At 44.4% G+C, this 114,555-nt stretch carries 110 protein-coding genes, 7 tRNA genes, 14 pseudogenes and 1 riboswitch (2 of these 132 only partly in view); of the genes and pseudogenes, 40 read left to right on the top strand and 91 right to left on the bottom strand.

Annotation, left to right across the window (positions count from 1 at the left end; translation table 11 throughout):
• On the top strand, positions 1–1,090 hold the 3' portion of the coding sequence (gene fabF / locus ACW5MY_RS02775) for a beta-ketoacyl-ACP synthase II (RefSeq protein ID WP_289394173.1). It extends 146 nt beyond the left edge of the window; 1,090 of the gene's 1,236 nt are visible here — the last part of the coding sequence; the start codon falls outside the window, past its left edge; its stop codon occupies positions 1,088–1,090.
• A gap of 27 nt (positions 1,091–1,117) precedes the next feature.
• Here fabF and ACW5MY_RS02770 read toward each other — a convergent pair whose 3' ends face one another.
• Positions 1,118–2,311: a Bcr/CflA family efflux MFS transporter gene (locus tag ACW5MY_RS02770; protein ID WP_462061663.1), complete on the bottom strand. Its 1,194-nt coding sequence runs from the start codon at positions 2,309–2,311 to the stop codon at positions 1,118–1,120.
• A 155-nt stretch (positions 2,312–2,466) separates the two neighbouring features.
• Positions 2,467–3,600 (bottom strand): glycerol dehydrogenase, encoded by a 1,134-nt coding sequence (locus ACW5MY_RS02765; protein WP_014469823.1) that lies wholly within the window; start codon positions 3,598–3,600, stop codon positions 2,467–2,469.
• Between the two features lie 281 nt (positions 3,601–3,881).
• Here ACW5MY_RS02765 and ACW5MY_RS02760 point away from each other — a divergent pair, with 281 nt between their 5' ends.
• The 4 genes from ACW5MY_RS02760 (at position 3,882) to ACW5MY_RS02745 (ending at position 8,137) form a co-directional block, all read left to right on the top strand.
• Positions 3,882–4,739 carry a YitT family protein gene (locus ACW5MY_RS02760; RefSeq protein ID WP_014469822.1) on the top strand — a complete coding sequence of 286 codons (858 nt, stop codon included), beginning with the start codon at positions 3,882–3,884 and terminating at the stop codon, positions 4,737–4,739.
• Between the two features lie 114 nt (positions 4,740–4,853).
• On the top strand, positions 4,854–5,381 hold the full coding sequence (locus ACW5MY_RS02755) for a GNAT family N-acetyltransferase (RefSeq protein ID WP_013351145.1): 528 nt from the start codon (positions 4,854–4,856) through the stop codon (positions 5,379–5,381).
• A 275-nt stretch (positions 5,382–5,656) separates the two neighbouring features.
• The gene (abc-f, locus tag ACW5MY_RS02750; protein ID WP_289394171.1) at positions 5,657–7,288 is read left to right on the top strand and encodes a ribosomal protection-like ABC-F family protein; all 1,632 of its coding nucleotides are present in this window, start codon (positions 5,657–5,659) and stop codon (positions 7,286–7,288) included.
• A 126-nt stretch (positions 7,289–7,414) separates the two neighbouring features.
• A complete protein-coding gene (locus ACW5MY_RS02745) occupies positions 7,415–8,137 on the top strand; it encodes a gamma-glutamyl-gamma-aminobutyrate hydrolase family protein (protein WP_013351143.1) in 723 nt (240 codons plus the stop codon).
• 40 nt (positions 8,138–8,177) lie between these two features.
• Here ACW5MY_RS02745 and ACW5MY_RS02740 read toward each other — a convergent pair.
• A pseudogene (locus ACW5MY_RS02740) lies at positions 8,178–8,537 on the bottom strand (MMPL family transporter); the annotation flags it as partial.
• An 86-nt stretch (positions 8,538–8,623) separates the two neighbouring features.
• Here ACW5MY_RS02740 and ACW5MY_RS02735 point away from each other — a divergent pair.
• Genes ACW5MY_RS02735 through ACW5MY_RS02715 form a run of 5 tightly spaced genes read left to right on the top strand, consistent with a single transcriptional unit; the run spans position 8,624 to position 10,942 of the window.
• Positions 8,624–8,869, top strand: coding sequence for a hypothetical protein (locus tag ACW5MY_RS02735; RefSeq protein WP_013351141.1), 246 nt, complete (start codon positions 8,624–8,626; stop codon positions 8,867–8,869).
• Between the two features lie 17 nt (positions 8,870–8,886).
• Positions 8,887–9,255, top strand: a complete 369-nt coding sequence (locus tag ACW5MY_RS02730; RefSeq protein ID WP_003156070.1) for a spore coat protein — start codon at positions 8,887–8,889, stop codon at positions 9,253–9,255.
• 18 nt (positions 9,256–9,273) lie between these two features.
• Positions 9,274–10,410 carry a zinc-dependent alcohol dehydrogenase gene (locus tag ACW5MY_RS02725; RefSeq protein ID WP_014469821.1) on the top strand — a complete coding sequence of 379 codons (1,137 nt, stop codon included), beginning with the start codon at positions 9,274–9,276 and terminating at the stop codon, positions 10,408–10,410.
• A 19-nt stretch (positions 10,411–10,429) separates the two neighbouring features.
• Entirely contained in the window at positions 10,430–10,627 is a 198-nt protein-coding gene (locus tag ACW5MY_RS02720) for a hypothetical protein (protein ID WP_013351139.1), read from the top strand.
• A 15-nt stretch (positions 10,628–10,642) separates the two neighbouring features.
• Positions 10,643–10,942 (top strand): spore coat protein, encoded by a 300-nt coding sequence (locus ACW5MY_RS02715; RefSeq protein WP_013351138.1) that lies wholly within the window; start codon positions 10,643–10,645, stop codon positions 10,940–10,942.
• A gap of 56 nt (positions 10,943–10,998) precedes the next feature.
• Here the strand turns inward: ACW5MY_RS02715 and pdxR (ACW5MY_RS02710) are convergent, their stop codons facing one another.
• Complete coding sequence (gene pdxR, locus ACW5MY_RS02710; protein ID WP_013351137.1) at positions 10,999–12,390, bottom strand: MocR-like pyridoxine biosynthesis transcription factor PdxR; 1,392 nt, start codon at positions 12,388–12,390, stop codon at positions 10,999–11,001.
• Positions 12,391–12,537: 147 nt separating this feature from the next.
• Here pdxR (ACW5MY_RS02710) and ACW5MY_RS02705 point away from each other — a divergent pair, with 147 nt between their 5' ends.
• Entirely contained in the window at positions 12,538–13,422 is an 885-nt protein-coding gene (locus ACW5MY_RS02705) for a DMT family transporter (protein ID WP_013351136.1), read from the top strand.
• Between the two features lie 51 nt (positions 13,423–13,473).
• Here ACW5MY_RS02705 and ACW5MY_RS02700 read toward each other — a convergent pair whose 3' ends face one another.
• On the bottom strand, positions 13,474–14,052 hold the full coding sequence (locus ACW5MY_RS02700) for a TetR/AcrR family transcriptional regulator (protein WP_088030671.1): 579 nt from the start codon (positions 14,050–14,052) through the stop codon (positions 13,474–13,476).
• Between the two features lie 239 nt (positions 14,053–14,291).
• On the opposite strand from ACW5MY_RS02700, the gene ACW5MY_RS02695 reads away from it, so the two are divergent.
• Entirely contained in the window at positions 14,292–15,482 is a 1,191-nt protein-coding gene (locus tag ACW5MY_RS02695; protein WP_289394168.1) for an MFS transporter, read from the top strand.
• Between the two features lie 173 nt (positions 15,483–15,655).
• On the opposite strand, the gene ACW5MY_RS02690 is transcribed toward ACW5MY_RS02695, so the two are convergent.
• Entirely contained in the window at positions 15,656–16,276 is a 621-nt protein-coding gene (locus tag ACW5MY_RS02690) for an FMN-binding negative transcriptional regulator (protein WP_013351133.1), read from the bottom strand.
• 118 nt (positions 16,277–16,394) lie between these two features.
• Between ACW5MY_RS02690 and pdxR (ACW5MY_RS02685) the strand changes: the two are divergent.
• A pseudogene (pdxR, locus tag ACW5MY_RS02685) lies at positions 16,395–17,743 on the top strand (MocR-like pyridoxine biosynthesis transcription factor PdxR).
• A 29-nt stretch (positions 17,744–17,772) separates the two neighbouring features.
• Here pdxR (ACW5MY_RS02685) and ACW5MY_RS02680 read toward each other — a convergent pair.
• Both ACW5MY_RS02680 and ACW5MY_RS02675 read right to left on the bottom strand, forming a co-directional pair.
• The gene (locus ACW5MY_RS02680) at positions 17,773–19,062 is read right to left on the bottom strand and encodes a Na+/H+ antiporter NhaC family protein (protein ID WP_013351131.1); all 1,290 of its coding nucleotides are present in this window, start codon (positions 19,060–19,062) and stop codon (positions 17,773–17,775) included.
• Between the two features lie 251 nt (positions 19,063–19,313).
• The gene (locus ACW5MY_RS02675; RefSeq protein ID WP_289394167.1) at positions 19,314–19,718 is read right to left on the bottom strand and encodes a MerR family transcriptional regulator; all 405 of its coding nucleotides are present in this window, start codon (positions 19,716–19,718) and stop codon (positions 19,314–19,316) included.
• A 166-nt stretch (positions 19,719–19,884) separates the two neighbouring features.
• Between ACW5MY_RS02675 and ACW5MY_RS02670 the strand changes: the two genes are divergently transcribed.
• Positions 19,885–20,934, top strand: coding sequence for an NAD(P)-dependent alcohol dehydrogenase (locus tag ACW5MY_RS02670; protein ID WP_289394166.1), 1,050 nt, complete (start codon positions 19,885–19,887; stop codon positions 20,932–20,934).
• A gap of 77 nt (positions 20,935–21,011) precedes the next feature.
• On the opposite strand, the pseudogene ACW5MY_RS02665 reads toward ACW5MY_RS02670, so the two are convergent.
• The 4 genes and pseudogenes from ACW5MY_RS02665 to ACW5MY_RS02650 form a co-directional block, all read right to left on the bottom strand.
• Positions 21,012–21,963 (bottom strand): annotated as a pseudogene (locus ACW5MY_RS02665) (arsenic resistance protein).
• 115 nt (positions 21,964–22,078) lie between these two features.
• The gene (locus tag ACW5MY_RS02660) at positions 22,079–22,450 is read right to left on the bottom strand and encodes a hypothetical protein (RefSeq protein ID WP_254610447.1); all 372 of its coding nucleotides are present in this window, start codon (positions 22,448–22,450) and stop codon (positions 22,079–22,081) included.
• Positions 22,451–22,752: 302 nt separating this feature from the next.
• Entirely contained in the window at positions 22,753–23,799 is a 1,047-nt protein-coding gene (locus ACW5MY_RS02655) for a Cfr family 23S rRNA (adenine(2503)-C(8))-methyltransferase (RefSeq protein ID WP_013351126.1), read from the bottom strand.
• A gap of 149 nt (positions 23,800–23,948) precedes the next feature.
• Positions 23,949–24,152: a hypothetical protein gene (locus ACW5MY_RS02650; RefSeq protein ID WP_014469812.1), complete on the bottom strand. Its 204-nt coding sequence runs from the start codon at positions 24,150–24,152 to the stop codon at positions 23,949–23,951.
• Between the two features lie 372 nt (positions 24,153–24,524).
• Between ACW5MY_RS02650 and ACW5MY_RS02645 the strand changes: the two genes are divergently transcribed.
• Positions 24,525–25,415, top strand: coding sequence for an AraC family transcriptional regulator (locus ACW5MY_RS02645; protein WP_013351124.1), 891 nt, complete (start codon positions 24,525–24,527; stop codon positions 25,413–25,415).
• 131 nt (positions 25,416–25,546) lie between these two features.
• On the opposite strand, the gene satA is transcribed toward ACW5MY_RS02645, so the two are convergent.
• Together satA and ACW5MY_RS02635 are read right to left on the bottom strand one after the other, a co-directional pair.
• Entirely contained in the window at positions 25,547–26,068 is a 522-nt protein-coding gene (gene satA / locus ACW5MY_RS02640; RefSeq protein ID WP_013351123.1) for a streptothricin N-acetyltransferase SatA, read from the bottom strand.
• A gap of 331 nt (positions 26,069–26,399) precedes the next feature.
• Entirely contained in the window at positions 26,400–26,933 is a 534-nt protein-coding gene (locus ACW5MY_RS02635) for a cupin domain-containing protein (RefSeq protein ID WP_013351122.1), read from the bottom strand.
• Positions 26,934–27,396: 463 nt separating this feature from the next.
• Between ACW5MY_RS02635 and ACW5MY_RS02630 the strand changes: the two genes are divergently transcribed.
• The gene (locus ACW5MY_RS02630; protein WP_013351121.1) at positions 27,397–28,677 is read left to right on the top strand and encodes a DedA family protein; all 1,281 of its coding nucleotides are present in this window, start codon (positions 27,397–27,399) and stop codon (positions 28,675–28,677) included.
• 277 nt (positions 28,678–28,954) lie between these two features.
• Here ACW5MY_RS02630 and ACW5MY_RS02625 read toward each other — a convergent pair whose 3' ends face one another.
• Positions 28,955–29,890, bottom strand: a complete 936-nt coding sequence (locus ACW5MY_RS02625; RefSeq protein WP_013351120.1) for a cation diffusion facilitator family transporter — start codon at positions 29,888–29,890, stop codon at positions 28,955–28,957.
• Between the two features lie 270 nt (positions 29,891–30,160).
• On the opposite strand from ACW5MY_RS02625, the gene ACW5MY_RS02620 reads away from it, so the two are divergent.
• Entirely contained in the window at positions 30,161–30,586 is a 426-nt protein-coding gene (locus ACW5MY_RS02620; protein ID WP_013351119.1) for a VOC family protein, read from the top strand.
• Positions 30,587–30,710: 124 nt separating this feature from the next.
• Here the strand turns inward: ACW5MY_RS02620 and ACW5MY_RS02615 are convergent, their stop codons facing one another.
• Positions 30,711–32,057: an FAD-binding oxidoreductase gene (locus tag ACW5MY_RS02615; protein WP_013351118.1), complete on the bottom strand. Its 1,347-nt coding sequence runs from the start codon at positions 32,055–32,057 to the stop codon at positions 30,711–30,713.
• A gap of 410 nt (positions 32,058–32,467) precedes the next feature.
• Positions 32,468–32,767 (bottom strand): hypothetical protein, encoded by a 300-nt coding sequence (locus ACW5MY_RS02610; protein ID WP_013351117.1) that lies wholly within the window; start codon positions 32,765–32,767, stop codon positions 32,468–32,470.
• Between the two features lie 178 nt (positions 32,768–32,945).
• On the opposite strand from ACW5MY_RS02610, the pseudogene ACW5MY_RS02605 reads away from it, so the two are divergent.
• Positions 32,946–33,907, top strand: a pseudogene (locus ACW5MY_RS02605) (patatin-like phospholipase family protein).
• 191 nt (positions 33,908–34,098) lie between these two features.
• On the opposite strand, the gene ACW5MY_RS02600 reads toward ACW5MY_RS02605, so the two are convergent.
• Together ACW5MY_RS02600 and ACW5MY_RS02595 are read right to left on the bottom strand one after the other, a co-directional pair.
• On the bottom strand, positions 34,099–35,394 hold the full coding sequence (locus ACW5MY_RS02600) for an MFS transporter (protein WP_462061662.1): 1,296 nt from the start codon (positions 35,392–35,394) through the stop codon (positions 34,099–34,101).
• A gap of 97 nt (positions 35,395–35,491) precedes the next feature.
• Positions 35,492–36,880 carry an aminotransferase-like domain-containing protein gene (locus ACW5MY_RS02595; RefSeq protein ID WP_013351113.1) on the bottom strand — a complete coding sequence of 463 codons (1,389 nt, stop codon included), beginning with the start codon at positions 36,878–36,880 and terminating at the stop codon, positions 35,492–35,494.
• A 305-nt stretch (positions 36,881–37,185) separates the two neighbouring features.
• On the opposite strand from ACW5MY_RS02595, the gene ACW5MY_RS02590 reads away from it, so the two are divergent.
• Both ACW5MY_RS02590 and ACW5MY_RS02585 read left to right on the top strand, forming a co-directional pair.
• Positions 37,186–37,503, top strand: a complete 318-nt coding sequence (locus ACW5MY_RS02590) for a PadR family transcriptional regulator (protein WP_013351112.1) — start codon at positions 37,186–37,188, stop codon at positions 37,501–37,503.
• The gene (locus ACW5MY_RS02585; RefSeq protein ID WP_013351111.1) at positions 37,490–38,059 is read left to right on the top strand and encodes a DUF2812 domain-containing protein; all 570 of its coding nucleotides are present in this window, start codon (positions 37,490–37,492) and stop codon (positions 38,057–38,059) included. Before ACW5MY_RS02590 ends, ACW5MY_RS02585 begins: the two co-directional genes overlap by 14 nt.
• A 172-nt stretch (positions 38,060–38,231) precedes the next feature.
• Here the strand turns inward: ACW5MY_RS02585 and ACW5MY_RS02580 are convergent, their stop codons facing one another.
• The 4 genes and pseudogenes from ACW5MY_RS02580 to ACW5MY_RS02565 form a co-directional block, all read right to left on the bottom strand.
• Positions 38,232–38,912, bottom strand: coding sequence for an aspartate/glutamate racemase family protein (locus ACW5MY_RS02580; RefSeq protein WP_013351110.1), 681 nt, complete (start codon positions 38,910–38,912; stop codon positions 38,232–38,234).
• Between the two features lie 122 nt (positions 38,913–39,034).
• A pseudogene (locus ACW5MY_RS02575) lies at positions 39,035–39,136 on the bottom strand (lipoprotein); the annotation flags it as partial.
• A 954-nt stretch (positions 39,137–40,090) separates the two neighbouring features.
• Positions 40,091–40,291: a cold shock protein CspC gene (gene cspC / locus ACW5MY_RS02570; protein ID WP_013351108.1), complete on the bottom strand. Its 201-nt coding sequence runs from the start codon at positions 40,289–40,291 to the stop codon at positions 40,091–40,093.
• Positions 40,292–40,774: 483 nt separating this feature from the next.
• Complete coding sequence (locus tag ACW5MY_RS02565; RefSeq protein WP_013351107.1) at positions 40,775–41,425, bottom strand: FMN-dependent NADH-azoreductase; 651 nt, start codon at positions 41,423–41,425, stop codon at positions 40,775–40,777.
• A gap of 198 nt (positions 41,426–41,623) precedes the next feature.
• Between ACW5MY_RS02565 and ACW5MY_RS02560 the strand changes: the two genes are divergently transcribed.
• Positions 41,624–42,127: an RrF2 family transcriptional regulator gene (locus ACW5MY_RS02560; protein ID WP_013351106.1), complete on the top strand. Its 504-nt coding sequence runs from the start codon at positions 41,624–41,626 to the stop codon at positions 42,125–42,127.
• Positions 42,128–42,247: 120 nt separating this feature from the next.
• On the opposite strand, the pseudogene ACW5MY_RS02555 reads toward ACW5MY_RS02560, so the two are convergent.
• Positions 42,248–42,680, bottom strand: a pseudogene (locus ACW5MY_RS02555) (terpene synthase).
• A gap of 1,043 nt (positions 42,681–43,723) precedes the next feature.
• Here ACW5MY_RS02555 and ACW5MY_RS02550 point away from each other — a divergent pair.
• Positions 43,724–44,224, top strand: a complete 501-nt coding sequence (locus tag ACW5MY_RS02550; RefSeq protein WP_014469792.1) for a DUF4367 domain-containing protein — start codon at positions 43,724–43,726, stop codon at positions 44,222–44,224.
• A 296-nt stretch (positions 44,225–44,520) separates the two neighbouring features.
• Here ACW5MY_RS02550 and ACW5MY_RS02545 read toward each other — a convergent pair whose 3' ends face one another.
• Positions 44,521–44,958 (bottom strand): MarR family winged helix-turn-helix transcriptional regulator, encoded by a 438-nt coding sequence (locus tag ACW5MY_RS02545; protein WP_014469791.1) that lies wholly within the window; start codon positions 44,956–44,958, stop codon positions 44,521–44,523.
• A 264-nt stretch (positions 44,959–45,222) separates the two neighbouring features.
• On the opposite strand from ACW5MY_RS02545, the gene ACW5MY_RS02540 reads away from it, so the two are divergent.
• Together ACW5MY_RS02540 and ACW5MY_RS02535 are read left to right on the top strand one after the other, a co-directional pair.
• Positions 45,223–45,642: an organic hydroperoxide resistance protein gene (locus ACW5MY_RS02540; protein WP_014471462.1), complete on the top strand. Its 420-nt coding sequence runs from the start codon at positions 45,223–45,225 to the stop codon at positions 45,640–45,642.
• Between the two features lie 90 nt (positions 45,643–45,732).
• Positions 45,733–46,680 carry an alpha/beta hydrolase gene (locus tag ACW5MY_RS02535; protein WP_462061661.1) on the top strand — a complete coding sequence of 316 codons (948 nt, stop codon included), beginning with the start codon at positions 45,733–45,735 and terminating at the stop codon, positions 46,678–46,680.
• Between the two features lie 227 nt (positions 46,681–46,907).
• Here ACW5MY_RS02535 and ACW5MY_RS02530 read toward each other — a convergent pair.
• From ACW5MY_RS02530 to ACW5MY_RS02495, 8 genes are all read right to left on the bottom strand, one after another.
• Positions 46,908–46,991 (bottom strand) — tRNA-Leu (locus ACW5MY_RS02530).
• Positions 46,992–47,060: 69 nt separating this feature from the next.
• Positions 47,061–47,142: transfer RNA gene (locus tag ACW5MY_RS02525), tRNA-Leu, on the bottom strand.
• An 8-nt stretch (positions 47,143–47,150) separates the two neighbouring features.
• A tRNA-Lys gene (locus tag ACW5MY_RS02520) sits at positions 47,151–47,226 on the bottom strand.
• Positions 47,227–47,259: 33 nt separating this feature from the next.
• Positions 47,260–47,334 (bottom strand) — tRNA-Gln (locus ACW5MY_RS02515).
• 11 nt (positions 47,335–47,345) lie between these two features.
• Positions 47,346–47,420: transfer RNA gene (locus tag ACW5MY_RS02510), tRNA-Glu, on the bottom strand.
• A gap of 19 nt (positions 47,421–47,439) precedes the next feature.
• Positions 47,440–47,530: transfer RNA gene (locus ACW5MY_RS02505), tRNA-Ser, on the bottom strand.
• 4 nt (positions 47,531–47,534) lie between these two features.
• Positions 47,535–47,609, bottom strand: a tRNA-Asn gene (locus ACW5MY_RS02500).
• Between the two features lie 135 nt (positions 47,610–47,744).
• Complete coding sequence (locus ACW5MY_RS02495; protein WP_013351104.1) at positions 47,745–48,194, bottom strand: SprT family protein; 450 nt, start codon at positions 48,192–48,194, stop codon at positions 47,745–47,747.
• 99 nt (positions 48,195–48,293) lie between these two features.
• Between ACW5MY_RS02495 and cmpA the strand changes: the two genes are divergently transcribed.
• Entirely contained in the window at positions 48,294–48,407 is a 114-nt protein-coding gene (gene cmpA, locus ACW5MY_RS02490; protein ID WP_003156164.1) for a cortex morphogenetic protein CmpA, read from the top strand.
• A 9-nt stretch (positions 48,408–48,416) separates the two neighbouring features.
• Here the strand turns inward: cmpA and ACW5MY_RS02485 are convergent, their stop codons facing one another.
• The 14 genes from ACW5MY_RS02485 to acpS all read right to left on the bottom strand — a co-directional run bounded on the left by ACW5MY_RS02485 (position 48,417) and on the right by acpS (position 59,191).
• Positions 48,417–50,576 (bottom strand): Tex family protein, encoded by a 2,160-nt coding sequence (locus tag ACW5MY_RS02485; protein ID WP_014469788.1) that lies wholly within the window; start codon positions 50,574–50,576, stop codon positions 48,417–48,419.
• A 72-nt stretch (positions 50,577–50,648) separates the two neighbouring features.
• A complete protein-coding gene (locus ACW5MY_RS02480; RefSeq protein WP_013351102.1) occupies positions 50,649–51,251 on the bottom strand; it encodes a PP2C family serine/threonine-protein phosphatase in 603 nt (200 codons plus the stop codon).
• Positions 51,251–52,039 carry an RNA polymerase sigma factor SigB gene (gene sigB / locus ACW5MY_RS02475; protein ID WP_013351101.1) on the bottom strand — a complete coding sequence of 263 codons (789 nt, stop codon included), beginning with the start codon at positions 52,037–52,039 and terminating at the stop codon, positions 51,251–51,253. The genes ACW5MY_RS02480 and sigB overlap by 1 nt, the downstream gene beginning before the upstream one ends.
• Positions 52,005–52,487, bottom strand: a complete 483-nt coding sequence (gene rsbW / locus ACW5MY_RS02470) for an anti-sigma B factor RsbW (protein WP_013351100.1) — start codon at positions 52,485–52,487, stop codon at positions 52,005–52,007. The genes sigB and rsbW overlap by 35 nt, the downstream gene beginning before the upstream one ends.
• Positions 52,484–52,813 (bottom strand): anti-sigma factor antagonist, encoded by a 330-nt coding sequence (locus ACW5MY_RS02465; protein WP_014469786.1) that lies wholly within the window; start codon positions 52,811–52,813, stop codon positions 52,484–52,486. Before ACW5MY_RS02465 ends, rsbW begins: the two co-directional genes overlap by 4 nt.
• 63 nt (positions 52,814–52,876) lie before the next feature.
• Complete coding sequence (locus ACW5MY_RS02460; RefSeq protein ID WP_013351098.1) at positions 52,877–53,884, bottom strand: PP2C family protein-serine/threonine phosphatase; 1,008 nt, start codon at positions 53,882–53,884, stop codon at positions 52,877–52,879.
• A gap of 11 nt (positions 53,885–53,895) precedes the next feature.
• Positions 53,896–54,297 (bottom strand): anti-sigma regulatory factor, encoded by a 402-nt coding sequence (locus tag ACW5MY_RS02455; protein ID WP_013351097.1) that lies wholly within the window; start codon positions 54,295–54,297, stop codon positions 53,896–53,898.
• A 2-nt stretch (positions 54,298–54,299) separates the two neighbouring features.
• Positions 54,300–54,665: an RsbT antagonist protein RsbS gene (rsbS, locus tag ACW5MY_RS02450; RefSeq protein ID WP_003156180.1), complete on the bottom strand. Its 366-nt coding sequence runs from the start codon at positions 54,663–54,665 to the stop codon at positions 54,300–54,302.
• A 4-nt stretch (positions 54,666–54,669) separates the two neighbouring features.
• Positions 54,670–55,491, bottom strand: coding sequence for an STAS domain-containing protein (locus ACW5MY_RS02445; RefSeq protein WP_289394155.1), 822 nt, complete (start codon positions 55,489–55,491; stop codon positions 54,670–54,672).
• A 120-nt stretch (positions 55,492–55,611) separates the two neighbouring features.
• Entirely contained in the window at positions 55,612–55,962 is a 351-nt protein-coding gene (gene ndoA / locus ACW5MY_RS02440) for a type II toxin-antitoxin system endoribonuclease NdoA (RefSeq protein ID WP_003156187.1), read from the bottom strand.
• Between the two features lie 5 nt (positions 55,963–55,967).
• The gene (gene endB, locus ACW5MY_RS02435) at positions 55,968–56,249 is read right to left on the bottom strand and encodes a type II toxin-antitoxin system antitoxin EndoAI (RefSeq protein ID WP_003156188.1); all 282 of its coding nucleotides are present in this window, start codon (positions 56,247–56,249) and stop codon (positions 55,968–55,970) included.
• 118 nt (positions 56,250–56,367) lie between these two features.
• Positions 56,368–57,537, bottom strand: a complete 1,170-nt coding sequence (gene alr / locus ACW5MY_RS02430; protein ID WP_289394154.1) for an alanine racemase — start codon at positions 57,535–57,537, stop codon at positions 56,368–56,370.
• 116 nt (positions 57,538–57,653) lie between these two features.
• On the bottom strand, positions 57,654–58,661 hold the full coding sequence (locus ACW5MY_RS02425; protein ID WP_289394153.1) for a LolA family protein: 1,008 nt from the start codon (positions 58,659–58,661) through the stop codon (positions 57,654–57,656).
• 164 nt (positions 58,662–58,825) lie between these two features.
• Positions 58,826–59,191: a holo-ACP synthase gene (gene acpS, locus ACW5MY_RS02420; protein ID WP_289394152.1), complete on the bottom strand. Its 366-nt coding sequence runs from the start codon at positions 59,189–59,191 to the stop codon at positions 58,826–58,828.
• 92 nt (positions 59,192–59,283) lie between these two features.
• Between acpS and ACW5MY_RS02415 the strand changes: the two genes are divergently transcribed.
• The gene (locus ACW5MY_RS02415; RefSeq protein ID WP_289394151.1) at positions 59,284–59,883 is read left to right on the top strand and encodes a rhomboid family intramembrane serine protease; all 600 of its coding nucleotides are present in this window, start codon (positions 59,284–59,286) and stop codon (positions 59,881–59,883) included.
• Here ACW5MY_RS02415 and ACW5MY_RS02410 read toward each other — a convergent pair.
• The 5 genes from ACW5MY_RS02410 to ACW5MY_RS02390 all read right to left on the bottom strand — a co-directional run bounded on the left by ACW5MY_RS02410 (position 59,880) and on the right by ACW5MY_RS02390 (position 66,279).
• Positions 59,880–61,346, bottom strand: a complete 1,467-nt coding sequence (locus ACW5MY_RS02410) for a PH domain-containing protein (RefSeq protein ID WP_289394150.1) — start codon at positions 61,344–61,346, stop codon at positions 59,880–59,882. The genes ACW5MY_RS02415 and ACW5MY_RS02410 overlap by 4 nt on opposite strands.
• Positions 61,336–61,815 (bottom strand): PH domain-containing protein, encoded by a 480-nt coding sequence (locus ACW5MY_RS02405; protein ID WP_289394149.1) that lies wholly within the window; start codon positions 61,813–61,815, stop codon positions 61,336–61,338. The genes ACW5MY_RS02410 and ACW5MY_RS02405 overlap by 11 nt, the downstream gene beginning before the upstream one ends.
• A gap of 116 nt (positions 61,816–61,931) precedes the next feature.
• A complete protein-coding gene (cshA, locus tag ACW5MY_RS02400; RefSeq protein ID WP_014469785.1) occupies positions 61,932–63,416 on the bottom strand; it encodes a degradosome RNA helicase CshA in 1,485 nt (494 codons plus the stop codon).
• A gap of 330 nt (positions 63,417–63,746) precedes the next feature.
• Positions 63,747–65,117, bottom strand: a complete 1,371-nt coding sequence (locus ACW5MY_RS02395; RefSeq protein ID WP_013351088.1) for a UDP-N-acetylmuramoyl-tripeptide--D-alanyl-D-alanine ligase — start codon at positions 65,115–65,117, stop codon at positions 63,747–63,749.
• A 76-nt stretch (positions 65,118–65,193) separates the two neighbouring features.
• Positions 65,194–66,279, bottom strand: a complete 1,086-nt coding sequence (locus tag ACW5MY_RS02390) for a D-alanine--D-alanine ligase (protein WP_013351087.1) — start codon at positions 66,277–66,279, stop codon at positions 65,194–65,196.
• A 153-nt stretch (positions 66,280–66,432) separates the two neighbouring features.
• On the opposite strand from ACW5MY_RS02390, the gene ACW5MY_RS02385 reads away from it, so the two are divergent.
• Positions 66,433–66,750, top strand: coding sequence for a thioredoxin family protein (locus tag ACW5MY_RS02385; RefSeq protein ID WP_003156200.1), 318 nt, complete (start codon positions 66,433–66,435; stop codon positions 66,748–66,750).
• Here the strand turns inward: ACW5MY_RS02385 and ACW5MY_RS02380 are convergent.
• Positions 66,747–67,640, bottom strand: a complete 894-nt coding sequence (locus ACW5MY_RS02380; protein WP_013351086.1) for a cation diffusion facilitator family transporter — start codon at positions 67,638–67,640, stop codon at positions 66,747–66,749. The two genes, ACW5MY_RS02385 and ACW5MY_RS02380, sit on opposite strands and share 4 nt — an antisense overlap.
• Before the next feature lie 214 nt (positions 67,641–67,854).
• Here ACW5MY_RS02380 and ACW5MY_RS02375 point away from each other — a divergent pair.
• Positions 67,855–68,035, top strand: a pseudogene (locus ACW5MY_RS02375) (Fur-regulated basic protein FbpA).
• Positions 68,022–68,168, top strand: a complete 147-nt coding sequence (fbpB, locus tag ACW5MY_RS02370; RefSeq protein ID WP_013351084.1) for a Fur-regulated basic protein FbpB — start codon at positions 68,022–68,024, stop codon at positions 68,166–68,168. The pseudogene ACW5MY_RS02375 and the gene fbpB overlap by 14 nt, the downstream one beginning before the upstream one ends.
• 25 nt (positions 68,169–68,193) lie before the next feature.
• Here the strand turns inward: fbpB and ACW5MY_RS02365 are convergent, their stop codons facing one another.
• The 8 genes from ACW5MY_RS02365 to ACW5MY_RS02330 all read right to left on the bottom strand — a co-directional run bounded on the left by ACW5MY_RS02365 (position 68,194) and on the right by ACW5MY_RS02330 (position 76,540).
• Complete coding sequence (locus ACW5MY_RS02365) at positions 68,194–69,339, bottom strand: acyl-CoA dehydrogenase family protein (protein ID WP_013351083.1); 1,146 nt, start codon at positions 69,337–69,339, stop codon at positions 68,194–68,196.
• 114 nt (positions 69,340–69,453) lie between these two features.
• Positions 69,454–69,789, bottom strand: a complete 336-nt coding sequence (locus ACW5MY_RS02360; RefSeq protein WP_003156210.1) for a hypothetical protein — start codon at positions 69,787–69,789, stop codon at positions 69,454–69,456.
• Positions 69,790–69,883: 94 nt separating this feature from the next.
• A complete protein-coding gene (locus tag ACW5MY_RS02355) occupies positions 69,884–70,651 on the bottom strand; it encodes an ABC transporter permease (protein WP_289394147.1) in 768 nt (255 codons plus the stop codon).
• Positions 70,644–71,570: an ABC transporter ATP-binding protein gene (locus tag ACW5MY_RS02350; RefSeq protein WP_013351081.1), complete on the bottom strand. Its 927-nt coding sequence runs from the start codon at positions 71,568–71,570 to the stop codon at positions 70,644–70,646. Before ACW5MY_RS02350 ends, ACW5MY_RS02355 begins: the two co-directional genes overlap by 8 nt.
• Before the next feature lie 101 nt (positions 71,571–71,671).
• Positions 71,672–72,721 (bottom strand): AI-2E family transporter, encoded by a 1,050-nt coding sequence (locus tag ACW5MY_RS02345; RefSeq protein ID WP_013351080.1) that lies wholly within the window; start codon positions 72,719–72,721, stop codon positions 71,672–71,674.
• A gap of 185 nt (positions 72,722–72,906) precedes the next feature.
• Positions 72,907–74,163: a C4-dicarboxylate transporter DctP gene (gene dctP / locus ACW5MY_RS02340; protein WP_014469777.1), complete on the bottom strand. Its 1,257-nt coding sequence runs from the start codon at positions 74,161–74,163 to the stop codon at positions 72,907–72,909.
• Positions 74,164–74,271: 108 nt separating this feature from the next.
• A complete protein-coding gene (locus ACW5MY_RS02335; RefSeq protein ID WP_013351078.1) occupies positions 74,272–74,943 on the bottom strand; it encodes a response regulator in 672 nt (223 codons plus the stop codon).
• Complete coding sequence (locus ACW5MY_RS02330; RefSeq protein WP_065118481.1) at positions 74,918–76,540, bottom strand: ATP-binding protein; 1,623 nt, start codon at positions 76,538–76,540, stop codon at positions 74,918–74,920. The genes ACW5MY_RS02335 and ACW5MY_RS02330 overlap by 26 nt, the downstream gene beginning before the upstream one ends.
• An 80-nt stretch (positions 76,541–76,620) precedes the next feature.
• Between ACW5MY_RS02330 and ACW5MY_RS02325 the strand changes: the two are divergent.
• Positions 76,621–77,674, top strand: a pseudogene (locus ACW5MY_RS02325) (TRAP transporter substrate-binding protein).
• Between the two features lie 83 nt (positions 77,675–77,757).
• Positions 77,758–78,579 (top strand): annotated as a pseudogene (locus ACW5MY_RS02320) (manganese catalase).
• Positions 78,580–78,603: 24 nt separating this feature from the next.
• On the opposite strand, the gene ACW5MY_RS02315 reads toward ACW5MY_RS02320, so the two are convergent.
• The 4 genes and pseudogenes from ACW5MY_RS02315 to ACW5MY_RS02300 all read right to left on the bottom strand — a co-directional run bounded on the left by ACW5MY_RS02315 (position 78,604) and on the right by ACW5MY_RS02300 (position 80,647).
• Positions 78,604–78,963, bottom strand: coding sequence for a YdbC family protein (locus tag ACW5MY_RS02315; protein ID WP_013351074.1), 360 nt, complete (start codon positions 78,961–78,963; stop codon positions 78,604–78,606).
• Positions 78,957–79,298, bottom strand: a complete 342-nt coding sequence (locus ACW5MY_RS02310) for a cupin domain-containing protein (RefSeq protein WP_013351073.1) — start codon at positions 79,296–79,298, stop codon at positions 78,957–78,959. The genes ACW5MY_RS02315 and ACW5MY_RS02310 overlap by 7 nt, the downstream gene beginning before the upstream one ends.
• 139 nt (positions 79,299–79,437) lie before the next feature.
• Positions 79,438–79,740: pseudogene (gene gsiB, locus ACW5MY_RS02305) on the bottom strand (glucose starvation-inducible protein GsiB); the annotation flags it as partial.
• Positions 79,741–79,840: 100 nt separating this feature from the next.
• Positions 79,841–80,647 (bottom strand): EcsC family protein, encoded by an 807-nt coding sequence (locus tag ACW5MY_RS02300; protein WP_013351071.1) that lies wholly within the window; start codon positions 80,645–80,647, stop codon positions 79,841–79,843.
• Positions 80,648–80,763: 116 nt separating this feature from the next.
• Between ACW5MY_RS02300 and ACW5MY_RS02295 the strand changes: the two genes are divergently transcribed.
• The 3 genes and pseudogenes from ACW5MY_RS02295 to ACW5MY_RS02285 all read left to right on the top strand — a co-directional run.
• Complete coding sequence (locus ACW5MY_RS02295) at positions 80,764–81,129, top strand: DMT family transporter (RefSeq protein WP_061573977.1); 366 nt, start codon at positions 80,764–80,766, stop codon at positions 81,127–81,129.
• Complete coding sequence (locus ACW5MY_RS02290) at positions 81,126–81,533, top strand: DUF5360 family protein (protein ID WP_012116851.1); 408 nt, start codon at positions 81,126–81,128, stop codon at positions 81,531–81,533. Before ACW5MY_RS02295 ends, ACW5MY_RS02290 begins: the two co-directional genes overlap by 4 nt.
• 57 nt (positions 81,534–81,590) lie before the next feature.
• A pseudogene (locus ACW5MY_RS02285) lies at positions 81,591–81,806 on the top strand (DUF2188 domain-containing protein); the annotation flags it as partial.
• 58 nt (positions 81,807–81,864) lie between these two features.
• Here ACW5MY_RS02285 and ACW5MY_RS02280 read toward each other — a convergent pair.
• Positions 81,865–82,218: an antifungal polypeptide gene (locus tag ACW5MY_RS02280; RefSeq protein WP_041481595.1), complete on the bottom strand. Its 354-nt coding sequence runs from the start codon at positions 82,216–82,218 to the stop codon at positions 81,865–81,867.
• A 646-nt stretch (positions 82,219–82,864) separates the two neighbouring features.
• Here ACW5MY_RS02280 and ACW5MY_RS02275 point away from each other — a divergent pair.
• The 4 genes and pseudogenes from ACW5MY_RS02275 to ACW5MY_RS02260 all read left to right on the top strand — a co-directional run bounded on the left by ACW5MY_RS02275 (position 82,865) and on the right by ACW5MY_RS02260 (position 85,460).
• The gene (locus ACW5MY_RS02275; RefSeq protein WP_289394146.1) at positions 82,865–84,139 is read left to right on the top strand and encodes an Nramp family divalent metal transporter; all 1,275 of its coding nucleotides are present in this window, start codon (positions 82,865–82,867) and stop codon (positions 84,137–84,139) included.
• A gap of 106 nt (positions 84,140–84,245) precedes the next feature.
• Complete coding sequence (locus tag ACW5MY_RS02270) at positions 84,246–84,512, top strand: hypothetical protein (RefSeq protein ID WP_013351066.1); 267 nt, start codon at positions 84,246–84,248, stop codon at positions 84,510–84,512.
• 284 nt (positions 84,513–84,796) lie between these two features.
• Entirely contained in the window at positions 84,797–85,009 is a 213-nt protein-coding gene (locus ACW5MY_RS02265; protein WP_013351065.1) for a spore germination protein, read from the top strand.
• A gap of 261 nt (positions 85,010–85,270) precedes the next feature.
• Positions 85,271–85,460, top strand: a pseudogene (locus ACW5MY_RS02260) (hypothetical protein).
• Between the two features lie 49 nt (positions 85,461–85,509).
• Here the strand turns inward: ACW5MY_RS02260 and ACW5MY_RS02255 are convergent.
• The 7 genes and pseudogenes from ACW5MY_RS02255 to ACW5MY_RS02225 all read right to left on the bottom strand — a co-directional run bounded on the left by ACW5MY_RS02255 (position 85,510) and on the right by ACW5MY_RS02225 (position 89,929).
• Positions 85,510–85,644, bottom strand: coding sequence for a hypothetical protein (locus ACW5MY_RS02255; protein WP_014469765.1), 135 nt, complete (start codon positions 85,642–85,644; stop codon positions 85,510–85,512).
• Entirely contained in the window at positions 85,644–86,717 is a 1,074-nt protein-coding gene (locus tag ACW5MY_RS02250; protein ID WP_013351064.1) for a response regulator aspartate phosphatase, read from the bottom strand. Before ACW5MY_RS02250 ends, ACW5MY_RS02255 begins: the two co-directional genes overlap by 1 nt.
• A gap of 195 nt (positions 86,718–86,912) precedes the next feature.
• Entirely contained in the window at positions 86,913–87,116 is a 204-nt protein-coding gene (locus ACW5MY_RS02245) for a DUF2651 family protein (protein ID WP_232469715.1), read from the bottom strand.
• A 75-nt stretch (positions 87,117–87,191) separates the two neighbouring features.
• Positions 87,192–88,325: a hypothetical protein gene (locus ACW5MY_RS02240; protein WP_014469764.1), complete on the bottom strand. Its 1,134-nt coding sequence runs from the start codon at positions 88,323–88,325 to the stop codon at positions 87,192–87,194.
• A gap of 59 nt (positions 88,326–88,384) precedes the next feature.
• The gene (locus tag ACW5MY_RS02235) at positions 88,385–89,152 is read right to left on the bottom strand and encodes a YiiX/YebB-like N1pC/P60 family cysteine hydrolase (protein ID WP_014471449.1); all 768 of its coding nucleotides are present in this window, start codon (positions 89,150–89,152) and stop codon (positions 88,385–88,387) included.
• Positions 89,153–89,571: 419 nt separating this feature from the next.
• Positions 89,572–89,826: pseudogene (locus ACW5MY_RS02230) on the bottom strand (peptidoglycan-binding domain-containing protein); the annotation flags it as partial.
• Positions 89,795–89,929, bottom strand: coding sequence for a LysM peptidoglycan-binding domain-containing protein (locus tag ACW5MY_RS02225; RefSeq protein ID WP_014471448.1), 135 nt, complete (start codon positions 89,927–89,929; stop codon positions 89,795–89,797). The gene ACW5MY_RS02225 and the pseudogene ACW5MY_RS02230, both read right to left, overlap by 32 nt.
• Positions 89,930–90,286: 357 nt before the next feature.
• On the opposite strand from ACW5MY_RS02225, the gene ACW5MY_RS02220 reads away from it, so the two are divergent.
• Positions 90,287–90,724: a GNAT family N-acetyltransferase gene (locus ACW5MY_RS02220; RefSeq protein ID WP_013351058.1), complete on the top strand. Its 438-nt coding sequence runs from the start codon at positions 90,287–90,289 to the stop codon at positions 90,722–90,724.
• Positions 90,725–90,862: 138 nt separating this feature from the next.
• Here ACW5MY_RS02220 and ACW5MY_RS02215 read toward each other — a convergent pair whose 3' ends face one another.
• The 9 genes from ACW5MY_RS02215 to ACW5MY_RS02175 form a co-directional block, all read right to left on the bottom strand.
• Positions 90,863–92,587: a pyruvate oxidase gene (locus ACW5MY_RS02215; protein ID WP_289394144.1), complete on the bottom strand. Its 1,725-nt coding sequence runs from the start codon at positions 92,585–92,587 to the stop codon at positions 90,863–90,865.
• Between the two features lie 129 nt (positions 92,588–92,716).
• On the bottom strand, positions 92,717–94,537 hold the full coding sequence (locus tag ACW5MY_RS02210) for an APC family permease (RefSeq protein ID WP_013351056.1): 1,821 nt from the start codon (positions 94,535–94,537) through the stop codon (positions 92,717–92,719).
• 156 nt (positions 94,538–94,693) lie between these two features.
• Positions 94,694–94,840, bottom strand: a riboswitch (cyclic di-AMP (ydaO/yuaA leader).
• A 134-nt stretch (positions 94,841–94,974) separates the two neighbouring features.
• Positions 94,975–97,095 (bottom strand): cellulose biosynthesis cyclic di-GMP-binding regulatory protein BcsB, encoded by a 2,121-nt coding sequence (locus tag ACW5MY_RS02205; RefSeq protein WP_289394143.1) that lies wholly within the window; start codon positions 97,093–97,095, stop codon positions 94,975–94,977.
• Between the two features lie 5 nt (positions 97,096–97,100).
• Positions 97,101–98,363 carry a glycosyltransferase family 2 protein gene (locus tag ACW5MY_RS02200; RefSeq protein WP_013351054.1) on the bottom strand — a complete coding sequence of 421 codons (1,263 nt, stop codon included), beginning with the start codon at positions 98,361–98,363 and terminating at the stop codon, positions 97,101–97,103.
• The gene (locus ACW5MY_RS02195) at positions 98,356–100,080 is read right to left on the bottom strand and encodes a DUF2334 domain-containing protein (RefSeq protein WP_289394142.1); all 1,725 of its coding nucleotides are present in this window, start codon (positions 100,078–100,080) and stop codon (positions 98,356–98,358) included. The genes ACW5MY_RS02200 and ACW5MY_RS02195 overlap by 8 nt, the downstream gene beginning before the upstream one ends.
• Complete coding sequence (locus tag ACW5MY_RS02190) at positions 100,070–100,918, bottom strand: diguanylate cyclase domain-containing protein (protein ID WP_013351052.1); 849 nt, start codon at positions 100,916–100,918, stop codon at positions 100,070–100,072. Before ACW5MY_RS02190 ends, ACW5MY_RS02195 begins: the two co-directional genes overlap by 11 nt.
• Positions 100,899–101,984, bottom strand: a complete 1,086-nt coding sequence (locus ACW5MY_RS02185) for a hypothetical protein (RefSeq protein ID WP_013351051.1) — start codon at positions 101,982–101,984, stop codon at positions 100,899–100,901. Before ACW5MY_RS02185 ends, ACW5MY_RS02190 begins: the two co-directional genes overlap by 20 nt.
• Before the next feature lie 235 nt (positions 101,985–102,219).
• Positions 102,220–104,406 (bottom strand): DNA topoisomerase III, encoded by a 2,187-nt coding sequence (locus ACW5MY_RS02180; RefSeq protein ID WP_013351049.1) that lies wholly within the window; start codon positions 104,404–104,406, stop codon positions 102,220–102,222.
• A gap of 64 nt (positions 104,407–104,470) precedes the next feature.
• Positions 104,471–104,905 carry an Lrp/AsnC family transcriptional regulator gene (locus ACW5MY_RS02175; RefSeq protein WP_003156263.1) on the bottom strand — a complete coding sequence of 145 codons (435 nt, stop codon included), beginning with the start codon at positions 104,903–104,905 and terminating at the stop codon, positions 104,471–104,473.
• A 173-nt stretch (positions 104,906–105,078) separates the two neighbouring features.
• Between ACW5MY_RS02175 and ACW5MY_RS02170 the strand changes: the two genes are divergently transcribed.
• Positions 105,079–105,369: a DUF3817 domain-containing protein gene (locus tag ACW5MY_RS02170; protein ID WP_013351048.1), complete on the top strand. Its 291-nt coding sequence runs from the start codon at positions 105,079–105,081 to the stop codon at positions 105,367–105,369.
• Between the two features lie 40 nt (positions 105,370–105,409).
• Here the strand turns inward: ACW5MY_RS02170 and ACW5MY_RS02165 are convergent, their stop codons facing one another.
• The 9 genes and pseudogenes from ACW5MY_RS02165 to ACW5MY_RS02125 all read right to left on the bottom strand — a co-directional run.
• Positions 105,410–106,219 (bottom strand): lipid II flippase Amj family protein, encoded by an 810-nt coding sequence (locus ACW5MY_RS02165; protein WP_013351047.1) that lies wholly within the window; start codon positions 106,217–106,219, stop codon positions 105,410–105,412.
• 499 nt (positions 106,220–106,718) lie between these two features.
• Entirely contained in the window at positions 106,719–107,141 is a 423-nt protein-coding gene (locus ACW5MY_RS02160) for a pyridoxamine 5'-phosphate oxidase family protein (protein ID WP_013351046.1), read from the bottom strand.
• A 6-nt stretch (positions 107,142–107,147) separates the two neighbouring features.
• Positions 107,148–107,771: a GNAT family N-acetyltransferase gene (locus ACW5MY_RS02155; protein WP_013351045.1), complete on the bottom strand. Its 624-nt coding sequence runs from the start codon at positions 107,769–107,771 to the stop codon at positions 107,148–107,150.
• A gap of 87 nt (positions 107,772–107,858) precedes the next feature.
• A complete protein-coding gene (locus ACW5MY_RS02150) occupies positions 107,859–108,362 on the bottom strand; it encodes a D-lyxose/D-mannose family sugar isomerase (protein ID WP_013351044.1) in 504 nt (167 codons plus the stop codon).
• 12 nt (positions 108,363–108,374) lie between these two features.
• Positions 108,375–109,237, bottom strand: a pseudogene (locus tag ACW5MY_RS02145) (SDR family oxidoreductase).
• 158 nt (positions 109,238–109,395) lie between these two features.
• Positions 109,396–110,910, bottom strand: coding sequence for a class I adenylate-forming enzyme family protein (locus tag ACW5MY_RS02140; protein ID WP_013351042.1), 1,515 nt, complete (start codon positions 110,908–110,910; stop codon positions 109,396–109,398).
• 220 nt (positions 110,911–111,130) lie between these two features.
• Positions 111,131–113,215: a BglG family transcription antiterminator gene (locus ACW5MY_RS02135; RefSeq protein ID WP_013351041.1), complete on the bottom strand. Its 2,085-nt coding sequence runs from the start codon at positions 113,213–113,215 to the stop codon at positions 111,131–111,133.
• Positions 113,216–113,516: 301 nt separating this feature from the next.
• A complete protein-coding gene (locus ACW5MY_RS02130) occupies positions 113,517–114,419 on the bottom strand; it encodes an aldo/keto reductase (RefSeq protein WP_013351040.1) in 903 nt (300 codons plus the stop codon).
• 114 nt (positions 114,420–114,533) lie between these two features.
• Positions 114,534–114,555: the end of a penicillin-binding transpeptidase domain-containing protein gene (locus ACW5MY_RS02125; RefSeq protein ID WP_289394141.1), read on the bottom strand. It continues 1,982 nt past the right edge of the window; the window shows 22 of its 2,004 coding nt (coding positions 1,983–2,004); the start codon falls outside the window, past its right edge; its stop codon occupies positions 114,534–114,536.

Genomic DNA, 114,555 nt, shown 5'->3' with positions numbered 1-114,555 from the left:
CGGCACCGTCCGCGATTTCGACGCAGAAGAAAGATGGGGCAGAAAAGAAGCGAGAAAGCTTGACCGTTTCAGCCAGTTTGCTTTAGCCGCAGCGGAACAGGCGCTGGAAAGCTCCGGGATTCAGCTCGAGCAAATTGACCGTGAACGCCTCGGCGTGTACGTCGGCTCCGGAATCGGCGGCATCACGACCTTGATTGACAATGTCCGTACGTTAAACGAACGGGGAGCGCGAAAAGTGAGCCCGAGCCTTGTCCCTATGATGATTTCAAATGCGGCCGCCGCTCAAATCAGTATCAGATTAGGCGCGCTCGGTCCCTCACTTTCTCCCGTCACCGCGTGTTCTATCGGCAATACGTCGATCGGGGAAGCATTTAACGCCATTCGGAATGATGACGCAGATATCATGTTTGCAGGGGGTGCGGAGGCGGCGATTACAAACCTGTCATTAGCCAGCTTCGGCAATGCCCACGCGCTGTCAGCGAGAAATGAAGACCCCGCCGCGGCAAGCCGGCCGTTTGACGCGGATCGCGATGGTTTTGTCATGAGTGAATGCGCGGGTATTGTAGTATTAGAATCATTGGATAACGCAATCAGCCGAAATGCTCCGATCCTCTGTGAGGTGCTCGGCTACGGCGCAAGCTCGGACGCGTATCACATGGTAGCCACCCATCCTGAAGGAACGGGCGCATACTTGGCGATGAAAAACGCTTTGAAAAAGGCGAAGGTTTCAGCGGAAGACATTGATGTCGTAAGCGCCCATGCGACAAGCACTAAAGCCGGAGATCTTTCTGAAACATTGGCAATCAAGAAATTATTCGGGGAGCTTGCCTATGACATTCCGGTCACGGCAAACAAGTCAATGCTCGGCCATATGCTTGGCGCGGCAGGCGGAGTTGAAGCCATCGCTCTGACAGAAAGCTTGAGACACGGCATCATCCCGCCGACGATCAATCTGCAAACCCCTGATTCGGCGTGTGATTTGGACTATGTATCAGACGGTCCGCGTCAGCAATCTTTAACAATCGGCCTCTCCAATTCATTCGGCTTTGGCGGACATAACTCAGCGATCATCCTGAAGAAATATGAATAGCGGGCATAAAAAAAGGAGTGAATCATTTCACTCCTTTTTTGCTTTCTCCTGTTTTGTTGTTAAGGTGAAAAAAGCGATGGAACCGATAACGGATGTCGCAAACATGATCAGCCCCATCGGCACGGCCGTCGCTTCATTCATTCCCACAAGCGGCGACACGATGGAACCGAGAAGAAGCGGAAGCATGCCGAGCAGTGCGCTTGCGCTTCCCGCGCGGTGTCCCTGCTTTTCCATCGCCAGTGTAAAGGTGCTTGTCAGCGTCATGCCGATCGTAATCATATAAATAAAAATGGAAATCACCAGTGCCGCCAGCGGCCCGTGAATGATCGTCATGACAAGCAGAACGGCTGTCGCCGTCATCGCTGTAATGACACCAATCCTCAGCAGGCTTTTTTCATGAATGATTCCGCCGAAACGCCCGATGATAAAGCTTCCTGTAATGATCGCCAGCCCGTTTATGCCGAATAAAACACTAAAGACCTGAGGCGATACTCCGTAAATATCCTGATACACAAAAGGCGTCCCCGAGACATACGCAAAGCTCCCGCCGAACGCATAGCCGATAAATGACCGATCTTTCAGCAGGCTTCCCATTGTCCGCACGGAATTTCCGATAGAGCTCGGGATACGCTTTTCCGGCGGCAGGGTTTCTTTCAGCTTGAGCGCAATGATGAGAACAAGCAAAAACCCGATAACGGTTAAAAAGAGAAAAATCGTATGCCATGATGCAAACGGGAGCAGTAAAATCGCGCCTCCCGTCATTGGCGCCACCATCGGCGCGACGGCGGTAATGACCATTAACAGCGAGAAAAATTTAGAAAGCTCTCTCCCCGTAAAGACATCTCTGACGATCGCACGGGACAGAACGAGTCCTGCCGAAGCGGTGAACCCTTGAAGAAAACGGGCAATCACTAATGTTGTAATGTTCGGCGCAAGCGCGCAAAACAGAGAAAACAAGGCAAATAAAAAAATACATAGTAATAACGGTTTTCTTCTTCCCTGCGCGTCACTTAACGGGCCGACAACAACCTGTCCGATTGTCAAGCCGATCAGACATGCGGTTAAAATGAGCTGGACAAGCGAAGCGCGGGCGCTTAAATCTTCGGCGATTTCAGGGAAACTCGGCAGATACATATCTATATTCAGAGGCCCCAGTATCGCAAGCATGCCGAGAAGAAAAGCCAGCGCAAGCCGCTCCTTGCCGGTCGGATTATGCAGCATATCGTTCCCACCTTTCCTTTGTCAATCTCTCAAAACATTTGTATATTGTATCATAATTTTTTCTTTATTTTTTAAAGTTTTCAAGGGCGGCAGGAAGACATAAAAAAACCAAGGGCCATAACAGCCCTTGGTCTCCGATCTTGCGGTGAAACGTTTTACGCATGCTTTTCTTTAAACGCTTTTGCGTATTGGTCGGCCGCTATAATGGCATCTGCCACGTCATCAGCCGTGACATCAAAAGCGGCATGTATCGTTTCTTCTTCAATGGTTGCGGCTTCTGCCACTTTCATAATGTCCTCTTTAGATGCGTCTTTCAATTTGATGTCTTCAAGTGTGACAGGCAGCCCCAAGCTGATATAAAACGCGATATACCGCTCAATTTCTTCAAGCGAACGTTTTTCCAGCGCCAGTTGAACGAGCGTGCCGAATGCCACTTTTTCACCGTGAGTCAAGTGATGGATCTCACCTTCAAGCGCGGTGAAGCCGTTGTGAATGGCATGCGCCGCAGCCAAGCCGCCGCTTTCAAATCCCAGTCCGCTCAGAAGTGTATTGGCTTCAACCACCGCTTCCAATGGAGGAGTGACGACTTTCGCTTTTACGGATTCATAGGCGAGATGGCCATATTTGAATAGTACTTCTTCACATTTTTCCGCGATGGCTTCTCCTGCGATTGTAGGAATTCCGCCCGCCATCGTTTTACCGCCATTGGCGATGACACTGCGCGCCTCTACCCACGTCGCCATCGCATCGGCAATACCTGATGCTAAAAAACGCGGCGGGGCTTCCGCGACGATTTTCGTATCGACCAGAACCAGGTCAGGATTCTTATGGTAGAAACGATAGTTTTCAAACGCGCCTTGTTCTGAATAAACGACAGACAGTCCGCTTGTCGGAGCATCCGTTGAAGCGGCCGTCGGCACGATAACCGTGTAGCCGTTTATTTCATCTGATACGGCTTTGGCCGTATCAAGCGTTTTACCGCCGCCGACTCCGATCACAATGGACGCACCCGCTTTTTCTGCAATGCCCGCAATTCTTTTCATTTCTTCCTGGGAAGCTTCTCCGTTGAAAACCGCCTCTTCAGAGGAGATATTGCTTTTCTTTAATTCAGCCGTCACTTTGTGACCAGCGATATCCCATACGGTTTTGTCGGCAATGACGACGGCTTTTTCACCAACGCCCTCCAGATGTCCGCCGATTGTTTCAATTGCGTTTTTTCCTTGCACATATTTGGCCGGACTGATAAAAATTCGTTCCAATGTCATCATCCCTTCTTTGATGTCTTCCATACATTTCTCTTAATGATAGAGCAGAAATGAAAACTCTTCTGATATAATTCCTCTTTTTTATTTGATTCAAACCTCATTTACATAATAGAAAAATCAATTTTCACAGCATTGACAAGATGTGAAGGTGTCTATATAATCTTCGATATTGAAGCTGATCATTCTTTACTGAATGAACAAACGAGATTGTGAATGATTCGTCTTAAAAATTATTTAGTTCTGCTGGATAATTTTTGAGGCGTTTTTGTTTTTTATATATTTTTGACTGCAAAGGAGGTCTACACATGAAGAACATTTGCAAGGATATACTGATGATTATGGCCGGGGCCTTTCTTATCGCGGCGTCCGTGGAATTTTTCGTCATCCCGAATCACTTAGGGGACGGCAGCACCGTGGGAATCGCTCTTGTTTTATATTATCTTTTCCATATACCTGCGAGTATTACAACACTGGTTGTAAATTTGATTTTTATCGGACTGGCTTATAAATTTCTAACGAAAAAAACGATTTTATACACGATACTCGGTACGGGGATGACTTCTGTTTTTCTCAGCATCGTCAGCTTTATTCCGTTCGGGGTTCATGACATGGTGCTCGGGATCGTGTTCGGCGCTCTGCTGATGGGAGCGGGGCTGGCTTTAATCTTTATCGCTGACGGATCTACCGGCGGGACCACGCTTTTAGCGTATTTATTAAATTACACAAAGGGTTTTAACATCTCCAAAAGCATGTTTTATATGGATTGTGTCATTATTGTCGCATCCGTTTTAGCGATCGGCATCAATCATACGCTGTATACGTTTATATTCGTTTATCTGTGCGCCAAAATCGTCGATATTGTCATTGAGGGTTTCCATAATAAAAAAGCCCTCACCATTATGTCTGACCAATACGAAGAAATCGCCAAAGCGATCACCTCCGTATACGGCAACGCGGCAACGATTTTTTACGGATACGGGTATTACGGCAGCAAAGACAAGCGCATTATATATGTCGTCATTAAAAAGAACGAATTACTGAAAATCAAAAAACATGTTCAAAAAATTGATCCGAAATCATTTATCGTTATTCATGAAGTAAAAGAAGCTGTCGGAGGGCAATTCGGCTTTACAAACCTGCCCGCCGCCGCGAATGAGAAATAACCGCCTGCAGTGTATATCTGCAGGCTTTTTTATATTCGTCCCTCCCCTCTCAAAGGTTTTTACACTTTTTGATTGAAGTAATAAATGAAATCTTTTTTGATGGGAGAACATAATATGAATATCAAAACCGACAGGCTCGTGATCCGGACATTTGAACCGGAAGATTGGAAAGATGTCTATGAGTACACCTCAAATCTGAATGTCATGAAGTATATACCGGAGGGTGTCTTTACCGAAGAAGATGCCAAGAAATTCGTTATTGATAACAGCGGTGAACATGCCGAGATGTTCCCTGTTGTATTGAAGGATGAAAAAACGGTCATTGGCCACATTGCTTTTTTTAAGTATTTTGGTGACCATACGTATGAAATCGGATGGGTGTTTCACCCTGATTATCAGGGCAAAGGATATGCTTCAGAGGCTGCAAGCGCCTTGCTGGGATTCGGGTTTAAAACGATGAAATTACACCGGATCATTGCGACATGCCAACCGGAAAACACTGCCTCGCATCGGGTGATGGAAAAGATCGGAATGCGGCGGGAAGGCTTTTTCAAAAAATGCATCCCCCATGATAATGACTGGTGGGATGAATATTATTATGCCGTTTTAGAAGAAGAGTGGGAAGCCTCAAACCTGGAATAAAAAGGCTTATACCTTTTGCTTTTACAGGTAAGTGTGTGCTACACTGTTTGTAACAAATACGAAGGGACGATGGGTGGACAATGATTAACTAATCTTATTTTGACCGTTTGAAATCAAATATTTCAAATCAGAAAAAATAGGATTAGTCTGCCCATTTTCTATACGATACAAAAGCTATGTAAAAATAGCTTATTTGATCATGCACAGGTACGGCTAATCCTTCCAAATCAATTGGGAGGATTTTTTTGTCCTCCCTTAAAGCGAGGGATTGACATATGAAAGAAATATTAAAATTAACCGGAATCAGTTATGAAATCAACAGTGTTCCCCTTTTTGAACAGATCAGCGCGAGTGTTCAGCAGGGAGAGATTATCGGTGTCATCGGCAAAAACGGCGCCGGCAAATCTTTATTGCTGCAATTGATCTGCAATCAAACAGCACCGTCACAAGGACAGATCCAGATGATGCAAGATGTGAACATCTATATGGTCGAACAAGAAACGGAAGCTTATGATTCCGGCCTGCCGGAGCCTGCGGAGGCAGCATTATTAGAAAAATGGAACGTGCCCGCCCGAGCCTTTTCCCAATTAAGCGGCGGAGAAAAACTGAAAGCCCGTCTTGCCAAAGGGTTCTCCTCCTCAAGCGGCCTTTTGTTATTACATGAGCCGACGAATCACCTTGATCAGCACAGTTTAGAAATCCTGCAAAATCAGATCAAGAACTATAAAGGCACCATTATTTTGGTTTCCCACGACCGTGCTTTTTTGGATGCAGCGGCGACAAAAATCTGGGCCATCGAAGGAAAGAAACTCATTGAGCATAAAGGGAATTATTCAAGCTATATGGAAGTCCGCAAACAGAGAAGACTGACACAGCAGCGGAATTATGAGAATCAGCAGAATATGATCGCACGGATTGAAGCTCAAATGAACGAGCTGAACGCCTGGTCAAAAAAAGCCCACGCCCAATCAACGAAAATAGAAGGCTTTAAAGAATACCACCGCGTAAAAGCAAAACGTACGGACGCGCAGATTAAATCAAAGCAGAAGCGTCTTGAAAAAGAGCTTGAAAAAGCGAAAGCAGAACCGGTTGAGGCTGAGTATGAAGTCCGCTTTTCCATTGAACACCGCAAAAAAGCGGGAAAGCGTTTTTTAGAAGTAAGTGATGTCACAAAATCGTATGACGGCCGAACGCTGTTCAAAAATGTGAATTTCACTGTTTTGCACGGTGAAAAGATTGCCATTACAGGCCCGAACGGCAGCGGGAAAACAACATTATTGAAGGTCATCCTCGGTCAGGAAAAAGCTCAGGGCGGCAGCATATGGATGTCTCCGTCTGCAAATGTCGGGTATTTAACGCAGGAAGTATTTGACCTTCCGCTTGACAAAACCCCCGAACAGCTTTTTTACAAAGAAACGTTCGAAGCAAGGGGAAATGTGCAAGCCCTCATGAAGCATTTAGGATTTACCGCAGCGCAATGGACGGAGCCTATCGGCAAGATGAGCATGGGAGAGCGGGTCAAATGCAAGCTGATGGCATTTATTCTGGAGGAAAAAGATGTGCTGATTCTCGATGAGCCGACCAACCACCTTGACCTGCCGTCACGCGAGCAGCTTGAAGACACATTGGCTCAATACGACGGAACGCTCATCATCGTATCGCACGATCGTTACTTTCTCGAAAAAACAACGGACATCCGGCTTGATATCTCAAACGGCAGCGTCCGAAAACAATGGAAAGAATCCCCCGCCGCCAGAGATGATATTGAAGAATTACGATTAAAGCTCGAAACCGAACGGCAGGAAGTGCTTGGAAAGCTCAGCTTCATGACTCCGGCTGATAAACAATATTCTGAGCTTGATCAAAAATTCAAAGAGCTGACGGAAGAGATCAAGAAATTGAAATGAGTACAAAAAACCCGTGATTCTCACGGGTTTTTTTTTGGAAAGTTTACGTATAGAAAAGAATAATTTCAAACTGATTTGTACAACCTACATTCAGATTATTATGAGCATGGTTCAGGAGGGCGAAGAATGGCCAAACGAATTGGAATTACGGGAAACATCATGGCTGATCAATCCGGTCCTTTCCCGGGTTATAATCGGGCGTATGTCAATAATGATTATATTCAGTCTGCTGCCGAAGCCGGCGGCGTGCCGTTTATTTTGCCGGTGATTCAAGAGACGGAGCTTTTAAAGGAACAGGTCTCTCAGGTTGACGGCATCATTCTGTCCGGCGGCCAGGATATAGACCCGCTGCTTTACGGCGAGGAACCTTTACAGGCTTTGAGAAAGACCTTTCCTGATCGGGACGCCTATGAGAAGGAGCTCATTCAAACGGCGATTGCTATGGAGAAGCCGATTCTGGCGATCTGCCGCGGGATGCATATGTTAAATGTCACTTTCGGGGGCACTTTATATCAGGACCTGTCACACGCTTCGTTTGCTGAGATCAAGCATGATCAAGAAAAAGATCCTCCGTTAAAAACCCATCATGTTTCTTTCGAAAAAGGGACCCGTCTTCATTCCTTGTTTGGCGATTCAGCGCGTGTGAATTCATTCCATCACCAGATCATAAAAGAGACAGCTTCAACGTTTAAGGCCGCGGCTTATGCGAAAGACGGAGTCATTGAAGCGATTGAACGGACGGGTGAGTTATTTGTCGTCGGCGTGCAATGGCATCCTGAAATGCTGACAAAGAAACATGAAGACATGAAAAAGCTTTTTTCTCTGTTTATGGATGCAGTCGGCACATAAAAAAAAGCAGATCACGATGATCTGCTTTTTTATTTTATATTCAATTCTGTTCTTTCGGTTTCTCCGGCATTTTGCCTTGTGTCAGTTTATGGCCTTCTATATCAACGTTTGGGATAATTTTATCCAGCCGCTTCGGCAAATACCAAGCGGCATGTCCCATCAGCTTCATGACGCTCGGAATGATGGTCATTCTTACAATGAACGCATCGAAAAGAACACCGAATGCCATTGCCAATCCCATGGATTTGATCGTAGCTTCCCCCGCAAAGATAAATCCTGCGAAGACGAAAATCATAATCAGCCCCGCCGCTGTCACGACAGGTCCGTTATGTTTTAATCCGGCATGAATGGCTTGTACCGGATTTTTTGCCTTTTTCCGGGATGCGCGGCACTTTTCGATCCTGATAAACAAAATTTGTAAGACTAGATCCCTTTTCTCAGGGAAAATTAACTGCGTATTTCTAGAAAAGGAGGCTACAGACGATTATGGATAAGCGTGAATTAGCGGCTCATGAGTCGCTCGACTTACATGAAATAATTAACTTCAAGACGCTTTGTGTAGCGAAATCCAAGCTCATGCAAGGGCTTGTGTTTGATCAGGATCTGAAAACGTTAATGGAAAAAGATGTTCAGCAGGCCTCTCAAGATCTGGCTGATCTGCAGACGGTTTATGAACGTGCACCTTTTCAGGCTCCTGTTCCTCAAAACCGGCCGACACCGATCATCAACTGAAAGGAAGGTAAGCACCATTGAATCATGACCATTTAGATCCAATCAATTCATTACATGTCCCTGAACTCGCAGATATGACATTCGCAATGGATTTTCTCATACGCGCCAAAGAAGGCGTCAGAAATACCGCCGTCGCTTTAACGGAAACCGCTTCACCTGATGTAAGGGCTTTGCTGCGCAAACAGCTCATGCAAGGAATCGCGATGCACCAGGAGATTACAGACTTGATGGTCAGCAAAAAGTGGTTTCACCCGCATGACCTGAGCGAACAGTATAAATTGGATCAGCTTTCAGCGAAAAATACCCTCATGGTCGGAAACATGAACCTGTTTCCCGTTGAAACAAACAGAAAAGGAATGTTTGACCGTACACCTGATGAACACTAATACTGGAGGTATTACAGCATGAAGGCCGTAACGTATCAAGGAGTTAAAAACGTTGTAGTCAAAGACGTGCCTGATCCGAAAATTGAAAAACATGATGACATGATTATAAAAGTCACAAGTACGGCAATTTGCGGCTCAGATTTACATTTAATCCACGGACTCATCCCGAACTTGCAGGAAGACTACATCATCGGGCATGAACCGATGGGCATCGTGGAAGAAGTCGGCCCCGGCGTGACGAAAGTCAAAAAAGGCGACCGTGTCATTATACCTTTTAATATCGCCTGCGGAGAATGCACTTATTGCAAAAATCACCTGGAAAGCCAGTGTGATCAATCAAATGATAACGGCGATATGGGCGCTTATTTCGGCTATTCAGGGAGTACCGGCGGCTATCCGGGCGGCCAGGCGGAATATTTACGCGTCCCTTTTGCGAACTTTACCCATTTTAAAGTCCCCGAAACGTGTGAAGAACCTGATGAGAAATTGAGTGTGATTGCCGATGCGATGACAACCGGCTTTTGGAGCGTTGACAATGCCGGCGTAAAAGAAGGCGATACAGTTATCGTTCTCGGCTGCGGGCCAGTGGGCCTGTTCGCTCAAAAATTCTGCTGGTTAAAAGGAGCTAAACGCGTAATCGCTGTAGACTATGTCAACTACCGTCTCCAGCATGCCAAACGGACGAATAAAGTGGAAATCGTTAACTTCGAAGACCACGAAAATACGGGAAGCTACCTGAAAGAAATCACCAAAGGCGGCGCGGATGTTGTCATTGACGCCGTCGGCATGGACGGAAAAATGACAGACATGGAGTTCCTCGCAAGCGGATTAAAGCTTCATGGCGGGGCTATGAGCGCTTTGGTCATTGCCTCCCAAGCGGTGCGAAAAGGAGGAACGATTCAGATTACGGGCGTGTACGGCGGCAGATATAACGGTTTTCCCCTTGGCGATATCATGCAGCGGAACGTCAATATCCGCTCAGGACAAGCTCCGGTCATCCACTATATGCCGTATATGTTTGAATTGGTATCAACCGGAAAAATTGATCCGGGCGATGTTGTAAGCCACGTCATTCCGCTCAGCGAAGCGAAACACGGCTATGAGATGTTTGACACGAAAACAGATGATTGCATAAAAGTTGTACTCAAACCTTAGAGAACGGAGGCTACAGAAAATGGCCCGCGCCTTACATGAATTACTCGAAATTCAGGAGATGACGTCTTTTAAATCACTTTGTCTGACGAAATCCAAAACCATGAAAGCGCTGGTATCCGATCCGCATCTGAAAGAAATCATGCAGCAGGATGTGGATACATCTACTAGGCAATTGCAGGAATTTGCCTCGATTTTATCTGATCAACAGCATGAATGAGGAGATGAATGACGAATGAATCCGATTATTGAATACCTGACGGGAATGGATGCACTGACAGACCAAATTGTCGCAATGGATTTATTGAATTCGGCAAAAAGCGGAGTCAGAAACTATGCGATGGCGGCGACGGAAGCAGGAACGCCGGAAGTGAAAGCGATCCTCACCCGGCACTTAGAAGAAGCCCTTGACATGCACGAGCAAATCTCAACCTATATGATGGAAAAAGGGTGGTATCATCCGTGGAACACAAACGAACAAATCCAGCTCAATTTACAAAATATTGATACTGTGCTCCGCCTGCCCGTTCTATAAACGTTTGCTGCTGAGGACAGTTCAGCATGAATGCCGCTGTCCTCAGCAATCTTTTTTTACAGCGCCCAGGCGGCTCTCAGTTTTTTTATGCCGTTTTGTATATCCGTTTCAGAAACTCCCGCGAACCCGAGGGAAACTGTTTTCGCAGGGAGCTGTTTTTGATAGGTATGAGACACGGGATAGATGACGACCCCTTGTTCATTTGCTTTTTCAATCAGCTCTTTTTCACTGAAAGGCAGCTGAACGTCCAGTAAAATCCGCAGCCCGGAATTTTCTCCGCGAATCCTTACGTATTGTCCCAGCTCGCGCCGCACGGCCTCTAATAATACCGCTCTTTTTTTCCGGTACAGCTTTCTCATTCTGTTGATATGTTTCTGCCACTCTCCGCTTTTGATAAATTGGGCCAGCGTCAGCTGACTGTGGCAGGAGACGGTCTGTTTATATAAAGAAGCGATTTCCCTGCCTTTTTCGATAAGCGGCAAAGGAAGAATCATATAGCTGATGCGCAGCGAGGGAAGCAGGGATTGAGAAAACGTCCCCATATAAATGACACGGTGATGCTGATCAAGCCCTTGCAATGAAGGGATCGGCCGGCCGGTGTATCTGAATTCACCGTCATAATCGTCTTCTATAATAAACGCCTGGTGTTCCGCCGCCCATTTCAGCAGCTGAATCCTTCTGTTTACCGGCATAATCGTCCCTAACGTAAATTGATGAGAAGGCGTGACATACACTAGACGCGGCCGCTCTTCCTGCAGCTTCCGAATACAGACCCCTTCCTCATCAACGGGTATCGGTGTGATATTCATATGATTGGCTTCAAAAATCTCCCTCGCTCTCGGGTAACCCGGATCTTCATACCCGATGGAAACATTCGATTCAAATACGTTGCACAGCATTTGCAGAAGAATAGGGTTTCCGGCGCCTACTATGACTTGTTCAGGAAGGCAATTCACGCCGCGCGATTGATATAAATACTCTGAAATGATCGTTCTCAGCTCAGCCTCGCCCAAATCATCCCCGGGCCGATACAGCTCATGCCCATATTGATCCAAGCTTGTGACCATGCTTTTGCGCCATGCCGAAAAAGGAAAATGCACGGCATCCACAGCGCCGTAATGGAAATCAATCCATTGCGGAACTTCCTCCGTCTTTCTTTGAACGGGTGAAGCGCCCGGCTTCTTCTTCACATAGACAGCTTCTGAATCATAATCGGCAAACCATCCGCTTCTCGGCTTACTGACAATATAGCCTTCGGCGGCAAGCTGATCATAGGCCCGTTCTACAGTTGTCTGACTGACAGAAAGCTGACTCGACAAAAGCCTTTTTGAAGGAAGCTTCAGTCCTTTAGGAATACGGCCCTGATGCATATTCTCCTTAAAATGCCGATAAAGCTGCTGATAAAGCGGAATATTCAGATCTCTATTTAAAAATGGCGTAATATCCATTCTGCCTCCCCCAAACTGGCATTCTTCTTTTTATAAAAACTGGCCATTTGTATAAGGCCAATTTCAGTTTATAGTCATTATAAACTTTGAAAATCGATTTAGAAACACAAACCGGATAAAGCAAATTTTATGTTGGAGTGATTGAAAATGAACAAAGCCGCAAACGGCTGGATCAACGGATTTATCGGCGTGCTTATTTTCAGCGGTTCGCTTCCTGCGACCCGCTTGGCTGTAGCGGACTTTGATCCGGTATTTCTCACTGTATGCCGCGCCGCGATAGCCGGTATATTGGCAGGCGCTCTGCTCCTCATCTTTAAGGAGAAACGCCCGGCCAAAAGCGACATCATCTCACTACTAACAGTAGCGGTCGGAGTCGTAATCGGTTTCCCGCTGCTTACAGCCTTAGCGCTTCAGTATGTCACTTCCGCACATGCCATTGTCTACATTGGGCTTCTCCCGCTTGCGACGGCGATCTTCGGCGTACTGCGCGGAGGCGAACGGCCCAGTCCGGTCTTTTGGATTTTCTCGGCTGCCGGCAGCATCCTCGTAGCCGGTTATGCTCTGCTTCAAGGAGGAGAATCCTCTCCTCTCGGTGATACGTACATGATCGCTTCGATTATCGTATGCGGTCTCGGTTATGCCGAAGGCGCCCGTCTCTCCCGGCGGCTGGGCAACTGGCAGGTGATCTCTTGGGCACTCGTTTTATCGCTTCCCCTTATGTTCATACTGTCTGTCTGCTTTATTCCGCACTCATGGTCAAACATCGGCGCGCCTGCACTGCTAAGTCTTGCATATGTGTCCTTATTCAGCATGCTGATCGGGTTCGTATTCTGGTATCGGGGACTCGCCCAAGGCGGTATCGCGGCGGTCGGACAGCTGCAGCTGCTGCAGCCTTTCTTCGGACTGTTACTGGCCGCTATGATTCTGCACGAAAAAGTAGGATGGGGACTTGCAGCGGTGAATGTCGGCGTTATCGCTTGCGTGGCAGCCGCCCGGCGGTTTGCAAATAAATCAGAAAAAGCCGAACAATGAACTTGTTCGGCCTTTTTATTATTTTCTGCCCCATAGGCACCAAGCGATTATTCAAGTAGCTTGAACTCCCTTAAACGCATTCATCACCAAATCATGCACATAGGAATCATTCACCTCATCACCTGTTATCAGCAGACGGTAGAAAATCGGTCCGTAAATGAGATCGATGCTTACTTCAATATCAAGATTCTCTCTTAATTCACCTTGCTGAATTCCCTTTTCCAGAAGGCCTTTCGCTTGGAGGCGGCGGGGCTGGAAAAATCTCGTGCGATATTCTTCCGCCAATTTTGCATCCAGCTGTCCCGCACCTATTAATTCCTTAATAACGGTTCCTTCCCGGCTTGTCAAAAACCTTGCTAAATTCGTGGCGTGGGTCAATATATCTTGCACTGTTGACCCTGTATCGGGCACAGGCAGTCTGTCCGTAGCGGTCGAAAGAAAGCTGTCCATGATAACGGCAGCCTTGTTTGACCACCATTTATAAATCGTCGCCTTACTCACTTTTGCACGCTCTGCAATTTTATCGACGGTCACCGCGTCAAAGCCTTTTTCCAATAATAGGTCATAGGCTGCAGAAAGAATCGCCTTATGTGTTCCTTCATCGCGCGGCCGCCCTCGTTTACTCTGCACATAAATCATTCCTTCCCCAAATATAAACGATACGTTCAGTATACGTAACATGATTAAAAAAATAAAACAGAAACCTATTTACAAAACTGAACGTTCAGTATATCATTTGCTTATAATTAAAACTAAACGTTTAGTTTATAAAATAACCTGAGGAAGTCTTAATGAAACGCGTAAAGGAGATGAATCAGCAAATCATTTATCAAGTATCATAAAAACCACTTAAAAAGGAGTTCATTTTTATGGCTAAAGAAAACAAACAAACAGCAGATCAGAGGATTTCATCTGGTTTAACCCTTCTTCTCGCGACTGCATGCGGTATCATTGTCGCTAATCTTTATTATGCGCAGCCCTTGGCAGGATCCATTAGTGCGGCAATTGGGCTTTCACCCAGCAGTGCTGGATTGATTGTCACACTAACCCAAATTGGATACGTTGCCGGATTACTGTTTCTCGTCCCTTTGGGAGATATTATCGAAAATAAAAAACTTGTCGTTGTATCGCTCCTTCTAAGCGTAGCCGCTTTGACACTGACAGCATTTGTGAAGCATGGAACACTGTTTTTAGCCGCTGCGTTTTTCATCGGATTGGGATCGATCGCAGCCCAAGTGCTTGTTCCGTTTGCATCATATCTTGCACCAGACGCTGCACGCGGCCGGGTTGTCGGCAATGTGATGAGCGGCCTGCTGCTCGGTATTATGCTGTCCCGTCCGATATCCAGTCTGGTCGCGGATATTTGGGGGTGGAATGCAATATTTGCTTTATCCGCCGCGTTAAGTGTTGTTTTGGCAATCGTGTTATCAAAAGTGCTTCCTGCCAGAAAACCAACAGCAAACACAAACTATAACGTCTTACTCGGTTCAATGTGGAAGCTGCTGCGCACGACTCCGGTCTTACGCCGCCGTGCCATTTATCATGCGTTTGTATTTGGAGCTTTCAGTTTGTTCTGGACGACTGTACCTTTATTATTGTCCGGTCCTGCTTTTCATTTTTCTCAGAAGGCAATAGCGCTATATGCATTAGCGGGCATTGCGGGTGCAGCCGCTGCACCGATAGGCGGCCGTCTGGCTGATCGCGGCTTGACCCGGCTTGCCACCGGAATCGCTCTCGGTGCTGTCATCGTTTCTTTATTACTGCCGCTCATGATTCAGAGCAGCTCCCCCGTCGGAATAGCAGTTCTAGTGGCGGCAGCTATTCTGTTAGATGTGGGTGTATCAGCCAATCTCGTACTCAGTCAACGTTCAATTTTTTCGTTGGGGCCTGAAGTCCGCAGTCGATTAAACGGATTATTTATGGCAATTTTCTTTCTGGGCGGCGCTATAGGATCATCAATCGGCGGATGGGCATACGCTTCAGGCGGGTGGAGTATCACATTATGGATCGGAATCACTTTTCCGGTCATCGCTTTGCTTTATTTCGCCACCGAGAAATAGTCTTTCGCCAAGAATAAGCCGTCAGGGACCAAGCTGACAGCTTATTTTTGGTGTATTCTTCATGAAAAATTTTGCTTCATGCGGTTCCTGTTTGAATCGTTATTCATCCCGAGAAAAGCTTGATAACCAGAAAAAACATACCGCATTCTGCCGGTATGTTTTTGTGTTTCGTTTCAGTTTTTTTCAGCAATCCGTTTGATGTTTTCTTCCATCAGACCGGAAATGAGCTGTTCATTTGTATGAGGAATCTGTTTGAGCTGTTGTACGACCAGCTCTTGTCTTGCGGCTGATTGATTTTGGCTCAGCTTTGCTTTCCCCTCTATTTTGCTGATTTTGATTTTAAAGCCTTTTACCCCTTTGTTCAAGCCTGCCAGCAATTTCGCATCGATATCCTCTAATTTATACGGGCTGTCGGGGCTTTCGTATTTCAATACGAGATCACTCATCGAATGCACGGTTTCTTCATTATCTAAAAGCTCCGCCTCTCCGTAAACATAAACCGCCACGTAATTCCATGTAGGAACATCCTGATTCGTCTCATACCATTTGGGCGAGATATAACAATGAGGCCCTTGAAAAACGGCTAACACGCTTTGGCCTTCAATCTCTTTCCATTGCGGGTTCGGCAGTGCAAAATGACCGTACAAGTAATGGTTATCCTTGCTCATCATCAATGGCAGGTGGGTTGCGTATGGCATGCCCCCTGCCGTTGAAAACAATGTTGCGAAACCATACTCTTTGATGACATTACTCGCATCAGCTTCACTAAGCTGAAATGGAGCGGGGATATACATAAACATTCTCCTCTCTGAACATGGATTTAATAAAGCGCTTTCCGCTATAATAAGGTATCGACTGACATTTAAAAAGGTACAGATTCAGATAAATATACATGTCAGAGGAGAACATCTGATGAAAAATATAATTTTCGCTTTCAGAAGCGACGCCCCGAAATATAAACAAATTTACGAGCAATTTAAGACATTGATTGAACAGGGAAATATCCAGACAAATGAGCGGCTGCCATCCATTCGGGAGCTGGCGGATTCCCTGCTGGTAAGCCGCAATACAACGCTGATGGCCTATGATCTCCTTTTAGCGGAGGGATACATTCGCGGCGAAACGCGCAAAGGATATTTTGCAAACGAAATAGAACCCTCTTTATTTCAAAAAGAAAATGATATTGTTCAAGCTGAGAAAACAGAATCGCCGGAGCCGTCGATCAAAAGCATTTCCCTCTGAAAACATGGAGAAAATTATACAATCACGTTTTGACATCAAAGAAAAGCTTCCTGTACGGTGACCCATTCGGCGAGTTGGGCCTGCGTGAACAAATTGCCGCTTATCTCTTGGAATCCCGCGGGGTGAAAACAGATGCGGATTCCATTATCATCGGCAGCAGCACACAGCAAATGCTGATTTATCTCAGCCGGATTCTGAAAGAAGATTTTTCCGGAATTATCGTTGAAAACCCGGGGTTTGACGGTGCCAGAGAGGCATTTCAATTTCATGGGCTGTCACTTGAAACGATGCCTGTCTATGAAAACGGAGCAGATTTTTCTCAATTACATGCAATGAAAGAAAAATTAATCTATGTGACCCCTTCCCATCACAGCCCTTACGGCGTAAGCATGTCCATTCAGCAGCGCCAGACACTGATCAATTGGGTGAATAAAAGAGAAGGATATATTCTTGAAGATGATTATGACAGTGAATACCGTTATACGCAGCAGCCGTTTCCCGCTCTTGCCTCCATTCAATCAGACCGCGTGATTTACTTAGGGAATTTCTCAAAATCCTTTCTTCCGGGCATCCGCATTAGCTATATGGTTTTGCCGCTTTTACACCGGTATAAAAAACGGTTTCTTTATTTTGAAAGCACCGCTTCTTCGCTTAACCAGCTGGCCATGGCTGAATTGATGAAGGCTGGTGAGTGGACCCGCCATATTAAACGCATGCGCACTGTCTACAAGCGCAAAATGCAGCATTTGATTTCACATATCAAGCAGCAGTTCGGCGATCATGTGACGATCATCGGCGAGCAGTCGGGGTTGTATATATTGGTGAGAGTTCACCTGAACTATTCAGAAGAAACATTAATCGAGCGCGCTTTTCAGTACGGGGTGAAGGTATACCCTACCGCCATCTATTTCGTTTCCGGAAAGCCTGAACCGCCGATCATAAAGTTAGGGTTCGCCCATCTTGATACTGATCAGATCGCGCAGGGCATTCAGCTTTTGAAACATGCCTGGCTGACATGAAATAAAAAAGGCGCCATTCGACGCCTTTTTTATTTCGTATTTCTTGTAAACTTCGGCAAGCCAAACATAATGGCGATAATGCCGCAGATTCCGATGAGAACGGGATAGAAAGAGTACGGCAGGATGCTGACGGGTGAAATATTCCCGAATTTCCCGGCCGATAACAGCTGCGCGCCGTAAGGAATGAGCCCTTGTACCATGCACGAAAAGATATCCAGAATACTTGCCGATTTTCTGTTGTCGATCTTAAATTCATCAGCGATATTCTTTGCAATCGGCCCGGCTGCGATAATCGAGATCGTATTATTGGCCGCAGCCAGATTCGTCACGCTGACCAGACCGGCAATGCCGGCTTCAGCGCCTTTTTTCGAACGGATTCGTTTCGTAATGAACTCCAGTAAAAAGTCGATCCCGCCGTTTTGTTTCATAACGCCGACCATTCCGCCGATCAGCATGGACAGGATGATAAGGTCGGACATTCCGGCAATTCCATCCGTAATCGCCTTAAAATAAGATGCAAACGTCAGGCTGCCGCCCGCTAATCCGATGATTCCCGTTAAAACCAATCCGCCGAATATGACAGCCATTACGTTAAAACCGATTAACGCAAAGACTAACACGGCGACATAAGGAAGCACTTTGATCCAGCTGTAAGATTCAGCGCCCGCATGGCCTGCGTGGCCTGCCGGAATAAAAAATAGGATAATAACAGTGACAATGGCAGCGGGCAAAACAATCAGAAAGTTCGTTTTAAATTTATCTCTCATTTGTGTTTTTTGCGTCCGGACTGACGCAATGGTCGTATCGGAAATAAAGGATAGATTATCTCCAAACATAGCTCCGCCGACGACGGCCGCCATCGTAATCGCGCCTGGGATGCCTAGCTCTCCGCTCAAACCGGCGCTGATCGGGGCAACCGCCGCAATCGTTCCCATTGATGTTCCCATCGATATAGAAATGAAACAAGAAATGATGAACAGCCCCGGCAGCAAAAACTGCTGCGGAATAATGCTCAAAGCAAGATTGACAGTTGAATGCACCGCACCCATCGCTTCAGCCGCTGAAGCAAAGGCACCTGCCAATATAAAAATCATCACCATAATGATAATATCAGGATGTCCCGCACCGGAAGCAAACCATTCTATTTTTTGATTGAGCGATTTCTTGCGGTTAAATAACAGCGCAAAAGCTGATGCAATGATCGCGGCAATCAAGATCGGCAATTTATAAAAATCTCCGGTCACCAGACCAGAGCCGACAAAAAGCCCTACGAATAAAACTAATGGCAATAAAGCCCAAGGGTTCTTATTATTGTTCATCTGGGTAAACCACCTCTTTTCAGCATTAAAGTCGCTAATCACAGTCTAAGCAACATTTCACACTTTAAAAGTCTGCAGTGAAAAAGTCAAGCTGAAAAAAGGATAAATAAAGATTAAATTAGATTCATTTCTCTCTATTGTGGGTTTTTTATATTTTCCCAAAAAGATGCGGATAAAGTCAGCAGAAAATAAAAAAACCAAGGCTTGTTCCCTTGGTACATTTCTTGCGGCCGGCGCTCAGGTCATCTTCTTCACTCAGAAATACATTCAGCTTTCAAGCTGCCATTTAGTTTCGCTTCATTTTCAAGTATGTCTTCGTAGTCTTCAATCTTCTTGTTTAACCTATTTATGGTTTCACCAATTTCTCTCTGTTTCTCCTTCAGCCTTTTTCTTTCATTTATAAGAATGTTTTTTCGGGGTTCAATCGTATGATCGGCTCCTTCAGTAAATAAAGCGGTATATTCAATCAGCGCCTCAATCGACAGGCCGGCACTTCTCATGCATTTTATAAATTGAATCCAATTCACATCATTTTCATCATAATCGCGGATGCCGCTTCCATTGCGCTTTACCGGAGGGATCAGTCCTATGCTTTCATAATACCTAAGCGTCGCGGTTGATAACTCAACCTGCTTTGCAGCTTGTGCAATCTTCATGTTCTTACCACCCATCCTTCATCTATCATACCTTTCATAAGCGTGCCATTATAGAATATCATTTCATAAAAAAATAAACCAAATGCCTTGACTTAAAGTCCGCTTTAACATTTAAAGTAAAATTGAAAAGAGGATTCACCACTTTATTTCGGAAAGGAAGATAACCATGTGCAATAATCATCCAACTCGTGTGTTAAGCGCTCCGCATGCAAAAGCTGCATTTGAACGGACGACGATTGAGAGAAGAGCATTACGGCCGCACGATATCCTGATTGACATTAAGTACAGCGGCATTTGTCATTCAGACATCCACAGTGCATTCGATGAATGGGGCGGCGGAATTTCTCCGATGGTTCCCGGGCATGAAATTGCCGGTGTTGTAGAAGCCGTGGGCGAAAAAGTCACCAAATTTGCCGTCGGCGACCGCGTGGGTGTCGGCTGTTTTGTAGACTCCTGCGGAGAGTGTGAATACTGCCTCAACGGTGACGAACAATATTGCACAAAAGGTGTTGTTCAGACTTATAATAACCTGGACTACGAAGGAAATCCTACGTACGGCGGCTACAGCCAGAAAATAGTTGTCACTGAAAGATTCGTTGTCCGGATTCCGGATCAGCTGGAATTGGATGCTGCCAGCCCGCTGCTGTGCGCCGGTATTACCACATATTCCCCGCTGAAACACTGGAATGCCGGTCCCGGCAAAAAAGTGGCGATTGTCGGAATGGGCGGCCTCGGACACTTAGCCGTTCAATTCGCGCACGCTTTAGGCGCAGAGGTCACCGTCCTCAGCCGCTCAATGAATAAAAAGGACGAAGCTCTTGAATTTGGAGCCGATCATTACTTTGCGACAGGCAATCCGGATACATTCACTGAGCTGGCCGGACGTTTTGATCTCATTTTAAATACGGTGTCCGCGAACCTTGACGTAGATGCCTACTTATCCCTGCTTCGCATTGACGGTACATTAGTAAATGTAGGAGCGCCTGCTAATCCGGACTCATACAGTGTATTCTCCTTAATCACGGGCCGCCGCAGCATTGCGGGTTCACTTGTCGGCGGTATTCCGCAGACTCAGGAGATGCTTGATTTCGCCGCTGAGCACGGCATTGCTCCTAAAATTGAAGTGATTCCGGCCAATCAAGTCGACGAAGCGTACGAACGGGTTCTCCAAAGCGATGTCCGCTACCGTTTCGTTATTGATATTTCGACTTTATAATCCGCATAAAAACATACCAATATCTATTGGTATGTTTTTTTCAGTTCAGACGGAATCCGCCCGACAAGGAACACGGCTTATTTCAGCAGCCAGTCGGGCACCGCTTTTATATAAACCAATTCGCCTATCAGCTCAACAATCGTCTGTGTGACGATAACAGCAGCGGCCAGTGAGGCCCAGGCATCCGGCAAGGCCAGCGCCAACGGAAGAACTGCGAGAGAATTTCTTGTGCCCGTGCTGAAGATCAGTGCTCTTCCTTCACCTGTATCCAAACGAAATGCATATGCGATAAACCGAGAAACAAACGGCATAATGAGCAAGAATAACAGATAGATGGGAATCACACGTACAATGATGTCAAAATCACTGTAAACTTTGCCGATTTGTGTGGCGACGACCGCCAGTAAGACTAGAGCCATAAAAGGAACAGGCATCCACGCTGTCCATTCTAACACCTTTTCTCCCGCCGGCTTTTTATCAGCCCATAATTGAGTCATGACTGCCGCCAGCAGCGGCGCAGCTATTAAAAATAAGAATGCTTCCAGAAACGGCCCCGCATGAACAGCTCCTACGACCTCTTTTCCGATAAACAGCCACAGGTATAACGGCAGCAAGACCATCTGAACGACAAACAAAACCGGTGTAGAAGCCAGTATTAATTTCTCATTTCCTTTGCCGAGCTGAGTAAAGACGATGACGTAATCGATACAAGGTGTAAGCAATACCAAACAAACTCCTAATAATATGAGGAAAAATGGCGGTCAAAACCCACACAACGACAGGTACAGCTAAGAAATTACCGATCAGTAATGCCGCCATAAACTTGAGGTTTGAAATGGCTTCCCTCAGTTTTAAGAAAGGAATTTGGGCAAACATGGCATACATGAGAACAGCAATAAGCGGTGATATCGTCCAGCCCCAGGTGAGTCCTGAATCTTTCCCGGCGATCCCCGCTATTCCTCCGATCACAAGAGACACACCATATATCCAAATTTGCTGATTTTCTAATTTTTCTCTGGTTATTTTCATTGGCTGGCAACCCTCCCCTGCCCATTATACCTTCTTTTGTTTATAAGAATCGGGTTGGCGCCGCCGGAATAAAAAAACACCAAGTGTCTGTAACACTTGGTGTTTTTGGGACCGCCTACGAAAGCTTAGTTTCAGTATCATTTCTAACTTTCCTTGTGTTCTTTGTCCTGCCAGCGAATAAGGTGACCGCAACACTGGCTGAACTGACCAAAGTTCCCGCAACGGCAACAAGAAGTGTCAAATAGCCATTGGGAATAAGAAATCCAATTGGGATGAGCCCTGCGAAAGTGAGAACGATAAAACATTGATAGACTCCGGATATGATTCTCACAATCAAGCTGCCAAAAAAGGACATGACTAACGGAGGGAGGAATAAACATAAAATGATTCCGAGTGATACCAATAAAATTATAGGCTCGTCAAATGAAATGACATGTTCGCCGGGAGACTCTTCAGCAGCCGCGAGTACAGCAAATATAGACATCATCAGCGTAAGAAAAACAAGAAAAAACACCTTTTCAACAACGTTATGACTCCTTTTTTTTATCAAAATGGATATCCTGATTCTTCACTAAAATAACCATTTTATGTTATCAAATGAAATAATATGAAGTCAATGTGTCATTTCCTGCCCTAAAGCTATATCACCGCCGGAACTAATACTAACGATAAAACCCCTCCGCTATATCGTATCCGTCACTTTCCCGCGTTCTCTTCTGTCACTCCATTCCTCTTATCACAATCCCCGTATCGATGCTTCCCACGTTAGAAACATGACTCTCATCTTTATTAGCTATTATTTTTTTGATAGTTACCATATAATTGCCCGCAAGCGGCATCTATATCAATGCCAAATTGACTTCTGATGGTAACGTTAATTCCTGCTGACTTTAATGTTTTATAGAAGTTTACAACTTGATTTTCATTTACTTCTTTAAATCTCATAGGTGAGCTAACAGTTGGGTTGTATCTAATGATGTTTACATGGAACAAGTTCCCTCTCTTATATCTGCCTCTTAAAAGCTTTACTACTTCATTCGCATGGTCAATAGAATCATTAACTCCCGGCAGCATAATATAAGCAATATAAACTTTTCTTGAGGTCACACGTATATGCTCATCTAATGTGTCCATTACTTCCATTAACGGGTAGCGTTCATTAATTGGCATTAACTTGCTTCTCTGTTCGTTAAAAGGAGAATGTAATGAAAACGTCAGATTGACCTGCGGATAGTTTTGAGTCATTTTTTTAATGCCCGGAATAATCCCTATGGTCGAAATAGATAACCTGCGAGGACTTAAAGCAAACAACTCCGGATTTGTAAGTACATGTAAAGCATCAAAAACTTGTCTATTGGCTAATGCTTCTCCCATTCCCATAAAAGAGATACTATCAATTGAATGCCCTTTTAAGTGAAAGTACAAAATTTGGTCAGTAATTTCGTCTGACGTTAAGTTGTGTTTTAAACCAATATCTCCTGTTGCACAAAATGTACAGCCAAAATGACAACCGCACTGCGAGGATATACAAAATGACTCCCAGCCAGCTTTATATTTCATATTTACCGTTTCTATTTTTTCGTCTCCTGAAATTTCAAATAAGACTTTTGTAACTTGCTCAGAATGCTGTTCTTTTAAAGCAGCAATATTTAAAACCGACTCTCCAAACTCCTTAACTAACATTTTTCTCAACGATTTAGGAAGAACCGTTATTTCATTGAAATGATTTATTCTCCCATGGAATATAGCATTTGTGATTTGTTTCATTCTAAAATCAGGAAATTCATTCTGTTTCAAGAACTCTTGAATTCTTATATACTTGTTTTTTTGTCGCATGTTTTCTCATCCTTCCATAAAACTCTCGTTTGTTTGAGTAAATAGAAGGGAGTCATCATCTAACCTTTTTTAAAATTAGGCACAAAAAAACACCGACACAATTATCGGTGCTGCGCTTAAATAAAATCATGCACAAATAAACAAGGACATCATGTCATTGAATTAACGTTTATTTGCCAAAGAGAAAAAGCGCCGATAACTGTTTTTTTATGGTTATTTGGCTTAAAAAAGGACAGACTGCTCCCTTTGTCGGCCAAGATATTTCCAATTTTTGCATCTGAACCATACAAAATTCTAAAAACGGTTATCATTGCTTTCACCTCTTTATTGTCAATATTAGTAATAATCACCATATCATAAGGGTTCCCCTATGTAAAGTTTAAAACATAACAATGCTTGACTATAACTGCCTGCTTGAATACCAATCTTCTTATAGTAATGTTTTATATTTATGTCACTTCATCGATCAGTTCGTTTAATTGCTCCAGATTGACCGGTTTATTATCTAATAAGCTAAGGGGCAGGGATTGCAGCATTTAGATTCTGCATGGCTTGCAGGGTATTACATCGACTGACATTTAAAAAGATACAGTTTCAGATAAGATACCGTATGAAATGCCCTTATAGCATGGTAACGTTTTTTATTAACCCTGCAAAACCGTGCACGGAATGTCGGGCAGATACACGCCGCTCCTGTTATTCTTTTGTTAAAGGAGGTCAATAAAATGGATTCGATTAAAAGTATGAACAGTGCGCTAACGTATATTGAAGAAAACCTTACGAACGATATTGATTTTAAAGAAGCAGCAAAGCTTGCTTTCTGCTCTGAATATCATTTTAAAAGGATGTTTTCTTTCCTTACGGGTATTTCATTATCGGAATACATTCGCCGCAGACGTCTTACTCTTGCAGCTTTTGAACTTAAAGACCGCAGCGCAAAGGTTATTGACATTGCAATAAAGTACGGTTATCACTCACCAGATTCTTTCGCTCGAGCATTTCAACATTTGCATGGCATAAGACCATCTGAAGCTAAACATAATGGCCATTCACTTAAAGCTTATCCACGAATGACCTTCCAGTTATCAATCAAAGGAGGAAATGAAATGAACTATCGTATCGAAGAAAAAGAGGCATTTCGCATCGTTGGCATTAAGAAAAGAGTTCCTATTATTTTCAAAGGGGTGAATCCGGATATTGCATCCATGTGGGAAAGTTTAGATGAAGAAACAATAAATGAACTTAAAGAGCTTTCTAATACAACACCTTTGGGACTCATTAGTGCATCCACAAACTTTTCTGAAGGCCGTACAGAGGAGAAAGGGGAGCTTGATCACTATATTGGCGCAGCAACGACGAAACATTGCCCAAATCACCTATCGCAGCTTAAAGTTCCTGCCTTAACGTGGGCTGTATTCGAAGCAATCGGATCATTCCCGGATGCGCTGCAAGAAGTGTGGGGACGGATTTATTCCGAATGGTTTCCATCGTCAAATTATGAACAAGTAGAAGGCCCGGAAATACTGTGGAACGAGCATAAGGATATAACATCGCCATCTTTCAAAAGCGAAATTTGGGTGCCGATTTCAAAAAAGGAATGTTATACAAAGAAGTAAAAGGTATTGAAGATTCTTTTAAGGAAGGATTATGCCCCCTTCCTTTTTATGCACCATTTTGCAGCCCTGTCTGCATTTTTCGTCTTTCCTCAATACGCACACAATAGTGCCCGTTTAAAATTCAGCAGCAATTAAAATTTACAGTACCAAAAAATCGCGATCTCATTTGCCGTTGAAAAGTTGGAATAAAGCATAGTATCAACTGCGCCTATTACAAAGCCGTGTTTGGCATAAAAATGACAAGCTGACACATTAATATCCTGTGTTTCAAGCATAAGACCGCAACAATCATTCTCCTTTGCCCACTCCATCGCTCTATTTAATAATGCTGTTCCAACACCATTTTTTCTATAGTCTTTTGCAACAGCAATATCCTCTATCAGCGCATACCCATTCCAATGGGCACGAATCTTAATCCGGCCGATGCAGTTGTTGTCAGCATAATACAAAAAAACAGCTTTCCCCTCTTCTTCAGCATAACTGACATCGATATCCTCATCTTCATATTTCTTAACATAAGGTTTAGAAAACCGTTCCTCAGTATATGACCACACATTGTTTTCAAGTGCGGGTATAATTCTCCCGAAAACAACCAGAGGTTCATTTGGTTTATTGAAGTCTTTCATATGACATTGAGTCATTTTAATAATCATATGAATCTCCCTTCTAACGAGATTATATTTTGACGGTTCCATTATATGTTATTCCGCAAATAAATCAATAACGTTTGCCAAATGAATGAAAAAGCTATTCTTTGCTGAAAAGCCTAATCAAGAAGGCCATATTGGACTCGTGCCGGGGTATACCGGAGAATTTAAGGCCGATAAAACCGATACATTGCCCGCAGCGATCCAAGGCTGTTCAAAGAAAATAAATCCAACAAAAAATAAGCCGATTCATATTAAATCGGCCTTATTTACCATACTCTTAGGCAGCCAGAAAGGCGGAATCCCATTTTGTCAAACCTCTGCAGTATACTTTATGCTAACCTTCCGCAGCCTCTGCATCTGCCTTAGTCGCATGAACCGTGCCAAATGGATGGTTGGGAGGCGCATAAATTGAATATAGTTTTAACGGCGTATTACCCGTATTAATAACATTGTGCCAAGTGCCTGCAGGTACAACAATGGCAAAGTCATCATAGACATTTCTTTGGAAAGTTAAATTTTCCTTACTCCTGCCCATTTTAACGATTCCCCGGCCTTGCTCAATCCGTAAGAATTGATCTACGTGGGGGTGGATTTCCAAACCGATATCTTCTCCAATGCCGATACTCATCAAAGTAATTTGAAAATGTTTTCCGGTCCATAAGGCAGTACGGAACGTATGATTTTGTTTTGCGGCTTTATTGATATTCACGACAAATGGTTTTGGTCCATAATCTTTCAAGAGAAGGTTTCTATCTTCGTATGAAGGATCATAGTTATTTGGAACAGTCCAATAAACAGATCTTCCATCGCTATACATCGGTACATTCACACAATAATAACATTGATGTGAAAAAGGTATATAATACATTTTTCATCCCCGCAATTTTAAATTTTTATGATGTTATCCTATGCTTTTACAGTGAGAATGTGCCACGCTAAGGAATTTTCCCCTTATCATGATTACGACTGAGAAAACTTGAACTTCCGCAGGTCACTCATCCATTGTCCCTCAATGATACTGTTCTCTGCTCCACAAACTTACTATATTTTGATACGTAATGAGAAGAGGTGACAAAAATTCGAAGCAATTGATAAACCCGTCAGCTTTGCATTAAAAGTTAAAGCTTTAAAAATCGCTTTTACATATGAGTAAGCATCGCAATTGCTTGGACTGATGTTATATTTTTTTCGGAATCGGGCATCCTTACTCTATACAATAAACTAGTTCCTATTAAAAACTTACAAGTTTCTGAAAATGCTAAACTTACTAAAAAAATAATGATACTTTGCAGATCAAGGTAACGGTGTTAGATAAAAATCCGGAGGCTTTTATGTCACATTTAATAACTTTATTTGAACAACATAGTTATCTGATTTTATTTTCCGGTATTATTTTAGAGCTCTTAGCTATTCCAATTTCAGCCGAGATGATCATGAGCTATGCAGGGTATTTTGTTTATCAAGGAAAAATGGATTATGCTTTAGCACTTCTAACTGCCTTTATTTCCGCGGGCACGGGGATAACAATCACATATTGGGTTGGCAGAACCGGAGGATATAGATTAATCGAGCGGTATGGAAAGTATGTTCATTTAGGGCCCGAAAGGTATAACAAAACAGCGGCTTGGTTTGAGCGGTCAGGAAGTAAATTACTTGTGTTCGCTTATTTCATTCCCGGGGTCAGGCATTTTGCCGGTTATGTATCAGGAAGTTCCAGAATGTCATTCCAGACATTTATTATCCCTGCTTACATTGGGGCCATTTTGTGGGGAAGCTGTTTTATTACTTTAGGGAAATTATTGGGGCCTAAATGGGAAACCTTACATCAGGCAGCAAGCAAATATTTAATCATTTTTCTTCTTGTTCTGGCTGTTTTGTTAGCGGGATATCTTCTTTTTAGATTTTATAAAATCCAGATTAAAAACTTTTTTATCCAATGGCTGACGAGATTAACAAATCGATTCAGAACGATAAGAGCCACTGAAATATTCCTTACTTGCCTCACGTCAGTTTTAATTGGATTTGTGATCCTGATGTTTGGCTTAGCTCAGGATTATCTTGCAAATGACGTTGCCCAGTTTAATCAAATTGCGGAATATGTCGTTTATACTGCCTTTTATATGGACTGGATGAAAGAATTATTCATTTTTCAACAACCCGCTGGCATCGCCGGCCTCATCGTTTTAACCCTATTAGTCATTTGGTTGAAGAATCAGAATAGGCTGCTGGAGTATCTATTATTATCGGTTTCCATACTCGGAGGAGCCCCTTTTCGTGAATTTATTATGGAGGCCTTCTCTATCCTTCGAACGATTGGTTTTAAGGGGAAATTTCATTCTGCCGATTTTCCGGATCTGAATGCAGCTATGATGATTATCATTTATGGAACTTGCATATTTTTGCTTGTTCGTCATTCAAACACACATTATGTGACCATTGCGGCTCCTTTATTTGGATTATTGTTATTAATAGGTCTCGCGATTGTAAATATTAAATGGACAAGCGTTCTTCCAAGCGACATAGTGGGCGGATATGTATACGGCGGGGTTTGGATGTTTTTTAACTTCCTGTTATTTGAGCTGTTTCGACTTGTGCTTGAAAGGATTAAATGAGAAAGGCTGGGCGGGGAGTGAAAGCAAACATTTTATATGAACCATATGTAAAGAGTAGAAAAGCTCCTTTAACAAGGAGCTTTTCTATGTGCGTGAGCTAAACAATTCTCTGTAAATTTACTTACCAAGCGTATACATCCCGGAAAGCTTTCATTCAGCTCCAAGAGTTAGTCTTTTTCTAAAACAGCCGCTGGCTGGGTGCCGTCATCCTGCATCAATCGATGAGAAATACCATTTAACGTTCCCATCCATCTCTGCATTCAAATCAGATAAAAATTTAATGATGATGGTGGCCGTCCGTCTGCTCACTTTTGGCCTGACAAAGGATTGTATTGTCGTGATTATGCGCGGCTGTTTCCATTTGAACCGTTACATGCGTAATGCCTTTGTGCTCAAGCACATGTTCAATTTTGCGTAAAATACGTTCACTTTCTGAAATAGTCAGCTGATCATCAACAACAGCGTGGCAAGAAAGAGCATTCAATCCGCTTGTGATAGACCATATGTGTAAATCATGAATGTTTTGAATGCCCTCTGTCTCTTCAATTGTATGAATGATGTCAGTAACATCAATATTTTCTGGAGTTCCTTCCATTAATACGTGAATGGCATCTTTAGTCACGTTATAACCGCTCCTTAGGACAAGAACAGCCACAATGACACTGGCCAATGGATCTGCCCAGCCCCACCCAAAGAAGATGATAAGTATCGCAGCAAGAATGGCACCTACAGATCCGAGCATATCACTTACTACGTGTAAATAAGCTCCTTTTATGTTCAGGTTATTCTTTGTATCTCCGCCATTCAGCATAATCCATGCAACCAATATATTCACAGCTAACCCGATGATACTAATGATAAGCATGCCCGTTGTTGCTACCTCCGGCGGATGAGAGAAACGTTTGATTGCTTCATAAATGATATAAAGGGAAATAAGAATTAATGCAGCACCGTTTATCACAGCTGCAAGAATCTCAAATCGTTTATAGCCGAATGTCTTATTGTGACTCGCCTTTTTTTCAGCCAATTTAAAAGCAATCAGAGCAATCATTAATGAGATTGAATCACTCAGCATATGACCCGCATCTGACAAAAGCGCCAGACTATTCGTTAAAAATCCGCCTATCGCTTCTATAATCATATAACCTGTAATCATGATAAAAGAGATCAATAAAACCTTTTTGTTGGACCCATCAGTATGATTGTGACCCATAAAAATCTCCTCCTTAACCTAAAATTTCTTGATGCATATGCTTTTATTATTTCTTTTCTGTTATGAAGCATTCTAACATGTCACACACAAACAATTATATATGATCACGTGTTCATATAAGAATATAAATGTTCTTTACTATAATTTTTTAATGAAAGATACCCCCTTTACATCTTCAAAAACAAACTGAATAATTAAATAACTTTTATATCTCTCTTAATCAATGATTGATATAATTTTCTTATCATGAGCTTGGGAGGCTGCATTTTTATGAAACCACGGATTACAGTAATCACGTTAGGCGTAGATCATTTAGAAAAAGCGCTGCACTTCTATCGAGATGGTATGGGTCTGCCTACAGAAGGAATAGTCGGTAAAGAGTTTGAGCATGGTGCAGTTGCCTTTTTTGACTTGCAGCCAGGACTGAAACTTGCCATTTGGGATCGCAAATCCATCGCACATGAGGCAAACGTTGCTTTAACTGCACCAAGCCCTGTCGAATGTACACTAGGGCATAATGTTAATAGTAAAGCTGAAGTCGATAAAGTAATGGAACAGGCAAAACAGGCAGGAGCAACTATAACTGATCCCGCTCATGATACTTTTTGGGGCGGATACTCCGGTCACTTCCAAGACCCAGATGGACACCTATGGGAAATCGTTTGGAATCCGCACTGGGATACATTAGAAAACTGATATGCTATTTTCTGATGGAGCAGTGTTTTTCATTTAAGAAATAAAAGCAAAAATAAAAACACACCTGAATTTTCTGGTGTGTTCCAACTTGATGATATTTAGAATGCTTAACAAAACGAATACACTAGTGATAAGACGGCGGGATGCTTTGCGGAAAACGAAATACATTTTCGGGATCGTATTTCGCCTTTATTTTTTGAAGCTTTGCAAAGTTTGAGCCATAATATGCCTTTCCGAAATTTTCAATATTTTGGTCCGGAACATTCACATATGAACCTGTTACATATGGCTTCATCAGCTGACGCACTCTTTCAACTGACGCAAGATTCGAGGCTTCTTGTGATTTATGTTCCCAACTGGCATTCCATTCCGTATAAAACAATGGCCGGCGCCAAAAGAAGGCTGTTTCGCTGCTAGGAACTCTGCTTATCGCACCGCCCCAATTTATGAAAAAGAAATTAGTTTCTGTCCCAGTGGCTCTTTCTAAAAATTGTCTCATGATTGAAATAGGTTCTTGCGGCCAAAGATTAAGCGCCCAAGCCGAGGAAAATTTAACACTCTGATCGGATCTGCCGGGGATTGGTTCATCAGGGTCTAAGAAATCTATACAATCTGGATAGTATAATGTTTTGATTACGGTTTGTGTCGGAGTTCCGGTATTTAATAACGGTCTTAATGCTTTAATCAGCTCAGGTTTTGAACCGAGGAAAATTCCTTCTGCATGGCACAAGCCATTTACTTTGCTGAAAATCTCAAGGTAGCATCCTAATCGTTCATCTGCAAACGGCGCCCATCTTTGCCAAGCTTTAAATACCGTTTCTAATTGTTCCCATGGCCAGACAATATTAAAGACGGTTGCAGTTTTAGGAGCACGATGAACTTTGAAAGTATATTGGGTGTTATATCCGAAATTACCTCCCCCGCCTCCTCTGGAAGCCCATAGTAAGTCCTCATTGTGAGATTGATTTGCTCGAATAATCCTGCCTTTTGCATCTACCATTTTCAGTGCGAGAAGGTTATCACTGATAAGGCCAATCGATCGTGAGAGCACGCCAAATCCGCCGCCCATCGTAATTCCTCCGATTCCGACGGTCGGACTGTCTCCAAACGGAGCCATAAAACCATCCCGAGCTAATCCTTTTACAAGCGGACCAACGTGAATGCCGGTTTGAACGGTTGCAATCGCGTTTTTTTCATCCAATAAAACTTTATTCATGTCACTCACATCAATAACAATTCCGTCACTTACTACTGAAAGGTTCTTATCCAGAGCATGGCGGCCGCTTCTGACACGCAAAGGCACATTATTCTCACGAGCCCATTTAATAGCATTACTGACATCGTATGAATTTTGTGCAAAAACAAAGACAAGCGGATAGACATCAACATAAGGGTTCCAATTCTTAACCGCCTGTGTATAGCCGGGGTCCCCTTTGAAGATTACACGTCCTGTTAACTGTGCTGATCCCATCTATTTCACTCCCAATAAGCATTTGATTCCGGTACCAGTATATGTAGGATTTGGACAAATTCTTAGACAGATGGTCTACTAACTTAAAAATAGATAAATATATGCGAAAGCTTAACTTGAGCATCGACTTATCCCCCTATAAAAACACACAAAAAAAGACAAGGGCGGCAAGCTGCCACTCTCTTGTCCCTTCTCATTTTTTATAACGTTCTGGGATAACATATTGACTTTTGCAGGCTGTCCGACAGACAGTTCCCCAAACGGTATGGAGCCGGATGTTTTTTATGCCTGCCCGTTTAGTTCTGCTGAGCAAGCTTCGTGTTTGATCCTCCAACAGCCTTGCAGGAATTTTCGCGGTGAAAATTTTCTTTCGAGAAAAAATGATTCAAGTCTTTTACATTATTAAAATTTTATTTTTTCTTTTTGTGCTTACGTTTGCAATCATGCTCTTTCTCTTTCTTATGACGCTTTTTACATTTCGCTTTTGCTGCTAATCTTATTGCTTCCGCCTTTGCTTCCGCCGCTCTTGCTCTTGCTTCTTCTGCCCTCGCTATTGCTTCTTCTGCTCTTGCTCTTGCCTCTGCTTCTCTTGCTGCTTCTGCTCTTAATGCTTCTTCCACCTGATCCATATCATGACCACTGTCGCAGGCTTCGTTGTATGGCTTTTTCTTCGGAATGAACATTTGATCTTCATCTTGGTTATAATACATGACCTTCACTCCTTCTTATATATTAAAATCATTACATATTATGTAAATGAAAAATTACAGCTTGGACTATTATTTTGATTAATCAACACATTTTAGAGAAGTTTTCATTCATCCATACAATAGACACCGGAGAAACATATACTGAATGATAGTTTTAAATTGAAAGGAGAAATCAACTTTGGCAAAATATCGGATTATGACCTTTGATGGGGGCGGTACCTTAGGTGCTTTAAGTTTACAATTATTGAACAGACTGGTTAAACAAAATCCAACATTAATAAGCCGAACCCATGTGTTTTCGGGAAATTCAATCGGTTCATTCACTGCTCTTGCATTAGCCAGCGGAAGATCACTGCAGGAGACATTCCGCTATTTTAAGGAAAATATCCTGCCAGCATTCAGCATTTCCCGGCCGGGCGGACCTGTTTTTAATCAACAATTACCATATTCCGGTTTTATTAAAGCGGTACGAAACTTTTCCCGGAAGATCTTCGTCTCAAAGACTTAAGAAGACGAATTGTTGTCCCTTCATTCAAATTATACTCTCAAAAACTGGATCGTTGGACTCCTGTATTATTTCACAACTTTCCCGGCTCTCCCTATTTAGATGAGAAAGTGAGTGATGTCATACTGCGGAGCAGCGGTGCTCCCGCGACGCAACGCGCCTATCAAAACTACGTCGACGGATATGTAGTAGCAACGAACCCCAGTACAGCCAGTATCGCGTTTGCAGTAGGAAAAGCCAAAGTGCCTTTGGATCAAATTGCAGTATTATCCATTGGAACAGGTGAAGCCCAGACTCGGTTAAGACGAGATACGAGGGGGTGGGGAATGGTAAGTGCAGATAACATACGTCCCGAAAATCTGAAGAATCTTCCTCCAAATTGGGGAGTCCTTTTGGACAGGTCGCCTAATGAACCTTTACTGCCATTTCTGCAGATTGTCGGTGGCGGAAACGGTTACTATGAATCCATGGTCAGTGCTAATCTTCTGGGAGATCGCTTTTTCCGGTTAGACCCGCGGATTCCTAACTTCTCCAAAACGGACCCTTCCGTGGTTCCCGCTGTCATTGAAATTGCGAACAAAACCAACTTACAGCCTGTGAATAAATTTATAGAGAAAAACTGGAACAGCAAATAAGAACGGAAAAAATACCAAGGGCGGAAAAACCCTTGGTATTTTTCGATTCGGCCGAGAGGACTTGAACCTCGCCTCACACGGGTTATTCCCCACTAGGCCCTTAATAGCTTGTTATTTCAAGTATATGAAGTTATTCATTGATCCATTTACACCGTTTTATGTTCATGTTGGGCAAACATAAAGTACTTTGTTTATTCTTTATTTCCAAGTGACCATATCACCACCGGAATTAATAACAACGATAATATTCCTCCGCCAAGTGATAATGTTAGATAACTTGCGCCTGCTACGACCATTCCGGACAATGCTCCGCCGGCAGCTCCGGACAACGCAATCAAAACATCCACTGCACCTTGAGTTTTAGCCCGTGCGGAAGCTTCAGTTGAATCAACAATAAGTGCAGTTCCGCTTATTAAACCAAAATTCCATCCTAACCCGAGCAAAGATAGAGCAATGACCATAAGAATCATAGAATCTCCCGGGGCAAATGCCGATACGAGTCCTGCCAAAAGCAACGTCATTCCAGAAGATACAGCCATTACAGTACGGCCTAATTTATCCGCAAGCACACCTGTCACCAGTGAAGGGAGATACATGGCGCCTATATGAAAGCCAATGACAAGACCTACTGCTCCTAAGCCATGACCGTGATGTCTCATATGAACCGGCGTCATTGTCATAATAGCAGTCATTACAATTTGAGTAAGAATCATAACCGCTGCGCCCGCAATGATCCCTCTTTTTTTCTTTGTGTGTTCGTCCGCGGTCACTTGGCCTCTATCATCAGGTTTTTGGCCGGAAATTTCTATTGTTCTTGCTATGACTAACGGATCCGGACGGAGCATGATGAAAAGAGTGGCACCTGCTAAAATATATGCTGCTGCCGCTAAAATGAATGGACCCGCAAGTGACGGAACACCGATAGAGAGCGCGAATTGCCCCATTACATTCACTAAATTCGGGCCTGCAACTGCACCAAATGTGGTAAAAACCATAGTCATACTGACAGCAGTCGCCCGCTGTTTGTGATTTGCCAAATCCGTACCTGCATAACGGGCTTGCAGATTTGTCGCTGTTCCCGCATCATAAATAATCAAAGAAGCAAACAGCAAAAAAACACTATTTATCATTGCCGCAAGGATGACTCCTATCGCCCCCAGTCCGCCAATCATAAATCCGGCTGAAAGACCTGTTCGACGGCCATAACGCTGAGAAAGCCTCCCCACAAATAATGCGGCCCCTGCTGATCCTAAAGTAAATAAAGCAGAAGGTACACCGGCAAACGCATCTGTACCAAGCATTTCCTGTGCAATAAGCGCACCGACAGTAACTCCTGCCGCCAGCCCTGCACCACCGAAAATTTGTGAAAGACTGACGACAGCTAAAGTACGCTTATATAACGCTTTTTGTTTTTCAGGAGAATCTATGAATTGCCGCAATGATGCAGATTGACCATCTGACACGTTTATACTGTCTTTTTGAAGCATAACCCGACCTGCCTTTCTTATAACCTCCAACAGATTTGGATTATCATAACACGCACAAAAAAAACCATACAATATAAGAATTGTATGGCGGACAATATTACATATGCTCATCCAGCAAGCGTTTAAGAATCATTAAGCCCTGCTCAAGCTCCCCAAGCGTTTTCGGTGCACAGACAGACACTCTGACAGCCCTTTCCGGACAACTATTCCCAACGACAAAGCGTTCAGCCGCATACACTTGCACTCCATGTTGTGCGGCTAAATTTTCAAATTCCGCACCTGTCATGTTTCCGGGTAACATTAACCAGCGAAAGATTCCCGTTTCAGCACCTGCACACGTATAGCCATGTAAATATTGATTTACGATTTTGTTTCTGCGAATGGTCTGTTCACGATGACTTTCAATTAAGACTTCGAATTGATTCGATACGATCGTGCGTGCAGTAAGTTCTGCTAATAGCGGAGAAACAGTTATATTTAAATTGTAAAGCGCCTTTGAAATCGGCTCCTTATATTGGCTCGGGACTGCGACATACGCCAGCCTCAACCCTGGTGCTAATGATTTTGACAGACCGGCAATGTGAATGGTCTGCTCCGGTGCAAATGATGCGATAGCCGGAAGCGGATTTTTCCCCAGAAGATGGTACGATGCATCTTCAATAATGAACTGATTATATTTTTTTGCAATGCCCGCAATCGTGTTTCGATTCTCAACAGACATAAAAGACGCTGTCGGATTATGATAATCCGGGATTAGGTAGATGCCTTTAATATTTTCATTTTTACACGCATATTCAAATGAGGAAGGGCTCATTTCATTGTTCTCTGATTTTATCGGCACAATCTGCACAATCAGCATTGACGCGGCCGTTTTCAAGCCGGGATATGTATGATGATCAACTCCGATGCGATCTCCCGGTTTACAGAGACTTGCCAATGTGGCGGCAATCGCATTTTGCCCGCCGTTTGCAAATAAAATGTGATCAACGGACGTTTCAAATCCGCCTCTTCGAATCAGCTTGACAGCCGCATCTTTCTGCCAAAGACTTTCACCTGTCCGGCCATAGCCGAACCACTTTTCGTAATCTTCCTCTTGCAGCATACTTTTCAGCTGGAGCAGCAGCGGCTCATAAGATACCTGATCCGGAAGTGTCGCTCCCATTTCAATTAAATGCTTCGGCTTTGTATCTTCGAGCAGATACGCATTCGATAATGCATCGTAAGCAACAAAAGTACCGCTCCCGACAGATGCACTCAACAGACCTTTTAACTCGCAAACTTTAAAAGCCTTTGAAATAGTGCTTACATTTAAATCCAAATAATCAGCTAATTCTCTCTGAGGAGGCAGCTTGGTTCCGGGTAATAAAACTCCTTGTAATATATCCTGTTCCAATTTCCCCGCAATCGCTTTATAAATGGGCTTTTCCGTTTTATCAATCGTCGGCTTCCAGCTCATCGGATAGTTTTCAAAAGAATTGATCGGCATGATATGCTTCCTTTTTTCATTCAATTATATGATCGCACCGTTTAGAAAACAATTTTCTTTTTATCCAATATGCCAAACACATACTTTGAAATATCGCAGCAGCCAATTACCCCTGAGGATTTGGCTGACATATAATATCGTGCAGCCGCTTTCCCTTACGCAGGAAGGCGGCTTTTTAGATTGATGTCCTCTTATTATCAATTTATTTTTACAAATTTTGAAAAAACCATTGACTATTCAGTTGAACTGTATTACTTTTATTATAAAGTCGAACTATATAGTCGAACTGAATAGAGGGTGACGATATGAAACATAAATTATTACCGCTGTCTGAAACCATGCATTATATTTTATTAGCTCTGCGTGAGCCGCTTCATGGTTATGCCGCCATGCAGAAGATAGAAAAGATGAGTAACGGAACTGTTATGTTAGCGGCCGGCACATTATACGGTGCGATTGAAAACTTGAATAAGCACGGCTGGATTGAATCTGTTGGAGAGTCAGGCCGGAGAAAAGTCTATATGATAACTGCAGAAGGAAGCGACATTTTGAAAATGGAACAAAATAGGTTATTGCATATTCTATCCCTGTACGAAGGAAGTGAATCGAATGAAGAAATTTAAGATGTTTTTTGATATTGAAAAAGAGGAGCAATGGCTGAACGAGCAATTACAAAAAGGCTATCGCTGTACAAATATTAGCGGATCAGGAATATACACCTTCGAAAAAACCGACAAGACATATGTGATGCGGCTGGATTATCAAGATTATTTATCAAAGAAAAAGTTCAAAGATTACAAAGGGATCTATGAAGACTTCGGCTGGAGTTATATAAACAGCCCATGGCTTAGCGGAACGCGATATTGGCAAAAAGAAGATGATGATCAAAATGAAATCTTCTCGGATCGCCAATCAAAGAGTAATTATTATAAAAGATTAATGGGTTATTCATCTTGTTTTGGTTTACTGTGCTTGTTTTATTCTTATATGATTTACAAGGATTCTGGTTTATATTTAGCTGAAGGTCTGTGGAGTATGGAAGGCGCAATGTTTTGGAAAGCATTTTTATTTGAAACTCCATTTGCCCTTTTGAGATCGCTTCCCGCCCTAATGGCTGTTATCTTTGGCATCAGTTACTATAAAGCTTATCGAAAGTATTCAATGTTAAAAGAAAAATAATGCGAGGAAGTTAAATTCAAAGAAGTAATTTGGGGATAATGTTTCTGCCGAAGTCGGGCGCTTTAACGGAAAAAAAGCGCCCTGAATTTGCTGATAAATCAGACGAATTACTGTTTAGATGAATTCCCCATAAAAAAGAGCAGACACAAAGTCCACTCAACTATTCAAAGAGTTATTCTGTTAATGATACATACTTATTGACAATGGCTTGAGCGAGACAAGCTGATGAATCCACAAAGGGAATATCGCTGCTTTTTTTATCTGTGACAACATTTAAATCTGTACATGCAATGATAGCCGTATCAACCTTTTCTGCTAATTCACGGTGTAATTCATCAAATAATGTAATAGACTCATTGATTTGACCTTGTTTAATCTTTTCTATTATTTGATCGACACAGGTTTGCCAACTATCTTGATGTAAAAAATCATAATTTTCTCTGATTAAGGCTTCTTGAAATATTCCAGATTGAACCGTTGGAGAGGTGGCTAAAAGGGCTATTTTTTTTGAGTCCTTTGGTATTTTTTTTATGGTTTCATCAACCATGTTTAATAAAGGGACTGAAATCGATTTTTTTAATTGATTAAAATAGATATGAGCGGTATTACATGGGATGGCGATAAAATCAACACCCGTTTTTTCAAGCTTTACAGCACCCTCAATAATTGCCTTTTCCATGTCCGTATGATTGAGAGGTTTATTCACGTAAAAAGGAGTCGGACAAGAATAAATCATCATATGAGGAAAATCAATGTCATTTATTGCTCCATATATTTTTTGGCACTCGTCTACTACTTTATCTACAAATGGCCCGGTAGATTTTGGTCCCATTCCTGCCAGTATTCCAATCATAGTTGTCCTCCTCCTTAAAAATGTGTACCAATCTGTCACCAAGAGTTATTCTACCCAAATTCAGCATTATCCTTCTTATCCTCATCTGAATCTGCCCCCATTTCTTTTCTGGCTTTCTTCTACTGCTTTATCACTTCATCAATCGAATTGTCATACTTACTTCCGCCACACGCAGTCAGCAGAAGGATGGCGGATACACCAGGGAAAATAAAAAGGTTCTTCATATGTGTGGTGCCACATTCAGCCAGATTGCTATAACGTGGAATTTTATAATAACTAAAGTTCGCCCAATCTATTTTGTTTATCTACACATAAAATATTCTATGATTAATTACTCCAAACAGGAGGTGACTCTGAAGAGGTTATGATGAATAGATTGTAAACAAGATCTATTTAATTTTCGCAAAGCCTTAGTCATTTCATATTTGTTCTGCTAATTATTGTAGCTTGTTGAACGCCTGCGGAGCAGATCCGCGTCTCATAACTTATGACCTGAAAGGAGGAAAGCCCATGCCTTTATTTGGATTATATGCAAGAAACCGATTTTTTCGTGGCGGTTTTAGAAGGGGATTTTCACCTCTTGCATTCGAAAGAAGAAGACGGTTTGGATTCGTTGGAAGAGGACGCAGATTTTATTAAGTGAATTATTTTACTCATGTTTTCTGAGGGCCTGCGGGCTCTTTTTTGTTTTCTCTTTATTATCTTGGAGTATTCCCTCCCCTTTTATAAAGAAACAAAAAGTGATGGGTTATTCACCCACTTCACTTTACGTCATTTCTATATGTTTGTATGAATTATGGTGAAAAAAATGGTGAGTCAAAACAAAACACGCTCTAACTTTGAGAATTTTAATTTCTTCCTTAATATAAAAAGGCTGACGAAAGTTTTCGTCAGCCTAATCCTTGTGCTTAAATTAACGAGCAATTTTAGTGAAAGAAGAAAGAATAACATGCAGTTATATTGAGAACAGAAAAACAAATAATTTATATACATTCCGCATATTGTCAATCCAGTATGTTATACTGTAAACAAACCTTTGAAGTTTTAAACCTTTTTCTATTACCTTGTACCATCTCCCCCTACTCGAACGTTGAGTAGGGTTTTTTATTAAGTATTATACAGAGAATATAAAAAAACAGGCCCTATATAAAGAGCCTGTTTGTATAAACGATTGAAGATTAAGCTTTTTGAACGTTAGCAGCTTGAGCTCCACGAGCACCTTGCTCAACGTCAAACGTTACTTTTTGACCTTCGTCTAAAGATTTGAATCCGTCACTTTGGATTGCAGAAAAGTGTACGAATACATCGTCTCCATTTTCACGTTCGATAAATCCAAAACCTTTTTCTGCATTAAACCATTTAACTGTACCTTGTTCCATTTTTGTTGCCTCCTAGTGTGATACCACACATTGTATTACTATCCTTGCCCAAAGTATCATCAAGACGAAAAGTCGATATTCATACTATCCTTTACACGAACAAAAATAATTCCCCTTTATCATAGCACGAAACGGAAATAACTGCAAATTAATATTACGTTTCATTGGTGGGGTGTTTTGGTATGGTTTTTTTAGAGGTTCCAATAGCGTTAAATCAAAAGGGATAACAAGCAGTGAGAAATCTCTTTTAGCTACCGTATAATAGACGAATCTGCTCTGTCTACGAATTTTTGTTTCTTGACAGATTTTTAAGCACAAAAAAGAGCAGACTTTTATGTCTGCTCAAATATCCTTACCAATCTAATCCGCCAAGACAAGAATAGATACCAGTATAATTAGGCGCAAAACGCAAGTTGAAGAGACTTCCCACCATCATATAATTGATTGTACTTTAGCTTCAGCTGTTCTAACCAACAATGATCTTCAGGCTTTCCTTTTCCCTGCTAATCTTGAAGCAGCTTCTTCAACTTCTTTCTTTGCTTTTTGTAAAACATCCTCCAGACTTAGTAAAGCTGTTCCTTGCACTCGTATAATTTGATAATCCTCAATACCGAGGAAATTGAACATTGATTTCAAATATTTATTAGAGTATTCAACTTCTTCATACCAATCATCATTTGTATAAATTGATTCGCTAGCTTGTATGACAAGCATTCTTCGTCCATCATTAAGCAGACCCACTGACCCAGTGTCAGTATATTTAAATGTTTCACGTGCGATCATGATATTGTCCATGTAGTCTTTTAATTTTGATGGAATATTGAAATTATGCAATGGCAAAACGATGACATACGTTTTTGCACTTTTAAATTGTTTCAATACTTCTGTCATACGCTCCGTTACTTTTTGTTCATCGCTAGTCAGTTCATCGCCTTTTCCTGCCTTTTCCCATGCGCTTAAAACTGTTTTATCAATCATAGGCACTTCATCACTATACAAGTTAATCTGCTCAAGCTCTTCACTCTTTGGAATTAATTCTTTGTAAGTTTCCAAAAAGCGGTTCATTACCTGCAAACTGTATGATGATGCATCATCTACTTTCGGATGTGCGTTAATGATAAGTGTTTTGCTCATTTGAAATTCCCCCTTTCATCTTCTATTAAAGACTAATTCAATCGTCGATTAAATTAGTATTTAATATAAACCCTGCATTTTATTTTGTCAAATGAAACAAATAATATATCTAAAGAAGGGTTTTATGATTGACTATCACCAAAAATACTCCTAAGATACAATGTGGTTACCCACAAAAACAAAAGCAGGTGAGTTTCTATGCAGTATAGTGCTGGGGTTGAATATGCTTTACATTGCCTGGTTTATTTAATAGATGTTCCCTCCAAGAAAAGTGTCGGGATTCGGGACCTTGCAGAGTTCCAAGGACTTTCAGAATCATTTCTTTCAAAAGTTTTCGGTAAATTATCTAAAGCTGGTATTGTAAATTCTGTCCCAGGTGTAAAGGGAGGATATAGGTTAGCAAAATCCCCGGAAGATATTTCATTTTGGGATGTAATAGAGGCTGTTGAAGGACCAAAACCCATTTTTCAATGTAAAAATATTGTAAGCAATGGCCTGCTTTATCGAGACAAATGCAACTCCTGTGAATCCAGCAATTCTTCTTGTACAATTAACTTGGTAATGCTTGAAGCAGAAGAACAGATGCGTAAGTATCTTCGTAATAAAACGCTCGCATGGTTAAACAAGGAACTGGACGTAGTATTGCCTAAAAAAACAAGGACAGATACTCGGGAATACTTCATAAAAAAAAGCTCTGACTAAATTAATTAGTTTGAGCTTTTTTTGTGCCTTTAAGACAGCCTTTAATTCACAAGTCATATTTTGTTTTTTCGTTTTTCGATGATTGAATTTGTAAAATTAATGCTGTACCTATATAAGAAATCAATCTTGAGATAAATAAATCCAATTTATATCGTCAAATTCTTTAATAACATAATCTGATCCTATACTACGTAAAATTCTATTAAAGAAAATGATATCATCTTCATCATCGTAATCATATAAATCCTCTTGAACATATTCTTTGATAATAACATTCGTTAAATTTGTATTATTAACAAATTCGGAAAAGTAGGATCTTATAAAAGTTGAATCAGCTTCATATAATTTTTCATCATTAACAATTGAAATCTTAAAAACATTTAAAATCGCATTAATATCTTCTTCGTCCATATAACATAGTGGATTTTTTGTCTTCTTCTGTAAATGGCTTTCGAGTATCTTCAATTATTACGTAAGATAAAATGTTACTATCTTTCAGCACACGAAAAATTTCTAAATCACGTAGTTTTAAAGCTCTATTAAGTGATAGCATAATTTCCCCCTACTCAAATACTAACTTTTACGTTCTGTTACACCTACTAAGGCTGCTATTGTTATCACATATGTAGGCTATCATAATATATCAGTCCAACTATATTTAGAAACTTTTTTCGAGGAATAATTGAGTGAAGCATCATTATAAAAAGCAAACTGAATATATTTCCCACCATCATATACACGAATTAAGGTTTTATCTCTTTTGGCATCAACAGGTCCCTTCCTCTTTCACTTAAAGAGGTCTTATACTTCTTTATTACGTTATGAATCACCTCATGCATTCAGCAGAAGGATGAATGGAGATACCGGGAAGTACCCATTAGATTACAGACTTACAGTACAGAAACGCTTCACTTCAAGTTAATGGACACATTTGGTCACAATCATAAACACAAAAAAATACCAAATGTTTAAAACCCTTGGCATCATTGAGATGCGGCCGAGAGGACTTGAACCTCCACGGTTTATTCACCCACTAGGCCCTCAACCTAAGTAAAAACATATCATCGTTTACAAAAGCCTTTATTTAAAGCATCAGTTTATTTAATTCACACTGAATTTTATCATTTAACATTAATTCTGGGCAGAAATTGGGCAGCTCTATGCACTTATTCGATCCATCTTTTATTCGAAACTCCTTTCAAATATTATCTGCATACACTACGACTTTTCATCTGAATCCCTAAGCAAAGCTGCTGCACAATACAAAATTGTAACAATATTTAAATTAATTGTATTATGGCAGATCGAACATTTTTTGATAAAGTTAAAATGTAAAAAGGAACTTTATATCTAAAATTAAGGTTTAAGTTATATTGGTTTCAAACCAAAGCACATTCCTGCACATACAAAAAAATGAGTAGATACTATGTCTATTCATTCTTTATTTGTTGATCGCTAAAGGCAAAAGATATTTTTTTATTGATACCTTCACTAATCCAAATTATGCAAAAAAAAATTTAAATTTTTACGTATTTCACATATCAAAATAGGGATACTGTCCTTAAGTTGCTTATTAACAGAAAAGGAGCAATTAAAATGAAATATTCTCTGATTGGAATATCACTTTCACTTGTTTTTCTTTTAAATCCTTGGTCAAATCTCAAAGTTACTGCAACTTCAGACTTCGCTGTAGAAAATTTTTCAAGAAAAGATTTATCTTATTTAAAAGAACATGCAGATTTTCATGTTTTAGTACCTAAAGACACTTCTTCAAATTGGAAATTAACCATAAAAAATTATCTAAATCAAGACAAAAAAATAAGCATGACAAGACTTAATTATGAAGACCATGCTTACAGAAACTATGTGATGGTCGAAATTGCACAAAGCAAATTTAAAAATCAACCGTTACGTTATTCAGATGGAAAAAACGTTAAAAACGTTACTATTAATGGACAGAAAGGTATATTTGAAAGATGGGCTGATGGAACAAAAGGCGGCATTTTAAGATGGGTACAAAACGGAACCTATGTAGAAATGGATAGCTCTAACTTAAAGGATACTGAAATGGTTCAGTTAGCACAATCAATGAAATAAAAAAAGCCCATCTTTGGGCTTTTTATGTTTGCACTTGACCATCCACCGTGACATAATACCAACCTTGCATATCATTATTGTTATTTGACATCCAGGAAACGTGAGAGCTTACGCCTATAAGTAAGTGGGCAGTAACAGATAAATTTCTATAAACAAAAAAATACCAAGGGCGTCAAAACCCTTGGTATCATTGATGCGGCCGAGAGGACTTGAACCTCCACGGGTTATTCACCCGCAGGGCCCTTAAACTAAGCACTTTAGACTTCATAATAGCAAAACCATCTATATTCATAAAACTATTGCTCAGTTGTCAGCATGTTAAGTAAATTACGAATTTCCTTGTTATAACTTTTAATTTCTTCTTCATTACAACCGGTTTTATCAAATACTGCATTAGGAATCAATGTGACTTTTTCTTTAAACTCGTTCCCTTCAGTTGTTAACGTAATAATTACACTTCGCTCATCCTCTTTTGAACGCTCTCTTATAATAAGACCTCGCTCCTCAAGTCGTTTTAAAACTGGAGTTAATGTTCCGGAGTCCAGATATAATTCTTCGCCTAAACCTTTAACAGATATTTTTTCCTTCTCCCATAAAACAAGAAGAACCAAATACTGTGGATAAGTAATTCCTAATTCTTTTAAGAGAGGATGGTATAACTTTATCATTTCACGGGAAGCTGCGTAAATCGCAAAACATAGATGATTACTTAACAGTAATTTATCATTCTTCATGTTATATCCCTCACAATATTTATATTCATTATTACACATAATAGCACAAGAATTACATTAAGTAAAATTGAATGACTAACAATTTAATTAATCATAATTTATACAAAATCACAAAAAATCTATCACCAATAATATGATCTCCTATCAAGGATTTTAATCGCGAATTTATATTGTTAACAATTCAATTTTTAAAAATTTAATTGACAACCTTAATTTAATTGTTTAAAATTCAATTGTGTTAAATTTAATTTATAGGAGTGTTTGATGATGACAGTATATTTTACAGCAGAAGCTACAACAAAAGGTGGAAGAGAAGGTCATGTAAAATCTAATGATCTTATTATTGATTTGGATTTAGCTATGCCAAAACCAAATCAAGTATCCACTGCTACAAATCCAGAACAATTATTTGCGGCAGGCTATTCAGCTTGTTATGACAGTGCTCTTCATTTAGCAGCCCAAAGACAACGATTAAAAATCGAATCAGCTGTTACTGGTAAAGTAAGTTTATTAAAAGATGAAAGTGATAATGGTTATAAAATCGGAGTTGTTTTGGAGGTGGAAATTCAAGGGGTATCTCAAGAGCAAGCAGAAGAATTAACACATGCAGCTCATCAGGTATGTCCATATTCTAAAGCTACTCGCGGAAATATTGATGTACAAATCATTACAACAGCAATGTAAGACGAAAGATGCCAAGATCAATAGGTAATAGAATAAAAAAATTTGATTAAAACATATAGGTGACCAACCTTCAAATAAGGAGAGAGATCTATGTTGAAAAAAGTACAATTAGAAAAAGCAGCTCAAGAATTTGCAGAAGCAACCGCGAACCCACCTTATCTATTCGACCTTGGACCTGAGAAAGGACGAGAAGCTGTAGATGAGGTTCAATCTGACCCAATTGATAAACTGCCAGTTGATATTGAAGATATTATGATTTCAGGAGGACCGAGCGGACAGGTGTCAGTAAGAATAATGCGCCCACAGAAAGCGCCTGCGCACCTTCCTGTCATTGTGTACATTCATGGGGCCGGCTGGGTATTTGGTAATGAGCATACACATGATCGGCTCATCCGTGAACTAGCAGTTGGAGCACAAGCTGCTATTGTCTTTCCAAATTACACCTTATCTCCAGAAGCAAAATATCCCACAGCCATTGAAGAAATCTATGCAGTAGTGAAGTGGGCAGCTGAAAATGGCCGTGAGAACGGCATGAATCCAGAGAGTCTAACAATTGCAGGTGATAGTGTTGGAGGCAATATGACTGCTGCTGTCACGCTAATGGCCAAAGCACGAGGTGACTTGAATATCCGACAACAATTACTTTTCTATCCGGTAACAGACGCTTCTTTCGATACGGAATCCTATCACCAGTTTGCTACAGGATACTTTTTACGCAAGGACGCGATGATGTGGTTTTGGGATCAGTACACAACCAATTCGAACGAGCGTGCTGAGATTACAGCATCACCTCTGCGTGCAACTACTGAGCAACTTCAAGGGCTTCCACCTGCATTGATTATCACAGCTGAAGCTGATGTACTTCGTGACGAGGGAGAAGCATATGCCAATAAACTTCGTGAAGCTGGTGTTCCGGTCACTGCCGTACGTTTCCAAGGTATCATTCACGACTTCGTGATGCTCAACGCCTTAGCTAAAACTGAAGCCGCGCGCGGAGCAATTGATCTTGCCACAACCTGGCTGCGTAAAGGGTTTTAATGAATCTATTGTTTCGTCACATAGAGACTGCTGCAAATAAATAAAAAACAAACAGATCCACTCAAATAATTGAGTGGATCGTATATTGATTCAATACCTTATCGCAAATATATTCACGTGGGAATAACGGAACTTACTTTAGGTAAGTGCCAGTTTACGGGCAGCAGATCATTTAAAAATAAGCACAAAAAAATACCAAGGATCTCTATAATCCTTGGTATCATTGATGCGGCCGAGAGGACTTGAACCTCCACGGGTTATTCACCCACTAGGCCCTCAACCTAGCGCGTCTGCCATTCCGCCACGACCGCGTGCTATGAAGCTGTCTTTCCACTAAGCATGTAAGCTAGTGAATCATGATCAGCACTTTGAAAATAAAGTGCGGGTGAAGGGACTCGAACCCCCACGTCGTAAGACACTAGATCCTAAGTCTAGCGCGTCTGCCAATTCCGCCACACCCGCGTGACAAGTGGTGAGCCATGAAGGACTCGAACCTTCGACCCTCTGATTAAAAGTCAGATGCTCTACCAACTGAGCTAATGGCTCGCTCTAAAAGTGATTAAAAATTTTAAAATAAAATGGCTGGGCTAGCTGGATTCGAACCAACGCATGACGGAGTCAAAGTCCGTTGCCTTACCGCTTGGCTATAGCCCAACGAAGGTAAATGGTGACCCGTACGGGATTCGAACCCGTGTTACCGCCGTGAAAGGGCGGTGTCTTAACCGCTTGACCAACGGGCCGTCTGGTTGAGAACTTATCTGGCGGAGAAGGAGGGATTTGAACCCTCGCGCCGCTTACGCGACCTACACCCTTAGCAGGGGCGCCTCTTCAGCCACTTGAGTACTTCTCCATAATGGCTCCACAGGCAGGATTCGAACCTGCGACCGATCGGTTAACAGCCGATAGCTCTACCACTGAGCTACTGTGGAATGATCAGACTTTCTTCATTATAAATGATGCGACATATTGTGTCAAGAAGCAACATTTATTTTTTTGAGAAAGTATCGCTGTCTCTCAACGACTTTTATAATTTAACATAGATCACCGAAATGAGTCAAGCCTTTTTAAAAAATTCTTTTGATTTTTCCTCTGCACTTTCCGCAGGCATATCTTTCCGGATTCATTGCCCGTTTCTTTATATACTGTTGGCCGCAAGCCGTGCATCTATACATATATGTTTTCTTTTCTGTCTTTTTTGTTTGCAGCGGCGTGCAGAATCTCGGCGCGCCGACTTTCTGAAGCAGCTCTCTGAAGTCTTTGTCTCTGTGCTTGTACCCTTTTCCTTCAAGATGAAGGTGATAATGGCACAGCTCGTGTTTAATGATGCCTTCGAGCTCACTCTGGCCGTGTTCGAGCAGATATTTGCGGTTTAATTCGATGTTATGGGAAGACAGCATGTACCGGCCTCCTGTCGTTTTCAGCCGGTCATTGAAAAAGGCCCGGTGGCGGAACGGCTTTCCGAAATCTTGTGCAGAGATGTCTTCCGTCAGCTTTTGAAGTTGTTCGTTATCCATAAGTGCACCCCGCTTTAAAAACATTGAACGGGACAATTCACCGTTCGCATACAATGTGTTAAAACCGCCCTCTAACTAAAAGCTGAGGAGGAATGAGCCATGCCGAATTGGCTGATGAAACAAATGCAAAAAGCGTTTTTAGAAAAGGACAATTACCAAATCAAACTGCTGAACCAGTGCTGGTACTTCTACAGAAAAAAACACTGCTCGTAAGCAGTGCTTTTATTTTACCATAGACAGCGACACTCTGCCTTTTTGCACGTCCACCCCTTCGACCCATACGGTGACGATGTCTCCGACCGATACGACGTCAAGAGGATGTTTGACGAATTGATTGCTCAGTTTTGAGATGTGCACAAGCCCGTCTTGCTTGACGCCGATATCGACGAAAGCGCCGAAGTCTACGACGTTGCGGACGGTGCCCTGCAATTCCATTCCTTCCTTTAAATCCTCAAGCTGCAGAACGTCTTTTTTCAGCAAAGGTTTCGGCACTTCGTCACGAGGATCGCGCTCCGGCCTTGTCAGCTGCCCGCAAATATCCGCAAGCGTAATGTCCCCTATTCCTAGCTCTTCTGCCGTTTCAGACAGCGGAAGTGCGCTGATTTTCTCTTTTACGTCTGCGCTTCCGATCTGATCTGCTGTGAGATGAAGTTTTTTGAGCAGCGCCTTTGTCTCTTTATAGCTTTCCGGGTGTATCCCGGTGCGGTCGAGCGGTTCCTGTCCTTCGGGCACTCTCAAAAAGCCGATGCATTGTTCATATGTTTTTGCACCGAGGCGCGGGATTTCTTTCAGCTCTTTGCGATTTGTGAATTTGCCGAGTTCTTCCCTTTTTTTGACGATGTTGCCGGCAACGGTTTTGGATAACCCGGCTACATATTGAAGCAGCGCTGCTGATGCTGTATTGACATTTACCCCGACTTGGTTGACGACGGTCTCTACGACAAAACGGAGAGATTCGTTTAAGTGCTTTTGGCTGACATCATGCTGGTATTGCCCGACGCCGACGGATTTAGGATCAATTTTCACAAGTTCGGCCAGCGGGTCCTGCAATCTCCGCGCGATGGAGACGGCGCTCCGCTCTTCGACCTGAAAATCCGGAAATTCCTCACGGGCGATTTCTGACGCAGAGTACACGCTTGCCCCTGCCTCATTGACGATAACATAATAGATGTCCCGCTCTGTTTCTTTTAACACATCAACGATGAATTGCTCTGTCTCTCTTGATGCCGTGCCGTTTCCGATCGCCACGACCTCGACTTCGTAACGGTTCAGCAATTGTTTGATTTTTTTCTGGGCTTCGGCTGTCTTTTTGACGGGAGCGTGCGGATAAATAACGTCGATTTTCAGCACTTTTCCCGTCTCGTCAACGACTGCCAGTTTGCATCCCGTACGGAAAGCCGGATCGACGCCGAGCACGACTTTCCCCTTCATCGGCGGCTGCAGCAGGAGCTTACGCAGGTTTTCAGCGAAAATATGGATCGCCTGCGCGTCTGCTTTTTCTGACAGCTCTTTGCGGATGTCACGCTCAATAGCCGGCTGGATCAGGCGTTTGTACCCGTCCTCAATGGCTTCTTTCAGCGTTTCTTTCACAGGCGTTTCACGATGTTTGATGATTTGCTTTTCTAAATAAGCTTTCAACTGATCGGCGGGCGGTTCGATCGCAATCTTTAAAATGCCTTCTTTTTCACCGCGGTTCATCGCAAGCACTCTGTGAGGAACGACTTTTTGGATCGGCTCTTCGTATTCATAATACATTTCATAGACGTTTTTCTCGTCATCTGCGGCTGACTTGCCTGCCGTGGATGTGAGAATTCCTTTTTTATACGTTTCCTGGCGGATCCACTTTCTAAAATGAGGATCATCCGAGATTTGTTCGGCTATGATGTGCTTCGCGCCTTCAATGGCTTCTTCTCTTGTAGCGACTTCTTTCTCTTCACTGATATATTGATCAGCGATTTCATGGAGCCGGTTTTCTTTCGGGAGAGAAAGAATATAGTCCGCAAGCGGCTCAAGCCCTTTGCTTTTGGCGACGGTCGCTTTTGTTTTCCGTTTTTGTTTGAAGGGACGGTATAAATCCTCGACTTCCTGAAGTTTGGCCGCTTGTTCGATTTTTTGTTTCAGTCCGTCCGTCAGCTTGTCCTGTTCGGCGATCAATCTGATGACTTCTTCTTTCCGCTGCGTCAGGTTTTGTATGTATTGCCACCGCTCGGAGATTGCCTGAATCTGCACCTCGTCCATTGAGCCTGTCTGTTCTTTTCGGTACCGCGCAATAAACGGAACGGTATTGCCGTCTTCAAGCAGGCGGATGACACTTTCGACATTTTTTTGGGATAAAGCTGTTTCTTCAGCAATTTGTTTTTTCAAAAGGGCTAACGTTTCCATATCACAAAAGCCTCCATCTCTTCATTCTTTCTCTAGTGTATCAAAAAACGGCGGAACATAAAAAAAGCAGCCTTACGATAAAAGCTGCCCGAGAATATAGGTCAAATCATCACGTCTGGATGTTGTGTACGGATGAAGTGATTTTGATATAACTTCTATTGAGTGTCCCTGCTTTAAGCAGGTGCGGATATGCGGAACCTCCAGCCCATCTGTATAGATGATGAATGTTGCCCCTTTTTCATATGATGAGGTATACGTTTTGTACTTCTGCGGTTTGCCTGAAAGGTAGCCCGAAATCGGCAGCGGATGAAAGACTTCGCCTGATGGGGAATGCAGAAAGAAACGGACGTTCCCGATCGAACAGTATGTCAGTTCCCTTTTGGTGAAATTGAATTTTAAGATGGAGGCAGTCGCCCCTCTTTTGTTTCTCATCGCTTGATTGCAGCGCTCAATGATGCTTTCCACATCCTCATCTGCATACGTCTTTACGATGTCTTTAATGGCTGACGAAGATTCGTTGGCAAGAGATCCGCTGCCGAGACCGTCCGCTACCGCGCAGACTAATTCCTCTTCATTCGCCTTTATAAAAAAGCTGTCGCCGCATATGGACTTGCCTTCTTTATTTAATTGGTATACAAGAGTTTGCACATGTTCATTTTCTTCAACCTGAATCATTACATTAGCTCCATGGAGGGATCTCCAATCAAGGCCTCTCTCAGTTTTTTCACCGCTTTCCGCTGCAGGCGCGAGACGTGCATTTGAGATATTCCGAGAATGTCCCCTGTTTCTTTTTGGCTTTTATTTTGCACAAAAGTTAGATCGATAATTTGTTTTTCGCGGTCGGACAGCACATGAAGCACGCTTTTGATCATCATCTGCTGGTTGACGCGTTCGTATCCTTCCTCCTGCGAACCGACGATATCAAGAATCGTGACGGTGCTTCCGTCCGCATCCGCTTCGATGCTGTGATCGACAGACAGCGCCTGATAGCTTTTTCCCATCTCCATCGTTTCCAGCACTTCCTCTTCTGATACATCGAGAAAGGCCGCGATTTCTTCGACTTTCGGCGACCGCTGTGTCTCTGTCGTCAGCTGATCCACCGCCATTTTTATGCGGGGGCCGAGTTCTTTAATCCGTCTCGGAACATGTACGCTCCATGTTTTATCTCTGAGGAAGCGTTTGATCTCACCAATGATGGTCGGGATTGCAAATGCTTCAAAGGATTTGCCGACCTCGGGATCATACCGTTTAATGGCACCGAGAAGCCCGATCATCCCGACCTGGCGGAGATCTTCGTGAAAGCTTTTTCCTTTTGAATATTTCTTTGCCAGCATTTCGACGAGATTGGTATACACCTCGACAAGTGTTTCCTGGGCTTCTTTATTATCATGTATTTGAAAGTCGAGTATGAGCCGATCAACTTCATCTTTAGTTAGTTTCGTAGTTTTTGATGGTTGTGCCATGATCAACTCGCTCCCCATTTAAATACTTTGTCATCGCAACGGTTACGCCAGAGTTGCTTTGAACTTTGACTTCATCCATGAGCGTTTCCATTAAATATAGACCGAGCCCTCCTTCTGACAATTGATCGACTGTGTGCGAAGGTGTGTACGGCCCGAGATCCTGCTGCTTTTGATCAAAATCAAAGCTGTCTCCCTGATCGGCGACAATGACCTCCAGCCGATCCTCAAACACACCGAACCGCACGGATACTTCTCCCTTATTCTCATCTTTGTATGCATGCTGGACAGCGTTTGTACAAGCTTCACTGACAGCGATTTTCAAATCTACAATGTCATCATAGGTATAGCCCATTCTGCTGGCCACACCTGATAACGTAAGCCTGACGATTCCTACATATTCCGGTTCGGCCGGAATTTTCATCTCTATATAATCAACTGATGTACTCATTGCACGCCACCTTCTGACTTTGCCGAAATATCGATGATGTCCTTAAGCCCCGTAATTTCAAACAGACGGACGAGCCTTTCGGAAAGATTCTCAAGCTTCAAAGAACCGCCTTCCTTGCTCACCGTTTTAAACACGCCTACAAAAATGCCTAAACCCGTACTGTCCATATAGTTCACATCTTTTAAGCAGATTCTCATGTTTTTCCCCTCGTTAGCCAGGGGCATCAGCTTTTCACGAACCACCGGAGCTGAGTATACATCAATTTCTCCGGCGATATTGATTTGTATATCTGAAAGATTTTCCTTCATATCTACTGTTAAATTCATCGTATCACCTCTGAAAGTTATCCTTACTCGTGCTAATGGCTTTTTACCCGTGCTGCCGTTTTTCTAAACCTTTCTTTTCAGAACAATTAACGTAAAATCGTCATGAAGCTGAAAATCCTGGAGTCTCAGCAGGCTGTCGTAAATATTTTTGACCATATCCTGCGCGGAGCAGTCCATATGTTCTTCCAGCATGCGCTGAATGTCGCCGCGCTCCAGGAAACCGTTTTCGGTACGGCATTCGGTGACGCCGTCAGAAAAAAGAACGATCATGTCTCCTTCGTCCAGGTGCTGTTCATATTGGCTGTAATCAAAATCCTGAGAAATTCCGAGCACCAATCCTTTTGCCTCCAGGTCATTAAACTTTTTTTCTTTTTCAGAGTAGTAGAAGCCCGGTTCATGCCCCGCAGAAGCATAGGTAAATTGGTGGCTTTTCATATTGTAGTTTGCGTAAAACATGGTGATAAACATGCTTGAATCCACGTTCTGTTCTACAACGCGGTTAAGATTTTTCAGCACTTGGGAGGGGTGAATGCCGATCTCCGGAAGAGAGTCCATGGCATACTTAATCATCGACATGCACAATGCGGCGGGTATTCCTTTTCCAATGACATCGGCTATCGCGATGTTAATCGATTCCTTGTCTTTGACAAAGTGATAATAGTCCCCGCTCATCTGTTTGGCGGGAACGCTGATCGCCCCGATATCCAGCTCTTCTTCCTCAGGAATTTTTGTGCCGAGCAGCGTCTGCTGAACATTTGCGGCAATTTCAATTTCTGAACGAATCTCCTGCTGGATATCTCTCAGACTTTGGTGCTCCTGATAAGCCATCCCGTAACCAATCATGACTTCTATTAAAAAATCCAGCGAATGAAAAACATCTTCCGGCAGATCCGGATAAAGTTCTTTTACTACTTTCCGGTGGATGCTGATAATTTCCTCCGGGGGAACTTGATGTTCAATCGTTTTTCGGCTGAATTTTTGTGCTTGATATAAAGATGTTTCTGTTAATTCGGCTATATAACGGCTAAGCAGCTGATGGTACCGCTGCTCTATAACCTCCCTGAAATCCACGTTCTAACCTCCTACCGAAGCCATTTCACGGCTTGAATCTCTGTTCCTTCCTCCGCAACAGATTGCAGGCTGAATTCGTCCATCAGCCTTTTCACGCCCGGAAGGCCCGCTCCCAATCCGCCTGACGTTGAAAAGCCGTCTTCCATCACTTTACGGATGTCCGCGATTCCGGGTCCTTTGTCTTCTGCTATGATTTTAAGGCCTTTTTTTCCTCTGTCGTTTACTTGTTCTATGCTGACCTGGCCTTTGCCGGCATATAAGTAGATATTTCTGGCCAATTCTGAGATAGCCGTCGTGATTCTGGCCTGATCCACCGTGCCGAAGCCTAATTCCTTCGCAACGTTGCGGCCAAGCTGTCTGGCGGCTACGATATCCCATTCTGTCATGATTTTCACACAGGATTGGTCGTTCATCGCTATTCCCCCAATTCCCGCTTCAATGTCTCAAGCCCCTGCTCTAAGTCGAGCGCCGTTTCGATTTCCTCAAGTGAGATTCCAAGTTCAATCAATGTGACCGCTACAGCTGGCTGAATTCCTGTCAATACGACCTTTGCGCCCATCAATTTTGACATGGTAATGACATCGCCGAGCACTTTCGCGATAAATGAATCGATCATGTCGACGGATGTCAGGTCAATGACGACCCCGTTTGCGCCAGTTTCATAGATTTTGTTCAGCAGGTCTTCTTGAAAATGCAGAGCAGTCTGGTCGTCAAGCTCCCATTGGATGGATACCAATAAGCAGTTATACAGTTTCAGAATCGGGATTTTTGGATGTCTCACAATGTTATTCCCCCAATGAAACGATTTTTCGATTTGTCATTTCAAGTGCTGTTTGAATTCCTTTTTGAAGGGTATTCTTCGTAATAACCTGCGACAAATCAATTCCCAGGTTAACGATCGTCTGCGCGATTTCCGGACGGATTCCGACGAGCAGGCATTTCGCGCCGACAAGCCGCACCGCTTCTGATGCTTGGATAATGTGGTGCGCCACCATTGTATCAACGACCGGCACGCCCGTAATATCAATTAAGACAACCTGTGAACGGTGCTTTACGACGCCGTTTAACAGATCTTCCATGATTTGTTTCGCACGCTCCGTATCAATCGTCCCGACAAGCGGCATGACGGTTACATGCTCAAATACCGGGATCAGCGGAGCCGACAGTTCCTGCAGCGCGATTTTTTGCAGAGAAACTGTTTTTTCCCAAGAGATGGAATACTGATTTAAAATTTCCGTGTTGATCGGACTGAAAAAGCTGTCTATTTCCAAGATCAGTTCCGCTCTGTCATGATCGGCCATCTCATGGTCAACCATCGTTTCGTAAAGCAGCTTCCAAAACTCTGACAGGGTGACTGAAAGAAGTTTCAATGAAAGGCCGAGCTGAACGGCGCGCAGTGCGAGCTGGCTGATCTGCTCTTCCGCAGCCTCGTCATTTTTTGTCGATAATAAAAGAATGTCTATATAGTCTTTGCAGATATTTTCGGATATGTGATACGTAAGCTGATAATCTTCCTGATTGCCTACTTCTTTTAATTTGGATGTCCAAGTATCAAGCAGTTCATCATGCTGATCAATAATGAACTGATACACTTTCTGATTCGACATGGGTTTTGCTGACCTCCCGACACAAAACAACATATTTTGTTTGATTATCTCTTTATTATAGCGCTAATATTTTTCGAAAACAAAAAAAGTTGCTCTATATGAGCAACCAGAAAAATATGACTAAAAATCAATGAGTGCCAAACTGATTTGCAGGGCTTCATCAACCTTATCCATCATTTCATCATCCAGATGAGTTATTTTATCCGTTAATCTTTGCTTGTCAATCGTCCGAATTTGCTCCAGCAAAATAACGGAATCTCTTTCAAAACCGTAGCGTTTTGCATCAATTTCGACGTGGGTTGGTAATTTCGCTTTCTGTATTTGGGCTGTTATGGCTGCAACAATAGCAGTTGGGCTAAAGCGATTTCCGATATCATTTTGGATCACTAAAACCGGGCGTACGCCGCCTTGCTCTGAGCCAACAACAGGAGATAAATCAGCAAAATAAACATCGCCGCGCTTTACAATCAAAATGATTATCCTCCGCTGACTAAGCGCTCAACCGTCGTTTCTGCTTCGCACTCAGCATAGTGAGCCTCAGAAGAAATATTCAAGTTGATTTTCGCCATTTCCATATACCCGCGTCTCATCAAATCACGGTTATGGCGAGTTGTCCGTTCGCTGACATACGCTCTCACTGCCTGTGATATCAGTTCGTTTCTGCTTCGTTTCTCCCGCATCGCTACACCATCCAATTCAGCTACTAAGTTTTCAGGCAAGCTGATTTTCATTTCGGTTCTTGCGCTGGATTCAGACAAAAAACATACACCTCCACCAAACTTACGGATACGACCAATTATCCATCCAGACATAATGATACCATTATTCAAACGTCAAGCAAAGCTGTTTTATAAATTCTCTTTTTCCGGATGACGGTTACTTACTTGTATTTTCTTGCAGTAAAGGATTTCTTACTTCCATTATACTCTCATTTTCCAAAAACATACGGGGAACGCGGGAACTAATCGTACAAGGGATCTCGTAATTAATCGTCTCAAGCCGCCCGGCAATTTCGTCCATCGTGATCGTTTCTTCCTTCTGGCTGCCGATCAGGGTGACTTTGGTGCCCGGCGGATAAGATTGGTCTAGTTCTACCATCAATTGGTCCATGCAGATTCTTCCCGCAATGTTCATCCGTCTGCCGTCGATCAGCACAGCCGTACCGCTCAGCTTGCGGAGCCAGCCGTCTGCATAGCCGATGGGAACGGTTCCGATCCATTGATCCTTCTCTGCCGTATATGTCGCTCCGTAGCTGACGCTTTCCCCTTTGCGGATCTTTTTCACATGGGACAAAACAGAGTGCAGCGTAAAAGCCGGCTTTAATTGAAACGGAATTTCATTTTGGATGTCGGAAGAAGGACGAAGCCCGTACATACTGATGCCGAAACGAACCGCGTTAAAGAAGCCTTTTTTAAGACGAAGGCCGGCAGCGCTGTTCGCGCAATGCACCATCAATTCCTTTAATGGAAGCGGAGCAATCAATTTTTTAAAGCGCTCAAATTGGAAAAGGAAATAATCCCTGTTTTTTTCATCCGCGGTAGCAAAATGGGTAAAAACGCCTTTACAGACTAAACCCGGGTTTTGGCTGAGGATTTTTAATACGCTTTGGATTTCTTCCTCCGTTTTGACCCCGAGTCTGTTCATGCCGGTATCGACTTTCAGGTGAAACGGCACTGTTTCACTTCCGAGGTGGCGCGCGGCTTCCTGAAGCCATTCAACAGAATATCCCGTCAGTGTTACGTCATCTTCGGCAGCTGCTTGTACATATTCAGGCGGCACGGCGCCAAGCACGAGAATCGGCGCTGTAATGCCACGTTTTCTCAATGAGATCGCTTCATCCAGTATGGCAACGGCAAGACAAGAGGCACCCGCTTCAAGCGCGGCTTTCCCGACTTCCAAATCTCCGTGGCCGTACGCGTTCGCCTTTACAACCGCCATGAGATGGACGTTTTCGCCGATGTGTTTTTTCATATGTGTAATATTTTCTTTAATCGCAGACAGGTTGATTTCCGCCCACGTATCTCTGTAAAAGGATGCTGTGTTCACTCGATACACTTCCTAGCATTATTTTCAATCCATATTGTTATTATCATACTAAAATTATTCTGCAAAGTGAAATCAAAAAAAGAAAGAGACCGACAGCGGCGGCCTCTTTTTTGACGTTATTTTGATGACTGTCCCTGCATGCTTTTGGCGGCTGCCACCATTTCGTCTTTGGTAAGATCCTTCGATGACAGGAGATAATCGACTCCGTCATATGTCCACGTTAAAGACGTATCAGACAGCGCGGCGACCGTGAAGCCGAGATTAACCGGTTCGCCGTTCAGCGTGACGGCAGAGGCTGCTTTTGCGATTTGGGCTTTTTCCTGAATGAGCGTGAATGATTTTTCCCCGCCGTATGTCATGACGATCCGTTTGCCGTCCGCTGTTGAAATACCTTTTTCTTCAAGCTTTTTGACGCCGGCCGGCAATTGAAGCGGAGTTTTCACAGCAAATGAATCAGACGGCTTGGCGCTTGTGGCGACGTCCATCTGGGAGAGCGTCATATTTTTCTTCTCGTCAAAAGAATCTTTGTCAAACGGTTTGTTGAATTCAAAGCTTTTGAATTCGACTTTCACCATCACTTTCCGGTCTGTATCCATGACTTTGACGAGCGACGGGCTCATGTCCTTTTTGTTGAAAGTGATTTCTTGCGTCGGCAGCATTTTGTTGTGCTGATAGTTTGTTTTCGTTTCAAAAGTGTACTTTTTATCTTTGGCGGAATAGACGGCGTCTTTGTCACTTTGCACATCCTTTACAAGTGACTCGAACAAATATACTTGACTGCTGTTATTCGGCCAGTCGCTTTGGAATCTGAAGCTCTTATTTAAAGACGGCGTGAGGACAAATACTCCGTTGGCGTTCCGCAAAATGACTTGGTTTTGGTCTTTTTTCGGATTTTCCAGATAGACCCGGTACAGGGAAGGTTTTTTATGCCAGATTTCCACATTGTATACTTGCGGATCACTCCCCGTTTGAATGGTCATTTTGGCTTTCGCCTTGTACGAGGTGTATTCTTTCGCCTTCTTATCTAAACCGTTCACAATATCTTCCTGTGATTTTTGGCCGCAGGCCGAAAGAATAAGGACGGCAAGCAGTCCCGTTAAAAGCAAAACAAAGCTTTTTCTCACCTTTTTTCAACCCCTTCTTCTCAATTGATGTAAAGGGAAGAAATCGCTTGTTTGACTTTAACGGTACGCCCTGAACGGCCGGACGCGTACCATAAAAGCCTCAAACAACTTGTCTCCCTTAATGCACTATCAAATATATGAAGGGGTTTCGGCTAATATGCAGACTAGCGTGACAACCTTTCAATCACGACCTGCGCCGTAGCGTATTCTTTTGTATGGGTAATGGAGACGTGAAGTGCCGCGCCGTCCAGCTTGGCACAGGTCAGCACAGGCTTTCCCGCCGGGTCCTTCCCGATTTCAATATCCTGAAAACTGAGCTCTTTGCCGATACCTGTGCCGTATGCTTTCGAAAAGGCTTCTTTTGCCGCAAACCTTCCCGCGAGAAATTCAATTTTCCTTTTGTCTGACAGCTGTGTAAAACGGGCGTATTCAGCCTCCGTCAATATTCTTTGCGGAAACCTCGTCTGCCGGCTGAGCATGTTTTCAATTCTGTGCAGTTCAACGATGTCGATTCCGATTCCGAAAATCATGTGAATTCCTCCTAAAAGTCCGTACTAAAAAACGGTTTATGTCATAAACGTGTTACTATATATGTAACAAATCAGATGCAAAGGGGCTTGCGATGTTTATACGAACGGAAAATTTCCAGACTTTTATCAGACGTTATCCGGCCGTCAGCTGTATTTTGGCGCTACAGGCGTTCTTGTGGCTGTTATTCAGCCTGCCGCTTCATTCCGTCATGATGTGGTCAGATGCAGTGACCGGCTATAATTACGGCGTTGCCGAAGGAGAATGGTGGCGGCTGGTGACACCGATGTTTTTACACGCGAATTTCACCCACCTTCTGTTTAACTCCATGTCTCTCTTTTTATTCGCGCCCCCGCTTGAGCAAATGCTCGGAAAAGTCCGCTTTCTGATTGTGTACATCGCATCAGGCATCATCGGCAATATCGGCACGTATCTTGTCGAACCGCTTGATTATGTACATGTCGGCGCATCAGGTGCGATCTTCGGACTTTTCGGCGTGTATGTGTTTCTGACTGTTTTCCGCAAGGAGCTGATCGGCCGGGACCAGTCGAAAATGATTATGACCCTGCTTGTCATTGCGGTACTGTCGACGTTTATCAATTCTAATATTAACATTATGGCGCATTTGTTCGGACTGGCAGGCGGATTTTTGCTTTCTTTTTTATGCGTGCAGCAAAAAAAGCGGCGGTATTAACCGTCCGCTTTTTCATATGAATACCAGCGCCCGATGCGTTCGGCATCTTCCTCGCTGACATCCCTCAGCATGACATGCTCCATGTGGTGAGCTGATTTCACCGCTGTAGCCACGGATGCGAGCCGTCTTCTTTTTTGAAGAAAGGATCGGCTGACTTCGAACATCTGCATTCTTCTTCTCAGCATAATCGTGGTCGTCTTCCCGATCAGCCTCGTGGTGATCTGCAGCCGGCCGCCGTTTAAGCACCATGACGCACTCCTAAACGAGGCATAGCCCAGCACCAGTTCGGCGGGAAGCACAAGCAGCGATGCATATCCCCACGGTTTAAACAGAATACAAAGCGGAATGATCACGAAAACCGAGAAGATAACGGAGCGGAATAAATATCGGCGCAGCGATCTCTTCGGCAAATGATGCCGATTTTCGTCCAGCACGTAATCCGGGGTGAAATCCTTGAGCATCACACCGAGCCTTGATTTGCGGATGATCGGAAACAGAATCGTCTGAGCGCCTTCTTTCTCATTCCCCGCACTGCCGGCGCTGACAATCGCAACCGTCGCGTAGCCGAATACCTGTCTGATGACATTTTCTTTAATTTTGATGGCCTGGATTTTACGGAGCGGGATCGTCACTTGATGCTTCTCAATAATTCCTCTGGTAATGACCAATTCATGTTCCTTTTTCTCTATTTTAAAGTTCGCATGCTTGATCATCATACCGGCGATGCTTAACAGCCAGGCGATGAACAAACCGACGAAAATGATCACGGCGTAAATGCCGATGCTCGCATGCTTGAGAAAAGAAAACCTGTCATAGAGCCAGTCCATCGGAAATACTTCATCAATCTGAGAAATGAGGGCGAATACCGCTGAGATGATGACACCGATTCCTCCGGATGTTGAGGCGGCCATGAGCAGCTCACCTAAAGACAGGCGGTAGACGGATTGCACATCATCCTCACGCACGGGCTCCTGCTCCGCTGCAGTTTCCCGGTGCTCTTCTTGCTCGGCTTTTTGCTGAAAAACAGCCGCTCTGATCCGTTCCGCCTCATCCACAGTAATCGCGGATAAGACAGCCTCGGCATTTTTCCCGTCGCCGGCCGTTTCAATTTGCAGCTTCACAAGCTTAAAAAGCTGCTGAACGACGCCGGCACTCGTATTCATTGATTGAATGCGGTCAATGGAGATGTATCTTTTTTTCGTAAAAAATAAGCCTTCTTCAATCCTGAATTCTCCGTCTTCAATCCGATACGTGAACTTTCTCCACTCGATCACACTTGCTGTAATCAGCCAGATCAGCAGAACGGCGAGCGCAATGCCGCCATAAAAGCGGATGAAATGGTTGGAATTGACGATATAGACGAGAAAAAAAGGAAGAATAATGTTTTTAATAGTTTCGATAATAATATGGAATAAGTTCAAAATCACGGCCGCCGGGTGCAGACGTTTCGGTTCAGACATCATCTTCCGTCACCCTTGCCAGACGGGAAATGGAATCCCTCAGCCGGTCAGCTTCCTCCATATCAAGCGCCGGAATGGAATGAACGGTTGCCGCCGTGGAGATTTTGACTGAGGCCAGCCGATATTTTCTGAGGAGAGGGCCTTGTGAAGTGTCTACGTGCTGCACCCTCACCATTGGCACAATGACCCGTTTGACAATAAAAATGCCGGATTGAATATCAATTTCATTTTCATGGACTTCATAACGCCATATCCTGTGCCTGATTTTCGGTATGGCATAGATGGATATCACTGACCCGATAATCCAAATGATGCCGAGGACTCCCGTGATCCAATACGGCCAATGGAAGAAATGGCTTAAAACAGCTGCTGTTATGACCGCTAGAAGACAAACGGCGGACAAGATGACTTCCTGAAGACGCCAGACTTTTAAGCCGCTTGGACTGATTCGATTTTTTGGCTGTGCTCTCAATATACCTACCTCCCATTTTTTATCATACATACAAATACGGCTGATTTGCAAAAAAGATTCACTTTCCGGCATATCGAAAAAAAGCGGACCCCATAGAAGGGTCCGCTTTCTGTGTCTTAGTATGATTTTTTCTGGCGTCTGTCACCTGAAGAACGGCGGTCGTTTGAACGTTTTTTATCGTAGGAAGAACGGTTGCTGCTTTTCCCTTTACCGCCGCGGTAGCCGCCGCCTTGGCCGTCTCTGCGCTTAGAAGTACGCTGGTTTTTATAGCGTTTGCTGACCATCGGCGCTTCATCAGTGAGGCGTACAGGCGTGCTGTCCGGCTCTTTAGTCGCCATTTTAATGGCTGCAGCCACAACTGTCACTGCATCATGATCTTCTAACAGTTCCGCAGCTGCCGTCATGTAGAAGTTCAGGTTGTTTTCGCTGATCGTCGTGCGCAGACGGTCAACCGTCACCTGCTGCTGTCCTTCTAATGCTTCGTCAAGCGTCGGCTCTTTCATGCGGTCCATTTTGCGTTTTGTCGTCTGTTCAATCGCGCGAAGCATGCTTTTCTCACGCGGTGTGATAAACGTCATCGCCATACCCGTTTTTCCTGCGCGGCCCGTTCTTCCGATACGGTGAACGTAGCTTTCAGGATCTTGAGGCACGTCAAAGTTGTACACGTGGGTAACGCCTGAGATATCAAGTCCGCGGGCAGCAACGTCAGTCGCTACAAGCACTTCGATCGCACCTTCTTTAAACTTGCGGAGCGCTACCATACGCTTCGCCTGCGTTAAGTCACCGTGAATTCCTTCAGCCGCATATCCGCGAAGGTTCAGAGCTTCCGCTAATTCGTCAACACGGCGTTTTGTACGGCCGAATACGATCGCAAGTTCCGGAGACTGAATGTCAAGAAGACGAGTCAGCGTGTCGAATTTTTTGCGTTCTTGCACTTCCAAGTAGAACTGCTGGATGTTTGATACAGTCATTTCTTTCGCTTTTACTTTTACGTGCTCCGGCTCAGTCATGAAACGCTCTGCGATCCGTTTGATCGGCGCAGGCATTGTTGCTGAGAATAAGAGCGTTTGGTGCTCGCTCGGCACGTTTGAGAGAATAGATTCGATATCATCAATGAATCCCATGTTCAGCATTTCATCTGCCTCATCCATGACAACCGTGTTCACGTTGTTTAAACGGATCGTGCGGCGGTTGATATGGTCAAGAAGACGTCCCGGCGTACCTACGATGATATGCGGGTTTTTCTTCAATGCGCGGATTTGACGTCCGATATCCTGACCGCCGTAAATAGGCAGCACTTTCGCACGCTTATCTTGTCCGATTTTATATAACTCTTCAGATACTTGAATGGCTAATTCACGGGTTGGCGCGATTACGATTGCTTGAATATTAGGAGACTCGGGGTTCATTTTTTCAACAAGGGGTATACCGAACGCAGCTGTTTTACCTGTACCTGTTTGCGCTTGTCCGATGACATCTTTATTTAAAAGTCCGAGCGGAATCGTTTGTGCCTGAATCGGTGTTGCTTCTTCAAATCCCATACGATTGATTGATTTCATGAGATCAGAACTTAATTGGAAATCTTGAAACGTTATAGTCAAATTATTCAAACTCCTTCTGATTGCTGTTTCAGTAATGTCGTGATTTACCACTAAAAACTGCCCTTCCATGTAAAGGACAGGATCATACGTATACAAAGCCCGAATTACTTTACGTTTAATCTTACCATTACACTATGTGTTTTTCAATAAGGCGAGATGGTCAGGCGGCCGGAAGCAGCCTGACCGGATTCTTCCCGCAATTGACGCCGGCCCCCGCGCCGGGCGGGATTTTCCAGCCGTCGGTATTTCTTTTTCATACGGACAGAATTATTTCACCCTGAATTAGTTTCTTCATTTTTGCAGATTTTTATGATGCTGATCAGTATTTCTTCAGTTCTTCTCTAATAAATCTTTAACGGTTTCTTCAAGCTTCATACCTCTTGATGCTTTAAACAGAAGGAGATCGCCGGAAGCGGCATTTTCCCGGATAGCCTCAAGCAGTTCTTTTTTATCAAGATAATGGCTGACGCGGCCCTCTTCAAAATGTTTGCGTGCTCCGTCAGCAATGAATGCGCCGAGAGTGCCGTAAGTAAACACATGGTCGATTTCCGCCGGATTGATCGCGGCCCCGCATTCTTCGTGGAATACTTTTTCTTCATCACCGAGTTCAAGCATATCACCGAGAACAAGCATTTTCTTCCGATAGCCTTTCATCGTTTCGATTAATTCAATCGCCGCTTTCATTGACGTCGGGCTCGCATTATAGGCGTCGTTTACGATTGAGATGCCGTTTTCCGTTTTGACCAGTTCCAATCTCATTCCCGTCACCTTCAGACGGCTCAGTCCCAGAGCTGCATTTTCCGGCGTAATGCCGAAATAGATGCCGGCGGCGTATGCGCCCATGGCGTTCATCACATTATGCCGGCCGAGAACGGGAATAAAGAAAGAACGATCAATACTGTCGATAGTGAAATATGTGCCTTCTTCCCCCTGCTTTATTTCTTTCAAGCGGAGATCATTGTCCGCACCTTCGCCGTATGTCGTTGTCCGGCAAGTGTACGCCTTCTCGCGCAGCAGCGGCTCATCTCCGAAATAAAACAGCACGCCGTCTTCCCGAAGTCCGTTTATAATTTCAAGTTTTGCCTCTGCAATTCCTTCTCTTGAGCCTAAATCCTGCATGTGGGATTCGCCGATATTGGTAATGACGGCCGCTTCCGGTTCAGCAAGGCGGCTCAGAAAATCAATTTCGCCTCTCGCGCTCATTCCCATTTCTAAAACGGCAATTTCCGTATCCTCAGGCATGGCAAGCACGGTCAGCGGCAGGCCGATATGGTTGTTAAAATTGCCGGCGGTTTTGTGAACGCGGTATTGAGTGCCGAGGACGGCGTGAAGCATGTCTTTTGTTGTCGTTTTTCCGTTGCTTCCGGTCACCCCGATGACCCGTGTGCCGAGCTCTTCTAAATAAGCTTTTGCCAATTTTTGCAGCGCCTCCAGCGTATCATCGACAAGGATGACAGCACGCTCTTTCGGCGGATTTGGTTCGGAGCGGTCCCACAATACGGCGGAAACGCCTTTTTCGAAGGCCTGCGGCACAAAGGTGTGGCCGTTAAAATGCTCGCCTTTTAATGGGATGAACAGCTGATTTTTTTCCAAAGTCCGCGTATCGGTTGCGGCGCCCTCTATCATTGTTTGTTCAAATACGGGATTTGTCAGTGTGCCTTTGACCATGTCGGCGATTCGTTTTACAGTTCGCTTTATCAAAGGTGGCACCTCGCTTTCTGAAAATGTTGTCTGTTACGGGAAAAGACACTGCCCCTACAGGCAGTGTCAGTCTTCATTAAAATGTATGTTTAATCAGCTGTTTCTCGGCATGGCGCTCTTTTGCCAGCTCAACCAGCTGTTCAATCAGATCACTGTAATCTACGCCGGCTTCTTTCCATAGCAGCGGGAACATGCTGAATGGCGTAAAGCCCGGCATTGTGTTCACTTCGTTAATGAGCACTTGACCGTCATTGGTCAGGAAGAAATCGGCGCGGACAAGGCCTGAGCCGTCAATCGCTTTGAAGGCTTTAATCGCCATCTCGCTGATTTCCGCGTATTGTTCATCCGTCACTTGCGCGGGAATCATTAAATCCGTGTCGCCATCTTCGTATTTCGCTTTGTAGTCGTAAAAATCGGTTTTTGGCGCGATTTCACCGACAGCGGAGCATTTCGGTTCGTCATTTCCGAGCACGCCGATTTCAATTTCTCTGCCGGCGATTCCTTCTTCCACAACAATTTTCCGGTCATACTCAAAAGCCAGTTCAAAGGCTTTTTCAAGCTCTTCACGGTTTCGGCATTTGCTGATTCCGACACTTGAACCGAGGTTCGCCGGTTTGACAAAGCACGGATACCCCAATTCCTCTTCAACCTGCTGTAAGCAGCTGTCCGGAGTCTGTTTCCAATCCTTTTTTAAGAAAGCGGCGTACTTCGCCTGCGGAAGCCCCGCTTGAGCGAACAAATGCTTCATGATGACTTTATCCATGCCCGCTGATGACGCAAGCACTCCGTTGCCGACATAAGGAACGTTCAGCAATTCAAGAAGCCCCTGGATCGTGCCGTCCTCACCGTTCGGTCCGTGGAGAAGCGGAAATACGACGTCAATCGGCGCCTTTTCATCAGCCGACGCTTCAGGAAACATTTCCCGGTTCAATGCGGAAAGAGCGAAACTTTCACCATTTTGTTCCAGCTGCAGCATTTTCACGTTGGAAACCGGTTCAGTCAGAAGCGGACCTCTTTGCCATTCTCCTTTTTCCGTGATGTAAATCGGATGTATATCAAACTTATCAGTATTAAGCGCTTTTGTTACAGCAAGTGCTGTCTGAAGCGATACATTGTGTTCAGCTGACTTTCCGCCGTACACCAATCCTAGACTTGTTTTCAATGGATATTCCCCCCACAACAATTCATCTTTACTATCTTATCATTTTCCTCAGAAAATGATCTAATTATTTTTGGGCATTCTGCATATGAAAGCATTTGTATGTAATTCCTTTTTATTTTATATTAAAATGGCATGGAAAAGGAGATGTGTCATATGAAAAAAATCAGTACAACAGAACAATTTAATGAACTTATTCAATCCGACAAGGAAATCATCGTGAAGTTTTTCGCTGACTGGTGCCCTGACTGCACGCGCATGAATATGTTCATCGGCGATATTTTGGAAGAATATAATCAAAATGATTGGTATGAATTGAACAGAGATGAGCTCCCTGAGCTTGCCGACAAATATCAGGTGATGGGCATTCCGAGCCTTCTGATCTTTAAAAACGGAGAAAAGAAAGCGCATCTTCACAGCGCAAACGCTAAAACTCCTGAAGAAGTCACTGAGTTTTTATCACAGCATATTTAATTCGTTCCGCGATCTTTGTTTATGACTTCAGGCTCTACATGGACATGGACATGAGTAACATCATGTTCATGTTTTATTGCATATTCGACCTCATCGGCTACTTCATGGCCTTCCTTCACAGACAGTCCCGGATCTACCGTAATGACCATTTCCACATGAACCGTGCTCCCCAAATACCTTGCTTTCACAACCTTCAGCCTGCTGACTTCTTTTATTTCTTTCACCGTATGTTTGTACGGCTCCAAATCTTTCAGGTCAAACCCGTCCGTCAATGAGTGGGAAGCATCTTTGAAGATGTCCCATGCCGTCTTGCAGATGATGATCCCGATCAGAAAAGCAATGACCGGATCAATCCACGGCAGATGAAACCGGGCCGTTACGACGCCTATGAACGCCCCAATACTGACATAAGCGTCAGAACGGCTGTCTTTCGCCGCCGCATGAAGCGCCGAACTTTTGATCCGATCCGCCAGACGGCTGTTGTATACATACATGCCGTACATTACAATCGCGCTTCCGAGCGCCGTCCAAGCCGCAATGAAGCTCGGCTCGGTCTCCGTACCGCTCACGACCGCCTTCGCTCCTCCGATCAGCACTTCAATACCGACCGCCATCATAATAAAAGACGCAATTAATGAAGAAATTGTTTCAGCCCTATAATGTCCGTAGGCATGATCGCTGTCCGCGGGGCGCTGGGAAATCCGGAGCCCGATCAGCACAGCCAGTGATGCGACAATATCCGTAGCATTATTTAACCCGTCCGCTCTGAGCGCTTCGGAATGATAAACAAGACCGATCACCAGTTTCACGGCGGCAAGGATGAGGTACGCAGCGATATTGAGAAGCGCGCCTTTTTCGCCCCGTTTTAAGTTTGCCGTTTGATCATTCATATAAGACGCCTCCATTCTCATTCATAGTATGGATGGAAAAGCAGAAAAATAGCAGTTTTGATCTGCCGGAAATGCAATCAATTCGACAGCATTATTCCCCGGGAAACTTTTTGTCGAAAAATTGGCGGTATTTTTCCTTTACATATGAATATTCACATTGTATACTTTCATTAACTGATAATGATTATCAATATCATTTGATAGGAGGGTAATCATGAGATCTTCTCCTCAACTCAGATCATCAGTTGAAGGACGAAAAAAGCATCTGATCCATTTGCTGATTAATAACGGAATATACAAAAAGTCGGAACGGCATTTATACGAATTATCGCTTGGAGAGCTAGAAAGCGAATATCAAATATGTAAGGAAGGTGCGGACTCATGCCGAAACGTAAAATAAAAACTTACGAACAGCTGATAAAAGAAAACAAGGCCGCCATCATGAATAATCAAAAGCTGATGAATGTGATCTATGACAGAATTGACCGCAAGCATCAAAAACGGCTTCAGCACAACAGCCATACATAAAAAGAGCCTTTTTCAGGCTCTTTTTTTATTGCTCAAATGCTTCCGCCGCTAATTTGCCGATGACCGCATCGTCCATCGGCGGGTTGTGAAGTCCCGCCCGGGCATCCCGGTAATACCGCTGAAGCGGATTATTTCGTTCCAGGCTTTTCGCGCCGGTGATTCTCATCGCTTTATCAACAATAGAAAGGGCGGCATTTGTCACAATGTGTTTTGCCGCGCCGAGCTCGCTTTTTATAAACGGACGGCGTTTTGGGTCATCATACATTTGCGCCGCCGTGAAGAGAAACTGTCTCGCTTTTAACAATTCCAGCTCCATCTCCCCGACACGCTGCTGAACGGCCGGCACGTCTTTAATCGGACCGTTCAGGCTGTTCGGCGAATATTCGGATGCAAACCGGACGGCATAGTCCCTTGCCGCTTGAGCGATGCCTAAATAAGCAGCGGGAATGTGGAGCAGCCAGCCGTTCACTTTTGCCCCTCTCGGCCCGCTGAAAAGCTCCACGAGCCGCTCGTCACTGACCATGACATGATCTAAAAGAAGATCATGGCTTCCGGTCGCCTTCATGGCAATCATATCCCATGTTTCTTCGACCGAAACGCCCGCCTGGTCTTTATGGATGAGAAAAACGCCGGTCGTTTGCTTTTCTTCAATCCATGCCGTCACCAGCATATAATCCAAAGTCAGTGAAAGGGTTGTAAAGGTTTTTCGGCCGTTCAGCACCCATTGACCGTCTTTTTTCACCGCGGAAGTGCCTGGTCTTCCCCCTCTCGTCGGGCTGCCGGTCTGCTTTTCCGTCGCTGCCCAGTTCAAGACGGCTCCCTTTTTCACTTCTTCTGCGATAAATGAAAAGACATCTTCATTCCAGCTGTTTTCTTCTCCGAGCTCTCCCATGACGGATAAATGCCAGCCGATTCCGAGAGCAACGGCCGCGTCCCCCCTAGCCAGCCGTTCCTGAAACAGCACCATATCGTAAACCGAGATGCCTGCTCCGCCGAAAGCCTCAGGTACCGTTAGCGCCGTATAACCAGCGTCCCGCAATCTTTGAATTTTCTCTGCGGGAAATCGGCCCTCTTCATCATCAAGCGCGGCTGTTTTTTGAAATTCATCTGCAAGAAGGCCGATTTTTTCCATCCATTCTCTCTGCCGTTCGTTCTGTATCCATAAAGACACTGGAATCCCCCCATTATAATTCCGATAAAGTTAATAAGTATTATAGAGATTCAAGTCTTGTTCCGCAACTGTGAGGCTGTACAAAAAAACACGCTATTCCGTAGAATAGCGCGTTCAGACTGCTTCCGGGCCGCGGTCCTGCTTGAGCCCGAGATAGATCAGCATATATGTGAGATAGCCCATCGTCATAACAAGCCCGCCAAAGAAAAAGCTTGAGAAAATCGGCTCTTCAAAAGCGGTAACTGCCGCGAGCACGATCCAGCTTGCATACAGATAGATGATGAAATAACGGAATCCCGTCTTCATTTTATATAAGAGAAACAGACCCACTGTAGAAAACAACCCCAGCGCAAGCCTGAAATAAACAAGATGTTCGAATTGGAACATGAATGAAACAAAGGAAAAACCAAGCAATAACACAATCGGTAATGCGGTAATAAAATTTCTCAAGTGAGCACCTCCGTCATTACCTTTATTATAAATCAAAATAGCATAAATTATTGATTTATCGTGATCTTTTTCACAAAAATGTCATTCCTTTACTTTACACCCGAACATCGCGTTTGCAAAAACTCCACCAAGCGACGGCTAAGTAGAAGACGATATGGATAATGATAATGCCCACGGAAAATAACGGCGTCATTCCCGCAAACAGCGGTTTCGCCCCGCTCATGTATTGCGTCAGGTCAGTATTCGCGAACAGCAGGAAGCTTCCCCATTTGTTTTGGAAGAGAGACATAATCGTCACGAGTGATTTTGCGCCGTACAGCACGATAAATGATAAAATGACAGCCGTGGCGCTGTTTCGGAATAAGGAAGAGCACAGCAATCCGAAGCATGCCATCGCAAATGCCTCAACCCAGTTCGTGCCGATTACTTTCAGCGTGTTCACGAGAAGCGTCCCTGATTCAGATGTCACCGACATACCGAAGAAAGCGATGCCGAAAAGCAGTGACAGAATATAGTACACCGCATACAGGTACAGGCTGACCAAAAATACGGTAATGAGTTTAGATATAAAAATGCGCTCCCGCTTTACCGGGCGGATTAACAAAAATTTGATCGTTTTCTTATCAAATTCAGCGGAAATGATCGTTGCCGCGATCACGATCGTTAATGCCTCGAGCAGAATATTCAGCCCGGGTGCGTACGCCATATAGCCGATGAAATTCTCGTCCGTTCCGGAGCTGATGACAAGCCGTTTAATGACAAGCGCCATAATAAACTGGAGAACGGCCATCAGAATAAGCGCCACTAATGAGACTTTTCGATTAAAGAGCTTCATATGCTCATTTGCTGTCAATTTAAACATTCGTCTCCCCCTCCTCTTGAAGCGCCGTCGTCACTTTCATGAATTCATCCTCAAGCGATTCCGCATACGGCATGATGGAATACACGAGAAAGTCTTGTCCGACGAGCGCCCGGTTTAATGCCGGGATGTCCTTCTTCGATACGGTGACAGTAATGCCCCCGCCGTTTTTCTCCGGAGCAAATTGCTGTTCGGACAGCCATTCAAATGCTTTGTCAGCCGGCTGGATGTCGATGACGGCTTTTTCCTCTTTTTCCGCAGCGCCGCGCAGGACGACCTCTGTTTTGATTTCACCTTTTTGAATGATGATGACACGGTCGCAAAGATCCTCCACTTCACGCAGTAAATGCGTCGCGAAGAGGATGCTCGTCCCCTCAAGCTCCGCGAGCTCTTTTAAATGGTTGCGGAAATCCTTCATTCCGCCGGGATCAAGCCCGTTTGTCGGTTCATCTAAAATGAGCAGCTTCGGACGGTGAAGAATGGCTTGTGCGATGCCGAGGCGCTGACGCATACCGAGGGAATACGTTTTAACTTTGTCGTGAACGGCATTTGCGAGACCGACCCGCTCGATTACTTCTTGAAGCCTGTCCTCCTTGATGTTCTTGTGCATATTGGCAAAGTGCTTCAGATTTTCCCACCCCGTCAGATATGGGTAGAATTCAGGGTTTTCTACGATTGCTCCGACAGATTCAAGCGCTTTTTCGAAATCAGCATCGTGCTGAAAACCGTTAATTGTAATCGTACCGCTGTTTTTCTTTAAAAGGCCGACGATGATTCTGATAAGTGTGGTTTTCCCCGATCCATTCGGACCGAGCAAACCGATGATCTCGCCCTGCCTGACATCCAAGCTGATGTTTTTTAAAATGTGCTTTTTGCCTATTGTTTTGTCAAGGCCTTCGATATGTAAAATCGGCTCAGTCATACAGCCTTCCTCCTTTTTCACAAAAAATAAACAGTGCCCGTACATAAGGCACTGTCTGCATTATAACATTTGTCATATATTCGTGAAGAGCGGAGCTGATGTTACGTCTTATCCGGCTCCGGTTCAGATTTTTCCATCTCTTCGTTATTGACGACATCCAGAATATCCAGCAGGAACACAAAAATCGGAATCCCGATAATCAAGCCCCAAATGCCGAAGAAATGTTCCGAGAAAATTAAAACTGTAAAGGTAAAAAAGATCGGAAGTTCCGTTTTCGCTGACATCAGTTTCGGATTAAGGAAGTAAGTCTCAATCGCATGAATGACGAAAATGACCAGTACGATGTAGATGACATACGCAGCGCCGCCCGTCGTATACGCGATGATACTGAGCGGAATGAGCGAAATCACCACACCCGCAACGGGAATGAGCCCGAGGAAAAAGACCATGATTGACAGGCCGAACAGCTGCGGAAAATGCAGAATCGCCAATGCGATCAAGGTGAGGATACAGTTCACCAGCGCGATAATAAATTGAGCTTCAAGCACTTTGCCGAACGTTCTCGCAAACTTGCTGCCGAAATAAGCAAGTTCGTAGTAAAAAACAGACAGCTTGCTGTGCTGAAATTTTTTCATAAACTCCGTGAGCCGCTTTTTCTCGAACAGGAAAAACATGCTGAGAATCAGTGACATCACGACCTGCAAACCGAAAGTGCTGATATCGGCCAAGTATGTATACAGTACATTAAATCCTTCTTTTACATAGGAACCGATATTAATATCGCCGAACACGCTCGATATTTCTTCATAAAACGGGATGACATCGGGATGATACGCGATGTGCTTGATCTGCTTAATCAGCTGTTCAATCTGCTTGGCAACAATCGGGTAAAAGACAAAGCCTCCCACAGTCGCTCCGACAGCCAGCGCAATATATAAAACGGTAATGACCACCCTCTGGCTGATCCGGAAAAAATGGTTCAACACATGCCTGATGACAGTCTCCAGCCGATCCATCAGAAAAGTAAAAATAAACGTAAGCAAAATCAAATTAATCATACTTCGGAATACAACTAACACCCCAGTCAAAACAAGAAAAACGGAAAAACGTCTGACACCCGGATGCTGAAAAAATTTAAAAATAGCCGCCATTTATACACTCCTGCTAGGACAAAAAGCCCTTAGATTTCATCTTTCACTCTCTAATTGTAAATTATATAACAAAATGACGCTAAGGTCTTTGTCCACCTCCTAATAAATTTAAACAAATTTATCTTTTTTACTCATAGCGGCCGAAAAAAAGAACGGCATGCCCGATGCATGCCGTTCCTCCCCTTTTAAACCGCCGTTTTCATTTCTTTTACGGCCTGTGTGCTTTTCACTTCGTCAAACTCATTTTCGCTCTTGGCTACGATAATGGTGGCGATTCCGTTTCCGATCAGATTGACGATCGCCCTTCCTTCACTCATAAAGCGGTCAACACCGAGGAGCAGCGCAAGCCCTTCCAGCGGGATAACCTGAAGCGCTGACAAGGTGGAGGCGAGCACGATAAATCCGCTTCCGGTTACGCCCGCCGCGCCTTTTGATGTCAGCATCAACACGAGAATGATCGTAATCTGCTGACCGATCGTAAGGTCAACGCCGAACACCTGCGCCAGAAAAACCGTCGCCATGGATAGATAAATCGAGGTGCCGTCCAGATTAAAGGAATATCCCGTCGGAATGACAAGGCCGACAACCGATTTTGAACAGCCGTAGCGCTCCATTTTATCCATCATCCGCGGCAGAACCGACTCAGAAGAGCTTGTGCCGAGAACGATGAGCAGTTCATCTTTGATAAACCGGAGATAGTTCCACAAACTGAAACCGAATATTCTGCAAATGATATTCAAAGCGACAAATACAAACAGGAACATCGTAATGTATACAGACAGCATCAGACTCGCCAGCGGCTTGATGGAATCCAGTCCGAAGTGGCCGATTGTATAGGCCATGGCCCCGAATGCGCCGATCGGCGCCGCGCGCATGATGTAGCCGATGATTTTGAAAAAGACGTGTGACAGTTTATCGAAGAAATCAATAATGCTTTTGCCTCTCTCACCCAGCGCCGCCAGACCTACCCCGAATAAAACAGAAAAGAATAAGACCTGAAGAATATCGCCTTTCGCAAAAGCGTCAACCATGTTTGACGGAACGATGTGAGTGATAAATTCAATCCAGTCAATTCCCTGTCCCCCGTTTTGCGTGTACTGAGAGACATCTCCTTTTTCAAGCTTGCTGTAATCAAGCCCTTCACCCGGCTTCATGATATTGACGACCAGAAGTCCGATAATAAGGGCGATAGTGGTTACGACCTCAAAATAAATAAATGCTTTTCCCCCGACTTTGCCGACTTTTTTCATGTCTCCCATCTTGGCGATGCCAAGCACGATCGTCAGGAATATGATCGGGGCGATAATCATTTTTACCGCATTGATAAATGTATCGCCGAGCGGTTTCATTTGTTTCCCGGCCTCAGGCCATACGAGCCCGACGATGACGCCGATGATGACCGCCGTGATGACTTGCACCGTGAGATTTTTGAAAATTTTCATCCCTACTCCCCCTTGCCTCTCGCTGCGTCTATGTACAAATGATAGCGTTTTCATGAAGAGAGGGGAAGCTTATGATCATAACGGACATTTTGGTCTTTTTGGTCTTGGCTAATGGACGAATTTGTAGCGGTTAACCGGCCGGCCCACTCCTCCGTATTGAATGTCCAGCTTTATCTGGCCGTCCTTTTCAAGGAAATCGAGATAACGCCGCGCCGTCACCCTGGCGATTCCGAGCGCTTTGGCGGCTTCTTCAGCTGAAAGCGGCTCCGTCTGCTGTTTCATATAGGTCAAAATTTCATTCATCGTAAAATGATTTAACCCCTTCGGCAGATTCCGGGACTGATTTTGCGGAATTTTAAGCAGCGCGTCAAGCTGATCCTGCGACATGGTGTCATGCTCTTCGATTTTGCGTTTATATTGTTTAAAGTTTTCGAGCGCCTGTCTCATCCGCTCCAGCTTGAACGGCTTCAAAATGTAATCGGCCGCACCGTTTTGCAGCATAAGCTGGATCGTCTCTTTGTCTTTTGCAGCCGAGACGATGATGACGTCCACTTCGAGCTTTTGTTTTCTGATTTCCTGGAGCGTTTTAATGCCGTCTTTTTTCGGCATGTACACGTCTAATATCACGAGGTCGGGGCGCAGTTCTTTTATGAGCCTGATTCCCTCGTCTCCGTTAGCGGCCGTGGCGATGACGCTGAACCCCGAAACACCGGTGATAAATTCTTTATTCACTTCCTGCACCATCGGATCATCTTCAATAAGCAGCACCTTGATGTCCATTTAATGATTCCTCCCCCTTCATCGGAAATAAAATTGAAAATGCCGTTCCCTGTCCCTGCTGTGAGTCAACTTCAATGACGCCCATCCCTTTGTCGACGATTTGTTTGACGAGGTACAATCCGTATCCCGTGCCCCCCGTTTTATTGACGGTAAACCCTTTTTCATAAAGGCGCGGGATGTGCTGATCGGAAATCCCGCTTCCGTTGTCTTCTATTAATATAGCAAGCACTTCATCATTTTGCTCGATACTGATGTCAATGTGTTTGTCCTCCGTGTCCGCTGTTTCAAATGCGCCGAATGCATTTTCTATTAAATTGCCGAGCAGGACGACGATGTCATGCTGGTCGACATGCTCCGGAAATTCCGAGAAGCTGCTGTTTTCATCAATTTTCACAGAAATGCCGAGCTCTTTTCCTCTTTTGATTTTGCTTAACAAAAGCCCCGCCGCGGCGTCATTCTGAATGGCCTGATGAAGAAATTCAGTGACGCTTTCTTGTTCTGACGATGCCTTGAAAGCGAGCTGGAGCGCTTTTTCTGATTTTCCGAGCTGAATCAGTCCCGCGATGGTGTGGAGCTTGTTCATATGTTCGTGGTTTTGGACTCTGAGCGCATCGACAAAATTTTTTACGCCTGTCAGTTCTTCAGCCATTTTCGCCGCCTCCGTCCTGTCCTGGAAAATGGCGACGGCTCCGATGACCTTCTTTTTCATGACGATCGGAATTCTGCTGCTCATGATCACCTTTCCGCTGACTTGGATTTCTTCATTATATACAGCTTGGTTCCGCTCGACGATTTCAGGGAGCCGGGAATCTTTTAATACGTCCCAGATCAATCTGCCATCGGTATCTTGACTGACATTGAATATCTGCTTCGCTTTTTCATTAAAAATGGTGATGTGGTGCTGATTATCAATCGCGATGACACCCTCATTCATCGAATGAAACGTAGCGGTCCGTTCCTCATACATTCTCACGATCTCATGAGGCTCCAGCCAAAACATCTGTTTTTTGATGTGGCGGGCCAGCAAAAAGGAGCCCGCCAGTCCGAAGCCGAGCGCCAACAGAACGATAAACAGAATTTCATGCTTCAGCTGAAGAAGAATTTCACCAAAGCCCGGCAGCGTTTTACCCGCAAGGACGACACCGATCTGATTCAAATCCCGGTCTTTTACGGGATAAAAAGCGCGGACGGCGGTGCCGATCTCTCCCTTTGCTTCAGAAAAATAAATGTGCTCGGCGAACGCCGCTGCTTCGTCCTCGCCCCTTGAACGCTTTCCGATCATTGTGCTGACGGGATGTGAATAGCGGATATGATCCATATCCATGACGACGATGTAGTCCGCTTCATTGATGATCCTTATTTCTTCGACCGCATGGCGCACGTCTTCTCTCTGTTTTTTCTGCTCGAGAGCGCGTTTGACATCCGTCATCTCAGATACCGTCCGCGCGGTATTCATCAGCCGTTTTTTCAGCTCGCGCTCTTCTGTATGCTGAATATTGCCGATCAGCACGATGCCTACGATCAAAAAGGTAAAAAGCACGACGATATAAGAAAGTATGGTGATTTTCCAGCGGATGGTGAGCTTTTTTTTCGTCATTGGCCTCTTCCTTTCCGTCTCTTTACGAAACCGGCCCGCCCGATTATGCTTGTTATAGAAAATGGCGGAGGGGGTTTTCGATGAAAAGCTTGCTGACTTGTCTCAGCCTGATGGTACTCGGTATTGGAACCGCTTTATTCATCGGCTTTCATGATCGTTTCTCAACGGAAGATCCGTATTATGATGACGAACAGGAAGGCCTGAAAGATCAAATTGTTTTCAAATTCAGCCATGTCGTTGCTGAAAACACGCCTAAAGGGCGGGCAGCGAATAAGTTTGCCGACCTGGTCTATCAAAAGTCCGGCGGCACCATTAAAGTAGAGGTGTTTCCAAACGGGAGCCTCTATTCAGATAATGAAGAAATAAACGCCCTTCAAAATGGGGACGTGCAATTCATCGCTCCCTCCACCTCAAAGCTCGGATCACTCTCTCCCGAATGGGGTGTTTTGGATCTGCCATACGCGTTTACCAGCTATAAGGCCGTGCAGGAAGGCTTAAACGGCAAAATCGGCACCCGCCTGTTCGCATCTTTAGAAAAGCATCATTTGAAAGGACTGGCGTACTGGACAAACGGGTTTAAGCAGCTCACATCAAATAAAGGGCCGATCTTCACACCGGATGACTTAAAGGGACAGGCTCTCAGGATCATGCCGAGCAGTGTAATAGAGGATCAGTACCGCCTGCTTGGCGCGCAGCCGCGGCAGGATTCTTTTAATTCCACGTTTCAGCTCTTAGAAAGCAATCTCGTAGACGGAGAGGAAAATACGATTTCAAATATCTATTCTAAAAAATTTTATAATGTTCAAGATTTATTTGACAATCAGCAATCACGGATACCTCGGTTATGCCGTAATGACCGACGAGCATTTCTGGAATTCACAGACTGAAAAAACGAGAACCATCTTAACGGAGGCAATGAAAGAAACGACGGAATGGAACGAAGCCTCCGCTGAGAAAATGAATAAAGACCAGCTTGAAGAAATCAAGAAGAATTCATCCATCAATATTCACGTGCTGACGAAAGCGGAAAAGAAAAAATGGATGAAACGTCTCGACCCGGTTTACGGGCAATATGAGCAGGTGATCGGCCGCGGGCTTGTGGAAGATCTGTTATCCTTGCGCCGCGATCCTTAGCAGGACCAATACGCCCATCTCCGTTTCATCCCTTTTCCTGACGGGGAAGTAAGTAGGGACAAATAAAAAAAGGAGATGGAGACATGTTTACACATACGAAAAAACTGTAGCATCCGGCCAAACCGGATCGTCCTGACCCGCTGTTCGCAAAAAAGATGCAGGAAATCTTAGGCGGGCAATACGGGGAAATATCCGTCGCCATGCAATATTTGTTTCAGGGCTGGAATACACGCGGCAATGAAAAATATAAAGATCTCCTGATGGACACCGCGACGGAAGAAATCGGCCATGTTGAAATGATCGCGACGATGATTGCGAGACTGTTAGAAGATGCTCCGCTGGCAGAGCAGGAAAAAGCGGCTGATGATCCGGTCATCGGGTCCATTTTAGGCGGCATGAACCCGCACCATGCCATTGTCTCAGGGCTCGGCGCAATGCCGGAGAGCAGCACGGGCGTTCCGTAGAGCGCAGGCTATATCGTCGCAAGCGGAAACCTCTTGGCAGACTTCCGCGCCAATCTGAACGCCGAATCACAAGGAAGGCTTCAAGTCGCACGCCTGTATGAAATGACCGATGATAAAGGTGTGAAAGATATGCTCAGCTTCCTGCTGGCGCGTGACACGATGCACCAAAACCAATGGCTTGCGGCTATTAAAGAATTAGAGGCACAGGAAGGCCCGATCGTTCCTTCCACATTCCCGAAGGCGCTGGAAAAACAGTCATTCTCCCATAAGCTTATTCATTTCTCAGACGGCGGAGAAAGCGCTGAACAGAATTGGCTGCAGGAAAAAGCGCCGGACGGCGAACCGTTCGAATACGAAAAAGAACCGAAAGCGCACGGCGAAATAGCTAAGCTGGATCCTGTCCCGCCTTATGTCCACAACACGCTTCCCGGACGAAAATAAAAAAGCCCTCTAAAAGGGCTTTTTTTATGTGCGCACAACTGTCCAATCAGGTTCGTATCGGATGTCCGGATGATGTAACAGCCCGTGAATGAAAGGTTCATCCTCTTCGTACAGCATCACTTCTATTGAAAGAATCGCAGCCTTCTGCTCGTTTTCTTCGTATATGCGGTCATGTTCGTTCTCCATAAAATGATCATAGGCCTGTCTGTTCTCCCAAACACTGATGATCTCTGCGATGAACAGACCGTCTGCGTTTTTCCGCCAGCCGCCGGCCTGTTTGACGAAGCCATTTACACGTGATAATGCTCCCCACCGTGACTGTGCTTGCGCAAATACTTCAGCGTTTGCAACGTCTGTTTCACATACAATCTTTTTGATCAGCATGGCAGTCCCTCTGTGATGACTGTTTTCGCATGCGTATGCTCGACACAAAGATTCACGGTTCTGACGTATGAGCGTGTACGGTGAATAGTGCCTTTCGGGATGAGCAGGCTGTCATTTGCTTTGAGCACTGCAGTTTCTTTGTCCTTAAAATCGATCAGAAGCTCACCTTCAAGAACAATGAACCATTCATCTGAGTCAGGGTGATGGTGCCAGTCATATTCTCCCGTAAACACTGCGAGGCGCACACAGTGGTCATTGATCTCCGCGATTGAAAAATTGTCGTGTTTTTCTTTGACTTTATTGGCGATGGCGAGTAAATTTTGCATTTCAGACACGAGTGAAAACTCCTTTTTTCATTTATTGTACCGCAACGCCGGCCCAGAACAAGATTTTCCCAAAATAAAAAGCGATCCAGCTGATGCGCCGGATCGCTTTTGATCTGCAGGTTGTCTGCCTTTTATGCTTTTATTAGCTGCTGCGTCTGTTTCCGCCTTTTTGGCCGATTTCCTTATAAAATTCTTTGTCATGATTTTTGCTTGTGGCTTCTCCGCCTTTTTCACCGATTTCCTGATAGAATTCTTTGTCGTGATTTTTGCTTGTGGCTTCTCCGCCTTTTTCACCGATTTCCTGATAGAATTCTTTGTCGTGATTTTTGCTTGTGGCTTCTCCGCCTTTTTGACCAATTTCCTGATAGAATTCTTTGTCATGGTTATTGCTTGTAGCTTGTCCGCCTTTTTTACCTGCTTCTTCTCTGCTCATTTTGTTTTCTTGTGCCATTTTTGAATTCCTCCTTTAATTGGTGTTGGTTGTTGGTTTCCCGATTTCAGAACTCATAAACAAAGAAAACACATTGAATGTGTTTTCGGGTGGTTTTTTATCATTCTATATCTTTCAGGCGTTTTAGAATCCGGCGCTTTTTATAAAGCATGATGCCTGTTTCCGCAATACTTTCTAAAGCTGAACGGTTGGCGGAGGCGCCGAAGACGATGCCTGCGGCCGGAACCATTTGCAGCAGTTTTTTCGCGGCGAACGTGTCGCGGTAGCTGTAAACGACTTCCCGCCAGCCTTGAATTTGCGAGGCAATGCGCTGATAGGTTTGGTCGTTTTGATCATATTGCTGTAAATCCCGCAGGATTGCTTTTTTTCCGATGACGTCACTGGATGCCAGCTGGAGCAATTTGATGATAAACACTCGTTCTTTTTTGTCTTTCGGATCAAAGCCGTAGGCAATCGCGATGTCCTGCAGCGTCTTTAAGGACAGACCGAGCATCGCCGGAATATCTGCCGCAAGCGTAAACACGCCGCCGACTCCCGTTGCGGCTCCCTGCACCGTGGCGGTCTTTACGCTTGTGCGCGCTATGGCTTCTGCGATTTCATCCATGACAGCAAGCGGCGCATTCCGGATATCGTGAAGCGTTTGACATGTGCCGTGCGGCAGCCGTTTCTGAAACTTTTTGATAATGCGCTTTTCTGATGTGAGATACTGTCCGCCTGACTGAATAAACGTTCCCGTTTCATCGAGAATGCGTCCGATTTTCCTCTGAATAAATTGAGGTGTCAGCTTGTCCAAAAGCTGAAACGGCAGGCGGGTGAGCGTTTTCCAGAACATCACCCTCTGCTGCGCCTTTTCCCATTTTTGAATGTCTTTCAATTGTCTTTCCAGGTCTGCCCGTTCTTCTGTCACCCGTCCTGCACGTCCTTTCTGAATTCTTTCTTCATAGTATACCTTTATGGTGTTTTCTTACCCGACCGGGTTTTTTAGCCGGAAAACATTCCGTTGTTTAATTTTCTTTAAATTCTATATATTGGATTTATTTGAGTTTAGCGATCATTTTTGAAGTAATGGGTACGGTCAGCATGAAATTATCAAATGGATTTACAAAACTTGTCCCAAGTATTTTATTGTTATTGTTTTATATCGGCAGCCTTTGTTTTCTTACTTTGACTTTGAAATATATAAGTGTCTCGATCGCGTATGCGGTTTGGTCGGGAATGGGGATCGTACTGATTTCCTTGATCGGAATTTTTTTCTTTCATGAACAGTTCTCTGTCATAAAAGCTGTCGCTGTTCTTCTCATCATCATCGGTGTCGTTTCCTTAAACTTTATTTCTGAAAGTGAAACGTCATCAAACCGCATCAGCGTTCATACGGACAGAAACAGATGATGAAAGGGTTAAAGGTTCTCTTCCTCATTACAGATATTGGATTTATCGTTTATTGGATTGTTACTTTTTTTGAGTGGATTCCAAAAAACATGGTGTTTAAAGACTATGATAACGCCATGATCATGGCCTGGAACTGGTCATTCTTTCCCTTAGATATTTTCATTTCGATAACCGGGCTGTACAGCTTGTTTCTTTATAAACGGAAACATGCGTTATGGCGCCCTTTCGCATTAATATCACTTGTGCTGACCTTTTGTTCAGGCCTGCAAGCGATTGCCTTTTGGGTATTTATCGGTGATTTTGATCTGATGTGGTGGGCATTCAATCTGTATTTGCTTCTTTATCCTTTATATTTTATTCGGAAATTGCTGGTCTCTCGTAAAAATAGCTGTCATTCTTTTTGATGAGGCGGTTTTCTTTTTCTTCAGGCGGGAAACACATTTCATAAAGGAGTGATAGACATGCCTTGGTCTATGAAAGATTATCCGCAATCATTAAAGAATCTTGAGAAACCCGTGAGGAAAAAAGCGATCGAAATCGCGAATGCGATGTTGGATGAGGGTTATGAAGAAGGACGGGCCATCCCCATTGCGACAAGTCAGGCGAAAGAGTGGAAAAAAAACGCTTCTAAGGAAGAAATCGATCAGCTGATGAAACACGATGATGAAACGAAACGCGGAAATTGAATCGGAATAAAGGAAAAACCCCGCTCTCAAGAGAACGAGGTTTTTCTGATTATAAACCGTAATAATAAGACAGAGTGGTGACTGAAACAAAGCCTGTCGCTCCTGCATACGTGACTTTCAGCCATTTATCAGAGTTGGTGTAGTGACCTTGTACATATTCTCCGGTTACCCAAGTACCTGTAATTGTTTTACCGCTTGAGAATGTTGTAATCGTTGAACAGCTGACCTTTGAGCATGAGCGCATGTTAGCACCGTAAATACCGACTGTTCCCCCGCTTGCTAAAATGGAAACGTCCGGTTCAGCTTTAGGTGTAAAAGTTGCAGCTGAGGCAGAACCGCCAAAAGCGAATAAAGAAACAGCAAAAATCATAGCTAAAGAAAAGACCGACAAACGACGTACCAAGAAAATTCCCCCTCTTTTATCATATGGCTGGAAAGCTTTCCTGACGTTATTATACTTTTTTGCCAGGAAGACTGAAATAAGTCTAATGCTCCAACTTCATTTCCGCGCAAATGATAAAACCTTTCTTTGTTTTGATAAATAACTGTGGTTTATTGGTCCTGAATCACTTATATACCGCGGATTCAAACGTTTATTCAGAGAAGCAGAGGTTTTGCCGGAGGTCATTTGAATGGTACAGAAAGGTTTATCTTCCAAAGGAAAGATTCATTATTATTCTATTTACCCGGCACACGGAGGCAATGTGCCGGCATTTTCTCCATTCAGTGCCGGCGATCGGAAGGTTCTAAGGTTTTATGGGCAAGTGTACTCTTTCACCTTTTTAAAGAACGCTCAAAGGATCCGCGCATGGAGGAACATCGTTTGAAAACGGCATCGTTTCTATTCCGAAACGATGTCTTTTGCATTTTCGGACCTTTCTCGGGCGGGATACATATCATAGATAAAACGGGGAAAAAATGTACTGGTTATTGAACATAAAGAGCTTGACAACTCATAATAGCGGATTTATGATGTAGATAAAATAATTTGCATCTAGGAAACTTTTTGTTATTTAGCTAAAAATCTATCGGAATTTAGGTGAGATTTAATGAGCAAAGACATCTCAGCACAATCACTGCAATCAAAAGCCGTTCAGGATGCACTTGACGGCAAAAGCAAGGGATTCAAGCGGCTTCTGCCTTTTTTAGGTCCCGCATTTATCGCGGCGATTGCCTACATTGATCCGGGAAACTTCGCTACGAATATCTCAGCTGGTTCGAAATACGGGTATATGCTGTTGTGGGTCATTCTCTTTTCAAACTTGATGGCTTTTTTAATTCAAGTCCTTTCCGCGAAGCTCGGCATCGCCACGGGTAAAAACCTTCCGGAAATCGCCAGAGACCGGTATCCGAAATGGGTATCCGCCGGGTTGTGGATACAGGGTGAACTGGTGATTATGGCGACTGATCTGGCTGAGTTTATCGGAGCGGCCCTCGGGCTCAATCTGCTGTTCGGCATACCGATGATTGAAGCGGCCATTATCGCGGCGATCGGATCATTCGCGATTTTAGAGCTTCAGCGCCGGGGTTACCGGGCGCTGGAAGCGGGCATTGCCGGACTTCTGTTTGTCGTGGTGATCGCCTTCGCCCTGCAAACCTTCTTTGCCAAGCCTGACGCCGCTTCCGTACTCGAAGGGCTGTTCATCCCGAAAATCGATGGAATGGACAGTGTGCTTCTTGCAACCGGGATACTCGGTGCAACCGTGATGCCGCACGCCATTTACTTACATTCCGCCCTGACGCAGCGCCGTGTCGTCGGAAAAACGGATAACGAGCGGAAAAAGATTTTTAAATTCGAGATGATTGACATTCTCATCGCGATGGTAATCGCAGGGGCGATTAACGCAAGCATGCTGATTGTCGCGGCCGCTCTTTTCTTCAAGAACGGACTGTATGTGGAGGATTTAGACGTGGCTTATCAGCAATTCGGCCACTTTATCGGGCCGGCTTCAGCAATTCTCTTCGGGATCGGACTGCTGGCCGCAGGGCTTTCAAGCTCTTCTGTCGGCACATTGTCAGGCGATATTATCATGCAGGGCTTCATCCGTTACCGTATCCCGCTTTATTTGCGGCGTTTCATTACCATCATTCCTCCGATGATCATCATTATCTCAGGAATCAACGCCACAGAAGCGCTCGTATGGAGCCAGGTTGTTCTTTCATTCGGCATCGCCTTTGCGCTTGTGCCGCTGATTATGTTTACAAGCAACAAACGCCTGATGGGCGTCCTGACGAACCGAAAATGGGTTACGGCTCTCGCCTGGCTGATTGCGGTTTTGGTGATCGCGCTTAATCTGTTTGTGATTTACGATTCATTCCGTTAGAAAAACCGGCCCATCTCGGCCGGTTTTTCTTTTGGCCGTCGGCTCTCGTTCGTATCTTTTTCCGGGCGTTTTTGGTATGATAGAAGAAAAAATCGGAGTTTTGCTTATGTCAGTATTTATCCTTTTTTATCTGTGGATTGTGCCGATTGTCATCGGCATCTTCTGTTCTCTTATTGCTTATCGGACAACGGGTAAGAAACGTCTGATTCCCGGCTTTGTGATGATCGCATTGAGCATCGTTTCCTTAATCACGGGGCTTTGGATCGGCGGAGTGAACTATCATGTGTTCATCGGGGGAATGTTTTTATTCGGTACGTTATTGGCCGGTTCCGCCTTCCCGTTTTTCTTCGCTCTTTCACGCAAACAAAAATAAACAGGCTGTCGGGATCTTCTCGACAGCCTGTTTTGTTTTTCCTTGAAATTATCTTACCGGAGATAAGGCAAACCCCTGTCAAGACAGACACCCAAATGAAAAACGTTCTCTGCCCCTTACAACAAACATATCAATGAAAATTTTCAAAAGATGAAATGCTCTATTATCCCTAGCAAAAGAGAAATTGCCGGAGCTTTCGGCAATTTTTGCCGCGTTGTTTAATCTTATTCAAAATGACAGCATACATATAGTTAACAGCTTGAAGTGAGAGGAGACAAAAGAGTATGTATGGTTCCCCTATTAAAATTAACAACTTATCAGGAAACGGAGTTGTCAATGTCGGCGGCGCGTTAACCATCACCCCTATCACCGCTTCAAAAACAGCGTTTGGATCCGGAGGCTTAAATACTGGAATCGTCATCCAAAACAACTCTGTAAGCCAGGCGGAAATGATTGGCCAACAATTTTCAGATCAGAATGTTGTGAAATCGTTTTAGCGAGGCTGTGAAAGATATTATGAAAAAAACGCCTTATTTGGCGATTCATAGAGGCATTGATGCACCCCATACTGATTTAAGAAATTCGATATAGCGTGCAAAGCATCTTCTTGCCTTTTTGTAAGATTACGGATGATTGCTGAATCCCCTTCTATAATTAGAGGGGGATTCAGGTCCATCCTGAAAGTTTTTGTCTGTCTGCTTTTCAAATTGAAAAGGGAATGTTCGTTCTTGTATTATTTACTCGAGGAGGTAATTCGAATGAATGATTTTGAGCGGAAAAAATGTACCGGATTATCTTTAACATGACTCACTTCGGGAAAAATCCTCAATGGATGAGTTGAAGAGAAAAACCGGTAAAGGATTACAGGCTATACGTGAAGCGGTCAAGAACCTCATGCGGCAGCGTATGTTGAAATGGGATAAGCACAAACACCGGTGGAGATTTTAAAAAGAAAAACCCCAACCTTAAAAGGCGGGGAACTGAATTGGGAGTACAATTAAATATTTATAGCTTTTTCGGCGATATAAAAAGTTCCAGACTCATTCAATTCAGCAGTATAAACATTTGTCACACTTAATAATCCAGTGAAAAGAATACCGATTAAAGCGGAGCTAATTAAAAGTTTCTTCATTATATAGCCTCCGTAACCTTAAGTATTTGTGTTTGGGCATGTATGGTTTTCTTTAAAAAGTTTCTTCCCTCTACATAGTTCCTCTTCTCAAAATGAAAGTCACCTAATTTTTCAGTTAGCTCTGCGAAATCAGACCAAAGGCGTTTCTCTTCTAAGTAACCTAAGCTTTGTTTCACTGCTGTTTCATTATATTCCTCGTATAATGAATTAATGATTTTTAATTTAGCCAAATATTCTTCTTCATTAGAAGTCCGGGCACGATTTAAAGCCGTTTCATAAAAGAAACGCGCTTCCTTGACTTTACCACATTGGTACAGGACATTTGCCATCATATATAATGATCTCACCCCATACACTGTATCAATATGTTCTTTCACGTCTATTGCCTTTTTGAAATTCTCTTCAGCAGCAATCAAATTTTTCCCTCTTAAATAAACTAAGCCTAAGTTATGAAAGATCACTCCTATAATTCTTTTCACTTTTTCCTCTTCCAAGCCGCGGACGATACTTAATGCTTCCCGATAATATGATTCGGCCTCCGTCAGCCTGTACATATCGTACATGTTAGCACCAACCATCATATTACAGCCAATCACTTTCACTTTGTATAATTGACTTTTTTCAAACAATTGCTTGGCTTTTTTTAAATGATTGAGGGAAACAAAGTGCTGATCAATTTGATAATAGGCATCAGCTATTTTGTAATGAAATTCAGCTTGCTCCATTTCATCTGATACAGCATTCAACTCTCTCTCTGCTTTGCGATAATAGCCTATCGCTTCAACATACTCTTTATGATCAAACTCATACATACCACGAAAAAATAATGAGTAATATTTCAAGAGGCCTGTAAGTCTTTTTTGCGGTTTTTCTATTTTCTCAAGCAGTTCGTCGACTGTGGGGCGATCTCTATATCTGTCTTCCGGCTCCAAGGAATCTAACATCAATTGGTGACGAAAGCACATCAATGAATAAAAAACAAGCAAATCCTGATCCTCTTCCATCTCCTCTATTTCCTGTTCTACTTCAGCCTTTAAAATCTCAGCATCAGGCACACTGAACTGACGAATCATTTTGTACTATTCATTGATCTTGACACCAACCTGGGACGACGGCAAAACTTGGTCCATATATACCTCTCCCTCTAATCTCTATTTTTGTAATATTATAACTATTTGAACAAAAAGTGAAAACGAAAAAAACCCGCAATTTTCGTCGCGAGATTTTTGGGATTATGGTTTTGGTGTACACTCTTATGATTATTCCATTTAATATTTTCGCTTTGTAAAATTCATTATAGTCTTAGTGATTGAACCGGAGATAAGGCAGGCTCCCGTCATGATAAACACCCAAACTAAAAATGTTGGCTCTGCTCCTATTACAACAAACATAAATATCAATGACAGGATCAATACGACGACAACCATAGTCCATACTTTTTGAAAGATGAAATACCCTATTATCCCCAGCAAGAAAGAAGCTGCCGGAAGAATGATGAGTATGATATATGCAGGGCTCAAAAGCGGGCTAATATAAACACCTCCAACTTATTTTAAAATTTCGAACCGGGCGATTTCCCACTCTTTATTTGCTTTTAGCGGGATTGTTTTTACCTTTTTTCCTGATTTCAAATCATAAGAAGTGATATCTCCAAGCTTGTTATCACGCTGGATATCAAAGTTTTTGAGTAAAACATACATCTCTCTGTCATTGAATTGAACATCATTCATTAATTTGTTATCATCCCCAGCATAAAAATCGAAAGATTTTTTCTTAACCATTTTTTTATCAAACACCTGCAGCTTCCCATCAAAAGAAACAGCTAAGATGCTATCTTTTAATATTTTCAATTTTGCAGGATGAAACCCTTTCTCCATCTCGACTTCTTTTTTTACCTTAAGCGTCTCTCTGTCTATTAATATGAGCTTAGAATTCTCTTTCTCATTCACGTTATCATTAACTGCCAGTACAAATGTATTTTCATCTAGAGCTTGGAATGCATCCTTTTCATCCATGAAGTATATCCCTTTATTCGGTATGGATGCCTTGTTCTCTTGCTTATTTGTCTCTAGGTTAATTGAAATGATGGACATACTTTCTTCATCACTTGAAATGACATAAATTTTATTTTTAGCGACGATTGCTGATCCAAGTTCTCCGTCAAGCTTTATTTGTTTCTTGTTTTTTCGGCTGTTTCCCTTCCAATATACCAGTTCACTTTCCAGCCCTTTGTCTGTATATCCAACGTTAATGTCATGGATGATATAACCGCCAGAACTGTTTATAAAGAAAGCACCTTCATCCTCAGTTGTTTTCGACAAACTCTTTTCATTTATTTTGTTTATTGCTCCAGTTTTATTGTCTATCATCAAGTGATTATTGCTTCTATTTGATGAGAAGAACGTATCGTTTTTGTTATATGAAGACATCGTGAAATTTATACCATCTTTCAATTCCAAGCTATCCATTTTAGTACCATCTTCACTGTAAACCCCAATCTCACTTCCCCTATCTAAAGTGTTAGAAAAACCAACAATAAATTTTGCATTGTCAATATTCTTTAATGCAGTCTTGCTATTACTACTTCTTTCCTCTTTTTCATTCCCAGTTGGGATGAGACTACAAGAGGTTGTGACTATCAGTATGCAAATGAAAATAAACAGGGTCTTAAGTCTATTCATTTTTTCCTCCCTTTGAAATGACAAAACAACCGGTGCAGCACCGATTGTTTTTGTCAATGTTAACCCTTGTGATAAAAGATTGTTGTGTTATTGGATTTTACAAGCTCCATTGGTGTTACAACAGTGTCCCATTTGACATTGTCAATATCAATACCTTGGTTTTTCCAAGAACGCCAAGCTAATTGAGAACAATAAAATTTAGCAGTTGTCTTTTTATTAAAAAAGTTGAAATTATATTTCTTTTTATTATCTGCTTGCTTTTCCGCATATTTTGCAGCATTTATATACTTATTGTTATTCGACTTTTTAACCCATAGACCATAAACTTTCTTTTTACTTCCCCAGTTATTATTATATCTGCGAACTCCATCTTGGTTTATAGGACTCCAGCTTTTCGCCCATGCTTCAACTGTTTTTGATTTGTTAGTTGAAACAATCGCAGCATGTCCTACACCAATAGACCAACTTCCAGAATTAATTTCATAGCTTGTAAGAACATCACCTTTTGTACCTAACGCTTTTGCTGCGATTTGGTTCTTGTGCTGATATTCAGGCTCCTCGTATTTAGGAAGAACTTCATCAATTTGACCAGAGGCTTTCAATTCTTTGATTTCTTTTTGGGAATCCTTATACAAGTCTTCCGCATGTTCTTGTACATACGCATACTCTTCTTTACTCATTTCATAGAATTTCTGTACTTCCTCACTTGTCATGCCGGCATCTTTCATTTCCTGTATTTCCGTTTGGACTTTTTCATTAGTAAGTTGCGGAAATCCTTCAGCATGTGCACTTTTCCCAAATCCCAATCCTAAACCGGAAATCAACATAGTTGTAGAGAACATGGTGGTAAGTAAAAATTTACTCTTTTTCACATCAGTATCCCCCTATTGAATAATTTTTCCTTCTTTTCTAAGATATAGGAACTAAATAAGGTTTGTAAACACCTTTTTTGAATTATTCGGGATATTTTAATCTTTTCTATTGAGTGTATAATGTCACAAAATCGGGACATGTAGTGCCAACTGAACTATAGGATTTGGGCTTTAAACAATGTTTACCAGGCAATGTGTTGTTTCACTATTTCTTCGTAAGGTTAACCTTCAAATTTTACACAACTTTACAAGTATTTGAAATATCATTTCCAACAAACATATTCTACCATTGGCACGAACCACAATTCTATATACTTCTTTATTTTTATGAAATATATAGAATTGTGGTACAGCCCTTTAAAGGGCTGTTTCATTTATTTCAGAAGAGACAACATTTTTTCTTTCGTTTTTGGCCCGTAAATACCGTCCGCAGTCAATCCATACATGGACTGGAACCGTTTGACTGCATTTGCTGTCTTCGATCCGTAATAGCCGTCTATTGCATTATTCTTTGCCTCTTTGTCCGGGTAGTAATAGAGAGCCGCCAGAGCCGATTGAATCTGTTTACGGCCGTCCCCTTAGTTAAGGCTTGTCTCTTTAAAAACGCCTGGCGGCAACGTGTAAGATGATTTCTTGCCTTTTGTTGCCGGCCGAACCGGTCAGCTTTAATACTTGGCCGACTTTGATCAGGTTCGGGTCCTTGATACCGTTCAAGCTTTGGAGGGTTGCCATGCTAACGCCTGTCTTCTGTGCTATGACGGATAATCCATCCCCTTTCTTTATGGTGTACGTCGCCCCACCGGTCTTTTTCCCGTTTTTGCTGATAAGGTGGTCCTTCATAAGTTTTTTGATCAGCCATCGCTGATTTCATGCCATTTCCACAGATTTCAATGCGATAGACTTTCGGTTCCCGTCCTCTAAGCTTCCAAGCAGGTTTGAACTACTGAGCACTTCCTTATCATGAAAGAGGTCAGTAAAACTGATAAGAACTAATGGATCAATAAGACAGTCCCAATAAAGATATTGCATAATTCCGAATGTTTTTGTAAGTTTTATATAATAAAATAAACAGAGTGAGGAGGGAAACATTTGATAATCAGAAGCGCAGAACCCTATGATATAAACCAATTGACCGATTTAATGTATTTATATATCGTCGATTTTTATAAAAGACCTAAACCGCCGATTGAACATATACATAATTTGATTGAAATGTTATTTGAAAAGAACAGCGGTATTCAATTCGTTGCTGAACAAGATGGTAAGCTCATTGGCTTTGCAACATTATATTTTAGTTTTAGCACAACGAAAGCAGATAAAATAACAGTAATGAATGATTTATTCGTGGCAGAAAACGCAAGAGGTACAGGAGCAGCCCAAGAACTGTTTAAAAGATGCGAATCATTCACAAAAGAAAACGGGTATGCACATATGTCGTGGATAACTGCAGCTGATAATTACCGTGCACAAAGGTTCTATAAAAAGATGGGCGGTTCTCTTGGAGATTGGTTGAACTATACCATATAATCCGACATGACATTATTGAAAAAACAGAACAAACAGCCGGGCTTTTACTACGGCTCAACTGAGTAAATGAGAGGGCCTAATAACAAATAAAAAAATAAACAGGCATGCTGCCTGTTTATTTTTTATAAACGCCGGCTTTTAAAACAGCCTTTTTAAGCTTTTCTTGAGAGACGGCATTTCGATTTTTTGGTTTTCAAAGAAGTTTTTCAGCATGTATTTGCTGAAGCCTTTCGCTTGGCCGTAGGTGATTTTTCCCGGTAGCGGCGGCTCGTCGCCGATGACGGCGTCGATGACGACCGGCTCATTTGAGTTGAGCGCTTCATGGAAAGCGGGAGCCAATTCCTCGTGTTTCGTCACTTTGATCCCTTTTGCCCCGCAGCTTTCTGCAAAGGCGGCGTAATCCACATTTTGCAGCTGGGTGACGTAGTCGATGTTGCCTTTGACTCGCTGTTCATATTCGATCATGCCTCCTAAATTTTCGTTGTTTAAAATAATAACCGTAATCGGCAGTTTATATTTAACAGCCGTCGGCAGATCCTGCATCACCATTGAAAATCCGCCGTCTCCGCAAATGGCGATGGATTGCCGTCCGGGTTCGGCAAGGCTTGCGGCAATGGCTCCCGGAAGCCCGCATCCCATCGTGGCGAGCCAGCTTGATACGATAAAGTCCTGCTTCTTCATTTTAAAATGCCGGGCCATCCACACCGTGACCGTTCCGACATCCACTGACAGGACGGCATCCTCTGCGGCAGCATCCCGAAGCCGGGCAATGACCTGCTGCGGCCTGAGCGGATGAGTCGCTTCGGTTTCATCCTTTTCGATTTCTTTCCACCAATGCTTCATGTGCTCGGTGCAGGCTTCTAAAAATCTTCTGTCATCTTTATATTCAATGTATTCCGTCAGCTCTTTCAGCCCAAGAGCCGCATCACTGACGATTCCCGCATTGACTGGATAGCGTTTGCCGATTTTCGCCGGATCCGAATCAAGCTGGATGGCGGGCGTATCGTCCGGGAGATAATCCCTGTACGGAAACGATGTGCCGAGCATGATCAAGAGATCGCATTCCTCCATTGCTTCGTAGGCGGGCTTTGTGCCAATCTGCCCGAGATTCCCGAGAAAGTGCGGATGGCTGTCAGGCACGACGCCTTTTGCCGGAAGAGTAATGACAATCGGCGCGGCCGCTTTATCGGCGAATGCGAGCAGCTCCTCTTTTGCCGATTTTAACCCTTGGCCGGCGAGAATGACCGGCTTTTTTGCGTTGTTAATATATTGCGCGCATGTCACGAGATGCTCTTTTTTCGGCTCTATATCAGCTTTAAGGTATATCGGCGACGTATAAACCGGCTCCCGTTTGATTTTTTGCGCGAATAAATCATCAGATACGGTTAAGACGGCAACCCCTTTTTTGCTGTAAGCCGTACGGATCGCCTGATTCAGAAGATCGGGCAGCGCTTCTGCCGTATGTACTTGCTGGTTGAATACCGCCACGTCTTCAAACATTTGCTCTAATTTGATTTCCTGAAAGCTGTCACGGCCGATTTCATCGGAAGCAACCTGTCCCGCAATCGCCAGCACCGGAACGCCGTCCGCTTTGGCGTCGTATAAACCGTTCAGCAGATGAACGGCCCCCGGCCCTGCGATGGAAAGGCAGACACCGATCTGTCCGGTCAGTTTTGCCTCAGCCGCGGCGGCCAGGGCTGCGACTTCCTCGTGCCTGGTTTGGATGAATGTCAGGTTGTTTCGTTCATGTCTCAATTCTTCGATAAATTCATTAATGCTGTCTCCGGGAATGCCGTATATATGACCGACTCCCCATTGTTCAAGCAGCTCTGTCATTACATGTCCTGCTGTTTTACTTGGCATACTGCATCCTCCTTTTACCTGTATTCATGCCCTTTTTACAACGGGTTGAAACACGGGGACGTGCACCTGTAGCATTCTCAGCGTTTGACGAAAAAAAGACCGCGGCACTAAGGCCTGCGGTCTTTGATGTTACTTTTTAAAATGATACGGCAGTGTGGCGACGATGATGTCCTTCTTCCAAAACAGCCGGACGCGGAGCAAGAAGGCTGATTGGTTGTGGAGGATGGTCTGCCAGCGTTTTTTCGTAATGAATTGCGGAAACAGCACCATTACGGAGAACTGTTCTTTTCTTGCTTTCTGTTCGACCGTTTCCAAAAATTTATCAAACGGGTGAACCAGACTGCGGTATGAGGAATGCAGGGTTACGAGACGGACACCGTTATCAAGCTCTTCCCAGCGCTTTTCCACCTTCTTTTCGTTTTCTCTGTCAAAGGAAACATGAACCGCAATGACCTGATCCGATAATGATTTCGCATACTGAATTGATTTTTGGACGACGGTGGTGACCCCGGCGACAGGGACGATGACGACGGTTCCCTTAATTTCTTCAGGCTGCTGATCAACGACCCGCAGCTGTTCGCCGACTGCGGTGTAGTGATTTTTAATGACGAAAAACAGCATGACGACAGCAGGCATGAATAACAGCACGGGCCAGACAAGATTGAACTTTGTCGCAAATAAAATGCACAGCACCATAAATGAAATGGCGGCGCCGCAAGAATTGATCAGCATTTTAACGGCCCAGCCCTTCGGCTTCTGCCGGATCCACTTGATGCACATTCCCGTCTGCGACAGCGTAAACGGGATGAACACGCCGACGGCATAGAGCGGGATGAGATGTTCCGTGCGGCCGCCGAATAATAGAATAAGCAGGATGGATGCGATACCGAGAAAGATAATTCCGTTTGAAAAGCCTAATCGGTCGCCGCGAACCGTAAACATTCTCGGCATATACTGATCGCGCGCTAAATTAAACGCCAGCTGCGGAAAAGCGGAAAAGCCCGTATTCGCCGCAAGCACGAGAATCAGTGATGTAACGCCTTGAATGAAATAATACACCGTATTGCGGCCGAAAGTTTCCGCGGCAATTTGCGAAATGACGGTCTCGTCAGGCTTCGGTCCTGTGCCGTATCCGTACGCCAGCACCGTAATCCCCGTAAATAAGATCGCCAGCAGAATCCCCATCATGGCCAGAGTGCGGGCCGCGTTTTTCGCCGGAGGATTTTTAAAAGCCGGGATCGCGTTTGAAATGGCTTCAACACCAGTCAGCGCCGAACAGCCCGAAGAAAAGGCCTTCAGCAGCAAAAACAGCGTGATGCCCGCTACGGGTGTGCCGATCGGCGTGTGTTCGGCCGGATGAACCTGCCCCGTCATGAGCTTAAACAGCCCGACGCCGATCAAAAGGACAAGCGCCGCCACAAACAGATAGACGGGATACGCCAGTATGGACGCCGACTCTGACAGTCCTCTCAAATTTAAAATCATAATCAGAATCACAAGCAAAACAGCAATGAACAGATGATACGGGTGCAGAGCCGGAAATGCCGATGTAATGGCGTCGGTTCCGGCAGAAATGCTTACCGCCACCGTCAGAATATAATCAACAAGCAATGAGCCGCCCGCAATCAGGCCCGGCTTCTCACCAAGGTTTTCTTTTGAAACCATATAAGCTCCTCCGCCTTGCGGATAAGCGTAAATAATCTGTCTGTAGGACAGAATCAAAGCAAGCAGCAAAATGAGAACGCCGCAAGCGATCGGAATGGAATACCAAAACGCGGCCGCGCTTACCGTGGCCAAAATGATCAGAATCTGTTCCGTTCCATAAGCAACTGATGACAGCGCATCTGAAGAAAGCATGGCGAGCGCCTTGAGTTTCGTCAGTTTCTGCTCTCCGGCCGCCTGTGATTTCAGTGGTTTCCCAATCAAAAATCTTTTGATTGAATGGTACATTTGTTGTCTTCCCCTTTTTTTCATTTTCCGTTTGATTTACAAACCCTTACTGCTATGATGTCTCCGAATGCTGATTGCATGCCATATTTCAGCACGGCAAAAAAACACAGAGGCAAACGGATGCCCCTGCGCCATAATCGTGCACAGGTTTCATTCATCTCCTCTCATGAACGCTTACGAGGTTAGCTGTCGGATTCGGGCTTATGAGAGTTGGCCCTACCTGAAAAAGGATTCACCCCAAGCGGCATCATGCGCCGCAAATTGGTTCCCCCGCTCTGGATACAGATTAAGCGATATAGATTATAAAAGAGATCATACTCCCGTCCCGTCCGGTTGTAAAGGGGCTTTTATGCTGTTTCAAAAATAAAAAAACCTCCCCCAAAAATGGAAATAAAAATACAGAAAAAGAGGCCTGTTAACAGCCTCTTTTCCTTTCATTATTCTTCACTTTTTTCATTGCCCGTTTTTCTTTTTTTCCTTCTTGCCGTGAGCCATATCAGACCGGCCGCAATGAGAATAAGCGCTGCGAAAACAGCGATATACGTGACGTTCGGTGCGGCGGACGGGTTTTTCGTATCAGCCGATGGACTGCTGTCATCGGATTTGATTTGCTGATGGTTCGAAAACAGCTGCTTGCTGCCCGTTTCGTTGATGACGGTTGCCGCTTCGCTTGAGCTGTCTAAAAAGCTGATCAGCTCTTTTGTGACAGCCGCGCCGCTTCCTGATAACGGAGCAAAAACAGCTATGCCGGAGCCGGAGTCCCAAGGTGATTCCTGTGTAAATGCGATTTGTTTCGTCGTCTCATTCAGCATCTGAAACGAAGAAACATCGTAAGCGCCGCTTCGGTCTGACGGCACGAGAAGCTTAGATGCGTTTGATTTCAAAAGCGGAATTTGCGGCAAGCCTCCGATAAACACAACATTCCGGCCTTTGGCGTCCGCTTCCTTCATATCTGATGCCGTCTTAACGGTATATGCCTGACGGGCGCCGTTTCCGAATGAGTCCGTCACCAGAGAAAGTTCTTTAAGTGTCTGCATGTTTACGTTATCCGGGATGACGATCACTGTTTTCTTCTTCACGTCACCTGCAAACGGGAGCGGCCATTGCCCGAAATCCGGTTTTTGCGTCGCGCCGCTTACCGGGTAAGTCAGCGTGCTGCTTTTATCAATATAGACCCATTTGTTTTCGTCACGGTCGATACACGGATTGTTATTTTTCAAACCTGATGTGACAAATTGCAGATCAATATACCTGCTGCTTCGCAAAAGCTTCGGATCAATCGGAATTGTGACGTGATAAAACCCGTCTTTATCCTTATTGCCGAGATCATCAAGATGCACCGCATTCGGCTGTCCGTTGACCATGACGTTAAGCTCTGCTCTCTCAGCGTCAACATCTTTAGAATCCGTCTTCGTCCGGACCGATTCCGACGTCTTTAATGTGAGCGAAAGCTTGACCTGCCCGTCTTTATCAACAGCGGCCGCCGCAGGGTAAAAGAAGTGCTCTGACGCCGTTTTGTTTGATCCGACCGTTACATTTCCCGCGCCGAAATCGTCTAGTGTCAGTTTATTGCCTGTCTTTTCAGCAGCGGGCTGAAGACGGCCGATCATCAGTGAGTCTCCGCTCAGCTGGCCTGAATAAGCGCTGTCTGTAATGACGCGGATTTTATCTGCCAGCGTTTTGTCTGATTGTGCCGTGACAAACAGGACGGGCTGACGTTTGTCTCCGGCGGTCAGCACCCGTTCCGCGAGAAGGAGTTTGTTTCCTTCCGCTTTGATATTTCCCCGTTCGATAAGCTGTTTGATTTTGCCGTTCCAATGATGTCCGGCGCCGATGACAATTGACGGATTGCTGATTTTGCCTGCATCGGATTCTTTTACGTATGATACTTTCAGCCTGCTGTCCGCCGTTTTCAGAAATCCTTCTGTTTTGACTGCGGCTTCCGCTTCCGCCGAGGTCGGTTTGTCAGGAAGGATAATATCGGTTTCTTCACCCGTATTGCCTGATTGGGCAAACGGATACGGGAAATGGCTGATATCCGCTCCCTTGGACTTGCTTGCTTCTGAAAGCATAAGGCGGCTGTCCGGATAAATCTTTATCCAGTTGCCTGACGTATCCTGCCTGACGCAGACACCCTCTTTTAATACACCGTAAAATTGCAATGATACATTGTGATAGCCTTGGGCGGATTGGCTTTTGCTGAGATTGAGCTTTACCGTTTTCCGCTTGGAGCTGCCGTCAAGCTTTATGGATTTGACGGGTTCATTGTCAATGGCAATGGTTAAAGAAGACGGGGCAATTAATAAATTTGACGCTTCGTAATCAATCAGAAGCGACTGATTGGCATCTGAAGCCCCCGCAGGAATCTGGTAGGTCAGTTCTGAGCTGTCTTTCGCCCCGTACAGTGTCATCAGATCACCCGTCAGCGCCTGCTGCTCTTTTGCGCCGGCGCTTTTTCCGAGGGCGGAACCGTCCGTTTTTAATTCCTGAGCCGCGGCCTTCTGCCCGTTATACATCAATAGCAAAAGGCCTGTTATCAATATGATCGCTTTTTTCAAAAAGGTCACCCGCTTTTATTTTGATTGTATCGCTCCGTCTTGTACCACTTGACTTCCTGCTTGAACAAGCGGTGCTTAATCTCTGTGAATAATGACCAGATGACGAGCACGATCCAAGCCTGGGAGTAGGTAAAGTACATGAGAAAAACGATAAAGAAGTTTTGTTTGTTCATTTCTGTTTTTTCAATGCTTAAGGTAATCATGACCTCGGTCATAAACAGGAAAAAGGCCAGTATCCACAAAATCATCGCCAAAAACCCGACTGCCAGATGCAGGTCGTAAAAAAGATTGATGATAAAAATCGTGTTTGACATGATCATACCGAAGAAAAACAGAAAATACGTAAAAAAGAAGTAAAACAAATCGAAGATAATCCGCTTGCGTTTCAGCTTGAAAAATTGGGATAAAAACTTGAGAACCACGTATTGGTTGCCGCGCGCCCACCTTGTCCGCTGGCGCCACCAGACCTTCCATGTTTCAGGCTCCTGCTCCCATGTCACAGCCGCCGGAAAAAAGCGGATGTGATAGCCGAGATTATACACGCGGATGGTCAGCTCGGTATCCTCCGCCAGCGCCTTATCATCCCAGCCGCCGAGCTTTTCGATAATGCTCCTCCTGATCGCGAAGTTCGTTCCCGGGATGGTGGCGATTTTGAACCATTTCCATCTGCCGCCCTGCGCCATCCACTGAAAGCAGATGGTTTCAATATTGATAAACTTCGTCAGGAGCGTTTTGGCCGCGTTGATGACACGGAATTTCCCGACAACCGCTCCGGCTTTCTCATCATTCATCAGACCGAGAACCAGGTAATACACAGCCATTTTTTCCGGTGTGTTGTCCGCATCATACACGCAGATCACGTCCCCGTTCGATTCGGCGAAACCGGAGTTCAGCGCTGAGGATTTTCTTTTACCGGCGTGCGGGGGCTTTGTAATGACCATTTTAATGAAGTCATACTGACGGGAAAATTCTTCGACGATGTCTCCCGTCCGGTCGGAGGAATTATCATTCACGACGATGACTTCAAGCCTGTCTTTCGGATAATACAGATTCACCATCGCCTTCAGCGTCTGCCTGAGGACGACCTCCTCATTATGCGCGGGAATGAGCACGCTGACCTTCGGGAGCTCCCCCATTTTTGCGCGCCACTTGGGAATGTTCCGTTCGAAGGTCATATAATGCCTGAATCCGCCCTGCATCAGAAACATGTGATAGAGAAGCATCACCCATATTAAACTTAATGAGATAAAAAACAGAATGTTACTCAAGGCTTCTTCTCTCCTTAAAGATTCGTTTTTTTAATGTGGCGCGCAAATAAAGGACATAGCAGACGAACATGATGATAAACAATAGCACCACGCCGGAGAGAATCCAAAGCGCCTTTTCCAGAGGCGTCTGCTGATGGTGATTGAAAAAGGCCGTTATCGGATGAATCTTGTTTTCCACATGAATGGTTCCGTCTCCGTCCGTTTTGATCCTGACGCTCGCCGACGTCACCGTTTGCTTCGTTTTCTTCAGATCGAGCCACTCGCCGCCGGGAATCCGCTTTTGATTGACGAGCTCGGGAAGATATTTCATGCCGAGATACGGATGGTAGAAACCTCCCGCCACACCGCCGCCGAAATCAATCATCCGGGAGATGCGATTCTCCATATCTCCGAGCGGGTTCTCCTTTGAGTTATCGGCAAAGCCGATTGTTTCAGGGTAAAGCGTCATCCCGTCCAGCATAGCCGGCTTTGTGACGAACGGAGGGGCGCCCGAGGTTTTCCACGTCGTGCCGCTGAGCTGGACTTGGCCGAAAATGCTGGAGAAATAAGAAGACGCGATTTTGTAGCCTTCTTCAGACATCGTATAATGCGGCGCTTCGAATGACAGCGGGTAAAGGCCGAGCTCTGTCAGATCGTCAATCGCCTGCTCCAGCTTCGTTCCCGTGTAGATTTTTTCTTTTTCCCGAAAAGGCTTCACATACGCCCGGTACGCTTTTTCATTCGGAAAATCCTGTTCCTTTTCAAGCTTGACCGGGGTATCGTCCGCATTTTCCGACGTAATCGGCTGATCCGCTTTGGCGTCCCAGAATTCAAAGCCTTCTCCCGTTTCACTGTACCGGTATGCATGCGTATAGCCGTGGATAATGATGCTGCCGCCCATTTGCTGAAGTTTTTTCAGGACGCTTACCATTTTCGGCTTGTCCGCCAGATATACTTTTTCTCCGTTTTCCGGGTTGAGATAGACCGGAATCACCGCCAGAATAAACGGAATGTGTCTTTTATGCAGGTAAGCTCCTGCTTGATAAAGCAATGTTTCATCCGACATCGGGCTGATGTCTTCAAGCCGCAAATAAAGGAGGGTGCTTCCCTCTGATTCTCCGAACGCCTTACGCAGTTCTTTCGCCGTCAGAAACGAATCATTTAACAGGCTGGTCACACCGAAATAGCAGTCAGAGCGCGCCGTTTTCCATATAAAAGGACGGGTGCTGCCGTCACCGGATCGGTATGTATAAAGGGGTTCCCCTTTTACTCCTGATACGCCGAGCACGGACATTCCTTTTTCAAGCGGCATGTCTGTTTTTTCTTTCTTGCCGTATATGCGGTAGACCGTTTCTTTTTCTGTCAGGGACAAACCCGTAAATTGGCGGAACTGCCCGGCGTTATAGCCGATGCTGACGAGCTGCTGCGGCATGCTGCTGATCAGAGATACAAAATGATTGCTGAGCTTTTTCTTCGTTACGCCGTAATAGATGACTCGCCGATTTTTTTTAAGGTCAGCGGCTGTGATATCTCCGTCGCTTTTAACGGTGACGGCGGATGAGAAATGGCCCGCGATCAAATCAAGCATTTTGACTTCAGCGGTTTCTTCGCCGTCCGTGCTTGTATAAATAATGAGAATGCCGTCCTTTTTGTCTTTTGCTTCCGCCGTACGGGGAACATAAACCGCCGAAACCATGAAGAGCGCCGCCAATAAGAGACATATCCATTTAGAGTTCATTCATCATCATCTCGTTTTCCAGTTCATTTAAAAATTGATCGGCCGTTTTTAAATCCTTTCGGTACGCCAAATAGCATACACGGAAAGTGATTGAGACGTATTTACCGTTTTGCAGCCTGTACGTATCCAATTCCTTTTTCAGCTTCGCCAGAACGGCCGGCATGTTTTCTTCAGGCGTATGGGTCAGCACGATGCCGAACCGTTCGGCAGACGGCCTGAATTTTTTGTCTGTTTCCCGTACGCTTGAACGGATTTGGCGGCTGATAAATGCCAGCAGGCGGTCGGTCTCTTTTTCTCCGTAGAGAGATTTGAATTCCTTGAAATAATGCATGTGCAGCAGCAAAAAGACGAAGGAATTGCCGTAGCGTTCCGCCCGCTTGATTTCCTCAGAGAGTTCCAGCTTCATCCGGAGATGATTGTCAAAGCCCGTCACCCTGTCGACGGCCACAAAGCTCGTGATCTCTTCCCGCAGCTGCTTAACTGAGCGATCCAGCCCCTTGGCCAAATCGTGTATTCTTCCCGACATGTAGGAAAAGAGCAGCAGCGCGATCCCCCACACGACCAGCATCTGCAGACCTTCGGCACCGGCAGACGCCATAAAACTCCCGGTCTGAAACCACAGGAGCAGGCTGCCGAGAACAAATAAGACGAGTAAAGTGATGACGAGCGCGTAGATCGCCCCAAACCATAAGCCGGCTCCCGCGACAAGCAATGTTATACAGGTCATGAGAAGCCCTGAGGATTGCTGTGACACATAGTAAATAAAAAATGACAGCAGCACTGTCATCACAGCTGTGTAGCTGCATAGTTTTTGTGATTCATTGAATGATATTTTCATTAAACAATTTCCTTTCAGCCAGAAGCGGCAGCAGGTTATCGAAAGAATGTGTATCGCCCCCGCTCATATAGCCGCCGTAATCAGGTTTCAGCGTTTCCAGCGTTTCAAATGAAGTCATTCTTTCATAAAGCGGCTTGATGACAGCCGGATCAGCTTTTTGCTCTGTTAAAAAAAGAACGGCCAGGGCGTAAACGGACGGTGATTCGTATTGAACAGCCGGCTCCTTCGTGTCTGCGCTGTACCGTCCGTACAGCTGTCCGCGCGACTTAAATTCATTTATGATCCATTTTGACAGCGCGGCGGCTTTGTCATCGCCCCGTTTCAGATTCACGGCGGCATATAACTGGTCGATGACATTGACTTCACTGTCATATTTGTATTCCTTTGTTTCGGTATTGAACGATTTCGGCAGAAAGCCATTTTTCAGGGGTGCAAGATTGAGAACATCAAGATTCCGGTTTTCCGTTTTCTCATCGATAATCCCCTGTTCTCTCAGCATCTGTAAGGCGCCGGGGCTGACATAAGACAACGTCACGGTCTTTGATGCAGCATGTGAAGCGGCATCATAATAATCCGTAAAATACCCGTCATTCGTATTGTATTTTTCCAGCGCCTTCCCGATTTGCACCGCTGTTTTCCCGTATTCACTGTTTCCCCACAGAGATGCGGCCTCATTCAGACAACCCATGATTCTGAAATCGTCAATTAAGGCATTGGTGCCGCTTGCTTTATTCCGGTCAATCTTCCACGACACGAGCCCGTTTTTCATAAGAAACGAATCGGTGAGCAGCTGATACTGGGCTTGAAACTGCCGTTCATCTTTCCTGCTCAGCAAAAATTCCATCCATAGTCCGAGAGACTCAGATAAATATTCCGGTTCACCGGATATGTTCGTCTTGATCATTCCGCGTCCGTTCATCAGTTTATGATAAATAAAATGCTCTGCGGGCTGAAGGGGTTCGGACGGTTCAACGGCCGTCTGTTTTTCAATGCCGGCCTCCGTGCATCCTGCCGTCAGCACGATCGAAATCAAAAGGATCATCAAACTAAAACCGAAACGCTTCACAGTCTATCCTCCTAGTTCACAAATCCTTTTTTATACCTATATCTTATTTTTCCACAAAGTATTTTTACTATATAAGAAACGATCAAAGAATACTAGCATTTTTTCACATTGGTAAATTTTAAAAATAGGAGCGCCGCCTGCTCCCCTTTTCCCTCTTTGTATGGATTGTATTCCCAATACAGTAAAAAACACGACAAAAGGCAGCATTTCTTTACAAATGCTGCCTTTCTCTCATTTATTTATCCAGGCCGAGTTTTTTCAGCTGTTCTGCCAGCGCGTTGTTCATCGGCTCATCATTGTTTTGTTTTTTCATATAAGAGTTGATGTCCCGCTTGGATGCGCGTCCGGATTTATCTTTCGCTTTGCGCTTTTCAAAGACGGATAATTTCTCCCGGTGGCCGCACACACATGCGAAGGTTTGGCCTTCACCCTGGCCGCGAAGCTCCATTTTCTTATGGCAGTTCGGACAGCGGGCGTTTGTTTTTCTCGCCACCGTTTTCCGGCTGCCGCACTCCCGATCCTGACACACGAGCATCGTGCCGCGTTTGCCGTTGACTTTAAGCATCATTTTGCCGCAATCAGGGCAGGCGGTGCCTGAAATGTTATCATGTCTGAAGGTTTGGCTGCTGTTTTTGATTTCCTTCACCGTTTTGCCCGCATATGATTTCATGTCTTTAATAAACACGGCGGATTTCAGTTTCCCAGCGGCGATGGAGGAGAGCTTTTGCTCCCACTCGGCGGTTAACGCCGGTGATTTCAAATCTTCCGGGACGAGCTGTAAGAGCTGCTTCCCTTTTGACGTGATGAAAATGTCTTTTTCCTTTTTCTCGATCAAAAAGCTGTTGAACAGTTTTTCAATGATATCAGCGCGGGTGGCGACCGTTCCGAGTCCCCCGGTTTCGCCAAGCGTTTTCACAAGGTTCTTCTCTTCTCCCTGCATAAAGGCGCTTGGGTTCTCCATCGCGGATAACAGCGTGCCTTCATTAAAGCGCGCCGGCGGTTTCGTCTGTCCGCTCGTTTCTTTCAATGATGAGACAGAGAGGCGCTGACCCTGCTGAAGAGCCGGCAGCGTCTGGTCTTTGTCTTCCTCATGATCGTCGTCATCCTCGTACATATCATACACGGCTTTCCAGCCCGGCGATTGAACGGTTTTCCCTTTTGCGGTAAATGTTTCGCCGCCGATATCGGCTGTGACCTTTGTTTCTTCGTATTCGAACGCCGGCATTAACACGGCGAGAAAACGTTTGGCGATCAGATCATACAGCTTGCGTTCTTTGTCGCTGAGGCTTGAAAGAATCAGCGGCTCCTCTGTCGGAATGATGGCATGGTGATCAGATACCTTGGCATCATTGACGAATCCTTTATGCGCTTTGACGCCGCGCTTCAGTATTTGATTGACGTATTGTGCGTACGGCTTGACTTCCATGCCGTTTAATCGGTCTTTTAAGGTCGGCACGATGTCTGCGGAAAGGAATCTGGAATCCGTCCGCGGGTACGTGACAAGCTTATGCTGTTCATACAGCTTTTGAAGCACCGACAGCGTCTCTTTTGCGGAAAAACCGAAGCGCTTATGAGCGTCCCGCTGCAATTCCGTCAAGTCGTAAAGACCGGGGGCGAAGCTTTTCTTCGCTGTTTTTTTCAATTCTGAAATGACTGCCGGCTTTCCTTGCAGGTCTTTTGCCAAACGGCCGGTCACCGTCTGGTCGAACGTTCTTGTCTGCTTTGTTTTTTTATCCTGCCATGTCAGCGTCATCTGATCAGCCGCCGCGCGGAGACCGTAATAAGGAACCGGTGTGAACGCCTGAATATCCGCTTCGCGCTTGGCGATCATCGCCAATGTCGGAGTCTGGACGCGTCCGCATGACAGCTGCGCGTTAAATTTTGTCGTCAGCGCGCGGGTCGCGTTGATGCCGACGATCCAATCCGCTTCCGCTCTGGCGACGGCGGAATGATACAGGTTTTCGTATTCTTTGCCGCTGCGGAGCTTTTGGAATCCTTCTTTAATCGCTTTATCTGTCACAGAGGAAATCCACAGCCGTTTAATCGGTTTGCGGACGTTTGCCTTCTCGATAATCCAGCGGGCCACAAGCTCCCCTTCCCGTCCTGCGTCTGTAGCGATTACGATCTCGCTGACGTCTTTTCGGATAAGCTGGGCTTTGACCGCATTGAACTGTTTTCCTGTTTTTTTAATGACGACGAGCTTCAAAGGTTCCGGAATAATCGGCAGGTCCTCAAGCCGCCATGATTGATACTCTTTGCCGTATCCTTCAGGATCAGCGAGCGTTACCAGATGTCCGAGCGCCCACGTGACGATGTAGCGGTCGCCTTCAAGGTATCCGTTTCCTTTTTTATGACACTTCAGAACGCGGGCCAAGTCCCGGCCGACTGAAGGTTTTTCAGCTAATACAACTGTTTTTGACATGCTTTTTCACTTCTCTTTCTTTCACACTCATCCTGTTATTATAACAGACTTCCTCACGCTCTCTCTAATCGAGGACGTTTTTTGTGTCAATTTCTGAGAAAATGACGTGGGTCACGGTTTGGGCATACGGAGAGGTGCGGTTAATGAAGTGTTCGATCGTTTCCAGGCTGTCCGCGTTAATCTTCAGCATATAACACGCCGCGCCGGCGACCCGAAAACAAAATTCAATGTTGGGAATGGATTGAATGTAGGTTTTGAATTGATCGTATTTTCCGTTTTTCACCGTCGCTTCAACAATGCAGGAAACGGGAAGCCCGATCTTTTTTTGATCAATGTCCAATGTATAGCGCTTAATGACGCCGAAGGATTCAAGCTGCCTGACACGCTCTGTGACGGACGGGGCTGACAATTTGATTTTTCTTCCAAGCTCCCGCATGGACAGGCGGCTGTCCCGCTGCAGCTCTTTAATGATGCTCAGATCAACATTATCTAGTTTCATGACTGTAGTCCTTCCTTACCCTTTTGGCTATATTATCAAGAGAAATCCGTAAAATGACAAGAACAACAGGCTGAAATCATGAAGGTTTTTCAGAAACAGTCGCGAAATGGTCATATTAGGACTGCCCATTGCTTATAGTATAGAAAATCAGATGTCCGACAGGAGGGAGTTGTATGTTACACACGCCGATCGGCAGGCTTCGCACGATGGGGTTTATTGAAGGGATGTCGCTTTTGGTGCTGCTGTTTATCGCGATGCCGCTGAAGTATTGGGCACATCATCCGCTCGCCGTCACCATTGCCGGATCCATTCACGGCGGGTTGTTTATTATTTATTTGGCAGTGCTGGCGTATGCGGCGTTCACTGTCAAATGGCATGTGAAATGGTCAGCCGCCGGTTTTATCGCGGCTTTTATCCCGTTCGGCAATTTTATTTATGACCGCGGCCTGAGAAATTATAAATAAAAAAAGCTCCTCTTTTATAGAGGAGCTTTTTTTGCATGACCTACAGCCAGTTCGTCACCCAGGCGATATAATACGCGCCGGGAATGAAAACGAGCTGGGCGAGAAGCGTGCCAGCGACCCTTGACGTCACCATCGTCAATGATGTCCATTTTAAGGAAACATAGCTTCGCTTGCCCTTCGCGACATCATCTGCCAGTACGGATACTTTCGGGTCAACAAACACAGCCAGAAGCATGGTCGCAACCCCGTTGATTAATCCTGATGCCATCACGGCCGTCGTGCTGTGCTCAGGCGCCAGAAGGCCGGCGTACAGAGCGGACAGTACGCCGATCGTGTAAATAGACGTAATAACCATATTAATGACAAACAAGCGCTTCGGGATCATTCGGAATTGAAGCCCTTTTAAATAGGAAACTGACGGCAATCTGATATAAGAACGCGCCTGCTTCAGCCCGTTCAGTGAAAATCCTTTTTTAAATACCTGCATGACGGAGCCGCCTCCGTCCGCCAAATGTATAATCGCCCGGGTAAATAACGCAACAAATGTCGGCAGGAGGCAGATGCCGAGCATCGTTCCGACCGTGGAGCCGAATATTAAAAAGCGAAACTGGGCGCTCACAACAGACAGGGCATTTGATCCGGCGGCGTCAATCAGATGTCCGGTAAACGGCTGCTGGACCATGTTTGACATGCGGGACACAATGACCATGACATTAAATAATGACAGCGCGGACGCGATAAATCCGACTCTCGCGCCGGAAAGCCGTGTCGCATATGCAAGTGTTTCAATCGAATGTATCAACAGCAGAAAACAGAAGATAAACAGTACTTGTGAAGTAATAACGTGCAATGTATGATTCCTCCAAATCTTTTCATACTGATTAGACTCTGCAGACTGCGGCGAGGTTTCGGCCGGCCAAATAAAAAAACCGCCCGGATGTCCGGTGCGGTTTTGTCTTATTCTTTTCTTACGCAAATAAATAATATATGGTTTCCCGCCTTAGCCCGCGGGTGATTCGTACATTACAGTTCCGACAGAATCATTCTTCGAAAGTAAACACCATGGAAGTTCTTGAACACAAGACAACGAAAGCCCTACCTCTCAATCGTCACTGCGGCTCCGAAGCCGCGCCGGTGTGAATTGTAAAACAAAAAGTCTTTTTTCCATCTCTTCGTTAGGGGCGAATTTCAGAAGGAAAAGAATAAGCTCAGCTTTTTTTCAAGCTGTCCGTTGAAGCCTGAAGCTTCTTTATCAAAACAGAAAAAAGAAGTTTACTTTCTTTTTTATTTGCATGTTGTCACTTAGCAGTTAAGTATAACAGATTGCCCCTGAATGATCAAATGATTTATTAAAGTTCCAGCTCGGCCGGCGTTTTTTCGCCCGCGTTCATGAGCTTGATCTGCTTCGGTTCAATTTCAAGAATCACCAGATTCGGATCGTCTTTACCGTCGAACCAGCGTTCCAGTTTCGGATCCCACAGCTTTTCTTTTAAATCGGCTGAGTTGTTGACCTTTGCGGTTCCGGCTACTTCCACATAAGCGTCACCGAATCCTTCACAGTCATACCCCAACAAAATATGAACATTCGGATTGTTTTCAATTTCTTCCGCTTTATGAGTGTCTTTGCTTGTCGGCGTGTAAATCGTTAAGCCGTCATGGAAAAATGTCATATAGCGGGAATGCGGATTGCCTTGCTCTACAGTCGCAAGCGAACCGACTTTATGATGATCCAGCACTTCGAGCACTTTTTGTTTGATTTCATTCTGATTCATGAAGAATCACTCCTTTTTAACGTCTCCGCTGTTACTTTTCCACATCGGGGAGACATTTAAACCAAGAAATGTGCTCTTCTGCCGATCTTCGCTCCATTCACGCTTCAGCATGCTGTAGTTCACCGCGTCATGATAGGCGCCCTGTACGAAAATGCCTTCTCTCGTCAGTCCTTCTTTTTGAAATCCGAGCCGTTCCGCCACCGCCCTGCTTTTCGTGTTTTTTTCAGCGGCGCTGATCATGATTCGGTTCAGCCCGAGATCCTGAAATGCATGGGAAATGACTGCCCGGCAGCTCGCGGTGATGATGCCGAACCCTTCATGCTCTTGATCCAGCCAGTAGCCGATGTCCGCTTTTTGATTGGCTGCATCGACATTATGGATACTGATCATGCCGCAAAACCGGCCCTTCACAAAAATGCCGGCGTCGAAACCATTCTCTTCGGCGTATTTATAACGCCATTCCGGAATGATCACATCGCGGTACGTATCGATATCAGCCAGTTCTTCCGCCCAGCTGAGCCATTCGCTGAGATGGTTTTGATTTCGTTTTATAACAGAATACAATTCGTCCGTATCTTCTTTGGCAAGCAATCTGATCGTCAGATGTTCCCGGATTTGACAGGAAAACACGATCACACCTCCTTTCCTTTATTAGCCATTATACAGGTAAATTCATTTTTTTCCATACAAAAAAAGATGAGGCGCGCAGCCTCATCCTTAAATGCGCGGGTCGGTGAAAATGTCGTGATCATCCGTACTGGTCGATGACATTTCCGTAATGACCGCCCCTTCTTCTCCCGCTTGAAACCAATGTTTCGTATCCGGGGGAATGGTGTATTGTCCGCCCGGTTCAAGCACAATCTCATGCCAGACAGTGTAGTATTCCTTATCTTCTTCCGGCGGGAGGACGCTTGGGTGTTCTGTCTTTTCGCCTTCCACGTAGAGATACACCTTCCCCCAGCGGCAGCGGAATGTCTCTTGTTTTCCCTTTTCGCCGCTGACCGGCGGATGGCGGTGTTCGGGACACGTCTGGCGCGGAAAGAGCACCAATTCTTTCGAACAGTAACGGTCTGTATTCACGTAAATAAACAGCTGAAGCCCTGTTTCCTGAAGCTTGCCTAAGCCATAATCCATGATTTGAATGTCTTCGACTTCATCATCGGTCAGAACGATTCCCGCTTTTTGATAGTATGCATTCACATCATGCTTCGATATCGTCATGCTTCAGCCCCCTTATGTGGTCACAAATCCGCCGCCGTTGACATGCAGCGTCTGGCCGGTCATATAGGATGATTCATCTGAAGCCAAGAGCACATAACAGCCGACATGCTCAACAGGCTGGCCGGCCCGTCCCATCGGCGTATCCTGGCCGAAGGAAGCGACTGTTTCTCCTGAGAATGTCGCCGGAATCAGCGGTGTCCAGATCGGCCCCGGCGCTACGGCGTTGACGCGGATACCGTCTTTGACGAGCGCTTGCGCCATTGATCTCGTAAAACCGTTAATCGCGCCTTTCGTTGCCGTATAGTCGATCAGCTGCGGATTTCCTCTGTACGGATTAATGGATGTCGTATTGATGATTGCGCTGCCCAGCTTCATGTAATCAATCGCTTTTTTAGTCAAATAAAATTGTGAGTAAAAGTTGGTTTTAAAGGTTCTGTGAAACTGCTCGCTTGTTATGTCTTTAATGCTTTCTTTAGGATGCTGTTCCGCGGCGTTATTCACGAGAATATCGAGACGACCGAATTCTTCAACCGTTTTTTCAACCGCTTCGTTACAAAAGTCTTCCTCACCGACATCGCCGGAGATTAACAGGCATTTTACGCCTTCTTCCTCCACACGTTTTTTTGTATCTTCCGCATCTCCGTGTTCATCAAAATAGACGATTGCGACATTTGCGCCTTCCTTTGCGTAAGCAACCGCTACGGCGCGGCCGATACCGCTGTCACCGCCTGTGATAAGCGCGGTTTTCCCTTTTAATTTATCAGCGCCTTTATATTCTTTGTATTCGTAAACAGGCGCCGGCTTCATTTCGCTCTCAATGCCGGCTGGCGGTTTTGTGATTCCGCCGGGAATTCCTTCGGATAGTTGTTTTCCATGTCAAGTTCCTCCTTCTTGTTCGATGTCTTACTTCATGTCTACCTCGGCTGTCTGCCGGATAAACATAATTGAAACAGTTCAAAACGTTTTCGGAGAAAAATGTTTCACATGGAACGCACGAAAAAAACCCGGCGGGCAGCCGGGTTTTTGTTTTCAATTATGAACGGACCGCTTGTTTGCGGAGCACGTCTTTTTTCACTTTTCCAAGGTTGTTTTTCGGAAGTTCGCTGACGAACTCAATTTCCGGAATTTTAAAGGCAGCAAGACGTTCTTGAAGGAATCGTGTCACTTCTTCTTCTGTCAGGCCTTCTCTGCCGTTTGTCACGATAAACGCTTTCGGTTTTTCACCGTAAAGCGGATCAGGGATACCGACAACAGCCGTTTCGAGAATTCCCGGCACTTGCTGAATGACCTCTTCAATCTGGTCAGGATAAATATTATCGCCGCCGTAGATGATGACATCTTTATAACGTCCGGTGATAAAGATAAATCCGTCTTCATCAACATATCCGGAATCACCGGTATGGAACCAGCCGTCTTTCAGCACTTTTCGTGTCGCTTCTTCGTTACCTTCATAGCCTTTGAATAAAAACGGACTTGTCACAACGACTTCTCCGATTGAGCCTTGCGGAAGGACTTCTCCTGTTTCCGGATCTACAACGCGGACGTCCACTTCTTCCATCGGTTTACCCGCAGAAGCGGCTTTATCCATTCCCATTTGCGGATTCCAAGAGCTGATGCCCCATGCTTCAGTGCTTCCGTATCCGTGCATGAGCGGAATGCCGATGTCCTGATACTGCTGGATCAGGCTGCTTGGCACCTTTGTGCCTCCCGTCATCATATAAACGATAGAAGATATGTCAGTCTGATGCGTTTCCCATGCTTTCAGCAGGTATGTGTAATAAACAGGCAGCGCCATCACGGTTTGAATTTTCTCTTTTTCGATGAGCTTCAAGTTTTCAAGAGGGTCCTGATTGTCTGTCATAACGAATGTCGTTCCGCTCATCGTGCCGACCATCTGGCAAATAATCGCGCTCGTATGGTAATTCGGGTGGCATGCTAAGAAACGGACATGCTGCATTCTCCCCGTGTATGCCAATGTCGCATTTACGTAGTTGTATATGCCGCCGTGAGTGACCATGCAGCGTTTCGGATTGCCGGTCGTACCCGAGGTAAACATCAGCAATGCCGTATCGTTTTCAGACACTGTTTCGACGTCCGGTGTATCGCCGGAGCCTGTCAATAAAGCATCAAACTCAGGTGTTGTCTCTACAGCAGTTCCTGTCACGACCTTCAGTTTAAGGGAAGATTCAAGCGCAGGAAGCACCTCTTCCATAATCTCTTTAAATTCAGTGCCGTAAAAAACAGCTTTCGGCTCACAGGCTGCCAAAATGCCTTTCATTTCATACGGTGTTAATTGCCAGCTGACCGGCACAACCACCGCGCCGATTTCAAGTGCAGCAAACATAACGATGGATGAAGCGTGGCCGTTTTTGCAAAGCATCGCCACTCTGTCGCCTTTTTTTATTCCTTTATCAAGAAGCGCTTGTGCAAGCTGATTGATTCGTTTTCGATATTCCGCGTAGGTCAGGGTGTGCGCACCGCTTTTTACAGCTTCGATCTCTTCGCTATTTGAAATGTCATGCAGAATCAGATGCTGTAATGTCTTCATATTTTCATCTCCCATAATGATAAATCAAAAAAACTCTGTCAGATTTTCTTCCTCACGCAACCCATTTTAAACCAAAAAATATAACTTGTAAAACTATTTTGTTTTAGAACTATTCCATCGGTGAATGATACAATAGTCCCGTGTTTTTAGTTTCCTCCCTTCACTTTACCCTCATACATACGGAAAAAAACACACGCCTTATGAGGCGTGCGCTTCCTGTTCAGCGCTGTCCTTTCTCCTGAATGAAATGATAAAACAGCCTGTTTAAACGTTTGTATAAATCGGCTTCATCCTCTGTCTGAAAGGCTTTTATACTGGCTTCGGATTCAATAATGGCCGAACTGACCGCACTTAATATTTCCGAGCCTTCAGCGGGCATATCAGCCGGCGCCATCATCACCAAAGCGCGGTCGACGGTCAGGGAATTTCCGTCCATGCCTTTGACACTGCATGGAGCTGTCAAATCATAAATTTTGAAAAAAGGCGTGACAATTTCTTCATTTTTGAGATGGTAAAGCGCCATCGCCGTTCCCGGAATCCCGAGCCCTCCCTGTTCTTCACGTTCTGTGAGGAGCTGTGCGGTTTTTTTTGCATGACGGACAAATCCTTCTTGCTCAAGCACGCCAAAGAGATGGTTCAAAAACAACTCATACGCCATGTGTGAATCAATGGATTTGATCGAAAAGTTCCGCAGCACGCTTTGGATAACCGCCGCGTAATGCGCCATACGTCCGGCTGCTTCCAGCATATCAGGCGTCTCAGGCTGCTTCTCTTCTCTTTTGCTGTTTCTTTTTTTGTCAAGAATCAGCGGAATCTTTCTTTTGATGTACTGCTTGACCTGATCGGCGTCTTCTTCATTTAAAAGCGGACTGACCATGACGTAATCAATGTTTTCATACGGGATCGGCACGGTGGATACGATCATATCGTACGCCGAGGTGTCACGGTTCTTCAGTTCGATGAGGGAAGACATATCAAAGGAACGGATTTCCGGGAGCTCTTTTTTCAGTCTGGACGCGAGCATTTTGGACGACCCGATGCCGCTTGAACAGACGATCAGCGCTTTGATCTTCGCCTCTTCCCGTTTGATTTCCAGAGCGGAGCCGAAGTGAAGAACGATGAAAGCGATCTCATCATCAGGAAAACGAAGCCCCGGAAAGAATTTTTCCATTCCTTCTTCTACGGCCATATACAGCAGGAAGTAGTCGCGTTTAATTTGCTCAGTCATCGGGTTGTACATGTCGATACTTTCTTTCACCCGATTGATCGCAGGCTCCAGATGGGCGATTAAACCGTCATATAAAGAGCCGTTTTCCGTCAGATCAATTTTTATTTTTTCAGAAATGAAGCCGATCAGCTGCTTCGTTTGCAAGGCCGTTTCAACTTCAATGTTTTCCGGTTTGAATTCGGTTTTGTATTTGCGGTTGGCGCTCCGCAAATGAATGGTGATATAGCCGATCTCCGCCTCAGGAATCGAAACACCGAACGCTTTTTCAAGCTCTTTTGCCATTTCGAGCGCGGAGCCGTATTCCTTCGTCTGCTGCAGCGCTTTTAGTTCCGAAGCTTCCATCGTGATGGTTTCTCCGAGTCTGATCCGGTCCATCGCAAAGGTTAAATGAACCGCCAGCGCCATGTAAGAGCTGTCAGATAAAGCGATCGCGATTTTTTCCTTGAGCTGAATCAAGAGCCGGTCCATTTTCAAAAGTTCCGCTTTATTTACAACGCCGAACATCTTTTCAGCAGCGTCGGGTTTCCCTTTAATATTGAATTCAACCGCTTCCAAAAAGGTTTGAATATCAAGGCGGTTGACCATGAGATTGCCGACGATTTTCCGTTTCGCATTTTCCGGTCCCGTCAGCTGAATGCCGAAGCCCCTTTTTCGGATCAGCGTCAAGCCGAAGGGAGCAATCCAAGTCTCCAGCTCATCGAGATCATAACTGATCGTCGCGTTTGTCACTTGGAGCTCGTTCGCCAGACTGTAGAGCTTGATCGGCTCTTGGGACTCTAATAGCGAACATAGGATTAAAAGTTTCCGCTCCTCCGCGCTGTATTCCTGCTGTTCATAGGACAGCTCTGACAGGAGCTTCTGTTTATCTTCCGGTTTTCCCACCGCTTTCAGTCCTTTGCCGGGCTGTTTATCAAGTGCCAAGCCGAATGATTTCATCATCGGTTTGATTGTTTTTAACTCGCGGTGAACGGTTCTTGTGCTGACTTGTAAAGCTTCTGCCAGTTCATGCACTGTCTCGTATCGGTTCTGCAGTAAAAGATGTTTCATTAATTTTTGTTCTCTCGCTGTCATATACATGAAACGCGCCTCCAGATTTTCTAGTTGTGAGAGGTATGGCACATGGGGGGTGCTGCCGGGGAAAGTAGTGTAACTTCTAATATAAAACGCTTTCAAAGAATATACAACCATTTTCAAATGGCAATTTGGCACTGGTCCGTGTGACAGTATTGAATAAGAAAAATGTGTCAGATAATATGCCGTGACGTTTGTTTCTCTTGATCCGCACGGCTATACTTCAAAGTGACCTTACTTGTTTTTTGACATTGCACACCACATAAACAAACGCCCGGGAAGATAGCCTTCCGGGCGTTTGTTTTGGTTATGGAATATCATAACCTTGGACAGCTGTATAGATCCGAAACCACTGATCATGGCTGAGCTTGTACGCTGAAGCACGCACCGCCGCGGAAATGCGGTTCTGTTTTCCGCTGCCGACAATCGGCATGATGTCTGCCGGGTGGGTGAACAGCCATGCGTACATGACTTCATCAATGGAGGCGGCGCCGATTTCTTCCTGCACCGAAATAAGCGCGGTACGGATTCGGACGTCCTTATCCGATTGTCCGGTAAAGACGCTCCCGCCCGCAAGCGGTGACCACGCCATCGGCGGAATGCGTTTTTCCTGACAGAAATCCAGCGTGCCGTCATGAAAATGTTCCAGCTCATAAGCCGAGATTTCAATTTGGTTCGTGATGAGCGGTTCATCCAAATAGGATTCGAGCATTCTGTACTGATGCGCTTTAAAGTTCGATACCCCGAAGTATCTGACCTTGCCTGAGCTTTTCAGCGCATGAAACGCTTCAGCTACAGCCTCCGGGTCCATAAGCGGGTCCTGCCTGTGAATGAGCAGCACATCCAGATAATCCGTATTCAGATTCAAGAGCGACTGCTCCGCCGACGCTAAGATATGAGACTTCGACGTATTATAATGATGCGACTTGTTTCCGGGCCGTTCCGGCGACTCAATGACAATCCCGCATTTTGTGACGATTTCGATTCGCTCCCTTATTGAGGGCGAAAGGGATAAAGCGCCGCCGAACAGCTTTTCACACGTATAACTGCCGTATATATCGGCATGGTCGAAGGTGGTGATGCCTTGGCTGATACACCATTCAATCAGATTCAGCAGCTCCCCGTCCGAATAATTCCATTCGTTCAGACGCCAAAGCCCGTGTATCACTCTTGAAAATTCCAGATCTTCAGCCAATTGAATACGCTGCATGTGAAATCCCCCTTTTTCTTAGTGAGCCTCTTGTATCTCTGTTTCAGGAATTGCCCATGCTGTTTCATTCTGCTTCGGCGGCCGATTTTCCTTTCAGCCCGGAAAAATCGTCATTTACCGGTTCTGAAACTGCTGT

This window comes from Bacillus sp. Bwzl_19 (assembly GCF_054900515.1).
Note: the sequence above shows the minus strand (reverse complement) of the source record. Positions and strands in the feature narration are given on the sequence as shown.

What these genes read in the sequence shown, in the direction of transcription:
- ACW5MY_RS02255 (WP_014469765.1), bottom strand. Translation starts at nt 85,644, where the DNA reads ATGAAGAAACTTTTAATTAGCTCCGCTTTAATCGGTATTCTTTTCACT.
- ACW5MY_RS02215 (WP_289394144.1), bottom strand. Translation starts at nt 92,587, where the DNA reads ATGCCAAGTAAAACAGCAGGACATGTAATGACAGAGCTGCTTGAACAA.
- ACW5MY_RS02630 (WP_013351121.1), top strand. Translation starts at nt 27,397, where the DNA reads ATGTCACATTTAATAACTTTATTTGAACAACATAGTTATCTGATTTTA.
- fbpB (WP_013351084.1), top strand. Translation starts at nt 68,022, where the DNA reads ATGCCGAAACGTAAAATAAAAACTTACGAACAGCTGATAAAAGAAAAC.
- ACW5MY_RS02180 (WP_013351049.1), bottom strand. Translation starts at nt 104,406, where the DNA reads ATGTCAAAAACAGTTGTATTAGCTGAAAAACCTTCAGTCGGCCGGGAC.
- ACW5MY_RS02675 (WP_289394167.1), bottom strand. Translation starts at nt 19,718, where the DNA reads ATGAAGATTGCACAAGCTGCAAAGCAGGTTGAGTTATCAACCGCGACG.
- sigB (WP_013351101.1), bottom strand. Translation starts at nt 52,039, where the DNA reads ATGGCACAACCATCAAAAACTACGAAACTAACTAAAGATGAAGTTGAT.
- ACW5MY_RS02735 (WP_013351141.1), top strand. Translation starts at nt 8,624, where the DNA reads ATGGATAAGCGTGAATTAGCGGCTCATGAGTCGCTCGACTTACATGAA.
- ACW5MY_RS02455 (WP_013351097.1), bottom strand. Translation starts at nt 54,297, where the DNA reads ATGAACGACCAATCCTGTGTGAAAATCATGACAGAATGGGATATCGTA.
- ACW5MY_RS02135 (WP_013351041.1), bottom strand. Translation starts at nt 113,215, where the DNA reads ATGTATATGACAGCGAGAGAACAAAAATTAATGAAACATCTTTTACTG.
- ACW5MY_RS02240 (WP_014469764.1), bottom strand. Translation starts at nt 88,325, where the DNA reads ATGAATAGACTTAAGACCCTGTTTATTTTCATTTGCATACTGATAGTC.
- ACW5MY_RS02350 (WP_013351081.1), bottom strand. Translation starts at nt 71,570, where the DNA reads ATGACTGAGCCGATTTTACATATCGAAGGCCTTGACAAAACAATAGGC.
- ACW5MY_RS02655 (WP_013351126.1), bottom strand. Translation starts at nt 23,799, where the DNA reads ATGCGACAAAAAAACAAGTATATAAGAATTCAAGAGTTCTTGAAACAG.
- ACW5MY_RS02635 (WP_013351122.1), bottom strand. Translation starts at nt 26,933, where the DNA reads ATGTATTATATACCTTTTTCACATCAATGTTATTATTGTGTGAATGTA.
- ACW5MY_RS02130 (WP_013351040.1), bottom strand. Translation starts at nt 114,419, where the DNA reads ATGCAGCGTATTCAATTGGCTGAAGATCTGGAATTTTCAAGAGTGATA.
- pdxR (WP_013351137.1), bottom strand. Translation starts at nt 12,390, where the DNA reads ATGGATATTACGCCATTTTTAAATAGAGATCTGAATATTCCGCTTTAT.
- ACW5MY_RS02150 (WP_013351044.1), bottom strand. Translation starts at nt 108,362, where the DNA reads ATGACGATATCGAAGCATGATGTGAATGCATACTATCAAAAAGCGGGA.
- ACW5MY_RS02545 (WP_014469791.1), bottom strand. Translation starts at nt 44,958, where the DNA reads ATGAAGAATGATAAATTACTGTTAAGTAATCATCTATGTTTTGCGATT.
- ACW5MY_RS02275 (WP_289394146.1), top strand. Translation starts at nt 82,865, where the DNA reads ATGAGCAAAGACATCTCAGCACAATCACTGCAATCAAAAGCCGTTCAG.
- ACW5MY_RS02680 (WP_013351131.1), bottom strand. Translation starts at nt 19,062, where the DNA reads ATGAACAATAATAAGAACCCTTGGGCTTTATTGCCATTAGTTTTATTC.
- ACW5MY_RS02330 (WP_065118481.1), bottom strand. Translation starts at nt 76,540, where the DNA reads ATGACGAAAAAAAAGCTCACCATCCGCTGGAAAATCACCATACTTTCT.
- ACW5MY_RS02195 (WP_289394142.1), bottom strand. Translation starts at nt 100,080, where the DNA reads ATGAACTCTAAATGGATATGTCTCTTATTGGCGGCGCTCTTCATGGTT.
- ACW5MY_RS02210 (WP_013351056.1), bottom strand. Translation starts at nt 94,537, where the DNA reads ATGTACCATTCAATCAAAAGATTTTTGATTGGGAAACCACTGAAATCA.
- ACW5MY_RS02265 (WP_013351065.1), top strand. Translation starts at nt 84,797, where the DNA reads ATGTATGGTTCCCCTATTAAAATTAACAACTTATCAGGAAACGGAGTT.
- ACW5MY_RS02355 (WP_289394147.1), bottom strand. Translation starts at nt 70,651, where the DNA reads ATGTTTAAATTGACAGCAAATGAGCATATGAAGCTCTTTAATCGAAAA.
- ACW5MY_RS02725 (WP_014469821.1), top strand. Translation starts at nt 9,274, where the DNA reads ATGAAGGCCGTAACGTATCAAGGAGTTAAAAACGTTGTAGTCAAAGAC.
- ACW5MY_RS02225 (WP_014471448.1), bottom strand. Translation starts at nt 89,929, where the DNA reads ATGGCAACCCTCCAAAGCTTGAACGGTATCAAGGACCCGAACCTGATC.
- ACW5MY_RS02670 (WP_289394166.1), top strand. Translation starts at nt 19,885, where the DNA reads ATGTGCAATAATCATCCAACTCGTGTGTTAAGCGCTCCGCATGCAAAA.
- ACW5MY_RS02720 (WP_013351139.1), top strand. Translation starts at nt 10,430, where the DNA reads ATGGCCCGCGCCTTACATGAATTACTCGAAATTCAGGAGATGACGTCT.
- ACW5MY_RS02610 (WP_013351117.1), bottom strand. Translation starts at nt 32,767, where the DNA reads ATGTATTATAACCAAGATGAAGATCAAATGTTCATTCCGAAGAAAAAG.
- ACW5MY_RS02540 (WP_014471462.1), top strand. Translation starts at nt 45,223, where the DNA reads ATGATGACAGTATATTTTACAGCAGAAGCTACAACAAAAGGTGGAAGA.
- ACW5MY_RS02290 (WP_012116851.1), top strand. Translation starts at nt 81,126, where the DNA reads ATGATGAAAGGGTTAAAGGTTCTCTTCCTCATTACAGATATTGGATTT.
- ACW5MY_RS02620 (WP_013351119.1), top strand. Translation starts at nt 30,161, where the DNA reads ATGAAACCACGGATTACAGTAATCACGTTAGGCGTAGATCATTTAGAA.
- ACW5MY_RS02580 (WP_013351110.1), bottom strand. Translation starts at nt 38,912, where the DNA reads ATGATTGGAATACTGGCAGGAATGGGACCAAAATCTACCGGGCCATTT.
- ACW5MY_RS02485 (WP_014469788.1), bottom strand. Translation starts at nt 50,576, where the DNA reads ATGGAAACGTTAGCCCTTTTGAAAAAACAAATTGCTGAAGAAACAGCT.
- ACW5MY_RS02480 (WP_013351102.1), bottom strand. Translation starts at nt 51,251, where the DNA reads ATGATTCAGGTTGAAGAAAATGAACATGTGCAAACTCTTGTATACCAA.
- ACW5MY_RS02770 (WP_462061663.1), bottom strand. Translation starts at nt 2,311, where the DNA reads ATGCTGCATAATCCGACCGGCAAGGAGCGGCTTGCGCTGGCTTTTCTT.
- ACW5MY_RS02170 (WP_013351048.1), top strand. Translation starts at nt 105,079, where the DNA reads ATGTTACACACGCCGATCGGCAGGCTTCGCACGATGGGGTTTATTGAA.
- ACW5MY_RS02250 (WP_013351064.1), bottom strand. Translation starts at nt 86,717, where the DNA reads ATGATTCGTCAGTTCAGTGTGCCTGATGCTGAGATTTTAAAGGCTGAA.
- cspC (WP_013351108.1), bottom strand. Translation starts at nt 40,291, where the DNA reads ATGGAACAAGGTACAGTTAAATGGTTTAATGCAGAAAAAGGTTTTGGA.
- ACW5MY_RS02760 (WP_014469822.1), top strand. Translation starts at nt 3,882, where the DNA reads ATGAAGAACATTTGCAAGGATATACTGATGATTATGGCCGGGGCCTTT.
- ACW5MY_RS02495 (WP_013351104.1), bottom strand. Translation starts at nt 48,194, where the DNA reads ATGGATAACGAACAACTTCAAAAGCTGACGGAAGACATCTCTGCACAA.
- ACW5MY_RS02765 (WP_014469823.1), bottom strand. Translation starts at nt 3,600, where the DNA reads ATGGAAGACATCAAAGAAGGGATGATGACATTGGAACGAATTTTTATC.
- ACW5MY_RS02550 (WP_014469792.1), top strand. Translation starts at nt 43,724, where the DNA reads ATGAAATATTCTCTGATTGGAATATCACTTTCACTTGTTTTTCTTTTA.
- ACW5MY_RS02585 (WP_013351111.1), top strand. Translation starts at nt 37,490, where the DNA reads ATGAAGAAATTTAAGATGTTTTTTGATATTGAAAAAGAGGAGCAATGG.
- ACW5MY_RS02615 (WP_013351118.1), bottom strand. Translation starts at nt 32,057, where the DNA reads ATGGGATCAGCACAGTTAACAGGACGTGTAATCTTCAAAGGGGACCCC.
- ACW5MY_RS02690 (WP_013351133.1), bottom strand. Translation starts at nt 16,276, where the DNA reads ATGTATATCCCCGCTCCATTTCAGCTTAGTGAAGCTGATGCGAGTAAT.
- ACW5MY_RS02755 (WP_013351145.1), top strand. Translation starts at nt 4,854, where the DNA reads ATGAATATCAAAACCGACAGGCTCGTGATCCGGACATTTGAACCGGAA.
- ACW5MY_RS02465 (WP_014469786.1), bottom strand. Translation starts at nt 52,813, where the DNA reads ATGAATTTAACAGTAGATATGAAGGAAAATCTTTCAGATATACAAATC.
- ACW5MY_RS02140 (WP_013351042.1), bottom strand. Translation starts at nt 110,910, where the DNA reads ATGAAGACATTACAGCATCTGATTCTGCATGACATTTCAAATAGCGAA.
- ACW5MY_RS02235 (WP_014471449.1), bottom strand. Translation starts at nt 89,152, where the DNA reads ATGTTGATTTCCGGTTTAGGATTGGGATTTGGGAAAAGTGCACATGCT.
- ACW5MY_RS02625 (WP_013351120.1), bottom strand. Translation starts at nt 29,890, where the DNA reads ATGGGTCACAATCATACTGATGGGTCCAACAAAAAGGTTTTATTGATC.
- ACW5MY_RS02315 (WP_013351074.1), bottom strand. Translation starts at nt 78,963, where the DNA reads ATGCTGATCAAAAAGATTGTATGTGAAACAGACGTTGCAAACGCTGAA.
- ACW5MY_RS02745 (WP_013351143.1), top strand. Translation starts at nt 7,415, where the DNA reads ATGGCCAAACGAATTGGAATTACGGGAAACATCATGGCTGATCAATCC.
- ACW5MY_RS02645 (WP_013351124.1), top strand. Translation starts at nt 24,525, where the DNA reads ATGGATTCGATTAAAAGTATGAACAGTGCGCTAACGTATATTGAAGAA.
- ACW5MY_RS02270 (WP_013351066.1), top strand. Translation starts at nt 84,246, where the DNA reads ATGTCAGTATTTATCCTTTTTTATCTGTGGATTGTGCCGATTGTCATC.
- ACW5MY_RS02385 (WP_003156200.1), top strand. Translation starts at nt 66,433, where the DNA reads ATGAAAAAAATCAGTACAACAGAACAATTTAATGAACTTATTCAATCC.
- ACW5MY_RS02560 (WP_013351106.1), top strand. Translation starts at nt 41,624, where the DNA reads ATGCAGTATAGTGCTGGGGTTGAATATGCTTTACATTGCCTGGTTTAT.
- satA (WP_013351123.1), bottom strand. Translation starts at nt 26,068, where the DNA reads ATGATTATTAAAATGACTCAATGTCATATGAAAGACTTCAATAAACCA.
- cmpA (WP_003156164.1), top strand. Translation starts at nt 48,294, where the DNA reads ATGCCGAATTGGCTGATGAAACAAATGCAAAAAGCGTTTTTAGAAAAG.
- ACW5MY_RS02380 (WP_013351086.1), bottom strand. Translation starts at nt 67,640, where the DNA reads ATGAATGATCAAACGGCAAACTTAAAACGGGGCGAAAAAGGCGCGCTT.
- ACW5MY_RS02445 (WP_289394155.1), bottom strand. Translation starts at nt 55,491, where the DNA reads ATGTCGAATCAGAAAGTGTATCAGTTCATTATTGATCAGCATGATGAA.
- ACW5MY_RS02175 (WP_003156263.1), bottom strand. Translation starts at nt 104,905, where the DNA reads ATGAAACTAGATAATGTTGATCTGAGCATCATTAAAGAGCTGCAGCGG.
- ACW5MY_RS02715 (WP_013351138.1), top strand. Translation starts at nt 10,643, where the DNA reads ATGAATCCGATTATTGAATACCTGACGGGAATGGATGCACTGACAGAC.
- rsbW (WP_013351100.1), bottom strand. Translation starts at nt 52,487, where the DNA reads ATGAGTACATCAGTTGATTATATAGAGATGAAAATTCCGGCCGAACCG.
- ACW5MY_RS02695 (WP_289394168.1), top strand. Translation starts at nt 14,292, where the DNA reads ATGGCTAAAGAAAACAAACAAACAGCAGATCAGAGGATTTCATCTGGT.
- ACW5MY_RS02705 (WP_013351136.1), top strand. Translation starts at nt 12,538, where the DNA reads ATGAACAAAGCCGCAAACGGCTGGATCAACGGATTTATCGGCGTGCTT.
- ACW5MY_RS02415 (WP_289394151.1), top strand. Translation starts at nt 59,284, where the DNA reads ATGTTTATACGAACGGAAAATTTCCAGACTTTTATCAGACGTTATCCG.
- ACW5MY_RS02590 (WP_013351112.1), top strand. Translation starts at nt 37,186, where the DNA reads ATGAAACATAAATTATTACCGCTGTCTGAAACCATGCATTATATTTTA.
- ACW5MY_RS02190 (WP_013351052.1), bottom strand. Translation starts at nt 100,918, where the DNA reads ATGAAAATATCATTCAATGAATCACAAAAACTATGCAGCTACACAGCT.
- ACW5MY_RS02410 (WP_289394150.1), bottom strand. Translation starts at nt 61,346, where the DNA reads ATGATGTCTGAACCGAAACGTCTGCACCCGGCGGCCGTGATTTTGAAC.
- ACW5MY_RS02345 (WP_013351080.1), bottom strand. Translation starts at nt 72,721, where the DNA reads ATGGCGGCTATTTTTAAATTTTTTCAGCATCCGGGTGTCAGACGTTTT.
- ACW5MY_RS02660 (WP_254610447.1), bottom strand. Translation starts at nt 22,450, where the DNA reads ATGATGTCTATATTTGCTGTACTCGCGGCTGCTGAAGAGTCTCCCGGC.
- ACW5MY_RS02160 (WP_013351046.1), bottom strand. Translation starts at nt 107,141, where the DNA reads ATGAATCAGAATGAAATCAAACAAAAAGTGCTCGAAGTGCTGGATCAT.
- dctP (WP_014469777.1), bottom strand. Translation starts at nt 74,163, where the DNA reads ATGAAAATTTTCAAAAATCTCACGGTGCAAGTCATCACGGCGGTCATC.
- abc-f (WP_289394171.1), top strand. Translation starts at nt 5,657, where the DNA reads ATGAAAGAAATATTAAAATTAACCGGAATCAGTTATGAAATCAACAGT.
- ACW5MY_RS02595 (WP_013351113.1), bottom strand. Translation starts at nt 36,880, where the DNA reads ATGCCGATCAATTCTTTTGAAAACTATCCGATGAGCTGGAAGCCGACG.
- ACW5MY_RS02565 (WP_013351107.1), bottom strand. Translation starts at nt 41,425, where the DNA reads ATGAGCAAAACACTTATCATTAACGCACATCCGAAAGTAGATGATGCA.
- acpS (WP_289394152.1), bottom strand. Translation starts at nt 59,191, where the DNA reads ATGATTTTCGGAATCGGAATCGACATCGTTGAACTGCACAGAATTGAA.
- ACW5MY_RS02335 (WP_013351078.1), bottom strand. Translation starts at nt 74,943, where the DNA reads ATGGACATCAAGGTGCTGCTTATTGAAGATGATCCGATGGTGCAGGAA.
- ACW5MY_RS02600 (WP_462061662.1), bottom strand. Translation starts at nt 35,394, where the DNA reads ATGCTTCAAAAAGACAGTATAAACGTGTCAGATGGTCAATCTGCATCA.
- ACW5MY_RS02535 (WP_462061661.1), top strand. Translation starts at nt 45,733, where the DNA reads ATGTTGAAAAAAGTACAATTAGAAAAAGCAGCTCAAGAATTTGCAGAA.
- ACW5MY_RS02650 (WP_014469812.1), bottom strand. Translation starts at nt 24,152, where the DNA reads ATGGTGATTATTACTAATATTGACAATAAAGAGGTGAAAGCAATGATA.